The 83240-nt window shown below is 59.0% G+C and carries 59 protein-coding genes and 12 pseudogenes; 28 read left to right on the plus strand and 43 right to left on the minus strand.

Annotated elements, in window-relative coordinates; genetic code table 11:
• Nucleotides 1–60: 60 nt before the first annotated feature.
• The 3 genes and pseudogenes from J1C56_RS31135 to tnpA form a co-directional block, all read right to left on the minus strand.
• Nucleotides 61–345, minus strand: a pseudogene (locus J1C56_RS31135) (transposase domain-containing protein); the annotation flags it as partial.
• 71 nt (nt 346–416) lie between these two features.
• Nucleotides 417–767 (minus strand): IS66 family insertion sequence element accessory protein TnpB, encoded by a 351-nt coding sequence (tnpB, locus tag J1C56_RS31140; protein ID WP_214393793.1) that lies wholly within the window; start codon nt 765–767, stop codon nt 417–419.
• Nucleotides 764–1174, minus strand: coding sequence for an IS66-like element accessory protein TnpA (gene tnpA / locus J1C56_RS31145; protein ID WP_246592214.1), 411 nt, complete (start codon nt 1172–1174; stop codon nt 764–766). The genes tnpB and tnpA overlap by 4 nt, the downstream gene beginning before the upstream one ends.
• Before the next feature lie 41 nt (nt 1175–1215).
• Between tnpA and J1C56_RS31150 the strand changes: the two genes are divergently transcribed.
• Entirely contained in the window at nt 1216–1500 is a 285-nt protein-coding gene (locus tag J1C56_RS31150) for a DMT family transporter (protein ID WP_246592216.1), read from the plus strand.
• 52 nt (nt 1501–1552) lie between these two features.
• Here J1C56_RS31150 and J1C56_RS31155 read toward each other — a convergent pair whose 3' ends face one another.
• From J1C56_RS31155 to J1C56_RS31170, 4 genes are all read right to left on the minus strand, one after another.
• Nucleotides 1553–2365: an MBL fold metallo-hydrolase gene (locus tag J1C56_RS31155; protein WP_214393796.1), complete on the minus strand. Its 813-nt coding sequence runs from the start codon at nt 2363–2365 to the stop codon at nt 1553–1555.
• A 106-nt stretch (nt 2366–2471) separates the two neighbouring features.
• Nucleotides 2472–3926 (minus strand): betaine-aldehyde dehydrogenase, encoded by a 1455-nt coding sequence (gene betB, locus J1C56_RS31160; protein WP_214393797.1) that lies wholly within the window; start codon nt 3924–3926, stop codon nt 2472–2474.
• A 163-nt stretch (nt 3927–4089) separates the two neighbouring features.
• Entirely contained in the window at nt 4090–5007 is a 918-nt protein-coding gene (locus tag J1C56_RS31165; RefSeq protein WP_214393798.1) for a LysR substrate-binding domain-containing protein, read from the minus strand.
• A gap of 867 nt (nt 5008–5874) precedes the next feature.
• Nucleotides 5875–7047 carry an enoyl-CoA hydratase-related protein gene (locus J1C56_RS31170; protein WP_214393799.1) on the minus strand — a complete coding sequence of 391 codons (1173 nt, stop codon included), beginning with the start codon at nt 7045–7047 and terminating at the stop codon, nt 5875–5877.
• Nucleotides 7048–7492: 445 nt separating this feature from the next.
• Here J1C56_RS31170 and J1C56_RS31175 point away from each other — a divergent pair, with 445 nt between their 5' ends.
• The 4 genes from J1C56_RS31175 to J1C56_RS31190 all read left to right on the plus strand — a co-directional run bounded on the left by J1C56_RS31175 (nt 7493) and on the right by J1C56_RS31190 (nt 12835).
• Entirely contained in the window at nt 7493–9079 is a 1587-nt protein-coding gene (locus J1C56_RS31175) for an ABC transporter substrate-binding protein (RefSeq protein ID WP_214393800.1), read from the plus strand.
• Between the two features lie 18 nt (nt 9080–9097).
• The gene (locus J1C56_RS31180) at nt 9098–10054 is read left to right on the plus strand and encodes an ABC transporter permease (RefSeq protein ID WP_214393801.1); all 957 of its coding nucleotides are present in this window, start codon (nt 9098–9100) and stop codon (nt 10052–10054) included.
• Nucleotides 10055–10094: 40 nt separating this feature from the next.
• A complete protein-coding gene (locus J1C56_RS31185) occupies nt 10095–10952 on the plus strand; it encodes an ABC transporter permease (RefSeq protein ID WP_214393802.1) in 858 nt (285 codons plus the stop codon).
• Between the two features lie 209 nt (nt 10953–11161).
• Nucleotides 11162–12835 (plus strand): ABC transporter ATP-binding protein, encoded by a 1674-nt coding sequence (locus J1C56_RS31190; protein ID WP_214393803.1) that lies wholly within the window; start codon nt 11162–11164, stop codon nt 12833–12835.
• 185 nt (nt 12836–13020) lie between these two features.
• Here the strand turns inward: J1C56_RS31190 and J1C56_RS31195 are convergent.
• The 10 genes and pseudogenes from J1C56_RS31195 to J1C56_RS31240 form a co-directional block, all read right to left on the minus strand.
• Nucleotides 13021–13239: pseudogene (locus J1C56_RS31195) on the minus strand (integrase core domain-containing protein); the annotation flags it as partial.
• 123 nt (nt 13240–13362) lie between these two features.
• Complete coding sequence (locus J1C56_RS31200) at nt 13363–13836, minus strand: thioesterase family protein (protein ID WP_246592218.1); 474 nt, start codon at nt 13834–13836, stop codon at nt 13363–13365.
• Between the two features lie 360 nt (nt 13837–14196).
• Nucleotides 14197–15783, minus strand: coding sequence for an ABC transporter substrate-binding protein (locus J1C56_RS31205; protein WP_214393804.1), 1587 nt, complete (start codon nt 15781–15783; stop codon nt 14197–14199).
• A gap of 443 nt (nt 15784–16226) precedes the next feature.
• Complete coding sequence (locus J1C56_RS31210) at nt 16227–17375, minus strand: CaiB/BaiF CoA transferase family protein (protein WP_214393805.1); 1149 nt, start codon at nt 17373–17375, stop codon at nt 16227–16229.
• Nucleotides 17376–17598: 223 nt separating this feature from the next.
• Nucleotides 17599–18762, minus strand: coding sequence for an acyl-CoA dehydrogenase family protein (locus J1C56_RS31215; RefSeq protein ID WP_214393806.1), 1164 nt, complete (start codon nt 18760–18762; stop codon nt 17599–17601).
• A gap of 87 nt (nt 18763–18849) precedes the next feature.
• Nucleotides 18850–19626: a crotonase/enoyl-CoA hydratase family protein gene (locus J1C56_RS31220; RefSeq protein WP_214393807.1), complete on the minus strand. Its 777-nt coding sequence runs from the start codon at nt 19624–19626 to the stop codon at nt 18850–18852.
• 79 nt (nt 19627–19705) lie between these two features.
• On the minus strand, nt 19706–21814 hold the full coding sequence (locus J1C56_RS31225) for an acetate--CoA ligase family protein (RefSeq protein WP_214393808.1): 2109 nt from the start codon (nt 21812–21814) through the stop codon (nt 19706–19708).
• Nucleotides 21815–22116: 302 nt separating this feature from the next.
• Nucleotides 22117–22992: a MaoC family dehydratase gene (locus tag J1C56_RS31230; RefSeq protein ID WP_214393809.1), complete on the minus strand. Its 876-nt coding sequence runs from the start codon at nt 22990–22992 to the stop codon at nt 22117–22119.
• Between the two features lie 148 nt (nt 22993–23140).
• Complete coding sequence (locus tag J1C56_RS31235) at nt 23141–24136, minus strand: NAD(P)H-dependent flavin oxidoreductase (RefSeq protein ID WP_338001544.1); 996 nt, start codon at nt 24134–24136, stop codon at nt 23141–23143.
• A 447-nt stretch (nt 24137–24583) separates the two neighbouring features.
• Nucleotides 24584–25996, minus strand: coding sequence for a helix-turn-helix domain-containing protein (locus J1C56_RS31240; RefSeq protein WP_214393811.1), 1413 nt, complete (start codon nt 25994–25996; stop codon nt 24584–24586).
• 216 nt (nt 25997–26212) lie between these two features.
• On the opposite strand from J1C56_RS31240, the gene J1C56_RS31245 reads away from it, so the two are divergent.
• From J1C56_RS31245 to scpA, 3 genes are read left to right on the plus strand one after another with little or no spacing between them, the layout of a single operon-like run.
• Nucleotides 26213–27745 carry an acyl-CoA carboxylase subunit beta gene (locus J1C56_RS31245; protein ID WP_214393812.1) on the plus strand — a complete coding sequence of 511 codons (1533 nt, stop codon included), beginning with the start codon at nt 26213–26215 and terminating at the stop codon, nt 27743–27745.
• Nucleotides 27746–27756: 11 nt separating this feature from the next.
• On the plus strand, nt 27757–29760 hold the full coding sequence (locus tag J1C56_RS31250) for an acetyl-CoA carboxylase biotin carboxylase subunit (RefSeq protein ID WP_214393813.1): 2004 nt from the start codon (nt 27757–27759) through the stop codon (nt 29758–29760).
• 11 nt (nt 29761–29771) lie between these two features.
• Nucleotides 29772–31913, plus strand: a complete 2142-nt coding sequence (gene scpA / locus J1C56_RS31255; protein ID WP_214393814.1) for a methylmalonyl-CoA mutase — start codon at nt 29772–29774, stop codon at nt 31911–31913.
• 566 nt (nt 31914–32479) lie between these two features.
• On the opposite strand, the gene J1C56_RS33555 is transcribed toward scpA, so the two are convergent.
• The 7 genes and pseudogenes from J1C56_RS33555 to J1C56_RS33860 form a co-directional block, all read right to left on the minus strand.
• Entirely contained in the window at nt 32480–32716 is a 237-nt protein-coding gene (locus tag J1C56_RS33555; RefSeq protein WP_338001540.1) for a hypothetical protein, read from the minus strand.
• Between the two features lie 42 nt (nt 32717–32758).
• Entirely contained in the window at nt 32759–32905 is a 147-nt protein-coding gene (locus J1C56_RS33560) for a DUF1403 family protein (protein ID WP_338001545.1), read from the minus strand.
• A gap of 192 nt (nt 32906–33097) precedes the next feature.
• Entirely contained in the window at nt 33098–33577 is a 480-nt protein-coding gene (locus J1C56_RS33935) for a DUF2958 domain-containing protein (protein ID WP_476561162.1), read from the minus strand.
• 437 nt (nt 33578–34014) lie between these two features.
• Entirely contained in the window at nt 34015–36435 is a 2421-nt protein-coding gene (locus J1C56_RS31270) for a bifunctional diguanylate cyclase/phosphodiesterase (RefSeq protein WP_136620264.1), read from the minus strand.
• Nucleotides 36436–36765: 330 nt separating this feature from the next.
• Nucleotides 36766–38724 carry a putative bifunctional diguanylate cyclase/phosphodiesterase gene (locus J1C56_RS31275; RefSeq protein ID WP_214393839.1) on the minus strand — a complete coding sequence of 653 codons (1959 nt, stop codon included), beginning with the start codon at nt 38722–38724 and terminating at the stop codon, nt 36766–36768.
• 401 nt (nt 38725–39125) lie between these two features.
• Nucleotides 39126–39389 (minus strand): annotated as a pseudogene (locus J1C56_RS33855) (hypothetical protein); the annotation flags it as partial.
• A pseudogene (locus tag J1C56_RS33860) lies at nt 39301–39564 on the minus strand (hypothetical protein); the annotation flags it as partial. The pseudogenes J1C56_RS33855 and J1C56_RS33860, both read right to left, overlap by 89 nt.
• A gap of 144 nt (nt 39565–39708) precedes the next feature.
• Here J1C56_RS33860 and J1C56_RS31280 point away from each other — a divergent pair.
• Nucleotides 39709–40705: pseudogene (locus tag J1C56_RS31280) on the plus strand (DUF1173 domain-containing protein).
• A 1005-nt stretch (nt 40706–41710) separates the two neighbouring features.
• Here J1C56_RS31280 and J1C56_RS31285 read toward each other — a convergent pair.
• Nucleotides 41711–41974: a DNA -binding domain-containing protein gene (locus J1C56_RS31285; protein WP_214393815.1), complete on the minus strand. Its 264-nt coding sequence runs from the start codon at nt 41972–41974 to the stop codon at nt 41711–41713.
• 496 nt (nt 41975–42470) lie between these two features.
• Between J1C56_RS31285 and J1C56_RS31290 the strand changes: the two genes are divergently transcribed.
• Together J1C56_RS31290 and groL are read left to right on the plus strand one after the other, a co-directional pair.
• Complete coding sequence (locus J1C56_RS31290) at nt 42471–42767, plus strand: co-chaperone GroES (protein WP_214393816.1); 297 nt, start codon at nt 42471–42473, stop codon at nt 42765–42767.
• Between the two features lie 65 nt (nt 42768–42832).
• The gene (gene groL, locus J1C56_RS31295) at nt 42833–44488 is read left to right on the plus strand and encodes a chaperonin GroEL (RefSeq protein WP_214393817.1); all 1656 of its coding nucleotides are present in this window, start codon (nt 42833–42835) and stop codon (nt 44486–44488) included.
• A gap of 702 nt (nt 44489–45190) precedes the next feature.
• Here the strand turns inward: groL and J1C56_RS31300 are convergent.
• From J1C56_RS31300 to J1C56_RS31305, 3 genes are all read right to left on the minus strand, one after another.
• On the minus strand, nt 45191–45652 hold the full coding sequence (locus tag J1C56_RS31300) for a ProQ/FINO family protein (protein ID WP_246592220.1): 462 nt from the start codon (nt 45650–45652) through the stop codon (nt 45191–45193).
• A gap of 599 nt (nt 45653–46251) precedes the next feature.
• Complete coding sequence (locus J1C56_RS33230; RefSeq protein ID WP_244748469.1) at nt 46252–46443, minus strand: hypothetical protein; 192 nt, start codon at nt 46441–46443, stop codon at nt 46252–46254.
• Between the two features lie 1992 nt (nt 46444–48435).
• Nucleotides 48436–48606, minus strand: coding sequence for a Tn3 family transposase (locus J1C56_RS31305; protein WP_420797451.1), 171 nt, complete (start codon nt 48604–48606; stop codon nt 48436–48438).
• Nucleotides 48607–48766: 160 nt separating this feature from the next.
• On the opposite strand from J1C56_RS31305, the gene J1C56_RS31310 reads away from it, so the two are divergent.
• The 7 genes from J1C56_RS31310 (at nt 48767) to J1C56_RS31340 (ending at nt 55424) form a co-directional block, all read left to right on the plus strand.
• Nucleotides 48767–49057, plus strand: coding sequence for a hypothetical protein (locus J1C56_RS31310; protein ID WP_214393844.1), 291 nt, complete (start codon nt 48767–48769; stop codon nt 49055–49057).
• 18 nt (nt 49058–49075) lie between these two features.
• Nucleotides 49076–50503: an alpha,alpha-trehalose-phosphate synthase (UDP-forming) gene (locus tag J1C56_RS31315; protein ID WP_246592224.1), complete on the plus strand. Its 1428-nt coding sequence runs from the start codon at nt 49076–49078 to the stop codon at nt 50501–50503.
• A 467-nt stretch (nt 50504–50970) separates the two neighbouring features.
• Nucleotides 50971–51924, plus strand: a complete 954-nt coding sequence (locus J1C56_RS31320) for a LysR family transcriptional regulator (protein ID WP_246592227.1) — start codon at nt 50971–50973, stop codon at nt 51922–51924.
• A 132-nt stretch (nt 51925–52056) separates the two neighbouring features.
• A complete protein-coding gene (locus J1C56_RS31325; protein ID WP_338001542.1) occupies nt 52057–52890 on the plus strand; it encodes a helix-turn-helix domain-containing protein in 834 nt (277 codons plus the stop codon).
• A gap of 132 nt (nt 52891–53022) precedes the next feature.
• Nucleotides 53023–53898 (plus strand): hypothetical protein, encoded by an 876-nt coding sequence (locus J1C56_RS31330; protein WP_214393819.1) that lies wholly within the window; start codon nt 53023–53025, stop codon nt 53896–53898.
• Nucleotides 53899–54035: 137 nt separating this feature from the next.
• On the plus strand, nt 54036–54608 hold the full coding sequence (locus J1C56_RS31335; RefSeq protein WP_214393820.1) for a glutamate acetyltransferase: 573 nt from the start codon (nt 54036–54038) through the stop codon (nt 54606–54608).
• Between the two features lie 117 nt (nt 54609–54725).
• Nucleotides 54726–55424: a glycoside hydrolase domain-containing protein gene (locus J1C56_RS31340; protein ID WP_214393821.1), complete on the plus strand. Its 699-nt coding sequence runs from the start codon at nt 54726–54728 to the stop codon at nt 55422–55424.
• A gap of 431 nt (nt 55425–55855) precedes the next feature.
• On the opposite strand, the gene J1C56_RS31345 is transcribed toward J1C56_RS31340, so the two are convergent.
• On the minus strand, nt 55856–56884 hold the full coding sequence (locus J1C56_RS31345; protein WP_338001543.1) for a type III secretion protein: 1029 nt from the start codon (nt 56882–56884) through the stop codon (nt 55856–55858).
• Nucleotides 56885–57406: 522 nt separating this feature from the next.
• Nucleotides 57407–57605 (minus strand): annotated as a pseudogene (locus tag J1C56_RS31350) (type IV secretory system conjugative DNA transfer family protein); the annotation flags it as partial.
• 398 nt (nt 57606–58003) lie between these two features.
• Here J1C56_RS31350 and J1C56_RS31355 point away from each other — a divergent pair.
• Nucleotides 58004–58516, plus strand: a complete 513-nt coding sequence (locus tag J1C56_RS31355) for a hypothetical protein (RefSeq protein ID WP_246592229.1) — start codon at nt 58004–58006, stop codon at nt 58514–58516.
• Nucleotides 58517–58670: 154 nt separating this feature from the next.
• Here J1C56_RS31355 and J1C56_RS31360 read toward each other — a convergent pair.
• Nucleotides 58671–59042 (minus strand): annotated as a pseudogene (locus J1C56_RS31360) (OB-fold nucleic acid binding domain-containing protein); the annotation flags it as partial.
• Nucleotides 59043–59348: 306 nt separating this feature from the next.
• The gene (locus J1C56_RS31365; RefSeq protein WP_214393824.1) at nt 59349–61268 is read right to left on the minus strand and encodes a potassium transporter Kup; all 1920 of its coding nucleotides are present in this window, start codon (nt 61266–61268) and stop codon (nt 59349–59351) included.
• Nucleotides 61269–62210: 942 nt separating this feature from the next.
• On the opposite strand from J1C56_RS31365, the pseudogene J1C56_RS31370 reads away from it, so the two are divergent.
• The 3 genes and pseudogenes from J1C56_RS31370 to J1C56_RS31380 form a co-directional block, all read left to right on the plus strand.
• Nucleotides 62211–62390, plus strand: a pseudogene (locus tag J1C56_RS31370) (IS110 family RNA-guided transposase); the annotation flags it as partial.
• A gap of 428 nt (nt 62391–62818) precedes the next feature.
• Nucleotides 62819–63484 carry a DUF6088 family protein gene (locus tag J1C56_RS31375; RefSeq protein WP_214393825.1) on the plus strand — a complete coding sequence of 222 codons (666 nt, stop codon included), beginning with the start codon at nt 62819–62821 and terminating at the stop codon, nt 63482–63484.
• A pseudogene (locus tag J1C56_RS31380) lies at nt 63481–64523 on the plus strand (nucleotidyl transferase AbiEii/AbiGii toxin family protein). Before J1C56_RS31375 ends, J1C56_RS31380 begins: the two are co-directional and overlap by 4 nt.
• A gap of 53 nt (nt 64524–64576) precedes the next feature.
• Here the strand turns inward: J1C56_RS31380 and J1C56_RS31385 are convergent.
• Complete coding sequence (locus tag J1C56_RS31385) at nt 64577–64981, minus strand: GNAT family N-acetyltransferase (protein ID WP_246592231.1); 405 nt, start codon at nt 64979–64981, stop codon at nt 64577–64579.
• A 422-nt stretch (nt 64982–65403) separates the two neighbouring features.
• Between J1C56_RS31385 and J1C56_RS31390 the strand changes: the two are divergent.
• A pseudogene (locus J1C56_RS31390) lies at nt 65404–65959 on the plus strand (type IV secretory system conjugative DNA transfer family protein); the annotation flags it as partial.
• Nucleotides 65960–66031: 72 nt separating this feature from the next.
• A complete protein-coding gene (locus J1C56_RS31395) occupies nt 66032–69280 on the plus strand; it encodes a Ulp1 family isopeptidase (RefSeq protein ID WP_476561163.1) in 3249 nt (1082 codons plus the stop codon).
• A 2-nt stretch (nt 69281–69282) separates the two neighbouring features.
• Here J1C56_RS31395 and J1C56_RS33235 read toward each other — a convergent pair.
• Nucleotides 69283–69436, minus strand: a pseudogene (locus J1C56_RS33235) (ISKra4 family transposase); the annotation flags it as partial.
• A gap of 136 nt (nt 69437–69572) precedes the next feature.
• On the opposite strand from J1C56_RS33235, the gene J1C56_RS31400 reads away from it, so the two are divergent.
• On the plus strand, nt 69573–69986 hold the full coding sequence (locus J1C56_RS31400; protein ID WP_246592243.1) for a hypothetical protein: 414 nt from the start codon (nt 69573–69575) through the stop codon (nt 69984–69986).
• Nucleotides 69987–69988: 2 nt separating this feature from the next.
• Here J1C56_RS31400 and J1C56_RS31405 read toward each other — a convergent pair.
• Nucleotides 69989–70680 (minus strand): annotated as a pseudogene (locus J1C56_RS31405) (IS6 family transposase).
• Between the two features lie 778 nt (nt 70681–71458).
• Here J1C56_RS31405 and J1C56_RS31410 point away from each other — a divergent pair.
• From J1C56_RS31410 to J1C56_RS33570, 3 genes are all read left to right on the plus strand, one after another.
• The gene (locus tag J1C56_RS31410) at nt 71459–71704 is read left to right on the plus strand and encodes a hypothetical protein (protein ID WP_214393829.1); all 246 of its coding nucleotides are present in this window, start codon (nt 71459–71461) and stop codon (nt 71702–71704) included.
• Nucleotides 71705–71919: 215 nt separating this feature from the next.
• Nucleotides 71920–72162: a hypothetical protein gene (locus J1C56_RS31415; protein WP_214393830.1), complete on the plus strand. Its 243-nt coding sequence runs from the start codon at nt 71920–71922 to the stop codon at nt 72160–72162.
• Between the two features lie 505 nt (nt 72163–72667).
• Nucleotides 72668–72898, plus strand: coding sequence for a hypothetical protein (locus tag J1C56_RS33570; protein ID WP_214393831.1), 231 nt, complete (start codon nt 72668–72670; stop codon nt 72896–72898).
• Between the two features lie 25 nt (nt 72899–72923).
• On the opposite strand, the gene J1C56_RS31425 is transcribed toward J1C56_RS33570, so the two are convergent.
• From J1C56_RS31425 to J1C56_RS31460, 8 genes are all read right to left on the minus strand, one after another.
• Nucleotides 72924–73625, minus strand: coding sequence for an IS6 family transposase (locus J1C56_RS31425; protein ID WP_214393841.1), 702 nt, complete (start codon nt 73623–73625; stop codon nt 72924–72926).
• 123 nt (nt 73626–73748) lie between these two features.
• A complete protein-coding gene (gene scpB, locus J1C56_RS31430; RefSeq protein WP_214393832.1) occupies nt 73749–74444 on the minus strand; it encodes an SMC-Scp complex subunit ScpB in 696 nt (231 codons plus the stop codon).
• A gap of 2 nt (nt 74445–74446) precedes the next feature.
• Nucleotides 74447–75406 carry a DUF1403 family protein gene (locus J1C56_RS31435; protein ID WP_214393833.1) on the minus strand — a complete coding sequence of 320 codons (960 nt, stop codon included), beginning with the start codon at nt 75404–75406 and terminating at the stop codon, nt 74447–74449.
• 340 nt (nt 75407–75746) lie between these two features.
• The gene (repC, locus tag J1C56_RS31440) at nt 75747–76952 is read right to left on the minus strand and encodes a plasmid replication protein RepC (RefSeq protein ID WP_214393834.1); all 1206 of its coding nucleotides are present in this window, start codon (nt 76950–76952) and stop codon (nt 75747–75749) included.
• A 154-nt stretch (nt 76953–77106) separates the two neighbouring features.
• Nucleotides 77107–78072: a plasmid partitioning protein RepB gene (gene repB / locus J1C56_RS31445; protein WP_214393835.1), complete on the minus strand. Its 966-nt coding sequence runs from the start codon at nt 78070–78072 to the stop codon at nt 77107–77109.
• A 77-nt stretch (nt 78073–78149) separates the two neighbouring features.
• Nucleotides 78150–79352 carry a plasmid partitioning protein RepA gene (repA, locus tag J1C56_RS31450; RefSeq protein ID WP_214393836.1) on the minus strand — a complete coding sequence of 401 codons (1203 nt, stop codon included), beginning with the start codon at nt 79350–79352 and terminating at the stop codon, nt 78150–78152.
• 1220 nt (nt 79353–80572) lie between these two features.
• Nucleotides 80573–81703: a protein adenylyltransferase Fic gene (gene fic / locus J1C56_RS31455; protein ID WP_214393842.1), complete on the minus strand. Its 1131-nt coding sequence runs from the start codon at nt 81701–81703 to the stop codon at nt 80573–80575.
• A 176-nt stretch (nt 81704–81879) separates the two neighbouring features.
• Nucleotides 81880–83070, minus strand: a complete 1191-nt coding sequence (locus tag J1C56_RS31460) for a site-specific integrase (RefSeq protein WP_214393843.1) — start codon at nt 83068–83070, stop codon at nt 81880–81882.
• Nucleotides 83071–83240: the final 170 nt, after the last annotated feature.

The raw sequence follows: 83240 nt of genomic DNA on the forward strand, positions 1-83240 counted from the left end.
GCGCGGCAGGTTCGGATTGAGCTTGCGCACCGGCAACGCCCGGACCTTATCGGTGTCGGAGACGATGGCCAGCTCGGCCTCGGGCGCGCCGGCGGCGAAATCGGTCTCGAGATCTTCGAGTTCGAGCTGCATCTGGCCGAGCTTCTCGGAGGAGCGGCCGAAGGCCTTGCGGTTGAAGCGATCGATCTGCAGCTGCAGGCGCTGGATGCGAAGCGCGGCCTCGGCGCGCTCTCTTCGCAGCTGCTCATCGCGTTCTGCAATGGCGATGTCACGGGCACAAACGGCCGCCTCCAGAGTGGCGATCCGGACGAGGAAATCAGCGATGGAGGGAGCTTGTTCCGACACCCAAATTACATACCCGAAAGACCTCGTCTACGGAAGCAAAATCGACACAAAATCAATGAGAACGGCCGAATTTAGCCGGCCAGACGCGGTCGATAAATCTTGTTCGGCCGGCGCCAATCGATCCCGTCCAGAAGCAGCGAAAGCTGTGCCTTGGTAAGCGACACGGTCACCTGATCCTTGGTAGTCGGCCAAGCGAAACACCCATCGGAAAGGCGTTTTGTAAAAAGGCAGAACCCCTGGTCGTCATGCGCCAAAATCTTGATGATATGACCCTTGCGTCCACGGAAGCAGAAGATCGCGCCGGTATGCGGGTCGAGCGCGAGCACCTGCTGCACCATGCGCGCCAGGCTGTTGATCCCGCGGCGCATATCGGTCTCACCGCAGCACAAGTAAATCCGGTCGGTCGGCACCACCGTGATCACCGGGTCAGCTCCGCCAGTACGATACGCAGCGCCGTCGGATCGACGGTCCCCTCGATCCGCAATCGCGCGCCGTTCGGAAAGGCCACGACGATCCTGCCGGCCGGGTCCGGGCAATCGGCGACGGGACGCTCGACCTCGGGCAGATCGCTTACTTCGATCCGCGCGAAAGTTGCCATCGCCCGATCGGCCTCGAGTTCGCCGCCGGCCATCTGCTTGCGCCACGCATAGAGCTGGGATGGAGCTACGCCGAACGCCTCCGCGACCTCAGGCACCGACGACCCCGCCGCGCTCGCCAGGTCGACCAACGCGCGCTTCTCAGTGCAACTCCACAGCCTTCGCTGCCGCACGCGCCCGGGCATCGCTGCACAATCTTCGGCCGGCGCGCCGCCGCTGATCTCGGCGACCATATCGCCCCTCGCATGTTCCAATGTCATGGCGCGAAAGCTCCATGTTTATCAGGCTATTGCAAGGTGCCTTGGCGCACCGCTTACGTCCCACAGCACTGGTCATCGCCAGCTTCATCGTCGCGCTATTCTTTCTCTCCCACGCCCTCCGAGTGATCCCCTTGGGCGTGACTTACGCGATCTGGTGCGGCGTGGGGATTGTGCTGACAACTATCGTGAGTATTGTCGTCTATCGGTCGCCGCTTGACCTTCCGGCTGCCCTTGGCATCTTTCTAATTATTTGTGGCGTGGTTGTGATGAACATTTTCTCCAAGAGTATCTCGACCTGATCGTTGGCGCGGCAATTTCATCCTGGCTAGACGTGAAAGCCGTGAGCCGGCCCTACGATCGCCCCTGCTGCTCGGCACGCCAGTCTTCGATGTTCTCAATCCTTCCTGAGCCACTGAGGTAACGACCAACCAGTTCGATGAGTCGATCGTGTCCGAAGGAGCCAAAGTGCCCTGCATGGACCGTCTCGATAGGCAGTTCGCAAAGGCGATGAAGGGACTCCCGAAAGAGGTTGGGATCGGAGTGCCAGGCATTGTCGATGAGCTCGCCATCATAGATGGCGTCACCGCTGAATAGCGTCTTAGTCTTCTTTTCGTAGAGCGCGATAGATCCCGGGGAATGGCCAGGCAAATGAAGAACTTGCAGCGCAAGATTCCCAAGTTCAAGCACATCACCCTCATCGAGATAGCCAGTGAGCGGCGCCGACACCAGGCGGTAGCTATCCAGCCGATAACCTTCATGAGGAAGCGCGGTCAACAGGTTGCCAGCGATCCAGGGGCGCGCGCAACTGTTGTCGAGGTCCGGCGCGTTGAATATCTCCGCTTCCCGATGATGCCCAAGGCGCACATCGAACTCACACGCGCACCCCATATGGTCGAAGTGCGAGTGCGTGCACACGGCGTGTACCGGCCGATCACGAAGCGCGGCGACCTCCATGCGCAGCGGCCGAAACCCCATCCCGGTGTCGACGAGCACGTCGCGCTCCCGGCCGTGGATCAACCACATATTGCAGCGCATCCAGGGCTGCACATGGCGTTCCAGGATCAGGCTCAGGCCGTCATCGATCCTCGCTACGTTGTACCAGTCTTTTGCGACTGGGATTTGGCCGTCTCCCATACCCGAATTGATTTCGAGTTTTTGCGACATGTTCTAAGCCCAAAGCTGAGATAGAGCCCGTATCCTTCCGCAAACCAAGCGGACCCCTCTTCTCGCAGTATCCCTAAATCCGTACTCACCAATTTATCCATGCGGCCTAATAAGGGGCGCGCAGTTCATTCATCGAAACATAGACGGTTTTCATCTCGGTATAATGGTGCAACGCAAGCTTTGAATTTTCACGACCGACGCCTGACAACTTAGAACCGCCGAAAGGGGCCTCAACCGGCGAAACATTATACGTGTTGATATAGCAAGTTCCTGCTTCGAAGTCTTTAGCCACCCGGTGCGCTCTCACAAGGTCTTTTGTAAATACACCCGCGGCCAGACCGAATTCCGTGGCATTGGCCCTTACAACTACTTCTTCTTCGGTTTCGAACTCCAGCACTGACATGACTGGGCCGAAGATTTCCTCCAGAGCAATAGTCATTTCGTCCGTTACATCAGTAAAAACAGTAGGCTGCAAATAAAAGCCAGGCCCATCCAATTGAGATCCCCCATAAACGAGACGCGCGCCCTCCGCGAGGCCCTTGGCAATATAGGCTTTGACGATTTCGACTTGTCGTCCGCTTATCAGAGGCCCGAAATTGACGTCGGGGTCCATAGGGTCGCCAATTTTGGCTGAAGCCAGCCTGGAGAATAGCCTCTCAAGGAAGGCTGTTTTTATGCCTCTTTGAACAAAGACACGTGTGCCGTTCGAGCAGACCTGGCCCGACGAAAAAAAGTTTCCCAAGATCGCACCACTGACAGATTTCTCAAGATCTGCGTCGTCGAAAACGATTAGTGGCGATTTGCCGCCAAGTTCCATCGTAACATGTTTCATTCCCTGGGCTGCAGCCGCGTATACCTTGCGCCCCGTCGGAACAGACCCGGTAAGGGATACTTTGGCGACGCGCTGATCCAACACAAGGGCGGCTCCAACATCACCATATCCTTGCACAACGTTGAACACTCCGCTCGGTGCACCCGCTTCCATCAGTGCCTCAGCGAGTTTCAGCGCAGACAGCGGCGTCGTTTCGGATGGTTTGAAAATCATTGTATTGCCACAAGCCAGCGCCGGCGCTGCCTTGGAACAGGCAATCTGGATCGGGTAGTTCCAAGCGCCTATACCAACACACACGCCAAGCGGCTCAGGTGTTGTAAAGGCAAAATCCCCATTGGAGAGGGGGATATATTCGCCGGTCAGGCTTCCCGCCAGTCCGCCAAAATACTCCAATGCGTCGGCTCCGGCAGAAACATCTGCAACGAGCGTTTCCTGAATAGGTTTGCCGGTATCGTGCGTCTCAAGTTCCGAAAGCTCATAGTTGCGAGCACGCAAGATATCGGCGGCGCGACGCAGAACGCGTCCGCGCTCGGTGCCTGTCATGGCGCCCCATCCCTTTTGCGCGTTCATTGCCGATTGGAGTGCCTGCTCCACTACCGCAGGTGTCGCGGCATGAAGCCTGGCGATGATCTCTCCCGTGGCCGGATAGAAGACATCGATCTCTTCGCCGCCCGCGCTCTCGACATATTTTCCATCAATAAAGTGGCTGGCCATCGGCTGAAACTTCATTTCCTTGGCGCTTCCTTTGTCGCATTCGCTCGGTGGTGCGGAACAGGCTGCTGTCCGCCAGTCATGGATTGCCAAGCCGCCATCAGGGGATGATTTACTGACGATCGGACTGCCGGGATCACCACCGGTCGCATTGAAGCAGAGTGCCGTCCAACCTGGAGCTTCAGCAATCGGTTCCCTGCTCTTGGGCGGCGACCTCTCTCAACCATCTTTGGAAAAGTTCGGCAGCTGGAGATAGCGTTCGGTTGTCGTTCCAGGTGAGGTAATACCCCCCGGGAGAAGGTAGCTCCAGGTCAGTTATCCTCGCTAACTTGCCCTCCTTTATCAGCGGGAGCACCAGTCTGTGCCAACCTACCGCAACCCCTTGGTCGGCTTCGGCGGCTTGCATTGTCACAGACAACTTGCCGAACCTGCAGCCCCGGAAAGAGCCGTGAGGTACCGCCGCGCGGCGGAACACCTCATCCCATCCTATCCAATCCGGATCACTGCAATTGAAGTGGAGTAAGCGTAGCTCGGGCAGCGATTGCACCGTCACATCCCTATGCTCTTGGGCGAACCCGGCCCCGCACACGGGATAAATCGTGTCATTGAACAGCAGTTCGGCTCTTTCGTCTGGCCATGAACCGAACCCGTACCGGATTCGTAACTCGACTTCAGAGCGACGATAATCTCGGGTATTGTCTGATATGATATGATCGACCGCGATCTCTGGATGCCGCTTCCAGAAACCTGGCATTCGAGGCATCAGCCACATCGATGCGATACTATCTGAGCAGGCAATGGTGACGTTCTTCGAAGAATCACCCCGCTTGACGCTTCTAAAAACCTCTGAAGCCCTCGAAAAACCGCTTGCTAGGACCGCGTAGAGATCCTCTCCGGCATTGGTGAGCGTGACCCCGGTGCGAAGCCGGACGAAGAGAGGCACCCCAATTTCTTCCTCAACTGCTTTGATCTGTCGGCTGACGGCGCCTGGCGTCACATTGAGTTCCGTAGCCGCGAGCTTAAACGACAGATGCCTTGCAGATGACTCGAACACTGCAAGCGCAGTTAGGGACGGAAGATCGTAGTAGCGACGAACCATAGTACTCGCAACCAAATTGGCCGCCCGAAATCTGGGCAGCGCTCTAGTCAAAGCCGGTGGGGACTATCGCCTTTGGCTAACGATCTCGAGCGTGCCAACTAGGACTCAGCCCGTATGCATGCGACTGACTTGTCAGCGGTGCCACGGAACCGCAGAGGCTATTAGCTTTAGCGTAACTTAGCATTGTTTTCTCCTGTTTGGTTTCACTCCAGGCAATGTCCAAGGGCGGCCAAAACCTACCAAGCGGCTCCTCACTTCGGGATTATAGGAACCTGATGCATTTAACTAACGAATATAATTCGACCCTGACATCGACTTTTCCGATGCTCAGCTCTGCCGATCGGTGATGGGTATGTCGCGGTCCGCAGATCAAACCCACCCAAGGGCGGGTATCAGGAATCTGGGCTACAGCTGGCGTTAGGCGGCGATACAATTGGCGGCAAAAGGGCTAAGCGCTTTGCCTCAGAGCCAGTGGAAGGTGACATTGCAGGACAGTCTTCCGGCCACGATGCCGCGGGCGTACGCGAAGCGATCGCCACCGGCGCGAGACTCATGGACACGGATGAAAATGGACGAGCTCTAGCCGCCTGGTTGGTCGTCGTGCTGCCCTGTGCCGCAGGATTTATCGGCGCCACTGGTTACCATCGCTCAACTGCCCTATCAGCTTCCGCAGGTGGCCGGGTTGCCCCGGGTGCGACATCGCCCGGTTTGGCGCGAGCGGTCAGGGCCGGGGTCAGAACGTGCATCTGCAAGCTTTCCGCGCACCCAAGCCAATGAACCTCAAGCGGGCTCGCAAGTGCCCCTTGTCGAGATTGTGCCGGTTCTGGCGACTTGCGGGACCGACCGTCATCGAAACCCGTCCGCTGGCTAGCGCCCCTCGAAAGCTGGCCTCCGCTTTTCCTTGGATGACCTTACACCCTCCTTGTGGTCGAGGCTCTGCGCTGTCAGGGTCACATTAATAGCTTCATAGTCCATTGATTCCGCAAGGTTGGAGGTCACGGCGTGGTCCAAGCTGTCCTTCATACGAGCGAATGCGAACGTGGGACCAGCTGCCAGCGAAGCGGCCAGGCCAAATGCGCTCTCGCTGAGATCCGCGTCGGGCACGACACGGTTGACGAGGCCGATGGTTTCCGCGCGCTTTGCATCTATGCGTTCTGAGAGAAACATCAGTTCACGAGCACGAGCAACTCCGACCAGTCGCGTCAACAGCCAACTGATACCGCAATCTCCGGACAGAGCGATGCGAGCAAACGCTGTCGTCAGAACGGCTGACTCTCCAGCGATGGACATGTCGCAGGCCAGCGCCATCGCCAGGCCGCCACCCGCCGCGGGGCCTCCGATGGCTGCAACCGTTGGCTTTCGCACCGCCATTAGGGACCCGATCAGCCTGCGGTGAAATGCGCGCTGGCTGGCTACCTGCTGCTCGAATGTTCCCTCGGTCAGGCCGCCCATGCCCCTTACGTCGACACCCGCACAGAACGCCCCTTTTGCACCCGCAATAAGGATAGAGCCAACTCTCGAATCGTCACCAAAACTTGAGATCAAGTTTACCCACGCTGCAAGCATTCCATCCGAAATCGCGTTACGTGCCTCCGGACGATTGAGAGTGATAATGGCAACTCGGTCACGGATTTCGGCCAACAGTTCACTCGTGCCTGAATCGACTTCGATTGTCTGCGACATCTTTGATGCTCCAACGTTGGACAATGACGGCTGGCTTGCCTGCATCCCGCTAGGGCTGACATTTTGCTCGCCACGGCCCCGTTTGATGGTCATCAGAACATCGCACGCCATGGAAAATATGCTTGCCAGGGCAGTGTAGACTTCTTTGCCAGGGGCGGTCAGTACGACTGCTTCCGCTCCATCCGAGTCAAGTAGGGGAACACCAAGTTCTTCCTCAATGACTTTAATCTGCCGACGGATCTCTCCGGCAGTCAGGTATAGCTCAGAAGCCGCAAGCTTGAACGAGAGATTGCGTGCCAATGCCTCGAATGTCTCGAGGGCACGCAGGGACGGCAGGTTATGATAGCGATGATCCATTGAACACTCCAATCAGATCGGCAGTCGCCAGCCGAACGACGGATGTCCACGTCGTTTTCTGGCTCACAAACACTCCCACCAAACGAGCCCCACCGATCTCCCCTGTGTCCAAGCCAGCAGTGTGCCGACCGCCGGTCGTGGCGTATCCTAGATATTTCAAAGGCGGATCACGAAGCTCCTTGCTTGCAGCGTTTACAGCTCAGCTATCGCTCGACCCGGTGACAGATCGAAACGAAATAAAGTCACGCCGAAGATGACTTTTTTGCGTGCTCTGCCGCCAGTTGGTCATGGTAGCGTGAATAATCGGCTGTGCGCTGTGGTGTTCTCGAAGACGGTGCCGCGTTGAATCGAAGCTGGGTCGGCGCTTTATCGCGCAAATTGATTTCGCTAGGTGAAAAAAACGAAGACGTCACGGAGAGAATGACGTTCACAGAGGAGAACTACAATGGTCAAAGGGTACGATTATTCGCAGCTGTCGGCCGTTAGCCGCAGGCGCTTTCTCAAGTCCGCCGCTGCCGCCGGAGCGCTGGCCGTCAGCTCATCAAGTGGCATTCTTCCTGCATTCGCCCAAGACGTCATTCCGAAGAAAGGCGGTCACTTCAAGATAGGTGTTGGTTCTGGGTCAACATCGGACTCGCTCGATCCTGCTACATATTACGAGTCGTTCATGTATATTTTCGGTCATAGCCTCAATGGCTATCTCACCGAGATGGACCCTAACGGCAATCTCGTGGGTGAGCTTGCCGAGTCGTGGGAACCCTCGAAAGATGCCAAGACCTGGACCTTCCAGCTGCGAAAAGGAGTAGAGTTCCACAACGGTAAGAGCTTGGATGCCGACGATGTGATCGCATCTATCAACCACCACCGCGGCGATCAGTCTAAGTCGGGTGTAAAAGATCTTTTAAAGACCGTGCAGGACATTCGCTCGGATGGCCCAGCGAGGGTAGTGGTCTCGCTGACGGAAGGTAATGTGGATTTTCCATACCTCATGGAGCACTATCAGCTCGCTATTATGCCGGCCAAGGATGGCAAGGCCGACAATTCCGGGGTGGGTTGTGGCGGGTACGTTCTCGATGGCATCGACTTCGGCGTAAAGGCTACCGCCAAACGATTCTCGAATTATTGGAAGCCGAATGCGGCTTGGTTCGACTCCATCGAGGTTCTGGCGATACATGATGTCGCTGCACGTACAAATGCGCTGACGACAGGTCAGATTCACGCAATGGACAGGTGCGACCTGAAGACGGTTCATCTCCTGCAGCGAAACAGGGGGCTGGAGCTCACGTCTATCAGCGGCACTCAGCATTATGTGTTTCCTATGTTTGTTGATGTTGCACCATTCGACAACGTCGATGTGCGTCTTGCCTTAAAGTATGCAATAAATCGTCAACAATTGCTCGATACTTTGCTTAGTGGATATGGACAGCTCGGCAACGACCATCCAATTGCAACTTCTAATCGCTTCTTCGCCAAGAACCTGCCACAACGCGAATACGATCCTGAAAAGGCTAAGTTCCACCTCAAGAAGGCCGGACATTCGGATTTGAAAGTGCAGTATCACGCGTCCGATGCAGCGTACACAGGAGCGGTTGACGCCGCAGTGCTCTATCAGCAGGACGCCGCCAAGGCAGGGATCACCATAGACGTTGTTCGCGAACCGGCCGATGGTTACTATGACAACGTGTGGATGAAGAAGCCTTGGAGCGCTAACTATTGGGGCGGCAGGCCCACCGCAGACTGGATGTTCTCCACTGCCTACGCGGCTGGAGCTGCTTGGAATGAAACCCACTGGAAGAACCCTCGCTTCAATGAACTCCTGATAGCTGCAAGGAGCGAACTTGCTGACGCGAAACGGCTCGAGATGTACACTGAAATGCAGGGTCTATGTAGAGACGACGGCGGCGCCATCATTCCCGTTTTCGCGAATTATGTGAACGCGATGTCGACGAAAGTCGGTCATAACAAGATTGGGTCAAATTGGGATTTGGACAGTTTCCGTTGCGCGGAGCGCTGGTGGTTCACGGATGTGTAGGGAATTGCAGTTTCGCCAATGAAACCAATAGCAAAGATTATCGGTCAGCGCGTCGCCTTCGGCGCGCTGACCTTGTGGATCGTCTCGCTGATTATCTTCGCCGGGGTACAGCTCCTCCCTGGCGATATCGCAACCGAACTTCTTGGGCAGTCTGCAACGCCAGAGACCGTCGCTGCTCTGCGTAAAAGCCTAGGCCTCGACGTACCGGCCTATCTGCGCTATTTCGACTGGCTAAGTTCCATGCTGCACGGAAACTTTGGGACCGCGCTTTCTAACGGCCGGGATATAGCTGAGCTCATTAAGCCGAGGCTTTATAATACTCTGCTCCTCGCCGCGAGCGCTGCAGCGATTTCGGTTCCCTTGGCTTTGGTTGGGGGAATCGTAGCAGCACTTTATAGGAACACCTTCGTCGATCGTGCCATAAATGTGGTCACGCTTGCCTCGATCTCATTCCCTGAGTTTTTCGTCGCATACATCCTGATCCTGTTTCTTGCCGTTCATGCCGGCATTCTTCCCAGCCTCTCCGACGTTGATTCAACGACCAGCGTGCTCGACCGTCTGATTGCAATGGCTTTGCCTGCCCTGACCTTGGCAGTCGTGGTCATGGCCCACATGCTGAGGATGACAAGAACCTCAATTATCAATCTTCTAGGTAACCAGTACATCGAGACCGCGCGACTTAAGGGCCTTCCGGAGTGGCGCGTCCTTGTCAGACATGCATTGCCCAATGCGCTGGCGCCGATCGCCACTGTGATTGTCCTCAACCTGGCGTATCTCATCACCGGCGTTGTGGTGGTTGAGGTCGTGTTTGTTTATCCCGGGCTTGGCCAGCTCATTGTCGATTCGGTGCAGAAAAGAGACATTCCGGTTGTCCAGGCGTGTAGTCTTATATTCGCGGCAACGTACATACTGCTCAATCTAACGTCCGACGTCCTATCCATAGTCATGAACCCACGCCTGATGCATCCGAAATGAGGCGCAATCCGTTGACTGACCGGCCGTGGAGCTATGCAACATGACACTGTTACAACCGTCGGGATTCATCAGAACGGGGGCCCGCAAATTTGCCTCGGCACCGTTGAGCGCGAAGTTTGGAATGGCTGTCATCATACTCTATGTACTGACAGCCGTTTTCGCCCCTCACCTGGCGCCATACAGCGAAGCTGAGATCGTCTCGGCACCGTTTGATCCTTGGAGCGCTCAGTTCTTGCTGGGAACTGACAACCTTGGTCGCGACATGTTCACGAGGCTTGTGTTCGGAGCGAGAAACACCCTGGGCATAGCCCTTATGACGACTATCCTCGCTTTTTCCATAGGCTGTTCGGCCGGTTTGGCCGCTGCAACCTTCGGAGGGTGGACAGACCAGTTGCTGTCGCGGCTCGTTGACGTTTTGATGGCCATCCCTCAATTGATCTTCGCACTTCTCCTTCTGTCGATTTTTGGCACCTCAATTCCAACTCTCATAATTGTTATTGCCATTTTAGACTCCACCCGCGTTTTTCGGCTGACCCGAGCTATCGGAATGAACATCGCCGTCTTGGACTACGTCGAGGCGGCGAGACTTCGCGGCGAAGGCCCCATTTGGATCATGACTCGGGAGATTCTGCCCAACATTGCCCCGACGCTCATAGCCGAATTCGGCCTCCGGTTTTGTTTCGTATTCTTGCTGATCAGCGGCCTTTCCTTTCTTGGCTTGGGCATCCAGCCCCCAACAGCGGATTGGGGTTCAATGGTTCGTGATAGTGCGACACTGATCACCTATGGCGACATCACACCGCTGCTTCCTGCTGGAGCGATCGCGCTGCTCGCAGTGGCCATTAATCTCGTTGTGGACTGGTTTCTCCATTGGGCAAGTGGGCTCAAAGAAGATTAGCCTTGGGCTGGCGACAAAACACCACTCTCTCCAAGAAGTGCATGGCCGAGGACGACAACGCCTTTGACGGCCGGCAGATAGTCGAGGACTCGCCGGCTCTCCAAAGCCACATCTTTCACCGCGATGTACGAGGTTCGCGTTAGAATCAACCAAGTCATGAGGACCAACTGTTGTCAGAGAAAGTCGTATACTTGCACGGGGACGCCCCGATGGGCGAAGCCTGTAGCAAAGATCGCTCCCCGGGGGACCAGGACACGTTGCTGAATATCCGCGACCTGCGGATTGAGGCTACGGTCTACCCGCCGGGGGAGAATCCAAAAGACATAATTCTCGTCCACGACGTTTCGCTGACGCTAAAACGGGGCAGGGTCTTGGGTCTGATTGGTGAATCAGGCGCCGGCAAGTCCACCATAGGCCTTGCCAGCATGGGCTACGCCCGCGGCGGTGTGAGGATCACCGGCGGTGAAGTCATGCTCAATGATCGTGACATACTTAAGAGCGGGAAAGTGGGCTTGCGATCGCTTCGTGGCCGAGAGATCTGCTACGTTGCACAGTCCGCCGCCGCCGCATTCAACCCCGCTCATCGGCTCATGGACCAGGTGGTGGAGGCGGCACTTTTCCATGCTATGGGGGCCCGGACTGAAATCGAGAAGCGAGCAATTGCCCTATTCAAGAAGCTTGGCCTTCCCTACCCTGAGAACATCGGCAAACGTTTCCCCCATCAGGTTTCCGGCGGTCAGTTGCAGCGCATCATGACCGCCATGGCGCTCTGCTCCGAACCTGACCTTATTGTCTTCGACGAGCCAACTACAGCGCTCGACGTCACAACACAAATCGAGGTGCTAGCCGCGATCCGGGATGCGATCCGGGATACCGGTGTCGCAGCACTCTACATCTCCCATGATTTGGCGGTGGTGGCGCAGGTAGCGGACGAAATCATGGTGTTGCGCCACGGCAGGCTCGTAGAGCAAGGGATCACGCAGCAAGTCATCAACCAACCGCTTGAGCAATACACAAGAGCCCTCGTTTCAGTCCATCACATCGATCACGAAGAGAGGGACCGCGCGAAGGCCTCTGTGCTGTCTGTCGAAGGCTTGACAGCCGGGTACGGGGACGGAGCGGTCAAGGTGCTCTGCGACGTCACCTTAAACCTTAATAAAGGGGAGACACTCGCGGTAGTAGGCGAATCTGGCTCGGGCAAATCGACCCTTGCACGGGTGATAACTGGTTTGCTGCCGCCATCAGGGGGCGGCATCCAGTTCGATGGCCGCCCCCTCCCCCGTCTACTGGCCGAACGATCAAAAGAGGACCTTCGCAAGCTCCAGATGATTTTCCAAACGGCGGATATTGCGATGAATCCGCGCCAGACTGTTGCGAAGATTATCGGCCGGCCGCTCGAGTTCTACTTCGGGATACGCGGCGCAGAGCGCGACCGTCGCGTGTTCGAACTGCTTGAGAAGATCGAAATGGGACAGGACCTTGCAAACCGCTATCCGGCAGAGCTGTCTGGTGGACAAAAGCAGCGGGTTTGTATCGCCCGGGCACTTGCGGCAAAGCCGAAGCTGATCATCTGCGATGAGGTGACCTCAGCGCTCGACCCGCTGGTCGCCAATGGAATCTTAAAGCTCCTGCTAAGCCTGCAGAACGATGAGGGCGTAGCGCTGCTCTTCATCACCCACGATCTCGCAACGGTAAAATCGATCGCCGACTCCATAGCGGTCATGTATCGCGGGGAGGTGGTTCGCTACGGGACAAAAGCCGAGGTGCTAAGCCCACCTTTTGATCCTTATACGGAACTTCTACTCTCTTCCGTTCCTGAAATGGAGGTTGGCTGGTTAGATAAGGCTATTGCTTCGAGGCGCATGGAGAGCGCCGGAAATTGATCTTTTCGGCTGGCTCCCGCGGATCCGCTGATGGCGTCCATCAGGCGTGCTGTGTCGCCTTAGATAGTTCCAAGGGTAGAAGTGAATGTGACGAGTGCCGCGGCCCTCACACAAGGTGACGTTGCCCCCAGTTTCTATCCAGTTCTGAGTTCGTTTCCGGCGTTGGTTTTGCCCTGCTGGGCAGGTCAAGCGACGGTCGCTTGCGCGGAGCCGTTGGCGTAGCGCAGCGCGAGCGACCGTCGCGGGGGGAAGGTGCTGGCGAACTCGTCCGGTGTCTGCCAGGCGATCTGCGAGTGCGGCCACGCAGTTTTGTAATCGGAGCGCCACAGGGCGGTCGCCGCGCGGGCCCGGGCCAGCGAGGGGAACAGCGTCTCGTTGAGCAGTTCGTCCGTTCCTTCAGAATTCCGATGATCTGCTTTTCAGAGAAGCGGGCTGCGCTTCATGTCCTATTCTAGTCCTCTCACTGGGCCAGAACGAACTTCAATCCGGATTGGATCGATGGGGCAACGTCAAAGGCCAGGCAGCAATTACGAGCAAGCCTTCCTTTTGATCGCTATCGCTCTCCCGGCGCGGACCGGGATGCCATGGCTAGCGTGGCTAGCATGCACCGTTCGCAAATTAGCAAGGATGTCAGAGGGAAATGGGACTACCTTGGGACCTGACATGTCAACATGAAGGCATAGCTGCTCGGACGTCGCTGCAAGCCATCCGTCAATGTGGCGAAGCTCCTGATAGACGTGTAAACGCTTCTCGTCGTAGTCCAACACCTGCAACGTGACGATGACGTTATGTCCGAAGTGCAATTCCCGAATATAACAGACGTGCGCCTCGGCAGCAAAGCTTGTCAAGCCGCGCGTGCGGGCGTAACCGCCGCCAAGCCCTAGCTGTACGAAGGCGTCCTCTCCGCCTCGGTCGAAGAGCACATTGTAATAGGCCATGTTGAGATGACCATTGTAATCTATCCAGTCTTTCTCAAGTTCCATCACAGACGAAACAAACATCGCTGATTGTGCTCCCTTATAACGACACGGCTGGCTAAATTTAGGCTTCCTGCGCTCTGGGCATGACGGCGAGCTATCCGAAGGCTTGTCGTGACGCATGAAGGCGGGCAACACCAGAGACGTTCGAGGGCGGCGAACGCTAGGTTACGCCTCGCCTTTTTCCTTTGGGCAACGCTGCCACGTTTATGACAGCTTCTGCGCTTTGTCAGAGCTGCTTCGCATCAAAACAATCGAACCGACTGTGCCCCCAAGGGGAGCGTGGACAGGGACACGGCGACGCACGGACAAGAAAGCGAGGTCAGCGCACTTAGGTAGCGCACTGACTCCGGCCGGTCCTAACAATGGACTAAGCGACAGGCATTATGCGTCGGCAAACCACCAGCGCTCGGCGTAACGGAATCCATCCAAATCCCAGCTCGATCCGATCTTGTTATGGCCGATTTTTCTCGACAGCGCGTTAACGTAGTTTGCGAATAGGGGAATGACAGAGCCACCTTCGTCCCTGCAGATAGCCTGCATTTCCGCATACATCTGCTCCCGCTTTGCCTCGTCCAACTCAGGGCGGGCGGCTAACAACAGCTCGTTAAAGCGAGGGTTTTTCCAATGGGCCTCGTTCCAATTCGCATCAGCCGCATAGACTTGAGAGAACATCCAGTCCGCAGTTGGCCGGCCGGCCCAATAGCTCATGCTCCAGGGCTTCTTCATCCACACATTGTCCCAGTAGCCATCGGCCGGTTCGCGGGCAACATCGAGGGTAATACCGGCTTTAGCTGCATTTTGCTGGTAAATTACCGCCGTATCGACCGCGCCCGAGAATGCAGCGTCAGATGCTGATAACGTCACTTTCAGATCCGAAAGTCCGGCCTTCTTGAGGTGGAACTTTGCCTTCTCCGGATCGAACTCGCGCTGGGGCAGATCTTTTGCGAAGTCCCGGGTTCCAGGGGCAATCGGGTGGTCGTTGCCGAGTTGCCCATACCCGTGCAGCACGGTATCAAGCAGCTGCTGCCGGTCGATTGCATATTTGAGCGCCAAGCGCACATCGACATTGTCCAATGGTGCGACATCAACAAGCATCGGCAAGGTATAGTGTTGGGTACCGCCAACAGACACGATCTCCAGACTCTTGTCCCGTTCCAGGAGGTGAACGGTCTTCAGGTCGCACCTGTCCATCGCGTGAATTTGGCCGGTGGCCAGCGCATTAGTACGAGCGACAGTGTCAGGTATCGCCAAAATCTCGACCGAGTCGAACCAAGCGGCATCCGGCTTCCAGTAGTTGGCGAAGCGCCTTGAGGTCGCCTTTACGCCGAAGTCGATGCTATCAAGCACATACCCGCCGCAACCAACTCCAGAAAGGTCAGGCTTCCCATCCTTCGCCGGCAGCATGGGCAAAGTGAAGTGATCCATCATATAGGGAAAGTCCGCATTCCCCTGTTTGAGCACGATAACGACTGTTTCCTGGCCGTCGGATCGGATGTCCTCGATCGAGTCGACGATCCCTTTCGCTCCTGATTTGGACTGTGGGCCGCGATGATAATTGATCGTGGCTATCACATCGTTGGCGTCCAAAGATTTTCCGTTGTGGAACTCAACGCCTTTGCGGAGTTTGAAGGTCCAGATCTTGGCGTCTTTGGAAGGCTCCCAGGCTTCCGCTAGTTCGCCCACCAATTTGCCATTCGCATCTACTTCGGTAAGGAACCCGTGCAAGTTATGGCCGAGCGTATGCATAAATGTAGTGTTATACGTGCCGGGGTCCAGGGAGTCGGTCGAAGATCCGGAGCCAATGCCTATTTTGAAATGGCCGCCTTTCTTAGGAGCGACATCCTGGGCGAATGCAGGAAGGATGCCACTTAAGCTGGCAGCCAACGCTCCGGTGGCAGCGGCGGATTTGAGAAAGCGCCTGCGGCTAATGGCCGAAACTAGCGCCGGATATTTACCCCATTTGTCCATTACAGTTCTCCTCTATGGATTGTCTTTTTGGCGCCCGAGCAAAAACAGCCTGAAGGCCAGACAGGCGGCAGAACGTAGCGTTCTGAACATCTCTCCCAAGCGCTATCAGCACAAAAACGCATTCAATTCGGCTGTCCAGCTCACGCTATCATGAGCCTGATATCCGAGAGGCGCGAAAAAAAATCACCCGTGGCGTGAACCGAAAGCCGGCAGTTGTCCCGACGATTTCGGCGAAGGGCGCCCCGCTCCACCGCTATTAATGCGCCTTGAGCCTCGCCATTCTCGCCACAGGCGCCCGAACGGGGCGGCTCAGAGGGCCCAAAAGGCCCTCCCCGCGGGAACACCAAGACGGGAAATGCCAAGTCTCGGCTCGTCTGCTAACGGCAAAGCCAGCGTCCGCGGCCGGCGTGAGAAGACTAGCTATATTCGGACATGAATGAAGGTTACGAAGATCCAAGGACGCCCATGCGCCTGAGGCTCTCGATCCTATCTTCGTTGTGACCGAGCTCCAACAAGATGTCTGTGGTGTGCGCGCCAAGGACTGGTATGGAGGTCAGATCAGACGAGGGCGTCGCTGAAAAGCGCGGAGCAGCGTTGGCCTGTAGCACACCGTCGACAGTCCGGTAAACGTCGCGTGCGACCATATGGGGGTGCACAGCGGCTTCTGGCATGGATAGAAGAGGCGCGAAGCATGTATCGGTCCCTTCAAGCAACTCAGTCCATTCCGCTCGGGTTTTGGTCTTGAAGAGCGCGGCAAGCTCATCGCCGAGTGGCCCCCAAACGCTCGGGTTTCCTCTTTGACTTTCCGCGAACCGCTCATCGTGATCGAGGCCAAGGCGCCTGATAAGCTCCTCGTAGAATTGTGGCTCCATGGCCTGCAAAACGATCCACTCGCCGTCTGAGCAGACGTACGTCCGGTCAAAATGCTTCCCCAGAGCCCCTGGCCGGGCGTTTGCAATGGAGAGGTCGTAGTCGATAGGAAGAAACGACACCAAGAGGTTCAACAAGTGAGCCGAGCCGTCGACCATAGCTGCATCAATCACCTGACCAGTGCCATCCTGTCTAGCCCGGAGAATTCCGGCGAGAACGCCAACGGCTAGATAGAGAGCCCCCCCGGCTATATCGCCTAGAATTGTGGGAGGGGCTTCAGGTGGCTGGCCAGGCTGGGTCGCGAACCATAGAGCGCCTGAAAGAGCGATGTAATTCGCATCGTGTGCCGCAGCCTTCGACAGGGGACCATGCTGCCCCCAGCCGGTCATACGGCCGTAGACCAACGAGGGGCGGCGGGCGAGGCACACATCTGGTCCTATCCCAAGGCGCTCCATAACACCTGGTCGATTGCCTTCGATCAAGGCATCGGCCCCGTCGATCAATTCCAAGAAGGTGTCGACTGCTCCTGGCTTCTTCATGTCCAGCACAATAGAGCGCTTGCCACGACTGCATACCGACCAAGGTCGGGTTGTGCCCACGTCTTTGGCTGGGCGTTCCACCGCAATCACGTCGGCGCCTAGGTCGGCGAGAAGCATGCCGCAAAACGGCCCCGGCCCCATCCCGACCATTTCGATGATCTTAACGCCGCTGAGTACTCCCATCGATCACACTTCCCTATTGGTAAAGTTTAGCGGGCGGAAAAAGCCGCTGCATCAAGCAGTTATCGGTATTGCGCGAATAGCTCGCGCGAGGAAGCGAATTAAAGTCATTTGCCAAGTGACTTTTTTGCGTAAGTTTTGGGTCAGTGGCGAGTAGCGTTGGACCGAATTGCCCTCGATTCAGCGTCACAACAGACAAGACTGGTCCAACTTACGGCGATCCGCCTCATACCCTTCTCGCGAGCATGAGTTCCCTGCTGATAATGTGGCGCTGGATCTCAGAAGTACCTTCCCAAATGCGCTCAGCCCGTGCATCACGATAGATGCGTTCCAACGGAAGATCAGTCATTAAACCCATACCACCGCAGGTCTGGATTGCCTGGTCCGCGACGCGCCCTAGCATTTCCGAGCACCACACTTTCGCCATTGCGCAGTCTTGGGCCACCGAAGGATATTTTTGATCAACTTTCCATGCTGTGTTCATTAGGAGAAGGTCACCGAGCCGGATATCAATTGCCATGTCAGCCAGCGGAAAACCGATGCCTTGAAAGTTGCCGATTGGCTGGCCGAACTGACGTCGTTGGGCCGCGAAGTCGGCGGCGACTTCAAACGCCCGCTCTGCACGCGCCTGGCATACGGCAGCTACGGACAGGCGCCCTGCCCCCAACCAATCCGTCACTAGCTGGAAACCTTCCCCCTCATTGCCGACCATCTGCCCACCGCCGATCCGGACATTGTCAAAGTGAAGGATCGCATTGCTATGCCCGCGGTGACCTAACTGTTTGTAGCCTTTGGCGACAACCAATCCCGGTGTATCCAGATCGACTAGGAAGCAAGAGATTTTTTTTCTGATTGCAGGCTTAGTTTGGTCTTCCCCCGTCACCGCGAAGAGGATCACGAACTGGGAACGATGCGCGCTTGATATGAAGTGCTTCGTCCCGTTTATCACCCAGTCCGACCCATCTCTGACAGCCCGTGTCTGCATACCACGCAGGTCAGATCCTGCATTCGGCTCAGACATGGCGATGCACTCGCGTTTTTCGCCGCGCATAACAGGCTCTAAAAAATGGGCAATTTGGTCGCCTTCGCACGCGGCCAGGATATCCAACGGTCGGCGGACACACTCTGCCAATGCAGTTGAAGCGCGTGAAAGGGCCTTCTCAACAAGGGTCAACGACACGCAGTCAAGTCCTGCGCCGCCAATACGCTCGGGCATATTGCAGGCATGAAGACCGACCGCCATGCCCTTACGACGGATTTCTATTTCCAGCTCGACCGGAAGATCGCCCGTCTCCTCCAACAACGCCTCGTGAGGGATCAATTCCCGATCGCAGAACTCCCGCGCGGTTTTGTAGAGGAGTTCCTGCTCTGCGGTGAGGTTGAATTCCATCAGCCGGTGCTTTCTTTGTCCTCGTCGGCAGACAATGCGCCTGCCGAGGCATATACTAGGCGATCCGAAGAAGAGCCGATCCGAGGGCTAACGCCCTTTCCACACCGGCTTTCGTTTCTCGGCAAAGGCCCGCAGGCCCTCCCGCTCGTCCTCTGAATTGAATACCTTTTGAGCTATCGGCAACTGTTTCAACTCCTCCTCGTCCGCTTCTGCGTCTCGATTAAAGAGCTGAAATATAATCTCTTTGCTTGCTGCTACTGCAAGCGGACCGTTTTCAAGCAGCGATTCAGCCAACTTCAGCGCTTCCTCAAGGGCTTTGCCTGGCTCGGTTAGATAGTTCACCACACCAAAGCGCTCTAGATAAGAAGCATCTTTGAAGACTCCCGTAAGGGCGAGTTCCATAGCCAGATGGTACGGCATACGCCTTGGAAGGCGTATTAGCCCGTTGGTCGCTAGCAGATTGTGCCTAACCTCGGGTAGACCGAACTTCGCGTCGCGCGCCGCTACAATCATGTCGCATGCCAAACAGGTCTCAAAGCCGCCGGCAAGGGCATAGCCTTCCACCGCCGCGATCAATGGTTTGGAGGGCGGGCGCCCCATGATGCCAAAGTCCCCACGGGCAAGCGGTGGAGGAGGACCATCTCTTTCCGCCGCTTTCAGATCCATCCCGGATGAGAAATTTCCACCCGCGCCCGTAAGAACACCAACGAACAGATCCTCCTCCCCATCTAGAAGATCCATCGCAGCCTGCATCGCCACTGTCGTGCCGATGTCGAATGCGTTTCTGACTTGTGGACGATTCATGGTGACGACCAATATATGGCCCCGGCGCTCAGTTAGAACTTGGCTCGTGTCCACGCTCATTTGGCTCTCCTGCATTCAATAAATGCGCGATCTTAGATGCTTGTTTTTCTCGCTGTCTGACGAGGATTCTTGCTGGCGGCTACCGGGCAAGGCGCATTACTGCATCGACAGCAACGACACCTTTCCCTTGGGGCCGCACGATCACCGGATTGATTTCGGCCTCAACGAAGCGTTCGCCGTTTGAAATGGCGAATTGGGAGAATTTTTGAATGGTGTCCACCGCTGCTTCGACATCGCCCTTCCTCCTGCCTCGCCACCCGTCAAGCATCTGGTACAACTTCAGACTACGGAGCGCCTCGGCGATCGTATCACGCGAGGCTGGCAATAGAATTGTGGCCGTATCTCGCAGCAGCTCTGCCTGGGTCCCGCCTATGCCGATGGTCAGAGCGAGACCTATCCCGTCAACCCGGCGAATACCCACAAGCAATTCGCCGACTCCATCCTTAACCATCTCTTCGACGAGGAAGTCCGAGACTGCGATTTCTGGAGCAGTTTTCTTCAAATTCTCTGCCATACTGCAAACAGCTCGCCACGCCTCGTCCGAAGTCCCCAAACTTAGCGCAACAGCGCCCAACTCGCTTTTGTGCGAGAGGTCCGCGCTGAGCGCCTTGACCACCACAGGGAACGTCAGATCCTCAAAACTCGTCGCCTGATCCGGCTTCACCACAACACTTCGAGGCACACTAATCCCGACGTTGGCCAGCTCTGCTTTCGCCGACGCCTCGTCGAGAGCAATTGGGTTAGTCACATTTGCCGAATAGAGCGGCAAAAGAATCTCCTCGTCACTCTTTCGCGCAACGATTTCCGCAAGTTCGGACGAACGGATCGCATTCGACACGGCACGAAGGCCGTCCTCCAATCCCTGCAGTGGCACTAATCCCTCTGCGATCATCCTTTCGCGGACACTTCTTGAAATCATTTCCGGCATCGTGTTGACAAAAGCGGCTGGCAAGCCGCGCTCTCGGGCAGCTTGTGCGAACATTGTTGTGTTAGTGTCCCAAGTCGTTGGGTCCCAACCGCCCTCTGGCGGGTAACACATGACATTCACTGCGACGTCGAGATTCCCCGACAAGAAAGCTCGGTAAATGTCGAGAGTTTTTTTGCCATCGTCAGCCGAGCTGACGATGTCTAGAGGATTGGCCGCATGGACAAAAGGCGGCAGATGTTTCTCGATTTCTGCTGCTGCTTCCGCTGAGGGTGGCTGAAGATCAAGACCGTTCGCTTCTGCGATATCAGAGCCAAGAACTGCGTACGTCCCTGAACTGGTAGCGTAGGCCGTGCGGCGCCCTTTCACTTTTGGTGCGTGAACGAGCATTTTGAGGGTTTCAAGGGCTTCGGTGTGAGTACTTACCTGGACAAATCCAAGCCGCTTGAACAACGCAGAGGCTACCGTGTCGTCGCCCGCAAGCGAAGCTGTATGTGACTGCGTGGCGCGCTGCCCCGCAGTTGTGCGTCCGCCCTTGATGGCGATCACAGGGATACCTTTACGCGCGGCTTTAAGCGCTGCAGCGGAGAGTGCAGCCGAATTTCTGATGCTTTCAAAATAGATATTCACAGCACGAATGCGTTCATCGTCCAAAACTACGTCCAGGACGTCGGCTGCCGTGATCATCGCCTGATTGCCGAGACCAACCGAGTAGGCGACCGGTAGCGACCGGTCCGACGAGCCTAAATCAGATAAGTACGATCCCCCGTTGCTTATGAGCGCAACGCTGCCGTTCTGATCGTGCTCTCCGAAAAAATCCATCATGAAAACGGACCGATCGGCGAAATTGGCAACACCCGGACAGTTGGGCCCGATAACCGGCATTTCACCGGCTGCAGCAACTAGGTCGCGCTGCGCCTGTTCTCCACCGCGCATTTCCGAGAAACCAGCGCTGTTGCAAATCGCGCCTGCGACACCGATTGCGGATAGCTCGCCAACAACCCCCACTACGTTCTCGCGCGGCACGGCTATGAACGCGACCTCCGGCACCTCCGGAAGACTGGCGATATTGGGCACACAGGGTATGCCGGCAAGCTCGCTACGACGTGGATTGACAACGTATATAGGTCCTTGAAAGCCGCGCGCACGACAATTATCCACGGCAGGTATCATCGACGCTCCGCCGATAAATACCGCACTCGTCGGCGCCAACATGCGCTTGAGACGTGCCTGCCTGTTCTCCCGGGCGCTGATATTGTCCAAAACGTTGACTCCCCTTAGTGACGCGGTGCGTGGCGTTCTGCTCAAGCCACGAGGCCATCGTCATATAACAATGCGGGTTGCCTGAAGATTCGAAATAAAATCATTCGGCTGGTTACTTTTTTACGCAACTCACACCCGAATGGTTCTGATAGCTGTCTGCCGACCGCCTTGCGCCCGACACAGTCGGGAGTGATCGCAGACCTATGACAGGGCCAGCCTTGCTGACTACGGTCCAGAGTGACGACACGGACGAGTCGGCTGCGTGAACTTTCGCATCCCGAAGATTGACAAGTTTTTGCTCGTTAGGTGGACAACGAGGGCTTGACCGTAGCCTTGCCATTGTCGAGGACGACAATACCACGGTCGCGAACGCTGCTGCGAAAACTGACGGTCGAACCGTTCCGCCACATTTCGGTACGAATGGTTTCTCCGGGATAAACGGGCGCTGAGAACCGCGCCTTCATCGCCGTCAAACGGGTAGGATCGTAATCACAAGCCTCGCGCAACAAAGCATGGCCAGCGATACCGAAAGTGCAGAGACCTTGGAGGATTGGAGATTCGAACCCTGCAACCCTGGCTATTTCCGGGTCCACATGAAGAGGATTATAGTCGCCGCTCAATCGATAGATGAGAGCGGCCCTAGCTTCCGTCGTATAGTCCCAGACCGCATCAGCAGCTCGGATGGGGATGGGGTGAGGTGATGGTGCGCCATCAGCCCGGCCACCAAAACCGCCGTTACTCTTGCAGACCTCAGTTGACGTTAAGGTCGCTATCTTTCGACCCGTAGACGCCTCTCTCAGCTCGTTGCTTGAGTAGATGAAAGCGCCTTTTTCAGCGCCCCGATCCAGGACGTCATGCACCTTCGTGGTACCAATCACGGCGCCTTCAACCGGTACAACGTCGTGGAGTTCAAACCCTTGCTCGCCGTGCAACACATTTTCCCATTTAACGCCGAGCGCCTTATCTTGAAGCCAGAATCCAGGGGTGGCAAGCACGACAGCCATTGTCGGTAAAGCCAGCATCCGATGCTCATAGACAAATCGCAATTGCCGGGGATCTGTCGGGGTCTCGCCCAGCCCGACACCTAAGGCGTACAACGCTGTATCTTTTCGTGAATAGTGGTGTTCGACAGGCTCAAACCGTCGGTTCAGTACGCGCTCTACGGAGAACTTCGTCATCGCACATTGCCCGCCAGATGATTTTTTTCATGACCTCGTGGGTACCCGAGCAACCACAGCCTGCGAGGGCAAGCCCACCCGATACCCCCAACCGGCTTCGTCCTCGCGCTTTGATAGTTTGCTAGGGTAGTGGAGGCGAGCGTCGGTTTCACTTTTCTGCGGCAAAGTCATTGATCATTCTAGCCGTGGCGCCCATAGCTGTGTGATATTCACCAGCAATTTGGTCGACTACCTCCCCAGCTGGTAGGATTTGTGAGACGGCCGCAACCGTATGGCCGGCGCTCCAGATATCGGTCCATCGCTTCGGCCCTGTTCCAGCAAGATCGGCGCTAAACCTCTTCCTTGCCTCATCAACGCTTAGCGGTATTTGCAGCTCGGCCAGATCGAGCCCGACGTCCAGGATAGACTGGCGTAGATAATTGGCATCGAATCCGTTAATTGCCTTCGTTAGCAATATGTCATCGATGCCTGCATTGACCACCATTTGCTTATGGCCCTGCGGCGCCAGGCTCTCATGCGTTGCGATGAAACGTGTCCCTATCATGCCGAAATCGCACCCTAGCACCTGTGCTGCCCAAAGCGCATGCCCGTCGGACAGACCGCCCGCGAGCCCCACCGGCCCGTCATAAATCGAGCGTACCACCCTGACAAAAGACAGGCCGTTCAGCCAGCCGGTCTGTCCTCCTGCCCCTGCGCTCAGAAGTACCAGACCATCGGCACCCACTCTGATCGCTTTTTCCGCATGCCGCATAGTGGCGACATCTGTCAGGACGGTACATCCAACATCATGCAGCTGGGGGATGATTGCCTCAGGCGATCCGACGCTTGCGAGCACAATCTTGACCCGGTGCTTGACCAGAACATCCACGTCGGCCTGAAGGGCCTCAGATGATCTACGCATCACGATGTTGGGGCAGAACGGCGCTGAGATATCGTCGGACTCAGCACAAGCTTTTTCTATCCTAGACAGCCACTGGTCAAGCTCTTCCGGCGAGCGCGCATTGAGGGTTGGAAAAGCTCCTATAGCTCCCTTCCGGCAAACCGCAGAAACGAGTTCAGGGCCTGATACATGCTGCATCGGTGCCGAGATCAAGGGAATGCGCAGTCGGGAAGTGATTGATGTAGGCAAACCCATTTCGCGTATCCTGCATCGCGAGAGACGGGCCGTAGACCGGCTTCATGGTGTACGGCCCCCTACCTCTTAGCGTTTCGAACCCAGTCTGCCGTCTGACAAATCCCATCCCTTTATGCCAGCTGCGATGTCGACCTGTTATAAGCATGCAGTCAGGTAGGAAATCCGAAATAAAATCGTGTGTTGGGTGATTTTTTTGCACGACTGTAGCGCGCCCACCTCATGATAACATCAGCTTCGAACGGGCCTAAAATCAAAGGCACTAGCGCTTCCGGCCAGCTTTTCCGCTGACGCAAATCCACGAAATCGGCGACGACGCCAGCTCGATCCTCTAAGTGATTGGGAGACGGCGCGATCGTTGACGCTGCTTCTGATGGCCGGGAAAGCGAATTCGGTGAATCAAGATCGGGGCGATGATGACACTTGGACTGGCATCTCCTGTCGCTGTCGGCGATGAAATCAGCAGATCGTGTACGGCAGTTCGGCTCGTCGATCGTGATCGATCATAATCGTGCTCTTGAGCGGCGGAACGGCACGTTGAATGCAATCCATGCGCTCGCAAATGCGGCACGAGACGCCGATGGGCTCGAACGCTGAAGAGTTGCCAAAATCCAGCCGGTCCGCATAGACGAAATCGCCCGCATCGGAGATCTCGCATCCAAGCGCGATCGCGTAGCGCCGATGGGGAGCGCCAAATCCGCCGTCCGCCTTAGTGATCTCTGTCGCGATACTGAGGTATCGCACCCCGTCCGGCGTTTCGGCCAGCTGGCAAATCATGCGGCCTGGGGTTTCAAACGCCTGATGAGCATTCCACAACGGACACGCCGCCCCATATCGGGCAAACTGTAACCTCGCGGCGCTATGGCGCTTGGTGATGTTGCCAGCTCTGTCGATGCGCGCGAAGAACACCGGCACACCCCTCATCCGAGGCCTTTGCAACGTTGAAAGGCGATGCGCCACCTGCTCACGGCTGGCGCCGAAACGCATTGCGAGCAGGTGGAGGTCGTGGCGAAGTTCCTTTGCCGCGGCCAGGAAGGGACGGTATGGCAACATAAGCGCGCCGGCAAAATAATTCTGGAGGCCGATCCTGCATATCTCCGCCGCTTCGGAGGTCCGGAAGCGCGCGCGCTCAATGATGGCGTCGATCTCCGAACGGTGCTCCAGGGCGCCGATCTGGAATGCCATCTGAAAGCTGCGCGTCGAGGGAGGGGAATATGAGTTCAAGTAGAGCACGCGCGCGGAAGCATCGAATCGCCTGATCATCCGTTCGCCATTTCCAGCGCGCGCGATGCGAACGCGATGGTGCTGTTCGAGGTGCTCTGACAAAGCGGCTCCGACATCTCGATCCGGTAGGCCCAAGGCATTCGCAAGATGCTCGGCTGCCCGGTCGAGCTCGTCGATGTAGTTGTCAACAAAATGAAAGAAGTCCCGGACTTCCTCGTAGGGTGTCGCCTCGGCAAAAGCATTGGTTCGGATCAACTGGTCGTCGAAGCTGGCAAGCTGCTCACTATTTCTCCGATAGGCCTGATGACAGGTGATCAGCGCGTGCGCGAGAGACGGTGCGTTTTGGGCAACGAGCTTGAGTTCCTGAAATCCTGCTGAAACACCGCTGAACACGGGGTCAGCGAGTGCCTCGCTCAGTGCCGAGAGCAGCCGGTCGGCCTCACTGCCGCCGATCGAAGCGATATCGACCTGGAATTTTTCGGCCAGCGCAAGAAGCACCGCGGCTGACACCGGTCGCTGATTGTTTTCTATCTGGTTCAGATAGCTGGTCGAAATCCCCAGACGTTCAGCGAACACCGCCTGGGTGGCCTTGCTGGCCTCCCGCAGTTCGCGCACGCGGCGCCCAATGAAAAGCTTGCCGTTGGCCATTTGCAAATTCGCATGTTGCTATTTGCAGTTTTATACATTTCGCAACCGCACCCGGCAATCCTTTTCCATTCATATCCGACGAACTAATGCGGAGCGTAATTCCAGTGGAGGCGCTCATGCGATTGTGCAGCGAAGCAAGCCGAGTACGAGGCAAAGCCGGCTCGCCGCGACGCAATTGCCGACGGCTTTGAACTTTGAAGCAAAGGCGGGGCGTTGATGAGAGCCGTTCTCGAACAACTCGAAATCCGTCGTGCGCAGGCTCGCATGGGGGGAGGGCAGAAGCGTGTCGATGCCCAGCACGCCAAAGGCAAGCTGACGGCCCGAGAGCGCCTCGTCGTGCTTCTCGATGAAGGCTCTTTCGAAGAGTACGACATGTATGTCACGCATCGTGCGACAGACTTCGGCATGGATGACCAGAAGGTTGCTGGCGATGGCGTGGTCACAGGCTGGGGTACGATCAACGGCAGGCTCGTTTACGTCTTCTCACAGGACTTCACGGTGCTCGGCGGATCGTTGTCCGAGACACACGCCCAGAAGATCTGCAAGATCATGGACATGGCGGTGCGCAACGGGGCGCCGGTGATCGGGCTCAACGATTCCGGTGGCGCGCGCATCCAGGAGGGTGTCGCCTCGCTGGCCGGCTACGCCGACGTTTTCAAGCGCAATGTCGATGCTTCCGGCGTCATTCCGCAGATTTCGGTGATCATGGGCCCGTGCGCCGGCGGGGCGGTCTATTCCCCTGCCATGACCGACTTCATCTTCATGGTTCGAGGCTCCTCCTACATGTTTGTGACCGGCCCCGATGTGGTCAAGACCGTCACGAACGAGATCGTGACTGCAGAGGAACTGGGCGGCGCGGCAACACACACGCAAAAATCCTCTGTCGCGGACGGGGCCTTTGAGAACGACATAGAGGCTTTGGAAGAGGTCCGGCGCCTCTTTGATTTCCTGCCATTGAACAATCGCCAAAAGCCCCCCGTGCGCCCGTTTTATGACGATCCCGAGCGGATCGAGTTGCGCCTCGACACGTTGGCGCCGGAGAGCGCCAACAAGCCCTACGACATGAAGGAACTGATCCTCGCGATCGCCGATGAAGGCGACTTCTTCGAGCTTCAGGCCGCCTTCGCCCGCAACATCATCACCGGTTTTATCCGCATCGAGGGCAGGACGGTCGGCGTGGTGGCCAACCAGCCCATGGTGCTGGCCGGATGCCTCGACATTGATTCCTCCCGCAAGGCAGCACGTTTCGTTCGCTTCTGCGACGCCTTCGACATCCCGATCCTGACGCTCGTCGACGTGCCAGGTTTCCTGCCTGGCACCGCCCAGGAATATGGCGGCGTCATCAAGCACGGCGCCAAGCTGCTGTTTGCCTATTCCCAGGCAACCGTGCCGATGGTCACGTTGATCACGCGCAAGGCCTATGGCGGCGCCTACGACGTTATGGCGTCGAAACATATCGGCGCCGACATCAACTACGCCTGGCCAACCGCCGAGATAGCGGTGATGGGCGCAAAGGGCGCGGCCGAGATCCTCTATCGGTCCGAACTCGGCGATCCCGAGAGGCTGGCGGCTCGCACCAGGGAATACGAGCAGCGTTTCGCCAACCCCTTCATTGCGGCCGAGCGCGGCTTCATCGACGAGGTGATCATGCCACATTCCTCACGCAAGCGGATCGCGCGTGCCTTTGCCGCGCTGCGGGGAAAAAGCGTCGAGACGCGTTGGAAAAAGCACGACACCATCCCGCTTTGAGTATGCAAAAAATGTTCAAGAAGATCCTGATTGCCAATCGTGGCGAGATCGCGTGCCGGGTGATCAAAACGGCGCAGAGGCTCGGCATTGCCGCGGTTGCCGTCTATTCCGACGCTGACCGAGACGCCTTGCACGTCCGGCAGGCGGATGAAGCGGTCCATATTGGGCCCGCCGCCTCGGCCCAATCCTATCTTCGCATTGCCAATATCCTCGATGCCGTCACCGCCACAGGCGCTGATGCGGTTCATCCCGGCTACGGCTTCCTGTCCGAGAATTCGAATTTTGCCGAAGCACTCAAAGCCAGTGGCGTGACCTTCATCGGCCCCTCGCCCGTCGCCATCGAAGCGATGGGCGACAAGATCACCTCGAAGAAGATCGCGGCATCTGCCGGTGTCTCCACCGTGCCTGGCCATATGGGATTGATCGAGGATGCCGAGGAAGCGGTGCGCATCGCTGGCGAAATCGGCTTTCCGGTCATGATCAAGGCGTCCGCCGGCGGCGGCGGCAAAGGCATGCGCATTGCCTGGAACGACATCGAGGCGCGCGAAGGATTTCAGTCCTCGCGAAACGAGGCGAAGAACGCCTTTGGCGACGATCGCATCTTCATCGAGAAATTCGTCACCGAGCCGCGTCACATCGAAATCCAGGTGCTTGGCGATCAGTACGGCAATATCGTCTACCTCGGCGAACGGGAATGCTCGATCCAGCGCCGCAACCAGAAGATCATCGAGGAAGCGCCCTCCCCGTTCCTCAACGAAGCAACCCGGCACGCGATGGGAAAGCAGGCCGTCTCTCTTGCCCGGGCCGTGGGCTACCACTCGGCAGGCACGGTTGAGTTCATCGTCGACCGCGACCGCAACTTCTACTTCCTCGAGATGAACACCCGGCTTCAGGTCGAGCATCCGGTCACCGAACTTGTAACCGGCATCGATCTGGTCGAGGAAATGATCCGCATCGCCGCCGGCGAGAAGCTGCGTTTTGCCCAGGAAGACGTGAGACTGAACGGCTGGGCGGTCGAAAGCCGGCTCTACGCCGAAGACCCGTATCGCAATTTCCTGCCGTCGATCGGTCGTCTGACACGCTACCGCCCGCCCGCCGAAGGTCCTCGTGCGGACGGCTCGCTCATCCGCAATGATACCGGTGTGGTCGAGGGATCGGACATCTCGATGCACTACGACCCGATGATCGCCAAGCTCTGCGCCTGGGCGCCCGATAGGCTGGGCGCAATCGACGCCATGAGCGCGGCCCTCGATGATTTCGAGGTGGAAGGCATCGGCAATAACCTGCCATTTCTCGCCGCTGTCATGGACCATCCCCGGTTTCGCGGGGGGCAGCTGAGCACAGCCTTTATCCCCGAGGAGTTTGCGAACGGCTTCGCAGGTGTATCTCCGACCGATGCGGATGAACGCAAGCTCGCAGCGGTCGCGGCGCATATCAACTGGAAACTGCAGCACCGCAATGTCCTGATCTCAGGGGCGATGGACAATCATCGTCGCAAAGTCCCTGCCGATTGGATCGTCACGCTCGGCAACCATGCCTTTGCGGTCGCTATGCACGACCAAGAAAACGGAACCGCGGTGTCATTCGACGACGGTTCGGTGCTGAGCGTCGCAAGCGACTGGCTGCCGGGACGGCATATCGGGCACTTTCAAATTGGCACTAAGACCACGTCGATCAAAACGTCGCGATCAGGAACCGGCTACCGACTGCGCTGGCGCGGAATGGATGTTGTCGCCCATGTACGCAGCCCACCTATCGCCGAGCTGGCGCGATTGATGCCGAAGAAGCAGCCGCCGGACACCTCCAAGCTGCTGCTTTGCCCGATGCCCGGTGTAGTCACCACGATTGCCGTTTGCGAAGGAGAGCCCGTCGAGGCTGGCCAGATTCTTGCAACGGTGGAAGCGATGAAAATGGAGAACGTGCTGCGCGCCGGACGCAAGGGCACGGTGAAGCACATCGTCGCGACTGCCGGCATGAACATGGCTGTCGATGAACTGATCATGGAATTTGATTAAGGATAGGACAAATGACCAACTGCGCAGCCTACGGGGACTGGCGAAAACTCGCCGAGCACGAAATCAAGGCGTCGCTCGACAGCTTGGTCTGGGACACGCCGGAAGGCATTGCGGTCAAATCGCTCTACACCGAAGCCGATCTCGATACGGCCGGCCACCTCGGCACGCTGCCCGGGATAAAACCGTTCCTGCGCGGGCCGCGGGCAACCATGTATGCCGGGCGTCCGTGGACAATTCGGCAATATGCCGGCTTCTCGACAGCGGAAGAATCCAACGCCTTCTACCGCAAGGCGCTCGCCGCCGGACAGAAGGGGCTATCAGTAGCCTTTGATCTTGCCACCCACCGTGGCTACGATTCAGATCATCCTCGCGTCGAGGGGGATGTCGGGAAGGCCGGTGTTGCGATCGACTCGGTGGAGGATATGAGGATCCTGTTCGACGGCATTCCCCTGAAAGAGATGTCTGTCTCCATGACCATGAATGGAGCGGTCGTCCCGATCCTTGCCTGCTTCATCGTCGCCGGCGAGGAACAAGGCTGCCCGCGCGGCGAGCTCTCCGGGACCATCCAGAATGACATCCTGAAGGAGTTCATGGTCCGCAACACCTATATCTACCCGCCCGAACCCTCGATGCGCATCGTCGCCGACATCATCGAGTACACCGCAAAGGAGATGCCGAAGTTCAACTCGATCTCCATCTCCGGCTATCACATGCAGGAGGCCGGCGCGACGCTCGTGCAGGAACTCGCCTTCACCCTAGCCGATGGGCGCGAATATGTCCGCGCGGCGTTGAAGAAGGGCCTCGACGTCGACGATTTTGCCGGACGGCTCTCGTTCTTCTTCGCCATTGGCATGAATTTCTTCATGGAGGCCGCCAAATTGCGGGCAGCGCGACTTTTGTGGTCGCGGATCATGGATGAGTTCCAACCGAAGAAGCCGGCATCGCTGATGCTGCGCACACACTGCCAGACATCGGGCGTGTCGTTGCAAGAGCAGGATCCCTACAACAACATCGTAAGGACCGCCTACGAGGCGCTCGCCGCGGTGCTCGGTGGCACGCAGTCACTCCACACCAACTCCTTCGACGAGGCGATCGCACTGCCGACAGAGTTTTCGGCGCGCATCGCGCGAAACACGCAGCTTATTCTCCAACACGAAGCCGGCGTGACCAAGGTTGTCGATCCGCTGGCCGGCTCCTATTACGTCGAAAGCCTGACTGCCGAACTTGCCGCCAAGGCATGGGCGCTCATTGAGGAAATCGAGGAAATCGGCGGCATGACAAAAGCCGTCATCGCCGGTTTGCCAAAACGCATGATCGAGACGGCGGCGACCCGCCGCCAGGCGGCGATCGACCTCGGAGACGAGGTGATCGTCGGTGTCAACAAATACCGGCTGGAGACCGAGGCCCGGATCGAAAGTCTTGAGATAGACAATGCGGCGGTGCGTGAGGCGCAGCTCCGTCGTCTGGAACAAACAAAGCGTCAGCGCGACCCCAAGCGCGTTGACGCAGCCCTTGCCGTGCTCGGTGAGACCGCGGCCAGCGGCAAGGGCAATATACTTCAGGCAGCGGTCCACGCTGTGCGCGCTCGCGCGACCGTGGGCGAGATTTCCGACACTCTGCGCGGTGCTTTCGGTGATCACGCGGCTGTCCCAGAGGTGATCTCGAAGGTTTACGGCACCGCCTTTCAGGACGAGCCGGAATACCAAACGCTGGCGTCGCGGATCAGAAACGTCTCCGTCTCGCTTGGCGGCCGGCCGAGGTTGATGGTAGCCAAGCTCGGCCAGGATGGCCATGACCGCGGTGCCAAAGTAATCGCATCGGCGTTCGGCGATCTCGGCTTCGATGTGGTCGCCGGGCCGCTGTTCCAAACGCCTGAGGAAGCGGCAAGCATGGCCGTGGCCTCTGAGGTCCATGTCATCGGCGCGTCATCGCTCGCGGCCGGACACAAGACCCTGTTGCCGCAACTCGTCGAGGCGCTGAGAGCAAAAGGCGCTGAAAACATCATCGTCGTGTGCGGTGGGGTGGTGCCGCGGCAGGATTATCCGTTCCTGATGGACCATGGGGTCGCCGCCATATTCGGCCCTGGCACGCATGTCCTTGATGCCGCTCGTGCGGTCGTCGATCTCGTCGAAGGTAAGCGCCGCAACGCTTGAACAGTCCCGTCTTAGACCCTTTGCTGCGCGGCGAAGCCGCGATGCTCGACAAGTAGGTGTCGAACTGGTTCGCAACGATCCCGGACTTTACAGCGGCGGCCGACCTCAGGTCGCAACAGCCCGGCGGTTACCACCTGAACACGTAGAAGCTGTCGCTATCAACCTGCGGCCGCGAATTCGAAATTGCCCTGCGATTTCGACCTGGGAGACAGGAAAACCGAATGGAAGTAAAGACCGGATTGCTTCGTCATAGCGGAGGGAAATGGTACGTGAACTCCGAAGGAGTCGGGCATTTGTGGACGCATTAAGGAAGTTCGGGCGAACGCAGCCGGTCCGCGCGGCGCTCGAGCTCGGTGAAAAGATCGACGGCGCGCAGCGCGGCGCGCGCCTGCGTGGCAAGCAGACTTTCGCACGCTCAGGATTTATCCAAATGCTTGTCGCCACAGAGCTGGCTGCCGATCGACACGGGCCGGCGCTTGTGCCTAAAGCCGCATCGGCGCCCTGCAGCGACCACCGCATGTACTCACACCAGCCGGTGCGCCAAAGCGCGTCGGCGAGCCAGCATCCTACCGCATTTCCGAAGCCGCATCGTTCGGCGGCCGTAGCGCGCCGCTTGCGACGGTGCCGACGCAGAGATGCCGGAGATCGGCCGCAAGGTCGCCGACCACCTTGTCGTCGCGGGCATAGCCGAACTCTTTCAGCACGACGGCGAGGTTTTTCTCCGCGTGGAGATCAGCGGCAGGCCTGGTTGCCAGCCGGCGCCAGGCGAGCAGCAAAAGACCGGCAGGGCCGACGGACAACATCGCCCGGGCGGGGCGAGCAGCACGGCGTCACGCAATGCTGCTTCATCCTCGCCGCGGCCTGCCTGCCGCGCCGTGACCGACGGACAAAAAATCGCCCGGTCGCGTGAGCAGCACGGCGTCGCGGAGCGCGCTTTCGTCCTCGACACGGCCCGCCTGCTTGACCGTCGCCGCGGCGGCGGCAAGCGCCAGCCGCTGCCGCCAGGCGCCGGCCCACCGCTCCTGCCGCGGACCACTGCGTCGAGGGCACCGAGGGCGGCGCCGGCGGCGAGCGCGACCTCCTCAACATCTTTCCCCGCAAGGCTTTGCGCAGCCGGGATGGCACGGCGCAGCCGGGATGGCACGGAAACCATCGGGGCAGTTGCAGGACCGCCGGCAAGCGGACTATGATGGTGCGGAGAGGATTTGGGGCGGAGAATCATCGAAAGCACGATCAATCATGGCGGCGCTTTTCGCAATGATTTTGGCCATAATACGCCGGGGGTGTCGAACGACGTTCGTGTCCGGTAAGCTTGCCTTATCGGCGCTCTTGCTCCGCCGTGTTCGGCGGAAGCTTGGAATGGGGTTGCCAAGGGCTTCTGCCGTTGCAGAGCCGCTCGGCTTCGGTGATGTGGCCGGCGCTGCACGCTGCTTGGGCGCAAACGAGAGCGGAAAGCGCGCCTTGAGCCAGAGGTCGCGCTCAATGCCGAGGCCAAGCCGCCCCTTGACGCTTGCAAGCTCGGCGAGGCTGACGCTGCCGAGTTCGGGGAAGCCTAAGCCGAGGTCGCACGGGCCGAACAGGGTGTCGCCGTCGGCGTCGATTTGGGTGAGAAGCCAGGTTGCTGACCCGGAACAGTTTTGCCACTGGGCCATGGTCGGTGGCATTAGCAATGGCGTATTGTATATCGTCAGCCGCTGCCATGTTTCGCTTACGTGCCCCCCCCGGTCAGCCCGGCGCGTGCTGACCTACCCCGCTAGAGGGCCGGTCCATCCCAAATTGCCGCAGGTGACTTAGCGTCAAGACTCAGCTAAGGGTGCTGCGTACACTCCTATCCTAGCCGGCGTCCATTTCAGGCAACCTCCACCAAACGGCGCCGGCCCTTTTTCCTATTCGTCCCGCCAGATCTCCCAACGCCGAGCGCCGGAGGCGGATCGTGTGCTGCTCCGGTTGGGTGGAATAGCTCTGCGCTCATCCACTCGCGGCTCTTGCACTGCTGGCATCGAACCTTTTTCCTCACCTCGTCGATCGTGACCTTGCCGATCACCGCAGCTCGAGCGGCTCGTAGCAGCGCGTGACTTGCAGCGTGCGACCCGCTTCCGCACTAAGCCGCGCTGTTCTTGATCACGCGCAGTTCGTGGTTCCCCAGCCGCCGGGAAGCGGCTGCCCTACCATTGCCGATCGTGTGCTGAGCGAAGTCGGAAATCGGGCAAGGTCGGCCGAGAAGATAACCCTGGATCGCATCACAGGCTTCTCCACGAAGGAAGGTCAATTCCGCGTCCGTTTCGACGCCCTCTGCCAAGACGGGGAGCTTGAGGCCCCGGGCGAGGCCAAAGACAGCACGCATGACGGCAGCCGCCTCGACGCTGCTATCGACCGCCCGCACTAGAGACTGGTCGACTTTGATCTTGTCGAACGGGAAGGCCCGCAAATTCGACAGCGACGAGTACCCGGTGCCAAAATCATCCATTGCGATTTGGACCCCAAGGCTTTTGAGCTGGCGCAGCGCGGCGAGCGCGCGCCCCATGTCCTTGATCAGGCAAGTTTCGGTAATTTCCAGCTCGAGGCGGAATGGATCGAGACCGGTCTCTTTCAGCACTGCGCCGACCAACTCGGACAAATTCCCGCCATGGAGTTGCATGGCCGAAACGTTGACGCTGATTGCTAGCGGTTGTTGCCAGCTTGCCGCCTCGGCGCAGGCGGTCCGCAGCACCCATTCACCGATCTTTAGAATGGCGCCACACTCTTCAGCGATCGGGATGAACACCGCCGGCGGAACGGCGCCGCGTTCAGGATGATCCCACCGGAGCAGCGCTTCGAAACCGAAGACCTCGTTGGACACGAGTTGCGCCTGCGGTTGATAGACGAGGCGGAGTTCCTTGCGCGAGATCGCGTGACGGATGTCGTGCTCGAACTGACGGCGATCGCGCAGATGCTCACCCATGGCCGGCTCAAAAACGCAATAAAGGCCACGCCCCTGCATTTTGGCCTCATAGAGCGCAGCATCGGCATGGCTCAAAAGCGTCTCCCGATCGGGTGCATCGTTCGGGAATACGGCGATGCCGATGCTGGTGCCGATGGTGACGCCGGCGGGCAGGTTGCCGCCTGTGTCGTTGAATGCGTCCAGGATGGCCTCAGCAGTGCGCGTCGCATAGCCCGCGCTCGGCAGACCGGGAACAATCACAGCGAACTCGTCGCCGCCCAAGCGCGCAACCATTTGCCCGGGCTTAAGGACGCCCCTGATCTTCTCGGCCACACACTGCAGCACGGCGTCTCCGACAAGGTGGCCGAAGAGGTCGTTGATCTCCTTGAAGCGGTCGAGATCGAGGAAGAGCACGGCAAGGCACCGCTCAGTGTCGAGATGTGCCGTAAGCTCGGCCTCCAGCTTTTCGTTGAAGCTCGTGCGGTTCGGAAGCTTGGTCAAGGGATCGTGGTGGGCAAGGAAGTGAATTTCCTCCTCCGCCCGCTTGCGCCCGCGGATATCGCGCACGGCAAACACCTGATGCGGCTTGCCGGCATAGAGGATGCTGTGCCGGATCAGCTCCGCCGGGACCATGCTGCCATCCGTCGCGCGGAGCCCCACCTCAAGCGGCGTTTGCGCAGTGCCCGTGAACTCGCCTTGGGAAACGGTGGGAAAGAAGGACGCGAGCGGGCGTCCGACCGGCTGAGAGCCGTCGACGCAGGCAAGCGCGGCGAAACTGCGATTGGCTGCCACGATCTCGGTTTCGTTGCACACGATCAGCCCCTCGACGGCCGCGTCGGCCAGTTCCTGCATACGCGCTGCCTCGCCAGCGCGACGGAGATCGCGCACATCGAGGGCGAGGCCGATGATGGCCAAGAGGATGATGAGGATCGAAACGAGGGCTACGCCAGCCGCCATCCAGTCCGCCGGCAACGCCGTTGCGGAAAGAACAATGCGCGGGTCTGGCATGATTGCCGCCGCGGCCATCGCCGTGAAATGGTGGCTGCAAATCGCTACCGTCAACACGAGGGCACCGAGCGCCTTCCATTTGAGCGTGTTGGAGTGAAGGGCAACCGGCAGTGCGGCCGCGCCGAACAGCCCGCCAAGAATGATTGAGGCGGCGACGAGCGGCACATCCCACACGACGCGGCCCGCGATCTCGAATGCGGCCATGCCAGTGTAGTGCATCACCGCGATGCCGCCTCCGACGATCGCACCGCCGATCCAGCGTCCATGTGGAACGCGTGGCGAGATGCCGATCGTGAGACCCGTGCCGGTCAAAGCGATCGCGGCCAGCAACGACATGATCGTCAAGGCGATGTTGTAGCCGCTCGGTACGGCGGGCTGGAAGGCCAACATAGCTATGAAATGCGTCGCCCAGATGCCGAAGCCGGTGGCGACCGCGGCGACGGCTAGCCAGATCCGTCGCATCTCGCTTTCACTGCGCCCGACATGGTGTAGGAGGTTCACGGCCGTGAAGGAAGCCAGGGCGCAAATGAAGGCGGCCAGCGCAACCAGACGCAAATCATGCTGCGTCGCAATGCAAGTGTAGACTTTCAACATGCTCTTCCCCCAGGCAGGATGATCACCCCGTTGGGGAGAAATCTACGCCCAAAACTTGAATAAAGCGCTTAAGCGGCAAATCCGCTTTGAATCATCTCGTCTCTCAAATCCGGTCATCTCTTGCGCCCTCAAAGGCGATTACGCGGCCTAGGCAAGATTCGTCTTCTTCCCGAGCCGGGCGCAATTCCGGCCGTGATCGCGAAATCTCGACGCAATGCCTTCTCGATGTGCCGCGCCAGCGTCACATACGTGGGCGACGGCCAAGGCGGCCGTTCTCATCGAGATAGGAGGTAACCAGACCATCGCCGGTTAAGATGCCGGTCCTGCTATTCAAACACCTAGCTCCTGACCAAACTGCTTCGCAGCAATGCCAGGAATGTCGTCAATCCGGTCAGGTTTCCCGATTAAATAGCCTTGAGCTTCATCACATCCGACGCGGCGCAGGTAGTCGAGCTGGTGGAGAGTTTCCACGCCTTCGGCTGTCACCTCAATTCGAAGCTCATGCGCCAACTCAATCAATGATCTTACAATGGCGGCGCAATCCGCATCGGCCAGCATATCCTGGACAAAAGATCGGTCGATCTTGAGCCGCGAAAGAGGCAATTTACGGAGGTAAGTGAGGGATGAATAGCCGGTGCCAAAATCGTCAAGAGCAACTGTCACAGATAATGAACTTAACGACTGTAATAACGAAATCGTTTCTTCAAAATTCGAAATCAGCACCGTTTCTGTGATCTCGACCTCGAGTCTTCGGGGCTCCAAACCGGCTTCAGCCAAGGCCGCTACAATTCCATCCAGCAAGGCCTTGTTCTTAAGCTGCATTACCGACAAGTTGACGGATACCCGCAAGTCGCGCGGCCAGCGCGCCGCTGCCAAACAAGCTGTTTTGACGACCCAGTGTCCGATGGCGTGAATCAAACCCGTTTCTTCAGCGATGGATATGAACTCCGACGGAGGGATAGGGCCAAGGGTCGGATGCTGCCACCGCAGAAGCGCTTCAAAACCTCGGATGCGATCGCTCCCGAGGTCGAGAAAGGGTTGAAATGCGAGCCAAAGCTGGTCATTGGCCAGCGCAGATGGGAGATCGCGTGCAAGGGCATGGCGCCTTGCAGCAGCTTCATCGTCGCCTGGGCTGAAAAACTGGATGGAGCCCGCCCCCGGCGTCTTGGCCCTGTATAGCGCGGTGTCGACGCACCGCAGGAGTTGGTTGGTATCCAAACCGTCAGCGGGGGCCAAAGCGATACCTATAGAGACCCTGCAATATATTTCGCGCTTTTCGATCAAGAACGGCGCGCACATGGCATCTACGATCTGTTTGGCCAAGGACCTGATCTGATCTGGCCTGATATCGCGCGTAGCAATTATTGCAAATTCGCCGCCCTCCAATCTGGCAATGCCATCGCTCTCCCGCGTCGATCTCCGAAGTCTCGCAGCCACTTCGACCAAAAGGGCATCCGCCATGGCTCGGCCAAAGCGATCATTCACCTCGGCAAAATTGTTAAGATCGAACAAAAGCAACGCACAGTGCTGGTCAAACTGCTTTGCGTCCACCAACGCGTTCTCCAGCCGCTCGTTGAAGCTGAACCGGTTTGGCAGTCTCGTCAGAACATCCCTGCGAATGGCATTTTCGCTTTCCGCCTGCAGAATAAAGCGCTGGGTAAATTCGAAGGCGTGAGCAAGCACGGCACGAAACAGCGTGATGGCGTAACTCACCATCAGGATTGCGACGGGCAGGTTGACCGCGTCTTTCACCCACACGATCGCCACCGCTGAACCGACGAAGATCGGTAGCGTATACGCGATGGCCGCAATAGGAATCGTGTAAAAGGAAGCGGCGCCGCCTGCGATCATCCCCGCGCTCAGGCAGGTAATGACGACCTGGGCGGCACTTGTTGCCCCGCTGAAGAACAGAACGGGAAGTGCTCCCCACCAGGTGCCGAACAAGAAGGCGTTCCGCACCAGGTTTTGCGTTGTCCGGCGAGACACCGATCTTGGTTTGACGGACTGAAATGATGATCTCGCTCTTAGGCCGACGAAACCAGCGGCGACGATGATCACACTCGCCCAGAGGATGGCTTTGGTTTGGTCAGGCGAGCCCCAAAACGCCATGACAAAAGTGGCCGCATTGAGGATGTTCGCAACCATGGCAAGAAGCGTGTTGCGAAGCACGATACTGACCTGCTCCGCCCTGATACGGCCGGCAAGTGGTTCGATCGTCGAGGGCCCGCCAAAAACACGCAGGTCTCCCGCCAACAGGTCACCGAGCCTTGCGGCTGACAGACGCTGCATCACTCTTTCACTCCCGCCCTAGAGTAGTAGCTGCGTGTTGATCTCCTAGCACCGAACAATTCGGAAAAAGTAAATTTCGACGGCAAATTTGGACAGCCCAGTTGGGGAAACCAAAGGGCTCCGGAATTCGAAGATAGTGAAAGACACGATGCTCCCTATCCGGGATGTCGCGACGCAAGCCTAGGAATTCTGCCTCAAGTCTGTTGCCGGCCTCCGTGAAGGACTTGGCCTTGTTGCATTCTGAGACTCACGTTGCCCTAATCCGATCGCTGGTTCACGGCCGCGATGTCCTATCTATCTGCGTCCCCACAAAGGGGCCGCCCGGTAGCCGTTCCTGGTTGGAGCGTGGCTGTCGCGACACAACGAATGCGCGCGCGGGGGCACTTCAATCTTCGAGGCCGTCACCGGCGCCCGCCATCCGAGGATACGCCCTGAAGCAGGGGCGTCGCCTTCCTTGTCATCAGCATCGCGCCGGCCCGCGCGGAAGCCAGACTGAGCCGTCCCGTGTGCGCCGGTAATCTCTCCCAGGCAAGGGCGGCGCCGGTCCTCACATGCCGGAACCGACACCTGCGCTCCGGCGTCCTGCCATTGTCGATAGGTGTCCACAGGCCATCGCTGTAACCGTTGACGATGGCTGCGACCCGCAGCGCCACGGTGTTGATGCCGCGGCAGCGCCTGCCTGATGCGACGTTGGTCGGGCCGGCGGCGCTGGTTTCCGTTTTGGAACCACGACGCGCCCCAATCACCTGCACCTTCTTCGATTGCAGCGATGATCTCGGCGGTGATGCGCGTGTATGCCGTGGCAAACAGCCCGTTTTCGATGGCAAAAGCATGACTCAATGGGCGTGGGGATGCGGCGGCGTCCGGAGCAACGGAGGGCCGCCCCCTCGATCACCTGGTCAGCAAGTCTGAAACCTCGCATTGCCGTCTGATCTACAGGCTGCGCTTGCGGATGCATACCGCAGAAAGCTGCGACCGCTTTGCTTGTGCAAAGAGCCCTGCCCGGCGATGTATATTGCGCAGGTTGGCGACCAATACATGGTCAAGCGGATGCCGCTGTCGGGTGGCAGCCATGATCCGTCCTGTTCCTCTTACGAGCCGCCCGACGAACTGTCCGGCCTCGGCGTGCTGATGGGCAGCGCTATCCAGGTCGATTCCGAGAGCGGCATGGCCGCGCTGATGCTGGACTTTCGGCTGTCGAAGGTCGGCACGCGATCTGTGCCGGCAGCTGGCGCCGTAGGCTCGAACAGCGTGGTCGGAGACACCAGGAAACTCTCGCTGCGAGGCCTGCTCCATTACCTCTGGCACGAAGCGGAGCTGACGGTCTGGACGTCACGATGGGCTGGCAAACGGCATTGGTGGAATATCCGTTGGCACCTCGTCGAGGCCGCTGGCCAGATGACGGTCAAGGGCGAGCGCCGAGCGAAATCCTGTTTGTGCCCGAGCCGTTCCGGTCCGCCGATAAAATCGCGATCGAGCAAAGGCGCGGGCAGGCGCTTGCACCTGCGCTGCCCCCGAAGAGCGGCCCCAGAAAGCTGATGATCCTGGTCGGCGAGGTCAAGGAGTTCAGCCCGGCTCGGGGCGGTCACAAGTTGATCGTCAAGCACATGCCGGGGTTCGTGTTCCTGTTGGATGAGAGTCTTCATCGTCGGCTTCAAACCCGCTTTGAAACCGAGATGGCACTCTGGAGCGCGGATGAGGCATCGCATCTAGTCGCGATGCCACCTTCGGGTTGACCCCGGCGGGGCTGGCGGTGATCGAGGAAATGGCCATCATGGTCGTGGCGGAGAATTGGGTGCCTTACGAGTCCGCCTATGAAAAGAAGCTGGTCGACGCCCTTGCAAGGACCAGGGAGCGAAGCATGAAAGGACTGCGCTACAATCTACCATTGGACAGGCCAACCGCGACGGCGATATTGCAGACACAGCCGCGGCCGGTTGGCCTCTATATCGTCCCCCTTCTTCCGATGGCACATAGCTGAGCGAACTGATCGCGTCGCGACCGGAGTTCGATTCCTGGATCTGGCGGACGGCCGATAGTGAGATGCCGACTTTGCCTGGTCAGCAAGACGGTGGGCCCGTCATATGAGGCACCGTTCGCGGCCGGTATTTCAGGTACGCTGGTATTATCATCCAATTCGCTCGTCTGAGCGGATATTCCCGGCAAATGATGTATCCGCCCTGGACCACAGAGCGGGTTGCAGTGCGGACGTGCAGGCGATCCCTTCCGGTTCGCAAGTTGGGCGGGTCACGCCGTGTTCGTAGCCGCTGATGAGCTTCATCGCCTCTGGCGCGCAAGAAAAGGGCCGGGCTTGCAGCACCCGGCCAAGCAAGAGGGCAAAAACCTCCAGAGGGGAACGCGCCGGACGCAATGGGAGGAGAACGCCCGACGCACAACGGCATATAGGTCAGCAAGGATGACATCTCAACGACATGCCAGTAGACCACGAGGCCTGATCATCTTGGTGCACTGAAGCTTGCGAGCCCGGGCGTTTGCCCAAAACCTCATTTCACGTTGCTTTCGGAATTACAAAAGCTCAAGACGGCATGGCTGCATATATCGGTTCCGGCGCCTAGCAGCCGAAACGATTTCCGGGGCGAACGCGTATTAGTAATAGTTTATGACGATACTTATGCTGCCGAGACATTTCTTGCCTTCAGCCACAACCATTACTATGTCGCGAGGCTTCGCCTGCTGCCTTCAAGCCAACCGGAGAATTTCATGACAGAAGAAGCCGAGCACAGCCTCAGAACACGGCTTCATCTTCTCCGCCTTAGCTGCGCCGGCCAGGTATGACGAGCGGCCGCCGCTGACCTGCATGGCCACGCCAGACGCATCGGCGCAGCGAACATTCTGCCTGTACGAGCAGCGGAGTTTGACAATGAATAGACGTATCCCGCAGGCCCGGATGTCATGCCATTCTTGTGGCGGACGGCCGTGATCACGTCTGAACAAGCAGCGTGTGTCGCCGCCCGTTCACCCTTATTTACGCGAACAACTCCTTGTAACCGGTGGTCATCATCCAGTTCGCCCGATCGAGATGGCTTCGCGCTGCTTTTCGCGCGCGCACCGGCTCTTCCGCCGGATCGATGCCGAGGATGACCTGCGCCATCTCCTCATAACTGGCATCGTCGGCGGAGGCGTCCAGGAACCTAAAGTAAGTCTTGAAGTGCTGCTTGTCGTAGGCGGTCAGGCTTTCCGACCAAGGGACCTCGTCTTGAAGACCTGGTTCAACGTCTGTGTATTTCATCACGATATCGGGCTCCGGGAACAACTGGTCGAAGATTTCGCTTCGACAGGCTACCCGGACCGAGGGGAATATCATCCTCAAGGCGACATTCCGATCATCGTCGGCAACAGCCCGCTCGAAGCGAGAAACGCTCCTTTGGGCGATGCAACTCCAGGTTAGGGATGAATTGCAAAAAGCTCAAGACTGTTCGGCTCGCCGTCGATTCCGGCCGACTGCTCGGCCGTTAATTTCACATAATTTCACATTCCAAATAAGACACAAAAGTCGGCCCAGAGCTGCCGGCCGAAACGCGCTAAGGCATTGGGATGCGCCGCAATGGGGCCAGGCTTCCGGGCCGATTCCAAATCTTTTGGCTCTTCGGCCGTCCGCTCATCCGTCTTGACCAGGACGAACCTACAGCCTATCTCACCGCCACGTTAGCACTCCCCACTGGCGAGTGCTAACCCAGGCTTCGGCAACGAAGAACCGTTCAACCTCCGCACCAGGGATATCCAAAATGGCAAAGTCGAATTTCCGGCCGCTTCATGACCGCGTGGCCGTTCGTCGGGTCGAATCCGAATCCAAGACCGCGGGCGGGATCATCATCCCCGATACGGCTAAGGAAAAGCCGCAGGAAGGCGAGATAACCGCCATCGGTTCCGGCGCCCGCGACGAAGCCGGCAAGCTCGTCCCGCTGGACGTCAAGGCCGGCGACCGCGTCCTGTTCGGCAAGTGGTCGGGCACCGAAGTCACGCTCAATGGCGAAGACCTTCTGATCATGAAGGAATCCGACATCATGGGCATCATCGGCTGACACGCCGCCGCCCTTCATCCGCACCATCCAATCTGAATTTCGGGCGAAATGCCCAGGAGTTAAACATGGCTGCCAAAGACGTAAAATTCTCCCGTGATGCCCGCGAACGCATGCTTCACGGCATCAACATCCTCGCCGACGCGGTGAAGGTCACGCTCGGCCCCAAGGGCCGCAACGTCGTCATCGACAAGTCGTTCGGCGCCCCGCGCATCACCAAGGACGGCGTCACCGTCGCCAAGGAAATCGAACTTTCCGACAAGTTCGAGAACATGGGCGCGCAGATGATCCGCGAAGTCGCGTCGAAGACCAACGACATCGCCGGCGACGGCACCACGACCGCGACCGTTCTGGCACAGTCGATCGTCCAGGAAGGCCACAAGGCGGTTGCGGCCGGCATGAACCCGATGGACCTGAAGCGCGGCATCGACCTCGCGGTTAGGGACGTCGTCTCGACGCTGATCAAGAACGCCACGAAGATCAAGACCTCGGAAGAGGTTGCCCAGGTCGGCACCATCGCCGGCAATGGCGACGAGTCGGTCGGCAAGATGATCGCCGAAGCGATGCAGAAGGTCGGCAACGAAGGCGTCATCACGGTTGAGGAAGCCAAGACCGCCGAAACCGAGCTGGAAGTCGTCGAAGGCATGCAGTTCGACCGCGGCTACCTCTCGCCCTACTTCGTCACCAACGCTGACAAGATGGTTGCCGAGCTCGAGGACGTCTACATCCTCCTGCACGAGAAGAAGCTCTCCAACCTGCAGGCCATGCTGCCGGTTCTCGAAGCCGTCGTGCAGACCTCCAAGCCGCTGCTCATCATCTCGGAAGACGTCGAAGGCGAGGCTCTGGCTACGCTGGTCGTCAACAAGCTACGTGGTGGCCTGAAGATCGCCGCCGTCAAGGCGCCGGGCTTCGGTGATCGCCGCAAGGCCATGCTGGAAGACATCGCCATCCTCACCGGTGGCCAGGTTATCTCGGAAGACCTCGGCATCAAGCTCGAGAACGTCGGCCTCAACATGCTCGGCCGCGCCAAGAAGGTGTCGATCTCCAAGGAGAACACCACCATCGTCGACGGCGCCGGCAAGAAGGCCGAGATCCAGGGCCGCGTCGCCCAGATCAAGCAGCAGATCGAAGAGACCACCTCGGACTACGACAAGGAGAAGCTGCAGGAACGTCTGGCCAAGCTCGCCGGCGGCGTTGCGGTGATCCGCGTCGGCGGTGCGACCGAGATCGAAGTCAAGGAAAAGAAGGACCGCGTCGATGACGCCCTCAACGCGACCCGTGCGGCCGTCGAAGAAGGCATTGTCGCGGGCGGCGGCGTCGCCCTGCTGCGCGCTTCGCTGAGCATCAACGCCACCGGCGTCAATGCCGACCAGGCCGCCGGCATCAACATCGTTCGTCGTGCGCTGCAGGCTCCGGCCCGCCAGATCGCCTCGAACGCCGGTGCGGAAGCCTCGATTGTTGCCGGCAAGATCCTTGAAAACAAGGGCGCGACCTTCGGCTACAACGCCCAGACCGGCGAGTATGGCGACATGATCGCCATGGGCATCGTCGATCCGGTCAAGGTCGTGCGCACGGCTCTCCAGGACGCGGCCTCGGTCGCCGGCCTGCTCGTCACCACCGAAGCCATGATCGCGGAGGCTCCGAAGAAGGAGGCGGCTGGCGGCGGCATGCCTGCCGGCATGGCTGGCGGCGGCATGGGTGGTATGGGCGGCATGGATTTCTAAGGTCCACGCACCCTCAACAATCTCGAGGGCGGCAGCGATGCCGCCCTTTTCCTTGAAGTCGGATCCGGCCGGAAATGTTCGGCGCGTACACCGACCGTATGGCCGTAGTAGCGCTGGTCGTGAAAGCTGGACTAGAAGCGAGCGCGGGCACGGATACGGCGGAGAGCCGCTGGCGTCGGGGCTTCGAAGACAATCAACGATTCGAACCCTTTCATGAGTATGAGGGAGCGGTGGCGAAAACGTGCAATCGGCCTAGATAATGTTCGCACCTCCCCAAGTAGCCGAGAGCATGAGGCAGCAGCGGCCCCTTGCCGTCGAGATCAAACAGAAGCGTGGGCTCGTGAAGCGGCCACAGTCAATCTGGGCCGGCATCGACCTAACTGCCATCCCGAACGATAGAGGTCGCGGCGGTGGCCAGACCGACCATCGGAATAGCATCCGGCCTTCGTTCATCCCGAAGAAGGGTTGACCGACCACTCCGTTTCGCCAGCGCGAATGCGGCAACTCCATTGCGATCGCGGCAATTCGGATTGGCGCGGGGCGCCATGTGCTCCGACCCTGAGGGCTGTCCCGGTCGGCACGACCCATCGCTCAGCGGCGATCAAGTCATCGGTTTTCGGAATGACCGGCGACGCTTCGTCTCAACGACTATGCCGGTCGGGCTGTCGGCCGTATTCTTCGCCTTGAAGACGGCGGTTCGCTTCAGTTTTGGTTTGGGTGGCGCTTGAGCGCTCTACCCTTGGCTCCGGCGTTTGCTTGCCCTTTTGTTTGTCCTTGCGGGCGTAAAGCAAAGCCTTGGCGGTCGCCGCGTCCGCATTCCGAGACCACGCCGGCCGGCTTGCCATCGAGATTGACCCGTGGAGCGCCGGCATTCAGTCTCGCCAAGTATTTGGCCATCTTGGTATACGCCAGCAGGGCTCTCCTTAATTCATCATCAGACAGTTCGCCGTCAAGCACCCGAATGTCATGATGGATGCCGATCTTGAGCGGCCTGGGCGCTTTCGGATTGAACGCCGCAGGCCACTTGGCCGATAGATAGCGGAAAAGCTGTGCAGGCGATTTGCCTCGGCTACAGCTCAACATCATAAGCCTCGCCCCATTGTTTTCGTTTGCAATTCGGACCTTCCTAGCACGAATATATGCAATGATTTGGAAAAATGGCATTCGCCCCGCAGGGCAAAGCAGCGGGTCTCATTCGGACACACGAAGTGCCTGGTGGACCGAGCAGGATCGGCAGCAATCACGCCGAGCCGTCCCGAGAAAGTTACAGCCATACAGCAGGGTCGGTGAAAAGCTGTTCCCCAATATCTCCGCCAGCTCATTGACCCTTGGCAGCGCATCTCAAACGCCGGCAGCGAAAAAGACTCGACGGCCCTCCGCGGAGGGCCGTCAGCGAGTAGGACCCAAAACCGTCGCGGCTCCTCTGACCCGTTCGGCCGTTCCGTCGTACAAGGGCGTCGCGTAGCGCGAAAGCTAATCAGGCGACCGTTCCTGATCTCGGCCGGATCGACGCCGTCCTGGGACAGGAAGGCAGGCAAATGGCTGGAAAAAGCGTTCGGCCGCAACCCGGCGTCGATCACCAGGAACCTGGCGCGGGCGCGGCGGAACTTCCGGGCGGCGGCCATTCCGGAATAGCTGCCGCCGATGACAATAGGCGCAGCGAAATTCCGAAGTTTGTGAGCGATAGGCCTCGGACTCCCATTCGATTGCCGACTCGGCTCATGCCTTGACGGGCGTTCATGATTGCCACCTTGGAGATCGCCTCAGAAGCGACGCCCAATCGGAAACATTAGCACGTCCGCGTTTTGGCTCGGCTGCTTGAACTCCTCGCCGGCAACTGCCTCAATTAGCAAATCCAAGGCTTCGCGCCCCCTCCGGCTCATCGGGTCATCACCTCGCAGATAATGATACGCTCGATCTAGATGCACTCGCGCGGCGGAAAAATCGCTTGTCATTTTACCCTCTCAGTTGCCGCCCGCCTTAGCCGTCTACGAGGTGAGGGTCGCGCAATCGTCAATATCCTTAGACGTATTTGATTTAAATCGAAGATGATCCGGGAGTAACCAAACACCGGTTGTATGCGAGAGCCCCTGATTGCGTCACCCTGGCCCGGTTGACTCTGCAATAGGGTTACCACAAGCCTTGCCAATGTGTCCCCAGCATCATCCATAAGCCGTCCCGAGTTTCTGACCTGTCGAGCCATGGCACGCGCAGGCTTGCGGCGGCAATCAGCCGGATGGCGAAGATCGCGGCGAAGGCGGCAGCAAATCGGAAGCAGACTCCCGTTTGTGCGGTCGGGCATTGATTCCTAGATAGGAAATTCCGCCATTACATCTCGCTGATGGGACAGCTTGCGAACGCAAATGCAGCGCGCCCTCTTGACTGACACCCTAAACAGCGAAATCGTCATCCAGTGACCCATGAACGCAATAACGCCGGCACATTATCCGGGACATATGGGTTAGTCCCGGCGCCAAGAGACCTATGTGGTCGCTCTTCTCGCCGAATAGAAGCTGAGGAATGCCGCGCAGTTAACGGCTCGTTAATCATGCGGGGCGTAGCCAAGAAGCGTCACATCACCTACCCAATCACATGTGACCTTAAAGACCCGGCACCCAGATTGTGCCGAGTCTTTTTGTTAGGGTAGCCTGATCCAATTGAGCGGGTCAGGAATAATGTCGCAGTGCGGGGATCAGGAAGCTTCTTAGGCCGGTCACCGACTTCATAAAGCCGACTGGAGCTGCAACCACTTGATTAGGAATGCCCTGCGAGCTTGACGGTGTCAGGCCCGGAACGCGCCTTGTTGGCCGTGTGCCAGTCCCTGACCGACAGCGGATTGCGACATGACAACTTCTCCACACCGGAGGTAACCGTGGCGAAAGTGCCGGCGCGTGAGGGCCAGGGAAGGCTGGTTAAAGAGCCGGCCCGCTTGCAGGAATCGAACTCATGGATGACCGAAGCCTCCGCATCCTCGAGGCCCATTGCTTGGGGGACGCCATTATGGCGTTCTGCGTTCTGTCTTATCGCTGTGCCATTTGCCGCACAGGATGCCCGTAACGACATTGTTTCCCGCGTGAGGTGAAGCGATGCGAGCAGGGTAGAGTGACGCGCGGCAGGGAGGGCAGGAGGCCCTAGCAAAGGCTGAAACTCGGTGAGAAATGATCCACCGGCACCTGCACGGATCACCTCGCAAAAGTGGAGGGTGGGACCTAGAATCAAGCTGACATTGCGAGATTTTCGCGGCCATGGCGGCTTCGCTGTTTGCTGTCCGCGGGGGCGAGGCGCATTAGATGGGCCAGCGGCGGATGCACGCGAACCGCGGGGATGACGAACACGACCTTCGCTGGCTAGGACTGCGGTACCGCGAACCCAATGTTGGAGGCTACGCCGCTCGATCTGGCGAGGCGCGGCGGTCGATGCGGCCCGCAGAACCCGCGCTACCGCGAGGCGCTGCCATCTCGACATAGGAGCTGCTGACTTGCAGAACACTGCACTATCTGCGAACGAACGCATCGCGACATGCCCCCCTGTAACCGCTTCCGCGCTGTTCTTGATTGACCAGGCGCAGTTCGACGCAGGGCGGCTAGCGCTCGGCCGATGTGTCGGGCGCCAGCAAAGTAGAAATGTTGCATGGCCGTGGGGACGGCCACAACGAGAGAGCCCGATCGGGCGTCACCTGGTCGGGATTGCCAGCCCGACCAGGTACCGTTCAGTCAGGCACCCCTCGGCTTAGAGAGCCGCCGCTATGAACTAGCTTCGTTGGCCGGGGCCGGCCGCAGCGGGATCGCTAAGCATCGTGACGAGGTCAGCGATAGGATTCTTGTCACTCTCCGTCAGCCGCAGATCGACGTCCGCGAACGGCGCGCCCGACTTCCGGTAGGGACGCCTGAGTGGGTGCTTGCTCAGGCCGGGTGGAACCGGCGGCCTGCCGGGTTTGCGACCGCGTTTCACATAGCCGTTGCTCTGAGCGCCATCAAGGACGACCGGGCCTGAGATCGCCGGCGCAATGCGGGACTCGAATAGCATTCGATCATGGAGAGCGACCGCTCGACGCGGCCGAGTTCCCGAAGAGTTTGCCCAGTTGGCTTTCCTTTCGGTGATGCCGAGAGCTTCTTCAAATCATCGAGGGCACAACCGCACCGGTGTTGATCGATGCCCGCCAGATGAAGGTCGATTTCCAGCTTGCGCAGGAAGGCAATCCGTTCGGTCAGCCGGCCAGGTTTGAGGCACCAGGCGCATCCGCCGCCGATCGCAGCCAATGAAAGCGTGTCTGGCCAAATGGTCGGGGTCGCGGCGTTGAATTTCGGCTTTGACCGACACCCAACCCACGCCGACGGTTACAAGAGCGCGGGCGAATTCGTAGAGGTGGTGACAAAGGTCTGGGAAAATTGGGAGGTTGATGCGCTCATCGCGAGCCGGGAGAAACATGATCCAAAAACCGAAGCTTTGCGAGCTCAGTTCCTGTCCCGCTTAGTGCCTATTTGCGTGCGCTATTCTACCATACGCCTAATGAGATTGTCCCACCTGATGACCGTCACTAACTTGGCTGAGATCGAAGCCAAAAGCTGACAGGCAACAGGAGTGACCATGAAAAACATTATGAGTGTTGGGGACGGTGGAGACGGCAGACTGGTCATTGTCTCCAACAGGGTTGCGTTGCCCGACGAGCACGGGTCACTGCCCCCGGGCGGGATGGCCATTGCGCTGAACGCCGCGCTCCAGCAACGAGGCGGGCTTTGGATGGGCTGGTCGGGGAAGGTGAAAACCGAGAAGAACCAGGTGTCACCGACCATGCAGGAGGCCAACGGCATCACCTATGCCCTTGCGGATCTCTCGCAGAAGGATCTGGACGAATATTACTACGGCTTCGCCAACAGGGTTCTTTGGCCGGTCTTCCACTGCCGTGTCGACCTCGCCGAATACAACGACGCTAGAAAGTCAGGATACTACCGCGTCAACCGACTCTTCGCAGAGTCTTTGATGCCGCTCCACCGCGAGGACGACGTCATATGGGTGCAGGATTATCACCTGATCCCTCTAGGGAAAGAACTGCGCGAACGCGGCTGCCGCAACCGGATCGGCTTTTTCCTGCACATACCATGGCCGCCGGCGGACATCCTCGCCACCGTGCCGCTCTGCGAAGAATTACTGGAAGCGGTTTCGTTCTATGACCTTGTCGGCTTTCAAACCGACGACGATCTTGACAACTTCGCCGAATGTCTACGCCGCCGAAACTTAGGGCGTCTCATGAAAGACCGTAGCTGCCTGGTCAAAGGGCGGGAGTTTCGCTGCGGGGTTTTTCCAATCGGTATCGACACGGCCAAGTTCGAGAGCCTCGCAGAGCTAGCGACGCGCGACGGGGATCTGCAGGAAGTTTACAAGAGGACTGCTGGCTGTGACGTCGCCATTGGTGTCGACCGATTGGATTATTCCAAGGGCATCGATCAGCGCATCGTGGCGTTTCGCCACTTCCTTGATCGTAACAGCCATCGCGTCCGCAAGACGCTACTGCTGCAGATTACCCCGAAATCCCGGGGGGAAATACCGGCCTATCTGGCGCTGCAAAAGCACATCGCCGAACTGGTGGGAAGTGTCAATGGGGAACTTGGAACCATCGATTGGGTACCAGTACACTACACCAATCGGTCCCATGGCCCGCTGCAACTGGCCGGCCTCTACCGACTGGCACGCGTTGGTCTGGTGACGCCGCTCCGCGACGGCATGAATCTGGTGGCGAAGGAATACGTGGCTGCGCAAGACCCAAGCAATCCGGGCGTCCTCGTGCTCTCGCAATTTGCCGGCGCCGCTGGCGAATTGGAGGGAGCGGTGCTTGTCAATCCCTATGACCCAGAGGCTGTGGCGGCCTCCACGGAACAGGCATTTCGCATGTCGCCAGACGAACGGAAAGACCGTTGGAAGGCAATGAAGCACAGTCTCATCGGGCATGATGTCTATCGATGGTGCGACGGCTTTATCGCCAAGCTCGAGGCGGCGGACTCGCCAGCACGAGGCTGATCGCGACCAATTGAATCAGGGCAGCATCCCGGCCTCGCCGAGGCGTGGTTAATGTGCTGTGGTGGATGGCGATGACCGCAGGCCAACTACCCAGTTGGGTTGTAGCCGATTATGCTGGCACGGGAGCGAAGAACTCGCGGCTGCGGTCACACATCAAACTAGTTTGGCCGATCCGCGCAAGAGGGCTCTCGTCCCCGGGTCCGTCGAGTATTCGACTGTCATCGCTTCGCTGACGAGACCCCGTGTATTGAATATGTCGACCACCAGGTTGGCGACATTGCTGATGGGCTAAGCAGCATCGACCTACACCGCACGCCAGATCTCAAGACGTAGCATGAGCACATTCCACATTAAAACAAGAGGAAAAAGACATGGGTGAGCTCTCTTGCAGTCGGCAGCTTTCTTCAAACACGCGTGAGCGGCCACGACCGATAGTCGAGGGCGCTCGCGCCCCACGGCCACAGCAAATGTTGGCATCCATTGACCTGAATTTACTGGTGTCTCTTGAGGCGCTGCTGGAGCACCGCAACGTCACGCATGCGGCTCGGCACGTGCGCTTGAGCCAACCGTCGATGAGCCGAGCGTTGAGAAGGCTGCGCGGCATTTTCAATGACGACCTCTTGGTTCGCGGCTCGAGCGGCTTGGTCCCGACGCCGCAGGCCGAACGGTTGGCCCGAATGCTGCCGCCGGTGTTGGATGCGCTCCGCGGGATCGTGAACCGCCAGGGGGAATGGCGATCAAAGACAATAATGGCGATACCCGACCACCAAGCCCTGATCTTGCTGCCGCCTCTCCTACCCCTGCTGCGCGAGCACGCGCCTAATCTCGACATCGTCACCGGCTCGTTTCTAACTGGCGCGCTCCGGCGGCTTGAACAAGGTGAGATCGATCTGGCCGTTGGGCAGACCGGTGGCACGCCACCGGGCTTCTTTCGGCGCAGGCTCTATACTGATCGCTTCGCCTGCCTGCTACGTTGCGACCACCCAGCCCTGGCGCAGGAATGGACGATCGAGGCCTTCGCTGCCCTGCGCCACGCTGCCGTTGACTCGGATTCTAAGGGCGGCTTCGGACGGGTGCATGACGATCTGGCAAATTTACACCTCCGAGATCGCGATCCGGTGCTGGTTTCCAACCTCCTGACGGCCGCTGTAGCCATCGCGGCGACTGATCTGGTGCTGATTGTACCACACCGCGTCGCGACACGGATCGCCGCCTTGCTCCCCCTGGCGATTGTCGATCCGCCGGTGGAACTATCGCCTTACGAGGTTGGGCTGGTTTGGCACGAGCGTTGCCATCGCGACCCAGAACATCACTGGCTGCGCCACAAGATTGCCGCCGCAGCGGCGGCGGGAACAGAGTTGGCGCGTCCATCGACAATGAGAGGGCAAACGGCTGATGCTTCGCCAAGGGAAGAAGCGTGATGCGATCGAGGTCTGGCACTATCTTCAGGACGGAGCCAGTTGATTACCCCCCTCGTCCATCGGACGTGATGCTGGTTCCGCTGTCCCAACTCAGTGAAACCGACGCGCGCTGACTTCGAGCGAGCATCTGCTGTGAAGAAGGTATTCACACTTACAGCCAACTACACAACCCAAGACCCTCCTTCTTCGACCGCCGTTCGGCCGCGTCAAGGCCTTCGCAGGCAGGGTGTGGTGCATGCATCGATTCTGGCCGCGTATCTTGGCCCGGACCCTTTGGCAGGTAAGTGTTTGGCACAAATTGCGAGTTCTCGGATCTTCGGCAATCTGCCCAACGAAGCGCGGCAGATCGATATCCTTGAGCACCGTTTGTTGCGGTTGGGGCACTGCGCGCAAATCGTCATCATCGATTGCCGCGAACCGGAGCAACATGGGTACGGTCATGCGAAGCTCTCTTCCGGGCTGGTGCAACTAGCCCTGGTTTCCGAAGACAGGCTGGACCGAGAGGCGGTTTTCTCCGACGGGTATTCCGATTACCTGTTGTGGCCACTGATCGAGCAGGAAGTTGTAAGCAGACTGATCGCCTGCGTCGCCCAGATCGCGCGGCGTTCTGCACCGCTATTCTTCTCAGCCGACCCCCTCGTTCAGAAGGCGTGCGATCTGCTGGCACAGCGAGTCGATCAGCAGATCGCCCTCAGCGAACTGGCGCGCATAGCCGGGACTAACAAGACAACGCTCGTCAACCGCTTCGAGGCTGCCTTTGGCTGCGGGCCTATGACCTGGCTACGGCACTATCGGATGATGGAGGCTGCCGCCCGCTTGCGAAGCGGGCATGAAAGCGTGGCCGAGGTCGCTGAATCCTTAGGCTACGAAAACAGCAACAATTTCTCCACGGCGTTCAAGGCGATCCATGGGCTCTCGCCGCTGCGCTATCGCAAAATGGCGGCGCGCAGAGAAAGGTCTGCCTGACGCAAAGGTGGGGATCGAAACAAACTGGTATACAGCCAGTGAAGACACGCAAAGATTACCTGATACTCAAGCGTTTACCCGCTCCAGGCACTTTGCGGCTTTTACAGCAACGCTCAGAAAAGGAAGATAAGCATGTTGAACGCGGTCGCAGCGCATTTTCAAGGGCATGAACAGAGCTATTCGGACAAGAACTATGAGGCGGCGAGCACGTTTTTCGGCGCCAAGTCCCTTCTTTTGGCCCAGCCAGGTGCTGCGCGCCCCGGTGACGACACGATCGCCAACGATCAAGGAACAGTACAGTTTCACCTCATTGGTCAGAAACCCGATGACCCGGCGTACAGCGGCATCATGAAAGAAAATCAGGACAACCTTCTGGCTATAGGAGGACTCATTCACGACTACATGCATACCCATTATCCTAAGGTTGATGCAGAAAAACTTGACATCAACACCTGGACGAACGTTGTGGGCAACATTCCCGACCTTTCGATGGGAGGGCAAAAACAGAAAGGTTACTCAAACAAGTTTGCTGGCACCTCCGTCTCAGCCACGTTCCTCTCCTTGATCGCGAAGGCGATCGTCACTGACGGGGCGTCTCTGCTAACGGATTTCGAGTCCTTCCTCACTGAGATGGGCAACCTGACCTTCAGTGCCAACAGCAAATCGCAGCAGTACAAGGCTCTGACATGCACCTACCAAAACTACCTTCTCGATAACGGGGCAGGCGGATATTACGACTACGGAGCAATTGTTTTGCGAGAAGTCAAGTTCAATGAGTACTTCCTTGATCTGAAATCTTCTTGTGCGTCGACACGATACGTCAACGTCGACATAAGTTATAACGAGGTCACCAATATCGTTCAGACTCGCCGGATCCGCAACGGCGGCCCCGATTACAAAAACTTCCAGGAGATCGTGAATAAGAACGCGACCGAGCAGTTTATGAATGCCAAGAACTTCTTTAACGGCGGCTCGACCCCACAACAAGACATCACGCCCCAGGTCTGATCCTCATGATTGGTCTCGAAAGCAGCAGCGCACCAACCCACGGTGTCCATTCGAAGAAACCTCGCCGGCGTCATAGATCAGGTCCGGCTGACAGCGGTGCCGACGAACTCCGGCCCTGCTTCTATAAGAAACCAACTATGAACTCGATCGCAGAAACAACTGCGGGCCTCTTCCTGGTAATCGGCGTCCAGAGCAGCGGCCCCCTCGAAGCGGAGAGGATTTGCTCAGGCTTGATCCGGAAACTGTCCGAAGGCTCAATTCTGAACTTGGATCCTAGTATGTGGCAGAATGCCATGCAAATGGTGCCGAACCAGGTGGAGGCCGCCACGGCTTCGACGACCCTGAACCGCACGATGGCCGTTGCGGATTTGCCAAGTACCCTCGCGTCAATTTGCGCCGATGCTGTCGACGGCGACAAAGCAGGCGTCGATCTGGCGAAGCCCATCAGTGTCTATCTGAGCAGATACGGCGAACCGACTGCATTCAATTGCTTCATCCTGGATCAATCCGACTCCGCGAAAATCTATTTATCTTTAACCTGCCTTGCCGTTTTCGATGGTGGAAGCCCTGGCAGTTTCGCCGTCACCTCAACATTGCTGAAGGCGTGCCTGAATCTGTCAAACAAGGATACGCTGTCCACTATCTTGCAGGTTTTCGGCCGCTTCGGCCCGCCGAGCGACTCACCTTACTACCTGCGCGTCTTGCCCTGATCCGTATGCCAGACGTTACATTCAGCCAGAAGGAGCAGCACGCTCGTTGAATATGTGAATACCGCAGATTTCGTCAGCGGAGCGAAGTCGGTGGTGCGCTTTGTAGCGGGAAAGCCCATGCCCTATCATGAAGACTTCGCGAAGGCGGACGGATGGTCCGCAGCGGATGTCAGCGTCCGTCTCAACAATGCGCCAGGCCGGAAATTTCTCACTTTCTTGCGAAGATCGGGGGTGACCACGGTCATTCGGTATTACGCGAGTTCCGCGAGGCCAAAAACCATCACACCAGTGGAGGCCAAACTACTATCTGGGCACGGTTTCGGAATTCTACCGATTTTCCAGGACAGCAGCCGCCATATTTCCAATTTCTCGAGCTCGATCGGTACTGCAAATGCAAGGAGTGCTATGGGGTTCGCAAAGCGCGTCGGCCAGCCGAAAGATAGAGGCAGTACGATTTTTTTCGCCGTCGATTTGGACTATCCGGCTACGCAGATCGATGGCCCTATCCTCGCCTACTTCCACGCGATTAAAGAGGAGATCAACGGCACTTTCGTAGTCGGCGCGTATGGTAGCGGTGCCGTGCTCTCAAAATTATTGGCGGAGGGACTGATCACGGTTCCATGGATATCTATGTCGCCACTGTTTCTTGGAACCGAGCAGTTCTTTTATTCCAACCGATGGTCGATGCGGCAGGTACCTCCAGAGGTTGCCCATGGCTCCTCTGGGGTGGGCTATGACCGCAATATCGTTCGGGTTCCTCGGAGGGAGATCGGGGCCTTCCAAGTTGATGAGTCGGGCGAAGGCTCGCTGGCCTAGGATGGCGAGGGACTCCGGCTCGTAGGCGCGGCAAGCTGAAAACGTTGTCGCGTTTATGTTCGTAGAGGTCTCCGACGCCAACGGCGAGTGTAAGGTTGTTCGCGGTATCTCGCAAATCGTCTCTCCACGCGCTCGCCCCGCTACAATCGAGCGGTGCGGCCGCCATCATCATCCCCGGAAGTACCTGCAGCGCCGTCCACCCACGCCCAACCGGCGGCCGACATTGGGCACCAGTACCACGCCGACGTCGTGCGATGTCGCCGCTCGACAGATCGATGCCGGAGCGGGTGGTGTGATGCTTGGTCGCACCACCCGGCAGACGTGTTTCTGAAAGTTACCCTAAGGCAGGTACATCAACGGCGAGCGCATTGGAAACGGCAACGCTGTGAACGGAATTCGGGGAGAAGGCGTCACTTACCATGGCCGAGACCTCAACGGCCGGAGCGATCTCTGCTTCTGGAGGCAGCCATTAGATCCTCGCGGGCGTGATTGTAGGCGTGGCTTATGGACTGCCCGACTTGACCACCCCGCCGCAGCTGTTCATAGGAGATTTGCGCACCTGTCGCACGGACTTCAGCTTGAAGACCTGCTATGTGGCCGTCCAGATTGGCATTCCATGCATGCTGCGGCGGAGGCATGTGCGGCAAGATATCTTGCATGCCGGGAACTGCGTGAGCTTGGACCTGTTGATTTGCGTCGAACTGGTGATACGCCGCCAATTCCGGCGGCTCGACAGGAGGCCGGGGCAGCGAGTCCAGTTGGTTGGCGGCCACCAGAACTGATTCCACTGCGTCCTGGTGCGTGCGCGAGGAAGGATCCATTCCGTAGGCTTCCTGAATCATCAGTGATGCGATTTCCCTTTGTTGGCCTTCAGGAATACGGGACAATGCGTTGCGTACACTATCGGCGAACTCGGGTGAGATCACCTGTACTTCTGCATATTTCTTCCACGATACGGGTGCGTTTTGCTTCCGGCGCAAATCGTTGGCAGTTTGTTCATTTGTGTCCGGATGCGCGAACGGAATCAACCCCTCAACACGGTTTTTCAGGAATTCGGCGGTGCTTTTGTCCATCGACCAATGACCTTCCTTGACCGGCACTCCGCTCCATGCGCTGTCCTTCAACCGAACAGCGGGACCGTTGGCCCAGGCATCCATAACCACGGTCGACCTCGGGTCGCGGCTTCCGCGCCGCAGTTCGTTCCAAATGTGACCCGTCTTGACTGGGATCTCATCACCTTGGTCGGTTATCTCTTTCATTGACACGGAAGCACTAGAGGTCATACTCCGCTCGTCGGCCGCCATGTGTGGGGCGTGGACGATAGCGGAAAGGGGAGCGGTCTGATTGCAGCACGCCGCTCCCATGACTACGGCCACTGCAACCTTAATGTTGTCGTCTGCTCCCATCATTGCAACCGACGATCCGATGCTGTTGTGGCCGTGAGAGGGAATGTCGTCCACCTTAACGTTTCCCCGGCCATGCTTGAGCAGCAGGCGGACGTCGTGAACTGTTTGCCCCGCTGTCGCGAGTCTTATCGGGCTGGTGACATCGTCACCGACGACACACGCTCCCATATGATAGGCGGCCTGCTGGATCTGATGTGGCTCCAGAGGCGCATCTCCGCCCCGTCGCAACCTGTCGGCAGGCGTGCCCAGGGAGACCCTCAGCGCTGATATGCTGCTCTCAAAGCCCGACGCCGTGGATTCTCGCGGCGACTGTCGAGTCGATCCGGAGGATTTGGAGATGCAAATTCCCATAGCCGTTCACCTGTAGTGGAGTTTCACCTGTAGTGGAGTTTGTGATCGCCGAGGGACGGGATACGCGAGACGGGCGCTTAACCGTCAGTGTCATCTGGATGACTCATGCTAGGCGGGTTGGCTTACGACAAGCTGACGGGCACCGTAAACTTAACGCTGTGAAAACGGGCACCGTAACGTTAACCGGGCATCGATCAAAATGTGGGATCTGGCGGCATGACCATTCGGAGTCTCGTCATCGGCAGTGGCCATGAACACTTGCAGGCCGGTATTGCCGAGAAAATTCTGCTTGCCAGCCTCGCCTTATCAGTGCCGAGAGGCTCTGGATGATGAGCCTGAAGCGACCCTTGTAGCCCGCGATGGTCGTAATTGCGGTCTCGATCGCCTCCAGCTTACCCAAGTGCTTGAATTCATAGAGCACAAAGAAGTGCAACGTCCTGAACTGCACGTCGCGGTTGCCTCTCGGCGGATTTGAAGCTCCCGAGATCGCTTGCTGTATCGCGCGGGTTAGCCGTTACTAACCGTTCTGCAACATGGTCAATGGCCCGTCTGGAAGGCCGAGGTGGTTACGGCGTTCCTCGGCCCTCCTCCCGTCGCGGGATGAACTTCCAGCTGCACGTGTCCGTTTGCTATCGCGATCCATTGCTCAGCTTCCAAAGTCGTTTCTGTACCCCATGAGGTTACCACCCAAGCATGTTCTGCTAAACCAATATGGTGTTACACTTGTAGTCTCGCAGAGGCTTCTCCCAGCTCTCTGGGTCACGCCGAGAGCCGTAACCAGATCAGATTTTCCGGGCGGAGGGGTTTGCGGCGAGCGCGTTCGTGATTCACCATTTGCGGACGCTACCACCGACTGATTCGCTTGAAGGCCTGTCGCTTGCTCAGCTCCGCGGGCCGTTTGCTGCGCTGATCGGCATAGTGCGCGGTCTTCAAGGCCGGGTCGAGAGCCTTGAGATCGAGAACCAGGCGCTGCGCGCCGAGATCCAGACCCTCATGGATCGCCCTCCGGACAAGCCGACCAAGCCGTCGGAATGGGCAACGCAGCCGGCATCTGGCAAGGGGAAGCGACGCCGTCGCGGCGCAAAGCGCGACGGCGGTCGCGTGAGCCGCGAGGTGACGGTTGCGGTGAGCGCTCCTGCGGGCTCACGCTTCAAGGGATACGAGACGATCCTGGTGCGCGATCTGGTTCTGTCGGATGTGATGCGCTATCGCCGGGAGTGCTGGGTGACACCGAGCGGCGAGAGGCTCGTGGCGCCGCTGCCGGCGGGGATTGTTGGCGGCTGGGCGCGAACCTGCGCCGCTTCATCCTGGCCTGTCACATTCAGCGGCAGGTGACACTCGACAACGGAAGCCTGTCCCCGCGACGACTGCGCAGGAACCGCAGCGAACGCATGTGGGCGCCGCCACAGCACCCGCATCCTCCAGGTCCTGCATAACCGAGATATGCCGGCGCCTTCTTCTACGGTCGAAGGCGTGGTCGGCCCCGGCCGGGCGCGCCGTGATGAGCCTCATCCCCGCGGCCGTGCGGCAATGGAAACGGCATCTCACGGTTTCCCACGCTGGCCAGCTCGGCCGACAGATCGGTCAGCTCGTGGGCGACGAGATGCACCACCTCCCCTTCTCGCTGGATACGACCGCGTACGCCGAGCATGGCCGACGAGAGAAGCACGCGTCGGAATTTCTCGAAGATCTTGACCCAGACGACGATGTTTGCCGCGCCAGTCTCATCCTCCATGGTGAGGAACATGAAGCCTCTGGCCGAGCCCGGCCGCTGCCGGACCAGCACCAGGCCGGCGGCCTCGAGCCAGCTTCTGTCTCGCGCCTGCATGGCTTCCTGACAGGTCACGATGCGGCGCCGGTTAGGCGGCACGCCGATTTTGGTAACGCTTGCCTGTGAACTGAAAGATTGAAGGTCGGACTTGCGGCACATCGATTACGTTCAAATGAATAAGTTGCTGCCCGGCGAGGTCGTTTCAGTGCATCTCGACTGGTGGGTCGGCAAGACAATGGGGAACGGGAATGATCGCAGGCGTAAAGGGACGGCTTTGGGGCCGGAAGCTTCGGGCCTGGAACACGACCCCAGTTGGGCGCAAGCATCGTGGCCTCCGCCCGGTCAGGCATTCACCGGCTCGGAAAATGCCAATTGATTCTGCTCAACCGGACATGCCTAAACGGCCACCTGCGTCCCGATCTCGACCACACGTCCGGTCGGGATCTGGAAATACTCCGTCGCATCGGCTGCCGTGCGCGCCAGTCCGATGAACAGCTTGTCCTGCCACACCGGCATGCCGGAATTGGGCGACGCCTTGAGCGAGCGCCGCGACAGGAAGAAGGACGTGGTCATGATATCAAACTTCCAGCCCTGCTTGCGGCAGATCGCCAGCGCACGCGGAATGTTGGGCTGTTCCATATAGCCGAAGGTCAGCGTCACCCGCATGAACAGCTCGTTGACGATTTCCATCTTGACCCGCTCGCTGTCCGCGACCACCGGCTGCGGCGCCGTCACTACCGAAAGGATGACGTTCTGCTCGTGCAGCACCTTGTAGTGCTTCAGGCTGTGCATCAGCGCGGTCGGCGCGCTGAGCGGATCGCTGGTCAGGAACACCGCAGTGCCCGACACCAGATGCGGCTTCTTCTTCAGCAGATTGCCGGCAAGGAAATCCAGCGGGATCTCGTTCCGGCGCGTCTTTTCGAACAAATAGCGGGTGCCGCGGATCCAGGTCCACATGGTGAGCACAATAACTGCGGCAATGGCAAGCGAGGACCAGCCCCCTTCAAACACCTTGACTATGTTGGCCGCAAAGAAGCCGGTATCGACGAAGGCGAACAACGCCATCAAGGCGACCGCGACGCCGACCGGCCACTTCCAGATGCGCGTCATCACAATAAAAAGCAGTATGTTCGTCACCAGCATGTTGCCGGTTACCGAAATACCGTAGGCCGAGGCCAGTCTGCTCGATTCACCGAAGCCGACCACCAGCAGCATCACCACCAGCGCCAGCAGCAGGTTGACGCGCGGCAGGTAGATTTGGCCCGATTGTTTTTCCGACGTATGCAGGATCACGAAACGCGGCAGCATGTTGAGCTGCACCGCTTGTCTGGTCAGCGAGAAGGCGCCGGAGATCACCGCCTGGCTGGCGATCACAGTCGCCGCCGTCGCCAGCACCACCATCGGGATAAGCATCCAGCCTTCGTTCATCTCGAAGAAGGGATGACCGACGACACCGCCATTCGCCAGCACGAAGGCACCTTGCCCGACATAGTTGACCAACAGGCAAGGAAACACGATTGCCAGCCAGGCAAGCACGATCGGCTTGCGCCCGAAATGGCCGAGGTCGGCATAGAGCGCCTCAGCGCCGGTGACGGCGAGAAAAACCGCACCAACCGTGACGAAGGCGACTTCGGGCGAGTTGACCAGGAACGACACGATGTAATGCGGGCTGATGGCCAGCAGGATTTCCGGGTCGTCCATGATGTGGTTGAGGCCAGAAAGGCCGATGGCCAGGAACCACAGCGCGGTAACGGGCCCGAACACCAATCCTACGCCGCCGGTGCCAAACCGCTGTACCGCAAACACGATCGCCAGGATGGCCAGTGTCAGCGGCACCACATAGGGCTGGAATGTCGGCGTGACGACATTCATACCTTCGACCGCCGACAGTACCGAGATTGCCGGCGTAATCACTGCGTCGCCGAAAAAAAGCGCCGCGCCGACGATGCCGATGCCGAGGATCACCGCCGAGCGGGTCGGGAAACTGTTGCGCGCCAGCGCGACAAGCGACAGCACTCCGCCCTCGCCTCGATTGTCGGCGCGGAGCACGAACATGATGTATTTGATCGTCACGGTGATCGTCAGCGACCAGATGATCAGCGACAGCACGCCGAGGATGTCGCCACGGTTGGCGACGTTGCCACCGGCTGATGCATGCAACGCTTCGCGGAATGCATAGATCGGGCTCGTGCCGATATCGCCGTAAACGACACCGAGTGCCCCCAGCATCAGCACCTTGGTGCTGTGCTGCTCGACCTTAGAATGGCTCGATTGTTGGACAGGTTCTGCCTCGTTACCAGCATTGGTAAGGGCCATGGACGACACTCCGATAAGCGCGCGGTGCTCTACGCTTGCTGCACTGCAATATCAAGTGCCGCAACGTAATGTCTGCCGGCATCGCCTATCGTTGCTCGCCTTGGCAGACTCGCCAGCCCTCGGCCACAGTGCCCCCCGCGATGCGACCGATGGCGACCAGGGTGTCGGGGCGCATAAGGATGGCGGTTTCCTGATGCCGTTGCTCCAGTGTGATCGCACCGTTGCTGCGTAAGCTATTTACATGCTCGATCCCAGCGAGACGTGGCCAACTCGAACGCAGGGCCAAGCCGCTCACCGGCCGCACTTTGCGGCGCAGATAACGATTCGATCTCCGCGGCGAGATGCTGGTTGAAGAAGCCACCAAGCTTGTCGAAGGGCACACGGTCGTAATATCGACATGCCAGCACCCGAACCCAGACAAGCTCCTTCGGCTTCGCTGCTCGCGCCACGAACAACCCGATCTTCTCTGCGAAGGGGGCGCCGTAATCCTTCAGGTCGAAGCCAAACGGCAGCGTGACGTATACTACACAGGCGAAGGGCTAGGAGGCGGGTTCGGTGAGGAACGGCATGGTGTCCACGCCGTCTCCTGGAAAGACAGAGGAATGCGGATGGTTCTCGAAAAGGCCGGCGGCGGCCTCTATGGCGGAGAAGATGCCGAGCTCGCAGTTGTCGCTGTTAGTAACCGATATGATAATGACGGTGCCATCCAATCGCCGCTGGAGATGAGTGATTTTCGGCGTATGGTGCGACCATCCGGGACAGGGGCACCCGGGAGCACGCCAAGTGCGGGCAGGCCGATGTATTCGATGAGCTGCCAGCTCGCGTTAGTAGCTGGCCGCCCCTGCGACCTGCCCTTGCGCCGAGAGCGCGGATCCGTAGGTGTCGCGTCGCCCGCCGGCTCCCGACTGTTTGAGGAGAGGGAGCCGATGAGACGTGATTGGAATGGACATCCACCGCACCTTTGCGGACGTGGTGGTTTGGGAAGATGGCCGGCTGCGCCATCACGGACGGGTCGACATGACCCGCTCGGGACTGGAAGGGTTCGGCCGCAGTTTGCGACGGACCGATGAGATTGTCGTTGAGGCTACGGGCAACGCCATGGCGGTGGTGTCGCTTGCCAGTTAATTATGAGAATGCGAGCCAATGATTCAGATAGTTGGGAGACAACTTAATTTGAGAATGTAACCCGCCTCCCGGGAGAATCCTGTCAATCGTCGCCACTCCGAACGGCAAACCGTGCGGATGCGCGCATTTCCACCTTCGAAGCGCGCGATGCGTTCTCGAAGCTCGGAAATGGCAGCAGGGGGCGCCGATACACTCATCTGACCCTTGAAACGCGGAAAGCCTGTGCTATGTTCTATATTTGTTCTCGTCTTGGCAAGAGTCAACCGAGATGATGTCGTGCCCCGCGGAAGGAGGCATTCGATGCTCGGGCCATATCCTTTCTATGCGAAAATTTTGGAGTTTTGGCGCCACGGAGTGTCCGAAAATTGTAGCATATTTCGGACTCGCACGTTGCCTTTGTCCGAAACTTGTAGCATATTTCGGACATGCCCATCGTTGAGCCCGATACCGATCTTCGCTCGCGCCTGCTTGCCCGCATTGAGTCCAAACCCGACGAGGTCTGGACCCCCGGCGACTTCGCCGATCTCGGCGCGCGCGCCGCCGTGGACAAAACCCTGCAGCGCCTGGCAGCCGCCGGGGAGCTGCGCCGGGTTGACCGAGGCCTCTATGACCGGCCGCGCACGAACAACCTGACTGGCCGCGCCACCGTGCCGGATTATCGCGCTGTGATCCGCGCCGTCACGCGCCGCGATCGGGCGCGCGCCGTCATCGATGGTATGACGGCCGCCAACGACCTCGGCCTGACGACCGCCGTCCCCGCCCGAATAGAAGTGCTAGTCGACGCGCGGTTGAAGCCAATCAAGCTCGGCACGCAAGAAATCCACTTCAAATACGCTGCCCCTAGCCGCCTCTATTGGGCGGATCGGCCGGGGATGCGGGTCGTCCAGGCCTTGCATTGGATGCAGGACATGCTGACCCAGAAGGGCGAACGGAAGCGTATCCAGGCGACGTTGCGCCGCCTGTTTGCCGACCCCAAGCACGGCGAGGCCATTCGCGAGGATCTGCGCGCCGGTCTCTCCGCCGTGCCGATCTGGATGCAGGAATTCCTCCGCGAAATCCTGAGGGCGGACCCGCACGAGGCAAAGCCATGAGTACCGATGCTTACCGCCAGATCGTCGCGGCATCCCCAGGCGACCGGCTCGACCTGTTCCTCGCCACGGCCAATCGGATCGGAGCGCCGGTGGGCAATGTCGAAAAGGATTTCTGGGTCTGCTGGACCCTCAATTCGCTCTACCACGAACGGCCTGCGGGGGAGCCACGGCTGCTTTTCAAGGGCGGGACGTCGCTGTCAAAAGGCTATGGCCTCATCCAGCGTTTTTCCGAGGACATCGACGTTACCGTGTTCCGCGACGATCTCGACGCGGCTGCCTCCGTCGAAGAGCTTGAGGCACTGTCGAACAAGAAGCGTCGCTCCAAGCTCGACGGCATCCGGGACGCCTGCCGTGCGTATATCACAGGGCCGCTGCGAGACTTCCTCACCGCTCAACTTGCCGACATTACGAACGGCGCCGGACGGGTGGAGCTCGAGAAGCCGATGCCGATGGTCAGACCCTGCTGCTCTGGTATCCCGAGGTCGAGCCGCGTGATGGCGCCTATGTGCGACCGGCCATACGCCTTGAGTCCGGGGCGAAATCGGCGCTCGATCCCAATCGCCCCATCACGATCACGCCCTATGTCGCGGAGGAAGCGGCAGGCATTGATCTCACCGTCGCCGACGTGACCACGATCGAGGCGACCCGCACCTTTTGGGACAAGGTGGTGATCGCCCATGGATTGCGCCGCTGGTACGAGCGGCGCGGCGAACTGCGGCAGGAAGGCCAGCGCGTGTCTCGGCACTATTACGACCTGCACTGTCTTCTCGGATCCGAGACCGGAAAGGCCGCGCTCGGCGATCTCGATCTTGGCGCCGATTGTGTGCGGCACGCACGAATGTTTTTCGACCGTCCCGACTATGACCTCGCCGCAGCAGTCCCGGGCAGCTTCGCAATCGCGCCCGCTCCAAAGATGGTCGACGCGCTCACGCGCGACTATGCCAATACGGCGGCCATGATCTTCGGCACTCCGCCGAGTTTCGATGACATTCTGGAATCAGCACGGCAGATTGAGCAGGACATCAACACCCATTCCTAGTCGCCTGGCCACGTCGCCGTGCGAGCGTAGACTTTTTGCCGGTCAGTTGATCGTCAACCGCGCCTTCCACCACGTATATAGAGATTCACCCTGTCCTTCTGCTCGCTAGACGGCCACGATTTATCAACCTGATAAAAGCCATGCCTCTCATGAAGAAGGCGGGCGCCGATATTCTTGGATTGAATGGTCGCGAAAAGGCCGTGACCGTCGGCAGCAGCCAAGATCGCCGAAGTGAGAAGGTCGCCAAGGCGGATCCGGCGGTGCGCTTCGACAACATATAGCCAACCAACCTCGCCGAGATATTCGTCGTCGGCAAGTTCGACTCCCGAGTCCTTTTCGATGGTTCGTTGATGGACTCGATTGTTCTTCACCGCGTTAGTTCCCACCGGTTCGCCGTCGACAGTAAGGAATGCGAGATAGTGCGCACTCGCGACTCGCGACGCGCTCCGGGAGGCCATCAGACCGGGATGTCACGTTGTCTGCATATACACGCGTTGAGACCTGCAGCCGCTGATGTCAGCTGACCATGGCCACGGCTCTCGGCGTGACCCAGAGAGCTGGGAGATGCCTCTGCGAGGCTACAAGTGTAACACCATATTGGTTTAGCAGATCAAGCTTGGGTGGTAGGCCTCATGGACTAGAGAAAGGCCTTGGAGGCTGAGCAATGGATCGCGATAGCAAACGGAGACGTGCAGCTGGAAGTTCATCCCGCTACGGGAGGAGGGCCGAGGAGCGCCGCAACTTGACCTTCCAGACGGGCCACTGACCAATGTTGCGGAACGGTTAGTAACCGCTAACCCGCGCGATACAGCACGCGATCTTGGGAGCTTCAAACCCGCCGAGAGGCAAGCGCGACGTGCAGTTCAGGACGTTGCACTTCTTTCTGCTCGATGAATTCAAGCACTTGGGTAAGCTGGAGGCGATCGAGACCGCAATTACGACCATCGCGGGCTACAAGAGGCGCTTCATGCTCATCATCCAAAGCCTTTCGGCACTAACGGGGGCTTATGGAGAGGCTGGTAAGCAGAATTTTCTCAGCAATACCGGACTGCAAGTGTTCATGGCCACGGCCGATGACGAGACTCCGAACTACATTTCCAAAGCCATCGGTGAATACACGTTTGAAGCCAAATCGATTTCCTACAGCCAGTCGCGAGCGTTCGACCGGAACATTCAGAATTCGTTTCAAGGTGCGCCGCTGCTGCGTCCCGAACAGGTTCGGCTGCTCAATGACGAGTACGAGATTGTTCTCATCAAAGGTCTGCCGCCATTGCAACTGAGGAAGGTGCGATATTTTTCGGACCGCATTCTGAAACGCATCTTTGAAAGCCAGACAGGCGCCCTCCCGGAGCCGGTACCCTAAACGATAGCAGACGAGGGATCTCGGCAGAATGAGCCGCTGCGTGGATGCGCAGGACTTTGACGATACAGTTTGATGCGAGGCTAGTGTGGACCAGCGAAAAAATCCATCCCGTGTAACAGCTTTGCCGCAGGTGCAGGACGCCGGCTTGGAAGAGGATCAAGCGGTCCAGGCCCGGCAAGTGGGCGTTGAGCAGCACCTTGCAGAGGCCCGGAGGCTGTTCGATCAAGCTGACGAGTCGCCAACCAATCCAGAGGAGCTTCTGCGACTGGAACAGGGGTTCCGCGAAGTGCTTCAGCGACGGCAGGATGATCAAGTGGCCGAGGCGCTCCGGCCGCTTTTCGATGATCGAGCTGACGAGCCGCCAGCCAATCCAGAGGAGCTTCTGCGACTGGAACAGGGGTTCCGCGAAGTGCTTCAGCGACGGCAGGATGATCAAGCCGTCTCGTCTTTTTTCAGCGACCCAGGGATGCCCGCTGGACCGGGTGACCACAACAGCATCGTGGCCGACTCTTTCACAGCGGCCGGCTCTGGGCACGCCGGAGTTGAGGCCGCCGCCCCGCCAGCGTTAGCTGCCAGCCAACAGCAGATCCGGCCCTGGCCGGATGCGCTGGACCAGGGCAACCACCTGCCACCCGAGCGGGTGATCATCAACAATGAACATGACACAGCGCTGTTGCGGCCAGCGGAGAGGCAGAGGGCCCTGAATACGCCGCAAGCCGCCGCCATTCAGCAGCCGCTGAGCGAAATCGGCAATTCAGGCGGCCGCGTGCCGATGCAGCCCCCCACGCAGCAGTTGGGTGAATTGCCATTGGAAGGGGTACCGGTTCAAGGGACAGGGTCCGAACACATCGGAAGGCTGCATGCGGAGGCCGCGCCCTCCGCAAGGTCTGAGAAGCCCCCCGCTGCGATCGAGGACTCCATAAACGTCTCATTCGCCGTCCCCAAAGGCTTCTCCCATGGGACTCAACCCGTCCCAGACGCGCGTGTCTTAGAACAAGTGACAAGTGACAGCAGGTTGGCCCCAAACACCCGTGCTATCTATGGTCGTAATCTTCGCAGATTTTCTGAGGCGCTTGAGAGTCGGGGCCTGACGATCGCTGGGCTGGATCATGATTCGCGGATCAAATTCGCCAAGAGGTTGTTTCCAGGCAACCGCAATCTCCTCTCCGCGCTGCTACGGGTTCGCGATGCGCTTGACCAGGGCAACCACCTGCCACCCGAGCGGGTCATCATCAACAATGAACATTCCACACCGCTGTTGCGGCCAGCGGAGAGGCAGAGGGCCCTGAATACGCCGCAAGCCGCCGCCATTCAGCAGCCGCTGAGCGAAATCGGCAATTCAGGCGGCCGCGTGCCGATGCGGCGAGTGGCGGTGCCCTCAAAGGCAGACGCGCATGTCTTAGAACAAGTGGCCAGTGACAGCAGATTGGCCCCATACACCCGTGCTGTCTATGGTCGTAATCTTCGCAGATTTTCTGAGGCGCTTGAGAGGCGGGGCCTGACGATCTCCGGGCTGGATCATGATTCACGGATCGAATTCGCCGAGACGTTGTTTCCAGACAGCCGCAATCTCACCTTCGCGTTGGAACGGGTTCGCGATGCGGAGTGCGCGTCAGACAGAAGCGTGACGGACGCTTTCGCGGCGGCCGGCTCTGGGCACGCCGGAGTTCAGGCCGCCGCCCCGCCAGTGTTAGCTGCCAGCCAACAGCAGATCCGGCCCTCGCCGGATGCGCTTGACCAGGGCAACCACCTGCCACCCGAGCGGGTCATCATCAACAATGAACATTCCACACCGCTGTTGCGGCCAGCGGAGAGGCAGAGGGCCGTGGATACGCCGCAAGCCGCCGCCATTCAGCAGCCGCTGAGCGAAATCGGCAATTCAGGCGGCCGCGTACCGATGCAGCCCCCCATGCAGCAGTTGGGTGAATTGCCATTGGAAGGGGTACCGGTTCAAGGGACAGGGTCCGAACACATCGGAAGGCTGCATGCGGGGGCCGCGCCCTCAGCAAGGTCCGAGGCGCCCCCGGCTGCGATCGAGGACTCCATAAACGTTTCGTTCGCCGTCCCCAAAGACTTCTCCCATGGGACTCAACGCGTCCCAGACGCAATGCTCTCTTTCTTGGACCGCCATGGCCTCTTGCCGGACGCGGACAAGCCGGAATGGAACTACGAGATTAAAGGCCACGGCTACACCGCCCGGAGGCCAGAGGAGGGCAATGACGTTTGGCTCCTCCATCGCGGAGCGATAAGGGAAGCTGGAGCGGCAGCAGTACCGGCAAGGGCTCCGGGACCCGCCTTGCCAGCGACCGCCAGGCTCTCAGACACCCATCTCGGGGTTCCGGTGGTCGATCTGACCACCTCCTCCGATGCACACATCGAAGCCCTTCCGTCAGGCTCGTCCAATCTCCCCCGGGGGGCGGTGCTCGGGGCCACCCAACTGCTGGGCGACGAACATATCCAGAGGGATTACGAATTCCTCGAGCAGCAGCTGCAGCAGGCCGATCCAGCGCTCGCCGCCCGGACGCGGCTGGTCGATCCGTCGGTCTCCCATCTGCTGCGCCACATGGAGCAGCAAGACGCGCGAGGCACATTGCAGTCGATTTATGATCGAAACGCCGGCCCATCCGACTTCCTGTTCGTGCCAGTGAACAATGGGGTGGGTATTGACCGCGGCACCCATTGGTCGCTGCTCCTCGTAGATCGCCGCGATCCGGAAAGAGCGGTCGCCTATCACTACGACTCCATCCAGCAAAATGAACAGCGATACAACGACGCGCCTGCACGAAAGCTCGCTACAAGACTGGACGCGACCCTGGTAACACCCGACATGGCGCAGCAGAAAAACGCTTTTGACTGCGGCGTCTTCGTGGTGGACGGCACGCGCGAGCTGGTTCGTCGATTGGCGAACGAAGAGCGGCCAGACCAGCAGCTGCCGCTGCACCTCAACTACCTCGTCGCCGATCGGCAGGCGCTGCAAAACCGACTGAGAGAGGGGCGCTTGCCGCACGAGCTTGCCGCAAGCCCCGCCGAAGCTTTGGCAGCAGCCGGGTCGCAGGTGCAACACGCCGCGTTGCAAGAGCAGCAAGCCAGACAGGTCGCGCCAGCGCCGTTGGAACGGCACTTGGGCCAGACGCGCGAGGCCGAGGACAAGCTGACGAGTACACTGCACAGGAGCAACCGCGTGAACAGCGGGGGCGTCATCATCAACACTGAACGTTACACAGCGCCGTTGAGACCAGCGAAAAGGCAAAGGACTGACAATTCGCAAAGCCTCGCCATCGGGCGGCAGCCGAGCGACGCAAACACAACGTCCATCGGCCAAGCCTCCGATCAAGCCCGAGCGGACCTCATGGCTTCCTTCAGGAGCAGAGAGCGCTCCGACGCTGGGCGTTGAGCTCGACGGCTAAGCAGAACAGCTCTTTTGGCGACGGAGAGGCTGATGCGATCTCCGGACCGGTAGCTCTCGCCGTAATTGATCAGGCTGGCACTGTTGGAAGGCGATGTAGGCCTGGAACTCGCCGATGGCGGTCAGGAATTTGCGCATGTTCGGCTAGCTTAAACAGGGTCAGGGCCCAACACAAATCGCCCGCGATCTCGGCGTCTCACGCGGTACTGTCTATCAGGTGAGGAAGGGCAGGCTCATAACCCGTCTGACGCCAGCGACATGCGAAGAGATCCAGACCCGCATGCTCGAGGTCTGCCAGAAGATCGCTGAGGACCACGGCTTGGTCATCGAGGGTGCAGGATGGCGCGGCACGGATACCGGCTTCTCCTTCGAGCCCGTGTTCCGCGTCAGCATTCCCGCTTCCGACGGCACCGCATTCAATCTCGAAAAAGACAGGTTCGAGTTCTTGGCAGAGCACTTCGGATTGGCCCCTTCGGACTTCGGACGCGAGTTCCGCACCGGAAGCGAACGGTTCCGGATCACCGGCATCGATCCAAAGCGGCCACGCTACCCGATCTCAGCTGAGCGAATTCCCGACCGCAGAGGCTTCAAATTTGCCGCCGAAAACGTCGCCATGCTCCTCCAAGCCAAGGAGAACAAGCCGGGGGATGTCACGTTGTCTGCATATACACGCGTTGAGACCTGCAGCCGCTGATGTCAGCTGACCATGGCCACGGCTTTCCATTCCGCCATGGCCTGCAGGCGGTGAATATGTGTAGCGAGAGCGGAGCGTTTTGAGCGGGGCGGGTCGAAGAGATTGCGCAGAGCCGAGAAGATCGAAACGAAGCGTTGCAGTGCTCCTGGTGATCGGAAGCCTTGCATAATCCGCTCCCGTTTTCGCAGCGGCACATGCGAATTCTCGGCACGGTTGTTCAATCCCTTATGCGACCGATGCTCGACATCCGGCATCACCTGTCGCCTGGCTGCTCCATAGGAGCGCAGCTTGTCGGTGATCATGCGCTTCGGCGCGACGCCTTGCTTCTTCAGCAGCCGCGTCAGCAAGCGCTTGGCCGCTTTGGTGTTGCGGCGGTTCTGGACGATCTCGTCGAGCACATAGCCATCCTGGTCAACGGCGCGCCACAACCAGTGTTTCCTGCCGGCGATGGTGATGACGACCTCGTACATCGTTTCGGCTGTGCTGCTTGCGGCGCAAGCGGCGAGCGTAATGCGGACCGAACTTGACGCCCCACCGGCGGATTGTCTCATACGAAACCACGATCCCGCGCTCCAGCAGCATTTTCTCGACCAGACGCAAGGCTCAAAGGGAACCTGTAGTAGAGCCAGACCGCATTGGCGATGATCTGCGGCGGGAAACGATGGCGCTTGTAGCTGACGGTTACGGTGTTCATGACATCGGGTCCATGCCGCAAATCCCTGAACGCGAGTTAAGTTGATAACGCCGCTGACGATCATGGAAATGAGCCCCGCGCCGATGTTGATGTGGATTGAATCGTAATCGAATATTTCCAATTCCGACTTTAGCTAACCTTACCCTGAAATCCGATTCCTGCATGTCGCTTAGCAGTTAACCGCAAGAATGCGCCTGTCACTTGGCAGTTAATAATGAGAATAGCTTTTCAACGATTTCAATGAGATAGCCGCGCACTTAATTTGAGAATGTGCACTTAACTTGATAATCGAGCCGGGTCATTCGCATTTAACGTGAGAATCAGCGTCAGCAATGTGGCGGAGTTCAATCTGCTGAGGAAGGCGGATGAACTTCAATGAATGCGCGGCCTTCGCGCTAATTACGATGGCAGTTGAATTGAGAATCCGAGCTTCGCCATTCTCACAATTAACGGCACAACATGACTGAAACGACCGCATTCTCGCAATTAACTGGCAAGCGACAACTGGCAATCCCAGATCGGCAAAATGCTGCAACAGTGCCTCTGGCTCGCTCGCCACCTTCTCCCAGCTGCGCTATGCCGATTTCGAAATCAATCTGGCCGCAGGCCTTGAGGACTCCCTGATCAGGGCGTTCGACCCCCTTGGAACGGCCGCGAAAGAGGGCAGCCCATCACCGAGGAAGCCGAACGCGAGGAGGCCGAGGAGACCGAAGCCGAACCAACAGATGCCGCGCTGGCCGACGATATCCAGCCAGAGGCGAGGGCATCTGCTACGGCCTTGGCGACCTTCACCGTCGTGCTGGGGCCGACCTATTACGACAAGGGCTTCCTGAATCCAGGGGTCGAAGCCAGCCGTCACCTCGGAAAGGACGGCGATCCGATACGAATCCTTTTCGACGACGGCAGCGAACCTGTGATCTCAAGGATCGATCAACCGGACGGCCAATCGAACTGGCGCTGTCCGGGTTGTCGGCCGAAACCAGCAGATCGCCACCTGGTTTCAGAGACGCTTCAAGGAAGGTGACACCGTTCAGGGTCGCGTGCTCGACCCTCACAGCATCCTGCTCCTCGCGCCGTAAGTTGCCCGTTAGCCCATTGTTGACACGGCGAACGCATTCTGTCGACCGATTCCGCGACATCGGACGGCTGGAGACCAATATCCGTCACATAGCCGACATCACCAAGTCATCGTTTCCGTGTATCATGCGAGAAATCAGAAAATTCTTTGGAGGCGACGCCATGGCATACGAGCGCGAGCCCACGCTTGACGAAATCCTGAACGAACCGATCATCCGCAAAATTATGGCCGTCGACGGCTACTCCTCGGACGACATCCGATATTTGATGGGCCAGGCTGGCGCACGGAATCCCTTCGAGAAAGTCCTGAAGCCCACCAACAACGAAGTGGCCTCGCAGAGGCTCCCCTATTCGGCGACGGCAGCACACTCTGCTTGCTACCTGCCGTCGGAATGCCGACAATGACTTCAACTGCAGGGATCCTACCGGCAGGGCCTCATAGGCCGCTTTGTATCGAATCAATTTTGCCCAAACCGCACTTCGTATCCCGCTCGTTTCAACTGCGCCGCGCGTGGATGTTTGAGCCGTCGCTCATTAGCCTCATGCCGGTCATCTGCTCGATCTCGATTTCGACGTCCCGCAGGCGGGGCGCTGTCACGTTATCTGAGGTTGGACGTGAAGGGACCGCTGACAGGGATATCAGGCGAGCCGGCCCGGGATGCGACCCCTGATATCGGCGATGTCACGTCAACTAACTTGCGGTCAGCTTTTTGGAGGAGAGAGCGACGGCATGAACGCTTCGCCCATCGGATAGAACCCGCTGGATAGCCTCGATTGAGCACACCTCGTCGCCCACTACGAGAACGGTTGCGAGCGGGTTCGTCATCGCATGGTGCTCCTACGGTCTGTAGTGGTCGGCGTTCGCGCGGTGGACAGCGAGCGTGACGGGCGTACGGGACTTGGGCGTCTTGTGGATAAAATTGTAGCGCGCCACGTGATAGCTCGGGTCGAAGCCGTAGAAATTGCGCCGCATCCGCCGCAGTTCCTCTTCCCGATAGGCGGCAAGCGGTTTCTCGGCCTCGTCGCGAGCGCGGCGCGCCCGTTTGGCAGCAATCCGCCGGGCAAGATCGGGAGAGGCCGCGAGTTCGGCGGCAGCGCGGAGCAGTTCCCAGGGTTCTGTTGCAAATTTTTGTTGAACTGAAGCAAGAAGAGATGGCGGGCGGTGCTTATGCGGCGGCGAGGGTATCGAACTGCTCGGCCAATGACGGATTTGGGTTGAAGGCGAACCTCGCCTGTCGTTTGCGCATCATGTGAAGCATTTCGATGCCGTCGAGGATGATGCTTGCGGCTGCGGGAGATTTGAAGCCGAGCATCGGCCGAACACGGCGCTTGATCCGCCGATGGTCCTGCTCGATCCGGTTGTTCAAGTATTGGCTTTGGCGGATTCGGATCGGCTTCGGTCGGCGCCTGCAGCGATCCTGCAATCGATGTGTCGTATCGCAGGAAACGATCGCCTCCTGGTTGGTCTGGCTACCATCGATGACGACACGATCGGGACGCCCATGGCGCTCCAGCGCTTTCCTGAAGAGACGCTTGGCCGCCGGCAAATCCCGATGTTCGCTGAAATAGAATTCGACCGTGTCGCCGACGCTGTCGATAGCGCGGTAGAGATACATCCACTGCCCTCGGACCTTGATGTAGGTTTCATCAACATGCCATTTGCCGGTCGCTGCGCGCTTGCGCCGGTTGAAGCGCTCCAGCAGCAAGGGCGAGAAGTGAACAACCCAGCGATGGATCGTCGAATGATCAACGCTAATGCCACGCTCGGCCATCATCTCCTTCAAATCGCGCAGGCTCAGTCCATATGCCAGATACCAGCGAACGCACACCAGGATGACCGATCGGTCGAAATGCCGGCCTCTGAACATCACAAACCTCCTAAAAAAATGTCGGAGGTCACTTGCCAGACAACCCGTAACGAAAAAGTTTGCAACAGAACCCCTAGCACTGCATGGACAATCCCAAAACCCGCTCGGCTGGCTTAAGCAACGCTATGCGTTGGACGGTACTTCATCCTCCAAGTGATGAGCCGGCAGCCCAGTGGGGATGTCGCCGGTCAGCAGCTTCTCCTTCGACAGTAGCCCCGCGTCCTCGAGCGCCTCGAAATCCGGCAGCTGGCGCAGCGTGTCGAGCCCGAACTGCGACAGAAAATTTTTGGTCGTCACATAGGTATAAGGCGCCCCCGGCTGCGGGCTGCGCGGCCCCGAGGCGATCAGCTCCTGCGCGCGCAGCACGCCGATCAGATCGCGCGAAACCTCCTTGCCGAAGAAGGAAGAAAGCTCGCCACGGGTGATCGGCTGGAAGTAAGCTATGCACATCAGCACGAGAGCCTCGGATTGCGACAGTTCTTTTGCCCCCTCGCCCGCTGCCGTGCCGAAGGCGGCGCGGATGGCGTCGCCAAAAATTTTCTTGGTCCGGTGTTGCCAGCCGCCGGCGACCGCGACCAGCTCGTAGGGGCGACCGGCGAGCTCGGCGCGGATGTCGTCGATGATCAGCTCGAGATTGCAGTTCCTTCCCACCACCCGCGCGAGGACACTGCGTGTCACCGGTTCGCTGGCGGAAAAAATCACCGCTTCGACGCGGCCCATCCATTCGCGCCAGCGCAGCTCGGCCGGCAGATGTTCCAACTCGGTATCCAGCAAAGCCGGCTGAACGTTTGGCTTCCGGCGGGCGGACGCTTCGCTCATCGCTACAGCCCGAACAGCCGGAATGTGGGGCGGCCGGAGAGTTCGCGCACGGCCTCCAGTTGCTGCAGCCGTTCGAACAGCCGCCGCGATGCAAAGCGCGACAGATTTTTCGTCATCAGCGATCCGGAGACGGCGTCTTCACTGAGTAGCAGAAAGATTACGTCGCCGGCGCCTTTGGCGCGCAGTTTTGGCGCCACCGCCAGGAGTTTTTCGGCCCGGCGCGACAGCTCGGCGGCCAACCGACAGGCGTCCGCGGCGGCCGCAACGAGCGCGACGCAAACCGCCCGCTCAAAATTCTTGTCCCCGGGCCGGATGCGCCGGCCACCGGCCTCGCGGCGAAAAGCCGGACCAAAGGCCTGCGCCATCAACAGGGGCAGCGGCCGCGGCCAGCGCAGGCGTTGCGCCAGCACCAGATCGGAGAGCCACCACGCAAAAAGCTCGCAGTCGGGGCGTAAGGCGACGACGTGACCGGCGAGCGCCGCGGCGGCAAACGGCGCCGGCCGCTGCAACCCCGCCAGTTTTTCGATCTCCGTGCAAAGGTCGGCGAGAGCCGCGCCGTCCCAATGGAGCCCTAGTTGGTCAGCGATCTTTTCGAGCCGATCGGAGTCGGCGACAGGCGGCTGGACGGACAACCGCCGCCAGGCGCCGAAGATCGCGCCGGCGGGACCGGGATCGGCGCCGGCCGGGCGCAGGTACCAGGCGTCGCGCAAGGCGGCCTCGTCCTCTGAACGGCCGGCGAGCTGCATGCTGGCGGCGGCACCGCGAAGCGCCAGCCGATGCCGCCAGGCCCCGGCCCAATCAGCCTGCCCCCGCGCGAGGCTGTCGAGCGCACCCAGGGCGGCCCCGGCCTGGAAGGCGGCGTCGGCATCGCTCGGCGCGCGCCCGGCTGCAAGCGCCCAGGCCGGGACGGTCGGCGGCACGTTGGGGGCCGGGCTGGCGGTCGCGGGATCGAGGCGAATCATGCCTGCGAGGTTAAAGCTGCCGTGCGCTTAGTGCCACAAATTTCGCCTCAAAACGCACAGCCTGTCGCAGACGTAAAACGAACGATAATCTTGCATTGGCGAAATCTTGGAAGCGAATCCAAAGACCAAGGATCGCTAATTAATTCATCCCGAAAATCTACGCGGGCTAAAGATTCGCCCTAGGAGAGGAGCGCCCGGCCCCTCCCCTCTTCCGGTAGAAAAACCCGTAGCCGGATCGTCGGATTTGTCGGCCGCTGGGCGGGACGCTCTGTGCGTATCTATCATCGTCGGCGCCTCTAAATACTGCCCAGCGCGCTCGTCAAGCGGGGCCTCGCATCTCTCATCCGGCCATCCTCGCCGTCACGCCATTCGCCTTTAGTGCCGCCATCAGCATCGGTCCCACGGAAAACTGCCCCGCCCTCGCCTTTTCGGTCAAAACCCGCAGATAACCGCCGGCCGAGTTGATATGCTGCGCCCGTTGCAAGATGCAGGCAACCACAATGGCGGCGACCTCCTGGCCCATCTCATGGCAAGCCTCCTCGTATGCTGAGGGCGAAATACCAAGGTAGCCTCTCACCTGGGCCGCGGTAATCATCAAATCGCGCCAGTTTCCGATCCCGTGCACGGCGTAGTCTGAAATTTCGGGGCACGCTTTCAGCACCAGCCCTATTGGATAGCTTTTCAGCTTCTCATCGGTTCGCTGCCTTGGCTCGACCGCCGCCCTGCTTTGGTCGGAAGCTGGTTCAAATACAAGAATGGAGTCTGTGTTTGAATCCGATTGCTGCCGCTCATTTTGGGACTCATTGGCGCTAGGATTCGTAGAATTCATGAAGTTTTCCAGCATGATATCCACTTCGTCATGAAGTCTGGTCAAGTCGGCAACAATTGCCTCCAGTTCGGACAGCGCTGCCCGCCGGGGGATTGCATCTACAACGGCTCTAAACCGTCTCCAGACGGCTCCCCAGTCGCCAGGAACGCCCTCCTCGATCGCCGCCTCGACAAGTTTGTGGATGTCGCGACGATGGAGCGTAATCCGCTCCCTCATTAACTTGAGCGCCAGGCTGTCGGCGCGCACCTGCTCGGCAGCATGCTGAAACTCAGCGGCCCGTGCCAGCAGCGGCGCCAGCGAGAACCCGAACGCTTCCTCAATCGCACCACCCTTTCCCTTCCGGGCGAACCTTTTGCCGTTTGGACTGTCCCGACGGACGACAAGGCCGCAACTCACCAGCTCGGCCAAGTGTCGCCGCAATGTGGAACTGGGCATGCCGTGCGTGCGAAGCGACAGCTGCGCATTCGAAGGAAAGACCATCAGGCCGTTTTCCTCACTGATTTGGTCGTCCGGATAGAAAGACAAGAGCCCGCTCAGCACGGCCAGAGCGCGGTCTCCCACACCTACGACAGTCTTGCCTTCGCACAACCAACGATAGACCTGCCATTTTTCGACAAGAGCCCCGTCCGGAATCTCTCGTGATGCCGCATTCGCTTGCACCAAGGCAAGCGTCATCGGCCGCCGCCCAAAGGGCGTCGTCGCGTATCCACTCTCCATTTCCCTCACCTTTCAATCAGGCAAAAGAAATCAGCTCGCCGAAACGGCGCCACGACTCTTGACAGTGATTCGGGGAAGTGCGATTCTCAGCTTGCTACAGACCGAGAAGGGCTTCCGCGACGGCGACGTTCGGGGGCCTTTTTCTTTTGCGGTTTTAGTCTCCTGTTTTCTTCGCCATTTCCGACTCCCGAAAAGCCTCGAAAAGCTCGTCGAGCTTGCCGGCGATGAATGCGCCGAAGGGTGATGCTTCCTTGGATTTCAAGGCGAGCGTAAACACCTTTCCGGTGTCGGTGATCTTGGCTCGAACCGACCTATCATCGGGTGTCCAAGCCGTTTCCGTGGACTTCGCAGACGCATGCGGGCGTTTCGCTGGCACACTCATGAAGTCGAAGAGACGGGCAAACCGCGCATCGCTGCCTGGCTGGGCGAAATCGGCGCCTGCCACATACTCTGCCGCCCTCACCCCAGCCCCGGGAGGCTCCATGAGTTTGGCAAGCTGCCACCAGCGGTCCCGACCAATGCTCTTGGCAGCGCCTATCGCCAAAATGACCCGCTCGGGAATGTTGCTTGTAACCGAACGCATCTTCGAGAACGTCGTGTCATCGAGCGCAAGGGCCGACTTCACCGTATCCGGGGAATGGCCCCGCTTAAGAATTCGGTCGGCAAAAAGCGTCCTTTCGATGAAGGACAAATTGGCTCTGGCAGCATTTTCCTGCCCTTGGGCGATAACATGGTCCTCATCGTCCATCTTCTTGACGACAGCGCGGACCGGTCGGTCCAACTGGCGCGCGACCCTGACACGCCTGTGGCCAAAGACGGTTTGGAAGCGGCCCGAAACCTCGGGGTGAGGCCTGACCAGAACCGGCGAATCCTGCCCTCTCTCACGAATAGCTGCCAGCAATTCCTGGAAAGCCTGATCGTCATCGTCTATGCGGTCGGAAACGAATGACGTGTCGACCAATGCCGGATCAAGATCGACGACCGAACTCTTCGAGAGTTCCTCGAATGACTGCATGATCGAGCGGGACGCGCCGCGAACGGCGTAGGCTGAGACGTCCTTGACGTTCGCAACCGACGCCGCGGGGCCCATAACGCTGCCAAATATGTCCTTGCGTGCCATTCAATCGCTCCGATTCTCGGTTAGTCGACTGATTTCACGACCAAAATTCCTATTATTTACTGCCGTAAAACCCGCCGTCATGACCGGCCCCATGCGCGATGGATGAGCGTGGCGATCTCGGAATTCACCGCATCCAGTGATTCCAGTGCGCGGTCGTAGGTAGAGCGGGTAAAGGACGACTTCTCGACCTCGTAGAGTGTCTGTTTCGTCAGCCCCGCATCCGAAATGGCCGTCGACTTGAGCATCGGATTTTCGAGAATCTGGCCAGCCAGCATCGACTGCATGAAGCCAACCATCTGCGCCTGCGGGATGTCTGTCGGTTCGTAGCGCGTGATCAGGTAGCGAAACCAATCCAGCTCGATTGCTGCACCGGCTGCCTTGATGGTCTTCAAGATGCCGCCGAGCATCAGCAGGAACTGGCTCATCGACATCAGGTCGAGCATCTGAGGATGAACCGTGATGAGGACAGATGTCGCCGCCGACATCGCCGTCAAAGTCAGATAGCCGAGTTGCGGAGGGCAATCGACAATCACGACGTCATAGCGGTCGTCCACCTCCGACAACGCCCTTGCAAGCCTAGTAAAGAACTGGCGACCTACGTTGGACGTTCTGTCCTGCATGGCGAGCGGCGTGTCGTACTCATACTCCTGAAGCTCAAGACTGGCTGGAATGATATCCAGACCGGGAAAATTCGTCGGTACGATCACGTCGGAGATCGGCTTGCGCTCGTCGTCATAACGGATCGCCTCGTACAAAGAGAGGTTCCGATCAAGTTCCGGCTGGAAGCCATGCAAGGCGGACAGCGAGGCTTGCGGGTCGAGATCGATGGCAAGGACGCGATGGCCCGTCAGGGCTAGATGCTGGGCGAGGTGGGCGGCGGTGGTTGTCTTCCCGCTGCCGCCCTTGAAGTTCACGACAGCAACAACCTGGAGCTTGTCGCCAGCCTTGCGGTGCGGGACGTATTTCTTGACCTCGGTCCTGCCGTGTCGGTCCAGGAAATGGCGCAGCTCAAGCATCTGCTCGGCGGTATAGGATCGGCGCCCCGACGGTATCTGCTCGGGCAGGGGGCCCTTGCGTTCCAGATGGAGGCGCTTCAGATTGTTCTGCGATACTCCCAGATAGTGGGCTACCTCCGCCATCGAAAAAGACCGAAGGGTCTTGGTCGCGTTGGGCGGGAACTTCTCCATACGAAGCTGATTCAGTCGCCGCGATATCTCTTCGCCCTGCTCGATGATCGTGTTATCGAACTCGAAGCGTGGCAGCCGCATGGCAATGTTCATTTCTTGTCGAAACCTGAATTGGCGCTTTTTGTAAGTAATCCACTCAACAAGCGCCATTAAGCTCCGATTCGGTCAACCGCGGCAAGAAGTTTTAGGTTAACAGAAGGTTAACGGGGCCGAGGGGCTTTTACTGCCGGCTTCAGCTGATGTCATGAAGCCAATGCTCATGTGTGGAAGCCCATATTGTCCCGCTCTATGAGCTAAACACATGTTTTCTCTGTAACAAAGGCGATTTTTTACGGCAGTAAAATCATGCTTGTCGGGCAGGGATTGCAAGCGGCCGCACGCGGCCGCGTAGATCTCAGTCGAGGCCGGGGCATGGCCGCTGGGCGCGCAAATGGCCGCGCGGAGTTCAGATCATCGGGGACGTGGTCTGGGCGCTCGCTCGCGAGAATATATCGGGTAGGGGAGGGGATGCCGGCTCGAGCCAACATTTCTGGACTCGCCGGACTGACTGACGCATTCTCTTGGTGTAGGGCGATGGCGGTGTAGTGTCGGCAGGCACGGTCGGGGCAGGCACGTGCGCACGATCACTTTCAGACTGCTCGCATCTTCATGTTTATCGAGGGCCCGCCTATGCGCGAATTGCCAAAGAACATCGATGCTGACGTGGTGATCGAGATCAGTAAGTTGCTCGATGAGCATCCTCACATGGTTCCGGTTCAAGTGCATAAGCTCGCCGGGCTGGTTCGCCAGGGTCAAGACCGGTTTACCCGATCAGTCCATTGAAGAGTTGGCCGTCGAAATGGCCATGACACGCCAATTGGCTATGGTTTTCGATCTGCCAAGCCACGAGAATGTCGTGCCGCTCCCGGTGAGACGATAAGATGAAGACAGCGGGCATCATCGCCGCTGATCGCGGTCCCTCAAGAAACTCAGTTGCTGGCCGAAAAGCCGTGGACGGCAGTTCTCTGTCAGACCGATGCTGTGGCGGCGCTCAAGCCCCAACCGTGATGGTAGGGTGACCGGATGAAAATGCGGGTGACCTAAGAGGGGCGCGAATGGCGGGTGTCGGCATGCCAACTCTTGCAGGAGCGCCCCCGAAAAGAGGAGGCGGCCGGCGAGGATCGTGCCTGGCCATTGGCCAACGGTGACCTCGGATGAACAATTTTGGCGGCAATGTAGCGAACGAAAAAGTCCAGGCACGAATCAGATATGCCGGAAACCAGGGCAATCAAACGGTCGTCTTCGGATGAGGGCGAGATGCACGGCTGGGCGGTTTAGTGCCGGTAGGAAGGTGAGGGCTTCACCGGCCGCCCTTGCGCCGGCTCGCGCTCGGTGAGAAGCGCCAGCAAGGCCGGATTGATATAGAGGTTCTCGCGACCAGCCTTGACTTCTTGCAACAGGCCATTGTCGACGAGGGCCTTCAGATAGACCGATGCCGCCTGTCGTTTCGCTATGCCGGATGAAACCAGGTCGCCGATCCGGCAGTACGGATTGACGAAGATTATCTCGGCAAGCTCTCGGGAGTAGATTTTCGGGAGGTCTCGGCGCAAGCGCTCGGCGGTCTGGTCGAGCAGGTCGCGGATCGCGCGTATACGGGCAGTTGACCAGCCAGCAGTCTCAGTTACCGCGGCGAGCATGTAGAGGATCCAACTTTCCCACGCGCCCTCCGTCGTCACGGCGAGAAGGCGATCGTAGTAGGCTCCTTTGTTTCGGATGATATAGCGGCTTAGATAGAGCACCGGGATATCCAGGAGGCCCTTGTCAACCAGATAGAGCAGGTTCAGCACGCGGCCTGTTCGGCCATTGCCGTCGACAAACGGATGGATGGCCTCGAATTGGTAGTGCATCACGGCGAGGCGGATCAACGGATCGATGTCCTCGGCCTCATGGATGTAGCGCTCCCAGTTCGCCAGCTTGTCGCGCAGGAGGTTCTGTCCCTCGGGCGGGGTGTAGACAATCGCACCCGTCGCCTGGTTGACCAGGGCCGTGCCGGGCGTCGACCGAATGTCCAGTTCGACGCCCTTGATGGTGCGGCACACCGCGACTGCCGTTGATGTCGTCACAGGACGCTCTTGCAGAGTTCGGAAGCCCTGATTGAGCGCGGTGCGGTAGCGCAGCGCCTCCTTCGTGGCAGCATCAGCGAGATTTCCGGCTTCATTGGCGAAGCGAAACAAGCGGTCCGTCGTCGTGACGATGTTCTCTATTTCGGAACTTGCCTGGGCTTCTAGGAGCGGGATAGAGTTGATGAGGACTGCTTGGTTCGGGATAAGCTGACCCGATACCCTGAGCTCTGCCAGGGCCGCGCGCGCCACTATGCAGGCCTTGAGCACCACCTTCGTTTCAACATCCTCCTTTGGGGGCAGGGGAGGGAGGTCATTGTAAGGCCGGTCAGCCTGAAACGTCATGTCGCTGGTTCCCTGTTCGATCGACATGTCGGGGTTGATATGTCGTTGGCATCGACACATTGCCAAATCATGTCGATAGAACCGTAATCTATCGACATATTGTGATTGCAGCAAGGCGATCGCGCAAACGGAGTTTATTGGCCCTTGGTAGGGGCGGGCTTCCTCTAAAGGGGCGTTTACAGCCCGCTTGCCTTGGTGAGGTTGATCCGAAACCGGTCGCGCCGGCGCTGATAGCGACGGGTCATTTCCGCAGAAGCATGGCCGAGCTGCTTCTGCACGTAGCGCTCATCGACCTCGGCCGAGGAAGCGAGGCCGGCGCGCAGCGAATGCCCAGAGAATTTGGTCCCGCGCTCGCCTTCCGACAGATCGCCACGAACGCCGGCGGCCAGCGCGGTGCGCTTGACCAGCCGTGCAACTTCCTGGTCATTGAGCCGCTCGGCTCCAACCGCTTTACCGTGGCCTGTTACCCGGCGGAACAGCGGTCCGTGCGCGATACGAGCGAGTTTCAACCAGGTCTGCAGGGTGACCACCGGGCAGGTGGCGTCGGAGGAGCCGCGGCCGATCTCGACCTCGCGCCAGCCGGTCTTTCCCCGTATCGTCACCAAAGCACCTTTGTCGAAGATTTCCACCCAACCGCGGCCATCCTCGGTCTGATCACGGCCGAGATCGAGGCCGACGATTTCCGAGCGACGCAGGCCGCCAGCGAAGCCAAGCAGCAGCATGGCGCGGTCGCGCAGGCCGCGCAGGGTGCCGCGGTCTAGGGTCTCCAGCATCGCGATCAGATCCTCGGGAAGAAGTGCCTCCTTCTGCCGTGGCGGCTGTGCGTGGCTGTTGCGAATGCCGGCGAGCACAGTGGCGATATGGCGGTCCTTGCGGTCGAGCGGCTGGCCACGTTGCGTATAATTCCAGGTAAGGGAGGAGAGACGGCGCTCGATCGTCGCCACGGAGTTCGGCTTCTTGTCCCCCGTTACCTTGCCGGACGCGCAGGCGGTGATATAGAGACCGACGGTCTGCGGGTCGGGGGGCGACACCTCCAGATTCTGGCGGCGTGCCCAGGCGCAAAAATGCTTCCAGTCGGTGGCATAGGCGCGGCGCGTGTTGGCCGAACTTGCCGCCTCGACATAGTCGCGGGCGCGGTCGGCGAGCTGCTCCAGGTGTGCCGGCAGGCGATTTGGCGCGGTGGACGACAGGGGAGGGGAGGGCGTCCCGTCCGAGGTGCCGTCGACAGGCCGGCCCATTGCCATGACGAGATCGATGATGTCCGGCAACTCGTTGTCGAGACCGCCGCTGTCGAGACAGTCGCCGGCAATCGGCGCTGACGGCGCGGCCGGCGTTGGGGCGGCGGAAAGTTCGACGGCGGCCGCCATGCTATGGGACGTTGCGGAACTTCGCTGAGCGTGATTTCCGGGCTTGTTAGCTGACCGTTTTCCGTGAGACTTGCGATCATTTGTTTTCAATGGGTTAGCCGATTCAGATTTGATGAGACCGAGTCGGATTTGTTGAGACGGAACTGTCATGCGATTCAGTTATGGTGAGA

This window comes from Aminobacter anthyllidis (genome assembly GCF_018555685.1).
Classification (GTDB): domain Bacteria; phylum Pseudomonadota; class Alphaproteobacteria; order Rhizobiales; family Rhizobiaceae; genus Aminobacter; species Aminobacter anthyllidis.

Excerpts from the sequence above, each read along its gene's own strand:
- J1C56_RS31200 (WP_246592218.1), bottom strand. The coding sequence starts at position 13,836 with ATGTTTGTTTCGTCTGTGATGGAACTTGAGAAAGACTGGATAGATTAC.
- J1C56_RS31270 (WP_136620264.1), bottom strand. The coding sequence starts at position 36,435 with ATGTTGAAAGTCTACACTTGCATTGCGACGCAGCATGATTTGCGTCTG.
- repA (WP_214393836.1), bottom strand. The coding sequence starts at position 79,352 with ATGAACATTGCCATGCGGCTGCCACGCTTCGAGTTCGATAACACGATC.
- J1C56_RS31400 (WP_246592243.1), top strand. The coding sequence starts at position 69,573 with ATGCTCGAGGTCTGCCAGAAGATCGCTGAGGACCACGGCTTGGTCATC.
- J1C56_RS31250 (WP_214393813.1), top strand. The coding sequence starts at position 27,757 with ATGTTCAAGAAGATCCTGATTGCCAATCGTGGCGAGATCGCGTGCCGG.
- J1C56_RS31180 (WP_214393801.1), top strand. The coding sequence starts at position 9,098 with ATGAAACCAATAGCAAAGATTATCGGTCAGCGCGTCGCCTTCGGCGCG.
- J1C56_RS31275 (WP_214393839.1), bottom strand. The coding sequence starts at position 38,724 with ATGCAGCGTCTGTCAGCCGCAAGGCTCGGTGACCTGTTGGCGGGAGAC.
- J1C56_RS33935 (WP_476561162.1), bottom strand. The coding sequence starts at position 33,577 with ATGCCACCGACCATGGCCCAGTGGCAAAACTGTTCCGGGTCAGCAACC.
- repC (WP_214393834.1), bottom strand. The coding sequence starts at position 76,952 with ATGGAGAGTGGATACGCGACGACGCCCTTTGGGCGGCGGCCGATGACG.
- J1C56_RS31435 (WP_214393833.1), bottom strand. The coding sequence starts at position 75,406 with ATGATTCGCCTCGATCCCGCGACCGCCAGCCCGGCCCCCAACGTGCCG.
- J1C56_RS31155 (WP_214393796.1), bottom strand. The coding sequence starts at position 2,365 with ATGTCGCAAAAACTCGAAATCAATTCGGGTATGGGAGACGGCCAAATC.
- J1C56_RS33230 (WP_244748469.1), bottom strand. The coding sequence starts at position 46,443 with ATGACAAGCGATTTTTCCGCCGCGCGAGTGCATCTAGATCGAGCGTAT.
- J1C56_RS31150 (WP_246592216.1), top strand. The coding sequence starts at position 1,216 with ATGTTTATCAGGCTATTGCAAGGTGCCTTGGCGCACCGCTTACGTCCC.
- J1C56_RS31300 (WP_246592220.1), bottom strand. The coding sequence starts at position 45,652 with ATGCCATTTTTCCAAATCATTGCATATATTCGTGCTAGGAAGGTCCGA.
- J1C56_RS31205 (WP_214393804.1), bottom strand. The coding sequence starts at position 15,783 with ATGGACAAATGGGGTAAATATCCGGCGCTAGTTTCGGCCATTAGCCGC.
- J1C56_RS31335 (WP_214393820.1), top strand. The coding sequence starts at position 54,036 with ATGAACTCGATCGCAGAAACAACTGCGGGCCTCTTCCTGGTAATCGGC.
- J1C56_RS31365 (WP_214393824.1), bottom strand. The coding sequence starts at position 61,268 with ATGGCCCTTACCAATGCTGGTAACGAGGCAGAACCTGTCCAACAATCG.
- J1C56_RS31185 (WP_214393802.1), top strand. The coding sequence starts at position 10,095 with ATGACACTGTTACAACCGTCGGGATTCATCAGAACGGGGGCCCGCAAA.
- J1C56_RS31425 (WP_214393841.1), bottom strand. The coding sequence starts at position 73,625 with ATGTTCAGAGGCCGGCATTTCGACCGATCGGTCATCCTGGTGTGCGTT.
- J1C56_RS31170 (WP_214393799.1), bottom strand. The coding sequence starts at position 7,047 with ATGGATCATCGCTATCATAACCTGCCGTCCCTGCGTGCCCTCGAGACA.
- J1C56_RS31240 (WP_214393811.1), bottom strand. The coding sequence starts at position 25,996 with ATGGCCAACGGCAAGCTTTTCATTGGGCGCCGCGTGCGCGAACTGCGG.
- tnpA (WP_246592214.1), bottom strand. The coding sequence starts at position 1,174 with ATGGTCGCCGAGATCAGCGGCGGCGCGCCGGCCGAAGATTGTGCAGCG.
- fic (WP_214393842.1), bottom strand. The coding sequence starts at position 81,703 with ATGACGTTTCAGGCTGACCGGCCTTACAATGACCTCCCTCCCCTGCCC.
- J1C56_RS31210 (WP_214393805.1), bottom strand. The coding sequence starts at position 17,375 with ATGGGAGTACTCAGCGGCGTTAAGATCATCGAAATGGTCGGGATGGGG.
- J1C56_RS31230 (WP_214393809.1), bottom strand. The coding sequence starts at position 22,992 with ATGACGAAGTTCTCCGTAGAGCGCGTACTGAACCGACGGTTTGAGCCT.
- J1C56_RS31375 (WP_214393825.1), top strand. The coding sequence starts at position 62,819 with ATGCCCATCGTTGAGCCCGATACCGATCTTCGCTCGCGCCTGCTTGCC.
- repB (WP_214393835.1), bottom strand. The coding sequence starts at position 78,072 with ATGGCACGCAAGGACATATTTGGCAGCGTTATGGGCCCCGCGGCGTCG.
- J1C56_RS31320 (WP_246592227.1), top strand. The coding sequence starts at position 50,971 with ATGTTGGCATCCATTGACCTGAATTTACTGGTGTCTCTTGAGGCGCTG.
- groL (WP_214393817.1), top strand. The coding sequence starts at position 42,833 with ATGGCTGCCAAAGACGTAAAATTCTCCCGTGATGCCCGCGAACGCATG.
- J1C56_RS31175 (WP_214393800.1), top strand. The coding sequence starts at position 7,493 with ATGGTCAAAGGGTACGATTATTCGCAGCTGTCGGCCGTTAGCCGCAGG.
- scpB (WP_214393832.1), bottom strand. The coding sequence starts at position 74,444 with ATGAGCGAAGCGTCCGCCCGCCGGAAGCCAAACGTTCAGCCGGCTTTG.
- J1C56_RS31220 (WP_214393807.1), bottom strand. The coding sequence starts at position 19,626 with ATGAGCGTGGACACGAGCCAAGTTCTAACTGAGCGCCGGGGCCATATA.
- J1C56_RS31385 (WP_246592231.1), bottom strand. The coding sequence starts at position 64,981 with ATGGCCTCCCGGAGCGCGTCGCGAGTCGCGAGTGCGCACTATCTCGCA.
- J1C56_RS31460 (WP_214393843.1), bottom strand. The coding sequence starts at position 83,070 with ATGGCGGCCGCCGTCGAACTTTCCGCCGCCCCAACGCCGGCCGCGCCG.
- J1C56_RS31415 (WP_214393830.1), top strand. The coding sequence starts at position 71,920 with ATGGCATACGAGCGCGAGCCCACGCTTGACGAAATCCTGAACGAACCG.
- J1C56_RS31330 (WP_214393819.1), top strand. The coding sequence starts at position 53,023 with ATGTTGAACGCGGTCGCAGCGCATTTTCAAGGGCATGAACAGAGCTAT.
- J1C56_RS31215 (WP_214393806.1), bottom strand. The coding sequence starts at position 18,762 with ATGGAATTCAACCTCACCGCAGAGCAGGAACTCCTCTACAAAACCGCG.
- betB (WP_214393797.1), bottom strand. The coding sequence starts at position 3,926 with ATGAAGTTTCAGCCGATGGCCAGCCACTTTATTGATGGAAAATATGTC.
- J1C56_RS31190 (WP_214393803.1), top strand. The coding sequence starts at position 11,162 with ATGGGCGAAGCCTGTAGCAAAGATCGCTCCCCGGGGGACCAGGACACG.
- J1C56_RS31310 (WP_214393844.1), top strand. The coding sequence starts at position 48,767 with ATGGTCGGGGTCGCGGCGTTGAATTTCGGCTTTGACCGACACCCAACC.
- J1C56_RS31285 (WP_214393815.1), bottom strand. The coding sequence starts at position 41,974 with ATGAAATACACAGACGTTGAACCAGGTCTTCAAGACGAGGTCCCTTGG.
- J1C56_RS31165 (WP_214393798.1), bottom strand. The coding sequence starts at position 5,007 with ATGGTTCGTCGCTACTACGATCTTCCGTCCCTAACTGCGCTTGCAGTG.
- scpA (WP_214393814.1), top strand. The coding sequence starts at position 29,772 with ATGACCAACTGCGCAGCCTACGGGGACTGGCGAAAACTCGCCGAGCAC.
- J1C56_RS33555 (WP_338001540.1), bottom strand. The coding sequence starts at position 32,716 with ATGTTGTCCGTCGGCCCTGCCGGTCTTTTGCTGCTCGCCTGGCGCCGG.
- J1C56_RS31245 (WP_214393812.1), top strand. The coding sequence starts at position 26,213 with ATGAGAGCCGTTCTCGAACAACTCGAAATCCGTCGTGCGCAGGCTCGC.
- J1C56_RS31340 (WP_214393821.1), top strand. The coding sequence starts at position 54,726 with ATGCCCTATCATGAAGACTTCGCGAAGGCGGACGGATGGTCCGCAGCG.
- J1C56_RS31315 (WP_246592224.1), top strand. The coding sequence starts at position 49,076 with ATGAAAAACATTATGAGTGTTGGGGACGGTGGAGACGGCAGACTGGTC.
- J1C56_RS31290 (WP_214393816.1), top strand. The coding sequence starts at position 42,471 with ATGGCAAAGTCGAATTTCCGGCCGCTTCATGACCGCGTGGCCGTTCGT.